Below are 115,343 nucleotides of genomic sequence, written 5' to 3' on the forward strand. Positions count from 1 at the left end.
TGGGTCGGCGTCTGCGGCGCCATGGCGTCTGAACGCCTTGCCGTGCCGTTGCTGCTGGGGCTGGGTGTGGATGAGCTGTCGGTGAGCGTGCCGTTGATTCCGGCGATCAAGTCGGCGGTGCGCGAGGTGGATCTGGCCGACTGTCGAATCATCGCCGAACAGGTTTCGAACCTGGAAAGCGCCGCCGACGTGCGCGCAGCCTTGCAGCAGTTTCATGGGGCGAAAGTCGATGCCTCGCCGGTTATGGAGAATTGAACATGTTCGACAAATTGCAGCAGGCATTCTGGAAAGCACTGACGCCGGATCTGGTCCCGGATGAGGTGAAAGCCATCGCTGAACCGGTTGCCGGCCTGAGCGCCGAGATCGTAGCGGCGCTGGGTGGTGTGGATAACCTCAAGTCGCAGCAACCGGTGGCGCTGACTCGGGTGCGCGTGGCGCTGCACGACGCGGCCCGTGTCGACCGTCAGGCACTGAGTGTGGCCGGTGTGACGGGCGTCATGCCGCTTGAGGGCGGCGTGCTGCACCTGATTACCGGGCTGCGCGTATAAGGCCGACAAGACGTGCGGCCGCAGGTCGCCCTTACTGTTTCTCAACTGCGGGTGTATCGTATTCGCCTTTTGCGGATCCCTCGGGGTCTGTCGCTGATACGTGAGGTAGTTGAGTTCATGTCCTTTACCCGTCGCCAAATCCTCGGTGGCCTGGCCGGTCTTGTTGTCGTTGGCGTGGGCGCGGGAGGCGCGTCGCGTTACTGGCTGGGCAAGATGGCCGACGCCGAGGCCGGCCACGACTATGAACTGATCGCCGCGCCGCTGGATGTCGAGCTGGTGCCGGGCCACAAGACCGAAGCCTGGGCGTTCGGCCCGTCGGCGCCGGGCACCGAATTACGCGTGCGCCAGGGTGAATGGCTGCGGGTGCGTTTCATCAATCACTTGCCGGTGGCGACTACCATTCACTGGCACGGTATCCGCCTGCCGCTGGAAATGGACGGCGTGCCTTACGTGTCGCAACTGCCGGTGCTGCCGGGCGAATATTTCGACTACAAATTCCGTGTGCCGGACGCTGGCAGCTACTGGTATCACCCGCATGTCAGCAGCAGCGAAGAACTCGGACGCGGGCTGGTCGGGCCGCTGATCATCGAGGAACGCGAGCCGACCGGTTTCAAGTACGAGAAAACCCTGAGCCTGAAGAACTGGCATGTCGACGAGCAAGGTCAGTTCGTCGAATTCAGCATCCCCCGCGAAGCGGCCCGTGGCGGTACCGCCGGGCGCTTGTCGACGATCAATGGTGTGCCGCTGCCGGTGATTGATCTGCCGGCCGGGCAGGTCACCCGGGTGCGTCTGCTTAACCTCGACAACACCCTGACCTATCGCATCAACATTCCCGGTGTCGAAGCGAAGATCTACGCGCTGGATGGCAATCCGGTCGAGCCACGACCATTGGGCAAGGAATACTGGCTCGGCCCCGGCATGCGCATTTGCCTGGCGATCAAGGCGCCGGCGGCCGGTGAAGAGTTGTCGCTGCGCAACGGCCCGGTGCGTCTGGGCACGCTGCGTTCAGTCGCCAACACCGACGCGCCGACGGACTGGCCGAAGGCCCTGCCGGCCAACCCGGTGGCCGAGCCGGACCTGGCCAATGCCGAGAAACTCAACTTCAATTTCGAATGGGTCGGCTCGGTCTCGGTGAACACCGAAAACGGCAAACCGCCGAGCCTGTGGCAGATCAACGGCAAGGCCTGGGACATCACCGACAAGACCTGTGCTGACCGACCGATTGCCAGCCTGAAACTGGGCCAGAGCTATATTTTCGAATTGAAGAACATGACCCAGTACCAGCACCCGATCCACCTGCACGGCATGAGCTTCAAGGTGATCGCGTCGAACCGGCACAAAGTCGTGCCGTACTTCACCGACACTTATCTGCTGGGCAAGAACGAGCGTGCGCAAGTGGCGCTGGTGGCGGATAACCCGGGGGTGTGGATGTTCCACTGCCATGTCATCGACCACATGGAAACCGGCCTGATGGCCGCGATCGAGGTGAAGTGATGCGCCAGATCCGCCCGGCGGCGATCATCGACCGCAGTCGCGACCGCGACTTCATGCGCGAAGCCTTGATCCTCGCCGCACAGGGCGCTGCCCTCGGTGAGGTGCCGGTGGGCGCGGTGCTGGTGCACGATGGCGTGATCATCGGTCGCGGCTTCAATTGCCCGATCAGCACCAGCGACCCGAGTGCCCATGCGGAAATGGTCGCGATCCGCGCCGCCGCGCAGGCCGTGGATAACTATCGCCTGCCGGGCAGCACGCTGTATGTGACGCTGGAGCCTTGCAGCATGTGCGCCGGGCTGATCGTGCATTCGCGGGTGGCGCGGGTGGTGTACGGCGCGCTGGAACCCAAGGCCGGGATTGTGCAGAGTCAGGGGCAGTTTTTTACCCAGGGATTTTTGAATCACCGGGTGTTGTATGAGGGCGGGGTGCTGGCTGAAGAATGTGGTGCGGTGCTGACCGAGTTTTTCCGCGCCAGACGCACTAAAAGCCCCTCACCCTAACCCTCTCCCAGAGGGAGAGGGGACCGACCGAGTTGAATGGACCAAGTCCGCCGACCTGAAATACCGAGTCGGACTCAAGTTTTGAAAAGCTCAACAATCAGCGCCCTCTCCCTGGGGAGAGGGCTGGGGTGAGGGGTAGGCCCACCGCGGTCATGGGAAAATACGCTTACTTCCTGGCGACGATAACTGCCCGCATCGGCGCCGGCAGCCCTTCAATGGTTTTGCTGTGATCCTCGGGATCCAGAAAATCACTCAGCGACTGATACTTCATCCACTCGGTCCCGCGTTGTTCTTCCACCGTCGTGGTACTGACATCCACACAACGAATATCGCTGAATCCGGCTCTGCGCAGCCACAATTCCAGCGCCGGAACCGACGGCAAAAACCACACGTTGCGCATCTGCGCGTAGCGATCTTCCGGCACCAGCACCTGATGCTTGTCGCCTTCGACCACGAGGGTTTCCAGCACCAGTTCGCCGCCCTTGACCAGGCAATCCTTCAGCGCCAGCAAATGCTCGATCGGCGAGCGACGGTGATAGAACACGCCCATGGAAAATACTGTGTCGAAGCCTTCCAGATTCGGCGGCAGGTCTTCGAATGGGAACGGCAGGTGCCAGGCATTCGGCTCGGACAAGTAACGCTGCACCGCCTGGAACTGGCAGAAGAACAGCCAGTTCGGGTCGACCCCGATCACGCTGTCGGCGCCGGCGCCGAGCATGCGCCACATGTAGTAGCCGTTGCCGCAGCCGACATCGAGGATGCGTTTGCCCTTCAGGTCGAGGTGCGGGGAGACCCGCGACCACTTCCAGTCCGAACGCCATTCGGTGTCCACATGCACACCGAACAGGTCGAACGGCCCTTTGCGCCACGGCGACAGACCCATCAGCGCGGTGCGCATCTGCGCGCGGGTGTCGTCGTCGCAATCGGTGTCGAGTTTCAGGCCGTTGAGCAGGTCGACTTCGCTTGGCTGGATCTTCGGCAAGGCGTCCAGCGCACTTTGCCAGCGCTCCAGATCGCCGTGGCCTTTGTCCATTTTCTTGTCGAGTTGCGCTTGCAGCGTGTTGGCCCATTCGGCCAGCGGTGTACCGGCCAGACGCCGGGCGAGGGGGGACAGATCAATCATGGCAAGGCAATCAACGAGGCAAAGTTAAGACACTGGAACCACGGCACGACTTTCGAGAACCCGGCGGCCAGCAGGCGTTCGCGATGTTCTTCGAGGCTGTCGGGCTTCATGACGTTTTCGATGGCGCTGCGCTTCTGGGCGATTTCCAGTTCGCTGTAGCCGTTGGCGCGTTTGAACGCCACGTGCAGATCGGTGAGCAGCGCATGCTCTTCGGCATCGTTGAAGCGCAGCTTCTCCGAGAGAATCAGCGCGCCGCCGGGCAACAGTGACTGACGGATGCGCGAGAGCAATTCAGTGCGCTGATCCGGGGCGATGAATTGCAGGGTGAAGTTCAGCGCGACTACGGAGGCGGGCTCAAATTGCAGCGCGAGGATATCGCCCTCAATTACCTCGACCGGCAGCAGTTCCTGAAACATCGAATCCTGACCATTGAGATACTCGCGGCAACGCTCGACCATCGCCGCCGAGTTATCCACAGCAATAACCCGGCAGCCGTCGGTGCGCACATGACGGCGCAGGGCTTGAGTCACTGCGCCGAGCGACGAGCCGAGGTCGTAGAGCACGCTGTTCGGCTGGGCGAATTGCGCCGCGAGCACGCCGAGGTTTTCGACGATGGTCGGGTAACCCGGCACCGAGCGCTTGATCATGTCCGGGAACACCCGCACCACGTCTTCATTGAAGGCGAAGTCAGGCACCTGGGCCAAAGGCTGGGCGAATAGGCGATCGGGTTCTTTGCTCACGGCGGCGTCCGGCGGTGTCGGTGGAAAAGGCCGGCATTTTAGCCAAAGTGGCGCGGGGATGCTTGGGTTGTCTGATAAAGCACCGAACCGGGTGTAATTCTCGCCGTCTGGGATATGGCTTTCGCGAGCAGGCTCGCTCCCACAGGGGGCGCGGTGATCTATCGGAGCGAGCCTGCTCGCGAAGAAGCTGCAGTCAGTTCACCGAAATGGCGCAGTCGAAGGTCTCAACAGGCAGCACTTCCGGTGCCCACGGTTGTTGCGAGGTCAGGCGCAAACGCCCGGTGCCTGCTGCGAAGGCCTGGAAGCGCCAGGTCGAAACCCCCGCTGCGCCAACCACGCCGGCATCTTCCGGATTGCTGTAAACCTCGGGGCTGAGGGCGCGCAACACGCCGCCAGCTGAATCCTGAATCGCCCAGCGGTAGCCGGTGGTCGGGTTGCTTGGCAGGCTGATGATCAGGTTTTGCCCGATGTTGAGTCGCACGGGACATTCGCTTTGTTTTTCCACAGTCACGTTGTGTTTCGGTTGCGTGGCGCAGGCCGCCAGCAAGGAAAGGGCGAGGGGGAAAACAGGCGAATGGGGGACATGAGGTCAGCAGCTCCGGCGGTTACGACGAACGGCGAGCATAACTGAAGATGGGACAAAGTGTGACGGTCAGGGAGTTCCGTGTTGGCAGCACTGAAGCCATCGCTGGCAAGCCAGCTCCCACAGGTTTCTCGGTTGACCACAAGATTTGTGGGCACATTGAACATTGTGGGAGCTGGCTTGCCAGCGATAGCGGTACATCAGGCACTACATGATTGTCAGAAGAGCACCTTCGCCACGTCCGCAAACCGCTTGGCAAAGTGCACGGTTATCCCTTCCTTCAGATAATCCGGCAACTCGTCGAAATTACCCCGGTTCGGCTCCGGCAGAATCAATTCGAAAATCTTCTGCCGGCGCGCTGCGATCACCTTTTCGCGCACGCCGCCGATCGGCAATACATGCCCGGTCAGGGTCAGTTCGCCAGTCATCGCCACGCCTTTTTTCGGCGGCTGATTACGTGCAAGCGAGAGCAGGGCGCTGGCCATGGTCACGCCAGCGCTCGGGCCGTCCTTCGGCGTTGCGCCTTCCGGTACATGCAGGTGGACGAAGGCTTCGTCGAAGAACTTCGCATCACCACCAAATTGCTTGAGGTGCGAGCTGACGTAGCTGTAGGCGATCTCCGCCGATTCCTTCATCACATCGCCCAATTGCCCGGTGAGCTTGAAGCCCCGGTTGAGCGTATGAATCCGCGTGGCCTCGATCGGCAAGGTCGCGCCGCCCATGCTGGTCCAGGCCAGACCGGTAATCACGCCGGTGCCGGACAGCACTTGCTCATTGCGGAACACCGGATGGCCCAGCGAGGCTTCGAGGTCTTTCGGCCCGAGTTTGATCACCGCTTTCGGATCGTCGATCAGCTTCATCACCGCTTTGCGCACCAGTTTGCCCATCTGCTTTTCCAGCTGTCGCACGCCGGCTTCGCGGGCATAGCCATCGATCAGTGCTTTGAGCGCGCTGTCGCTGATGCTCAGGCTGCCTTTCGATACGCCGGCCTTTTCCAGCAGTTTCGGCCACAGGTGACGCTTGGCGATGGCGACTTTTTCTTCGGTGATGTAGCCGGACAGGCGAATCACTTCCATCCGGTCCAGCAGTGGGCCGGGAATTGAATCCAGGGTATTGGCGGTGCAGACGAACAGGACTTTCGACAAGTCCATGCGCAGGTCGAGGTAATGATCGAGAAATTCGACGTTCTGCTCAGGGTCGAGAGTTTCCAGTAGCGCCGAGGCCGGGTCACCCTGGTAGCTCTGGCCCATCTTGTCGATCTCGTCGAGCATGATCACCGGGTTCATCACTTCGACGTCTTTCAACGCCTGCACCAGTTTGCCCGGTTGGGCGCCGATGTAGGTGCGGCGGTGGCCCTTGATTTCGGCCTCGTCGCGCATGCCGCCGACGCTGAAGCGGTAGAACGGCCGCCCGAGGGATTCGGCGATGGATTTGCCGACGCTGGTTTTACCCACGCCCGGTGGGCCGACCAGCAACACGATCGAGCCGCTGATCTCGCCTTTGTAAGCTCCAACGGCGAGGAATTCGAGGATGCGATCCTTGATGTCGTCCAGACCCGCATGGTGCTTGTCGAGGATTTTGCGTGCGTGCTTGAGGTCGAGTTTGTCCTCGCCGTACACGCCCCACGGCACTGATGTTGCCCAGTCCAGATAATTGCGTGTGACCGCGTACTCCGGCGAGCCGGTTTCGAGGATCGACAGTTTGTGGGTTTCTTCCTCGAGGCGCTTCTGCACTAGCGCCGGCAGGGTTTTGCCTTCGAGGCGCTGCTGGAACTGTTCGAGGTCGGCGCTGCGGTCGTCCTTGGTCAGGCCAAGTTCCTGCTGGATGACCTTGAGTTGCTCCTTGAGGAAGAACTCACGCTGATGCTCGCCGATCTTGCGGTTGACTTCGGCGGAAATCTCTTTCTGCAGGCGCGCGACTTCGACTTCCTTGCGCAGCATCGGCAGGACTTTTTCCATGCGCTTGAGCATCGGCACGCAGTCGAGCACTTCTTGCAGCTCGGGGCCGGTGGCGGAGGTCAGCGCGGCGGCGAAGTCGGTCAGCGGCGACGGGTCGTTGGGGCTGAAGCGGTTGAGGTAGTTCTTCAGCTCTTCGCTGTACAGCGGGTTGAGCGGCAACAATTCCTTGATCGCATTGATCAGCGCCATGCCATAGGCCTTGACCTCGTCGGTCGGCTCGGTGGGCTGGTGCGGGTATTCGACTTCGACCAGGTACGGCGGGCGATGGTGCTTGAGCCAGGTCTTGATGCGCACGCGGCTCAGGCCCTGGGCGACGAATTGCAGTTTGCCGTTTTCGCGGCTGGCGTGGTGCACCTTGACCAGCGTGCCGTATTCGGGGAGGGCGCCGGTGTCGAAGTGGCGCGGGTCTTCCTGGGGCGTGTCCATGAAGAACAGGGCCAGGGAGTGGTGTTCGGATTTGCTGACCAGTTCGAGGGTTTCGGCCCACGGTTCTTCGTTGACGATGACCGGCAGGACCTGGGCCGGGAAGAACGGACGGTTGTGGATCGGAATGATGTAGACCTTGTCCGGCAGGTTTTGCCCGGGCAGCGCCAGGCCGGTGCCGGAGGAGGTGTGTTCGATGTGGTCGTTTTCGTAATCGTCGTGGTTGTCCGGGCGATCTTGCTGGTCGGTCATGGGGCACCTGCGCAATGGGGTATGGGGTGTTAGATGGGGCAGGGGTGGGGTGGTTTCAATGGGGCGGGTGTGTTTCTGCTTGTGTGTTCAGGTTTGCAAAGTTTTTCACCTTGTTAACCTTGGCGGCCGTTGGGCCGGTGGCAAGATCCTTCAGGTCGGCACGGATGCCTAGTGGAATCTAACAATGTCTGTGCATAACTAGCGAAAAACGCGAGTGTTGGTTAGCTTTAACTATTAAATGGAGTTTTGATGGGTTCCGTTCGGCTTATTTCGAACTGGCCTTGAGTCCCTGTAATTTCTGACAGTAGACAACTGACTCAATCGGCCGAAGATTGCGGTTCAATCTCGAACGACAGAGAGGTGTTCGAGAATTTATCAACGTCAAGGAATCGAACCATGAGTCATACCGATACGAAATACAGGGATTTCATCATTCGCGAATATTCTTCCGACACGCCGGGTTTGCGTTTCCAGGTGATCTACAGCGAAACGGAAAAGAGTTTGTTGCTGGAAACCCGCAAGCATGCCGAGCAACTGATCATCGATCGGTTGCAACGGATGGCAAATGGAGGAAAAGCCTTTTGATTCTGTCGGGTCACGCTGACGACAAGCGTTCGAAGGTTGCGATCTTTTGATTTTTTCTTGAAAGCACCGAATTGCCCAAGGCGAAGTGGACAGACTTCATTGATGCCATACACCTTGGTGCGAATGGAGCATGTTGGGCACGCCTCCATGCAAAAAGGCGCCACCCCTCACAGGGTGGCGCCTTCTTTTACCGCCGCTACCGCTTATTCCGGCAGTTTGTACGCAATGATGTAGTCACCCATCTTGGTGCCCAGCGAGCCGTGACCGCCAACAACGAGCAGCACGTATTGCTTGCCGTCCTTGCCGGTGTAGGTCATCGGAGTCGCTTGGCCGCCTGCTGGCAGGCGCGATTTCCACAGTTCTTTACCGGTATTCACGTCATAGGCGCGCAGGTACTGGTCGAGGGTGCCGCTGAGGAAGCCGACGCCGCCGGCAGTGACCATCGAACCGCCCATGCTCGGTACGCCGAGGGTGAAGCCGATCGGGATTGGCGAGCTGTCGCGGCTGGTGCCGTTCTTGCGTTTCCACACGACTTTGCCGGTGGTCAGGTCGATACCGGCGACGTAGCCCCAGGCCGGGGCCTGGCACGGTACGCCGAGTGGCGACATGAACGGGTGCATGATCACCGCGTATGGCGCGCCAGTGTTTGGCTGCACGCCCGAGGTTTCGCTCTCGCGCTTGCTGCCGGCTTCGACTTGCTCGCGTGGCACCATTTTCGAGACGAAGGCCATGTAGTTCGGGCTGGTGAACAGCAGTTGGCGAACCGGGTCGACCGAGACGCCGCCCCAGTTGAACACGCCGACGTTACCCGGATAGATCAGGCTGCCCTGTTCCGATGGCGGGGTGTACTGACCTTCGTAACGCAGTTCCTTGAACTGGATGCGGCACAGCATCTGGTCGAACGGGCTGGCGCCCCACATGGCTTTTTCGGTCAGTTCCGGGGCCAGCAGGTTGAGGTCCGAACGGGCCTGGGTCGGTGCGGTGTGGTCGCCTTTCACGGCGCCTTGCGGAACCGGGATTTCCTTGATCGGAATGATCGGCGTGCCGTCACGACGGTCGAGGACGTACAGGCTGCCCTGTTTGGTCGGAGCGATCAGCGCAGGTTTCACGCCGTCAGCGGTTTTCATGTCGAGCAGGGTTGGCTGGCTGCCCACGTCCATGTCCCACAGGTCGTGGTGGGTGAACTGGTAGTTCCAGCGCACTTTACCGGTAGCCAGGTCCAACGCGACGAGGCCGGCGCTGAATTTCTCGGCGCCCGGGGTGCGATTGCCGCCCCATTGGTCAGGAGTCTGGTTGCCCAGTGGCAGGTAGACCATGCCGAGTTTTTCATCGACGCTGGCCAGCGACCACATGTTCGCCGAGTTGCGGCTGTAGGTTTCGCCCGGGGCCAATGGCTCGGTGGCGTCCGGCTTGTCGCTGTCCCAGTTCCACACCAGGTGCCCATCGCGCACGTCGAAGGCGCGGATCACGCCCGATGGCTCGTTGGTCGACTCGTTGTCGGTGACGTGACCGCCCATGATCACCAGATCACGGGTAATCGCTGCTGGCGAGGTGGAGTAGTAGCCGCCGGCGGTGAACGGGCCGATGCCTTGGGTCAGGTCGACCACGCCGTTGGTGCCGAAGCCTTCGCAGATCTTGCCGGTGTCGGCGTTCAGTGCGATCAGGCGGGCATCAGCAGTTGGCAGGTACAGGCGACGCGGGCAGGCCTGAGCAACGGCCTGGCCGGCTTCGGAGATAACAGCGGAACCGGCGTTTTCAGACTTGGCATAGGCGGCTTCGTCGTAGTACGACACGCCACGGCAGGTCATGTGGGCGAAGCCCTTGAAGCCGACCGGGCTCTTGATCTGTGGATCGAAGCGCCAGATTTCCTTGCCGGTGTCCGGGTCCAGTGCCAGCACTTTGCTGTGCGCGGTGCAGGCGTAGACCATGCCGTTGGCTTTGAGCGGGGTGTTTTCGTTGGTCAGCTCGACCGGGTCATCCGCAGTTGGCAGGTCGCCGGTCTGGATGCGCCAGGCTTCTTGCAGCTTGCCGACATTTTCCGGGGTGATCTGCTTGAGCGGCGAGTAGCGGTCACCGAACTCGGTGCGACCGTACGCTTGCCAGTCGCCATCCGGCATGGCCGGTGCGGTGCTGGTCATGTCCGCGCTGTCGCGGCCTAGTTCGCCGAAGGTTTCGCCCGGGTGGGTGAAGAGGCTGGCCAGAGCGGTAACGCCGGCCAGGATCACCGCCACGGTCAGGCCGCCAGTGCCGATTTTCGCCGGGCCGTTGAGCAGCAGCGGACGACGGAACCACGGCAGCAGCATCACGAAACCGAGGACAAACCACAGCGCCAGACGCGGCACCAGTTGCCACCAGTCCAGACCGACTTCCCACAATGCCCATACCGTGCTGGCAAACAGCACGATGGCGTACAGGCCCAGTGCCGCGCGGCGGCGCATCAGCAGCAGAATGCCGCTCAGCGCGATGCCGATACCGGCCAGCAGATAGTAAAGCGAGCCGCCGAGCATGCTCAGCTTGACTCCCCGGCCAGCATGGCCAGGCCCATCAGTAGAAGCAGGATGCCGAGCAGGCCCGGTAGCAGACGGCCCCGACTCGAAGCACTTTCGGTGCTCATAGTGTGATTCTCCGTGACGTTTATGTAGTCCCGCGCTGTAGTCACTTTAGATGACGATCTGGCGCAGGCATGGTTCAGATAAAAACTTGTTCGGCTATCGAATTTCATGGATCCCTGTGGGAGCTGGCTTGCCAGCGATGGCGATTGCACATCCAACACTGAAAGCGCCAGACAGATTGCTATCGCTGGCAAGCCAGCTCCCACAGGGCCTTGTGGCGTTTTTTAGAACGACGACTGGATCTTGATCCCGCCGATCAGGGCGTCGTCGACGTCGTTCACGCCACCGGGATGGCGGATGTATTGCAGGTTGGGGCGCACGGTCAGCCAGTTGGTCACGTGCACGCCGTAATACAGCTCGGCGCTGTATTCGGTGTCCTGCGGTGGCAGGAACGCCGGATTGTCGTAGTCGTAGACGGCGTTGGCGCGGTTGCTCGCCTCGGCGTTCTTGCGATAGGCCGGGTTGACGTGCACACGAGCGAGGGCGAAACCGATGTCATCTTTGGCGCGGGCGTCGAACGGGCCTTTGTAGGTCAGGCCGGCCTGCACGTAGTTGTCGATGGCGTTGGTTTTCTTGTCATGCATCGTCGCGTTGGCGAACAGGCTCAAGCCGCGCGAGTGGTCGCTGGCGATGCTGGTGACCTGCTGCTGAATGCCCAGCCATACGCCGTGCTTGCTCGAGGCACTGCGATAGGCTTCGCCGCTCAGCGCTGCCGGTTGGTCATTGCGGTCTTTATAGACGTCAGAGGCCTTGGCATTGCTGTAGTAATAACCGGCGCGGTATTCGCCCGGCAGACCGTTGAGCTTCGGCGTCCACACCAGTTCGACCGGCAGGATCGCGCCTTGCGTGCCGCTGCCGCTGAGTTTGAAGCCGTTGCCGCGATCGAGGTTCGACGGGTTCTGCTCGTAGGCGCCGACCTGCGCATACAGCTCGGGCGTCAGGTGATATTTGACCCGCAGCGCCCATTGGCTGACCGGCCAGTTGTACCAGATGCCGCCGACCCAGTTGCCGACCTGCGAGCCGCAGAAGGCCAGGTTCTGGAAGTCGCAAGGGAAGTTGTTGAAGTCTTCGCCTTCGCCGAAACGGCCGACCTTGATATCGAGCTTCTGATCGAAGAATTTCTGCTGATACCACATCTGCGTCAGGCGCGTGGTCTGGCCACGACCCCAGACTTCCTGGGCGGAAGTGAATCCGCCAACGCGCGGGTCGTTGATGCGGTCGTTGCTGATGTTGTTGCCACTGCGCTTGGTGATGGTCAGCTGAAATTCAGCGTCGTTCCAACCGAGGATCTTCTGCAGATCCAGATGGGTACCGAGGCCGAACTGGTCGCTGTAGCGGGCAGTGCGGTCGTGGTCATAGCCGCCGTGCAGATTGCTGCCCATTTCGCCGGTGTAATCGAGTTTGAAGTCGTAGCCTTTTTCCGCAAGTTCCGTGCGCGTGCCGTTCCAGTCACCGAGCATATACGGTGATTCACTGTCGAAGGCCGGCGCCGCGTGGGCGCAAGTGGCAAGGCCGAGGGCGGTGCAGCCGCCAAGGGTGCGCAGGGCAGAGATAGCGCTGTCTCGGGAGAAGGAAAAGTCAGGCATGAAGAAGTCTTTTTTGATGTTTTCAGGTGCAGGCCGAACGCTTCAGATTGTCGCAGGCAGTGAAGCGTTTCAGCGGAAGGGCGGCAGGATAATGATCTGTAACAAATTGAGAAAGCGCTTTTGCAGACATGCAGCGTTTCGGATTTGGTAACAGTGCGGCAAACGGGCGCATTGTGAGTCGGGCCACAGCCTGCGATCTTCCCGGGTTGGCCTACATTTGCAGGAAGGCCTTCCACCTGCTCTGCCCCTCGGCTAAGGTGCGCGGCTTCTGCATATCACTTCGCCCAAAGGCCCGGCATGAACGAACAATCCCCCGATCCGCTGCACGGCGTGACCCTTGAACAGATCCTCAATGCACTCGTGACTCACTACGAGTGGTCGGGGCTGGCCGAGCGTATCGACATCCGTTGCTTCAAAAGCGATCCGAGCATCAAGTCGAGCCTGACCTTCCTGCGTAAAACTCCGTGGGCGCGGGAGAAGGTCGAACGCCTGTACGTGAAACTGATGCGCACCAAGCGACCGCTCTGAGATGGACAGCGCGAGGCGCCGACGCCTGATCACCGGCCTGGCCGTGTTGGGCTGGGCCGGATTGACGATTCAACTGTACCTGATCTTCTTCGCACGATTGAGCATCGGCGCCAGCCTGCTGGGCGGGCTGGTGAGTTTTTTCAGCTACTTCACCATATTGACCAACACCTTGGTGGCGACGGTGTTGACCTGCGCGGTCACCGAGCGCGAATCCGCCGCACGGCGCTGGTTCCTGCAGCCGTGGGTCAGCAGTGGAATCGCGGTGAGTATCGCCGTCGTCGGTCTGGCCTACAGCATTCTGTTACGGCATTTGTGGCACCCCGAAGGCTGGCAGTTTGTTGCCGATGAGTTGCTCCACGACGTCATGCCATTGCTGTTTCTCGGCTATTGGTGGCGCTGCGTCCCCAAAGGCACGTTGCGCCTGTGGCATCTGCCGCTGTGGCTGATCTATCCGCTGGTGTACTTCATCTATGCCTTGCTGCGCGGGCATCTGCTCGGCGCCTATGCGTACCCGTTCATTGATGTGGCGGTGTTGGGTTATCCACAGGTGCTGGCGAATGCCGGGGGGATATTGGTGGGGTTTGTGTTGGTGGGGGTGCTGATTATCGGCCTCGACCGCAAATTGTCCGCACGAAGTTGAGATCCAGTGTGGGAGCGAGCCTGCTCGCGAATGCGGTGCGTCAGCCAGCAAATCTTTCGACTGTGCCGATGCCTTCGCGAGCAGGCTCGCTCCCACAAGGGTGATATGGGTCAGGAAGAGATCACTCTTCCTCAGAGCCCTCGGCGCGCCAGTAGCCGACCGCCTTGATGAACTGTTCATCGAGCCCATGCTCATCGATCAGTACCCGGCGGATCTGCCGTGAGACCTTGGTTTCGGTCGCCACCCATGCGTACAGATTGCCCTTGGGCACCTGCAATTGCTTGACGGTAGCCAGCAGGTTGTCCTTGCCCCCTTCGCGCAGCACCCAGATCACATTGAACGGCGCTGCGCTTTCCAGCACTTGCTGCTCAGCGCCGTTTTCCACTTCGATCACCACCAGCGCCTTGCGATTCGCCGCGAGGTGTTCGAGGCGGCGGGCGATGGCGGGGAGGGCGGTTTCGTCGCCGATCAGCAGATAGCTGTCAAAGATGTCCGGCACGATCATCGACCCGCGTGGCCCGCCGATGTGCAGGAACTGCCCCGGTTGTGCCTGCTCGGCCCAGGTCGAGGCAGGGCCGTCGCCGTGCAGGACGAAATCGATGTCCAGCTCCATTTTTTCCAGGTCGTAACGACGCGGCGTGTAGTCGCGCATCTCGGGCATCGGCCCGTTGTCCTTGCCGGCGCCCAGTTGCATCGTCTCCAGCGCCGCCGCTTGTTCGGCGTTCTGCGGGAACAGCAGTTTGACGTGATCGTCCGTGCCCAGGCTGATGAACCCGGCCAGTTCCGGCCCGCCGAGGGTGATGCGGCGCATGCGTGGGGTCAGGTCGGTGACGCGCAGCACTTCAAGCTTGCGCCGTTTGATTTCGTGCATCACGCGGTGAATGGTTTGAGTATCGACTGCAGTCATTCGGCTTTCTCCGTGGCAGGTTGAACGGCAGGGCCGTCGACGATGGCTTTGGCGGTGTCGTTGAGCAGGTCGCGCACGCGCAGGATTTCCTCGGCGCTCCAGCGCCCGTGGTGCAGCTGCAAGGCATGGCGCAGGTTGTGCACCGCTTCGTGGATTTCCGGCGGACGATCATGGCCGCGCAGCGAGCGCTTGCTGACGTCAATGCGCATGCGTACGCCGTCGAGCGCCACCGCTTGTTCACTTAAAGACAAACGACCGGCGTCGGTGACGCTGTAACGCTTTTTGCCGGCCTCGGCATAACCGGCAATCAAATCGCTCTCTTCCAGAAAGGTCAGGGTCGGGTAGATCACCCCGGGGCTCGGGCTGTAAGCGCCATCGAACATGCCTTCGATCTGGCGGATCAGGTCGTAGCCGTGGCAGGGCTGCTCGGCGATCAGCGCCAGCAACAGCAATTTCAAGTCGCCGGGGGCAAAAACTCGCGGGCCGCGACCGCCGCGTTCGCGACCGGGGCGTTTTTCGAAGCCGTCGCGGCCATCGCCGTGCTCGCGATGGGGGGAATGATGGTCTCTCATTTCGCTTCTCTCTCGTCGTATTTAGATACAACTTAAGATATATCTTAATGGTTGCGCAAGACGTTTTTGGCCTTGTCCTGAGCTTGACGGACGAGTGGTCAAAGCGAAAAAGAGCCGGAAAAAGTTTTTTGATCAATAAAACACAGCGGTGACCTTGAAGTTAAAGTTATCGCTCTAGTTGTACTTGAGTATATGTTCTAATTCCTTGCAAGTTACCGCGTTAAAGCGGCTAAGTTGCTGTATGGTTTTTTGCCTGTAACTGTGTGTAGGGCGCAACTTACAGCGAATGTTGCAAGTATCTGTTTTTTGTTCTTTTTTCTGGCGGGGTGTGAGGTTGTTTAACTACGAGTTTGTCGGAAGTTGCCTGCTTACATTCCAGAGGCAACAGCCGATGATGCCCGCCATTGAAAGTTCAAGTTGCTCTGGCGGTCGATGAGCAAATGGTTTGTGAACTTTCAATGACACCCCCTATATAAAGCAAACAGGTACTGAACGATGTTCAAGAAAATCGCAATCGCTGCTCCACTGGCTCTTCTGGCAATGTCCTCCACTGCCTTCGCTGCGGGCGAAGCGTCGCACTCCATCAGCCTGATCGCTCATGTGCCAACCAACGGTTTCTATGTGGTGCCGACCGATCCGGATCTGGTCAACAAGGACCAGGACATGAGCTATCAGCCGACCACCGGCAAGATGGCCGACGTCAACGGTTTCTTCGACGTGCGCAATAACAACGGTTCGGTTCACGCCAGCCTGGAAAGCCTGCCGAAACTGGTTGCCGGCAATACCTCGATCGACCTGCAGGTCATGCTCAACAACAAGGAACTGACCCTGACCCCGCAAATGGTCGTCGGTGAATCCGAGTCGGATGTGAACTACCGCGCCCCGCTGAAAATCTCCGCCAAAGGCAGCAACTTCCAGCCGGGTGACTACACCGGTTCCGTGGCGATGATCTTCGACGCCGTGCCACCGGTTGGCGGCAACTGATCGACTGATCAGGTCCAAAACGCTCGCTTTTCAGCAGTGGCGTCAACCGACGGGGCAGGCAGTGATGTTTGCCCCGACGGACTTTCATTGTCAGTCAATCAGAGTACGAGTTCATGTTCCCGATGACACCCATCGCGGCTGCGCTTGCGCTGTTGTTTTGTGCCAGCGCAGCCGTCGCATCCAACACCGCCGGTACGACGCCACGCAGTTTGCTGGCCCAGGCCAAAGGCTTGCCAGCGGATTTCGAGGAGCATTTCTTTGATGTGCCTCTGGCGGTGCGTGTCGAAGTCGACCAACAGCCGTTGGGTGAGGCCATGGTGGTGTTGTCCCGCGATGATCGCATCACCCTTCTCGAATTCACCGACACCAGCGAAAACCGCTTCGGCCCCGCTGAACGGGAAAAATGGGCAAGCTACCTCAAACCCGGCGTGCCATTAGGTGCGTGCAGCGGTTCCTGCCCCGACCAGTTTCTGGCGGTGCACTACAACCTGGAAAGTTCGCTGGTATCGATCGTCACCGAAAACGCCGAACGCGACCTTCAAGCCAAGCGTTATTACGAGCAACCGAGCGGTGGTAGCAGCGGCCTGATGGTGCGCAACCAGCTCAACCTCAACGGCGGCCAGGATCAGGACCTCGGCGGACGCTTCGGCCTGGAAGCCAGTTCAAGCCTGGGCAACTGGAGCCAGACGCTGAATCTGCAATTGGCCCGGCTTGGTGGCCCCGACGACAAGCTCTACCACGCCGTGCACGAGCTGCACACCCAGCGCGAACTGCAAGGCAGCTTCTTGCGCCTGGGCTATTTCACCCCCAATTCCGAAGGACTGACGCGCCAGCCGCGCACGTTTGGCACCAGCCCCGATACGGCGGTCGGCCTCATGTACGGCAGCTCCGACAGCCTCGCGATCAACAGCCCGATGCCCAGCGTTTACCCGATCTACGTGACAGCCAACCGGCAGGGTTCGGTGGAGATCTGGCGCGACGGTCTGTTGATCAATACCCAATCGGTGCCGGCCGGTTTGCAGACCCTCGACACCCGGCCGCTGCCCGGCGGTATTTATGAAGTGGAAGTGCGTCTGATCGAAGACGGCCAGATCACCTCCACCACCCAGGAGTTGGTGTACAAGCCCAGCAACTGGCGCAACCTTGACGAACGCTGGCGCTACAACGTGTTTGCCGGTGAAGAAAGCAAACTGCTGAGCAACTGGGACACGCAATCGAGCGGCAGTCCCACCGCCGGTGCGGCGGTCAATTACCTGCTGCACCCACGGGTGATTGTCGGCGCGTCGGCGCGGCAGATCCGCGAAAAACTGCAATACGGTACTTCCATCGACTGGACCCTGGCCAACCACGTCAGCCTGTATGCCAATGTCTACAAGACCGAGGATTACGGCACCGGTCTGGACCTGCAAAGCCTTTACAACTATGGCGCGGGCAGTCTGGTGATCAGCCACAACCGCAGCTGGCTCGACACCACCAACACCTACGACACGCTGCCGGACGGCACGCGCTTTCGCCCACGTAACGTGTTTGTCGGCCAGACCAGCAATTCGTCGCTGGCGCTCAACCATCGGCTGAGCAGCAAGAGTTCGGTCAATGCCCGGGTCTCGCACAGCGAAGGCAATGTCGAAGGCGTGGGCGTGGATCTGGGCTGGACCCAGCGCGCCGTATTGCTGGGCAGTGATGCCAGTTGGCGCCTGTCGGTCTTTGATCGCCCGGGCAGTTTCAGCAGTGGCGATGCGCGCAATCGCGGCGTCGATCTGAGCATCAACCTGGCGTTGGGCGCTCCCGGTCAGCAGCTCACCGGCAGCATCGGTTCACGCACGGCCCGCGACGGCAAACGCGACAACAATGCTTCGCTCGGCTGGCGCAAGGATTTCAAGGATCACGTGCTGCAAAGCGTCTCGGTGACGGCGCTTACCGACACTTACGGCCTGGGCATGTCGAGCCTGACCAATTTCCGCACCGACGCGGTAAACGGCGACGCCTTCGTCCAGCGCTCTTCCTACAACGGCAACTTCACTGGCGGGCTCAACCTCGACAGCACACTGGTGGTCGGCGGCGAAAAGATGCTGCTGACCAGCCAGAGCGACGTGCGCGGTGCGGGAATGATCGTCGACGTCGAGTCGGATATCGACGACATCGTCCTGCGGGCCGATGACTACAGCGGCGGCGGTGCCGCGCTGAAGCCGGGGCGCAATTTCATTCCGATCACCGCTTATCAGAACAGCTCGGTGAGCTTCGACTTCGAAGGCAACACCGTACCGGCCGCCACCATCGAACCGGCTCGAACCCGCTATCACCTGAACAAGGGCGGCATCGAGTATCGCAAGGTTCGCGTGATGAAAACCCTCACCGTGCTCGGTCGCCTGGTCGATGCAAGCGGGCGGCCGCTCAAGGGCCACCACGTGATCAACCACGCCAGCCGTGGCGTGACCGAAGTCGACGGTTTCTTCTCGATGGAAATGAACGCCGGTTCACCCACCCTGGAAGTGCGCCAGGGCAACCAGTTGTTGTGTCAGTTCCGCTTGAACGAGGCCGACCACCGCAGCGAAAACGACGTGTTGATGATCGGCGATCTGCGTTGCACCCCAGACACCCTCGCCGACGTCACTACCACCGAAATGAAGGCAGGCTGAGCATATGAAAATCTTCCAGGCAGGCTGCGCGCTGACGCTGGCGTTGGCCATGTCCACCGCCCATGGGTTCAATCAGGAAATCCGTGCGACGTTTCAGCCTGACCCGACGCAGCCAGGCAAGAATCTGTTCGTGAACAAAACCCCCAACACCGGCTACTGCGCAAGCTACCCGGCGCAATGCGCCGACCACAACATTTTCAGCATCGAGATGCCTGTACGGTTCGACTCCACACGCTTCATCTCACGCGGTGAACCGATGCTGGTGAAAGCCCCGGCCGACTGGCGACAATTGACAGTTACCAATATGCAAACGCAGGAAACCGAAACCGTCGAAGTGCGCATCATCGGTATCGGCTCCACGTACATTCTGGGCGATACCGCGACCAACATCACCGGCGTGTCAGACGACGCTCAAGCGCATGACAAATTATGGGACTCCAGCGGTTGGGTTTATGTGCCGGAACCCTGCCGTTACAGCGGTGTGGCGTCCTATGGTCCTGACAGTTATCGCTTCTTCTGGAAGACCCCGGTACAAGCTGGCTGCTCCAAAAACGCCGCTTACCGTCTCCCGTCAATAGCTTTCGACAAGATGGATTTTGCTTATGAATTAAGGACTCCCAATCCGTTGGGCATGTCTACCGGGCAATATACCGGCTCGGTTACTTACACCTTGGGAGGCGGCCGCGATTTTGTTCTGGGCGGCCTCTTGCTGCAGCCCGACGACCCCACGCTGACCCTGGATTTCGTCCTCGACGTGCAACACACCCTCAAGGTCGACCTGCCCCCCGGCGGCACTCGGGTCACGCTTGAGCCCGTAGGTGGCTGGGAGCCATGGATCAACAGCGGACGCAAACCCACGCGGATATTTGCCGACCAGGTCTTCTACATTTCGGCCTCTTCGCGTTTCAAGGTCATGTTGTTGTGCAATTCCCAAGGCGGAAATGTCTGCAACCTGGGTAGCCCGAAGGGCGATAGCTCTCGGGTTCAAGTCAGGATGAGTCTGCCGCCGGGCATCATTGGCCCCGGCGGCGGTCAGGTCAACCGGATTCCCCTGGATTTCAATCGCTGGTCAGCGCCTTTTCAGCCTGGAATGTATGTGGAGCGCAAGCCTGGCTATCTGCATTTCGACATGGACTCGAGAGAAATCGATTTCCTGCTCAGGCCGGGCAAGAACGACCGTTTGCGCGGCAACGTCACCATTATCTGGGATTCGGAAGTATGAGCGTCCCGGTCCGCTTTCACTCAACGTTCATGGAGTTCAACACGATGAACCGTGGTCTTTTGCTGGGCCTGCTCAGCGTTTTTTGCCTGACGGCGCAGGCCGGGCCGCAGATCAATGTCGGCACCGTTTACGACTATCTGGAAGCCGACAAGAGCACCTATCTCAAACGGGTTTTCAACAGCGGCGACGCCACCGCATTCGTCAAGATCAATGTGCTCGAAATCGTTTACGACGACGCCGGCACGCCCAAGGAAATTGCTGTCGAGAACGCCGCCGATGGCGCCTCGCGCAACGGCCTGATGGCCAGCCCGGCGCGGCTGATCGTCCCGGCGCAAGGCATGCAGGGCACACGCTTGCTGTACATGGGCGAACGGGATCGAGAACGCTATTTCCGCGTGCGCTTCGTGCCCGTGGTGCCGGAAAAGGAAGACGATTTTGTCGTCACCGGTGAAGAGCGGGAGGATTACAAAAAGTCGTTGTCGGCCGGCGTCAACGTCATGACCGGGTTTGGCACGATCTTCTTTGTCCGCCCAAGAGACGCGCGTTACGCCACGGCGATCAACGAAACCGAAGGTCGCTACGAACTGCGCAACAACGGCAATACCGTGGTGATCGTCGATGAGTTCAAGAGCTGTTCGCTGAGCAAGGAAAGCGATTGCGGGGCGACCACCAAACACCATGTGCTGGCGGGCAAATCCTTTGCCTTCAACAAGGAAAAGGGCCGTGAGTACCGCTTCTTTCTGATCGAAGGCAGCGACAAGAAAACCATGAAAGTCGCCAGCCGCTAGGCCGGTTTTCCATTCACGCATCAGGTAGCCAACATGATCAAGCAATGCACCGCCGCCCTGCTGGCGGTCGCCGCCGCGTTGACCGCGGCAGTGACGTGGGCCGCCCGGGAGGAGCACACCTTCGAAGTGTCGCTGACCATTCCCAGCCGACCCTTCTACATCATTCCGGCACAACCGGACTGGATTCACCGTCCGCAGGTGCTGGCCTGGCACCATGCCACGGACAGCCTGGGCAATCTGGAAAAATCTTTCGACATGCGGCATGACAGCAGCGCCATCGAGGCGCGTCTGGCCACCGAGCCATTCATTGACACCGGCACAACGGGTGAAGTGATTGAGCTGCGGGTGACGTTCAATGACGTCGTGCTGAGTTCGCACATCATTCCGCAACAAGTGCTTTCGGAAGAAGAGGCGGCTGTCGGTAAACGTGTGCTGCTGAAAATCGAACCCATCAAACCGCCGGGTGGCTACCGCCCCGGTCATTACAGCGGCAACGTCGTGCTGTTGTTCAGCGCCAGCGCGCCAAACGGCAATGACGCTGATGCCTGAATGTCTTACGCGGTGGGTATCGCAAGCACGACCAGGGTCCGTCGGCAGATTCGGCCAGCCTGAAACGCTCGCCGAATGCCGTGTGATGGTTTCAGAGTCCGGCCCTGTCTAGGGCTTCGCGACTCAAGGCGCGGGATAGCTCGTTGCGCTCGTAGCTGATTTTGTCGGCCAGCTTCCTGTACTCCCGGTCGCTGCTGAACACCTGGCTGTCGAGCTGACGGAATTTTTCTTCGAACAGGCGCAGATTTTCCTGATAACGGTCAGGATAGGTATTGCGCAGGTAATCCTCCCAGAAAGGATCGGTATAGAGATCGATCATGCCGTTGACCAGGCCATCCCCTTGTTCGCGCTGGATGATTCTCTGGTAGGCAGCGTTGAGCTTTTCCTCGGTGACCCCGGCCCGAGGCTGCACAGGCATGCCCTCCGCTTGCCAGGGCAAATCCAGACGCTCGCCCAGGCCCGCTTCGAACGCCCGATGAATCTGAATTTCGTCCGGCGCCGGCAGGCGCGGATCGATCAGGTGTTGCTGTTGCTGGCGACTGACCTCCATGGCGGCCTCATCGCTGACCCGATCAAGGCGCGCTGCGCTGCGCGCCAGTCGCACGAGTCTGTCTTCCAGCTGCGGGGCCGATGCCGTTTCGTTCCAGGCCTTGGACACCAGGACTTTGAGCCCCAGTGAATTGAACAGCTGCTGGCCCAGATCAGCGCAATCCTGTGCAGACACGTTCTGCTCGAAGAGCTTTTTGCGCAGATGTTCGTCGAGCGCCGCCGCGTCGACCATGTCCCAGACCCGTGCGGTCAAATTCCGCCGCCCCGCGTCAGTCCCGTAATCGGCGGATTCGCGTTGCTTGCGGATCACGCTGAAAAAGCCGGCGGAATCAGGCTCGGCCATCAGGTCATGCCAGGACTGCTCGCGGTATCGGCTGAAGGCTGCCGAAGGGTGGGACGGATCCGCATTGGCGGGCATCAACTTCCAGTAATCAAGCTCATCGGCGGCGGCGGATGAATAACCGGGCACGACGCTCAACCCTACCGACTGGCGATACTCGCCAAGACGCCGCAACTGGTCACCGTCGAATTTGGCAACACTGATCCGTGCGCGAGCCAGCAGGCGCGCCTGATCGCTACCGGGTTCGACCCGGGGCAGGGTGTCCAGCGGATTGTCTCGCATGTCCAGGTAGAACCCCTTCGGGCGCTGCCGTATCTGTCCATCGACTTCAAGCCATCCTGCCGGCCAATCGCGAATGCGCGTATTGACCAGGTTCAGTTCGACCAGTTGCTCCATGCGCCCGATATCCGGCGGCACACGCAGGTTGTTGCCATTGAGATTCAGGCTGTGCAAGCGGGTGAGATTGCTCAGGCGCGTGCTTGAGTCATAGGTCAGTTCAATGCTGTTGTGCGACAGATCCAGCGTCTGCAACTGATGCATTTTCCCGAGGGCAGCCGGCACCTCCTTGAAACCGCAGCGTTGGGCGCTCAATTGCCGCAGATTCGGGAAACTCGCCAGCAGGCTGTCCGGTGTGGTTGAAAGCGCAATGTTGGTGATGTTCAGTCCGGTAATCCGCTCGAAGTATTGCTGCATCCCGGGACGCCGTCGCAAGTCGCGCCACCATGACTCAAGGTTCGGTAGCGGCAGTTCGGCTGAAAGGTCCAGCGTATAGCCGTGTTCCGGATGGGGATTGCGTGCGCCGGGCCTTTCGTTCTCGCGTTTGAAGCACTTCCTCAATTGCTGCTCGATGTACAAGCCGCCCTCGCGGACGAAATCCGTTGGCAGCGCGATCAGTTCCCCGTTGTCTTCAATGACGGGGGTGTAACTGCTGCGCCAGCTGTCGAGGGCGTTGTCGAGCACTTCGCGTTCGCGCTCAAGGTCGCCGATGGCGCGTTCGCTGTTGCTCTTTTTCCAGCGCCGCCAGGAAACCCGCGACCTCTCTGTCGTTGAGTTTCGGGTACAACTGTCTGAGCCGCTGTTCCGGGGTTTTTGCCGCCCAGGGCCAGCCGCGTAGAAGAATCTCCGTCTCGCGGGGGGCGACCGTTCGGATCGGCGGTTGCGCCAAAGCAATACGGCGTTCGGCTGGCGGCGCGCACTGCTCCATGATCCACAGTTTCAAGGCGCGGCCCTGACCGCGCTGATAACCGGTACTCGCCAGCGTTTCGAGCGGTACGGCGCGCAGGATGGCTTCGTGGAAATCGCTACTGTCATGCAGCAACTGACCCTTGGCGTCGCGCACTTCATAACGGCCTTCGCCACGCCTCAGCAGTTGCCTTACGGTGCTGGCGTCTTGCGGCCCGACACTGCAGCGCAACGGACCGTGCGGGCTGCCGTCGAACACCTCGATGCGCAGGTCGGCAAAGGTGTCGGTGTGGATTTTCAGCGTATTGAGCGCCAGGCGTTCGGTCTGTTCGGTCATCAGATCGTCCCGGTAAAAACCGTCGTACGCGCGACTGGCCGACGCCTCGAAATCCAGCTCTCGGGCCTGATTCTTCAGGCGTAGCGGCAAGTGCTGTTCATCGCTGATGCGTTGCCGTTCGGCGACGCGAGCCTGGCTCAGAACCGTCTCGGCCAAGGGCAACGGCAGGTCCGGGAACGACTGTCTGATCACCGCTATCTCGGCGTCGCCGCTGCGCTGCCCGGCCTGGTACAGATGGCGGGCGACGGCGCTGCGCTGCTCATTGAGCGCGTCGGCCAGTTGACTGCGCAGGACCTCGACCCGTTGCTCGGCAGTGACCATCGGGCCGAGCAGATGATTGAACTCATCGTCGCGCAGGAACCCGGCGACCCGCTCGGGCAAATGTCCGGCGTTGAGATCAGCCTGGCTGATGCGCAACGTGTCGGCTTCGGACGCCAGCGCGTTGCCGTATTTATGCGAGTAGCCGGTCAGGTCCTGACGCGCGAAAACCTCCAGCGCGCGTCGCGGCGGCCAGCCCGGCAGGCTGGTCAGCATCGGCTCCAGCCATACCGCATCGGTATCGATCGGCTTGCCGTTACGCAGGTTCTGCGCAGCCTCGATGACATCCTCGTATGCACTGACGCGCCTGACCGTGTCGGCCAGCAGCGGCGGTGGCGGGCTGTTGTCGCTGTGCATGCGACGCAGTTCATCGTGGCTGGTGCCGCTGCTGCGCCGGATGTCCTCCAGTTGCACAGGCGTAAAGCGCTCGACGCTGTGGCCCAGGCGAGGCATCAGCCGGGCGTCGGGCCAGTCGCCTGGCGATTCTGCTTCATGCAGCCAGGCGCCGTGACCGTTGTGTTCGATCCTTGGCTGGTAGGCATTTTCTCGATTCGGATGTTTGATCCGGTGGGTTTTGCTGGTGGCATCGGCGGAGGCTTTTTCCACCACATAGAGCTTGCCTTCCAGCGGCAGGACGCTGGCGCTGGCATGTTGATGCAGGCCGTGACGATTGGGCTTCGATTGCGCTGCCAGGCTCAGCTCGTCGCGTGCATAAGGGCTTAGGTCGCGATGCCACAGGCTTGGTTTGCCGTCGGGCAATTTGACCTGTTGCATGGCATCGACCTGCGGTGAGAGTTTTATCCGCAACGTTTCGCCAATCTGCGCGCCGGCGCCGAACGCCGCCAGTTGAATGACATCGGTCACCACACTGATGACATGTCCGGCAGCTTCCTCCCAGACGCCTTCGGCCAGATCGACGATGCCTTCAATTACATCGCTGGTCAGTTGATAGGCGGTATAGGCCATCATCACCTCGCCCAGACCAGGCACAAAGGGCGTGGCAATCAGCAGGGCGACGTTGAAGATGTCCGAGACGATCCGCTTGAAGTTGTCCCACCATGCCCAGCGTGCATTGCTGTCGGCATCGGCGGTCGAGACAGCGATTTGCCGCGCATCGTTGATGATCTTGTTGAGTTTCTGCTGATAGACGTGCCGCCAGTAATCGCCCTGCAACGGCAAGCGGGTGAATTGCAGCCTGGGCTTTTCCACCGGGTCCTTGCGCCACACCGGGCGCTGGTCGGTGCTCTGCTCGCGTTCGTGATGGCGGACGACGAACAACCGCTGTTCGAGTTCGGCAAAAAAATGCCCACGTTGCTGCTGATCGACAAACTGGCTGAAGAATTGCCGGTACGTATGCCCGGTCGAGGCGCTCAGGCGGTCCTCGCGCAACTGGCGGGTCAGTTCTTCACGAAACGCCGCCAGCGACTCGTACTCCTTGAGTGGATGATCCGGATCGTGCGGCACGTAGACGATCAGGCGTCGAACGCCACGACTGTCGGGGTGGCCATGCATCAGCAACAGAATGCCGGTCAGGCGGGTACCGAGCATGGACAGGTCATTGCAGCGAATCGAACGGTTGTTGAGACGCAAGCGCGGGTTTTCCTCTGTGCTGAAGCTGAGCACCATCCTGAAGGTGTCGTACTGGATCTCTGCCTTGAGCAAGGCGATGTGCGCCGCGACGGCGAGGGCGTCTTTGAGGCTGGTGCCGATCTTGTATTGCAGAAGGCTCTCGGCCAGCGCTTCGCCGGGCAGCAAGTAGCCCTGCAAGTGCCTGGCATATTGCCCGCCCAGGTCGAGGTCGCGACACAGTGTCTGGAACTGGCTGATGGGCATTTGGTTTTTGAGCGGCAAGACGTCGAAGTGGCCGCGCGCATCAGGCTGGCTGATGTAGTCCGAGCCTGCACCGACCGTCTCGTTGGCGGCAAAGTTGTGCAGAGCGGCATCGAGCAGTGAGACCGTACGGGTCGTCGAACCGTCGACCACGTCGATTGCATACCAGGGACTGCTGGCGGGGATATACAGGCGCAGCCAGGTCTTCCTGACGTCCGGCTCGATGCCATGGCATTGCTTGATCCTTGCTTTGAGCAGCGGCTCGGCGAAGGCGTACAGGTCGGTCCTGGCCAGCAGATGATCGACCTTGTTCTGCGAGTCCCAGGCCTTGAGATTGGCGGCGGCGAGTCGGCTCGCATACGTACCGGGTGCGCTGTACCAGGGTTCGCGCTTCGGTGGCGTGGCGGCGAGTGCCAGGCTGCGGCTGAGCGTTGCAGTTTTGAACGGCGCGCTGACAGCCGATTCGATGAACGCGTAATGCCGGCCTTTGTCGGCGGCAGCGGCAGGCTGAGGGGAGTCAGACATGGCCAATCATCCTTGATTGTTTGAGGAATGATCAGCGTACCGGCGGCAGGGCAAAACAAAAGTTCAAAGATCGGGAGCCAAACGTGTGATCGCCTCAGCGATGCGACAAGAATTCGAATCGGAACAATGCACGAATACCACCATTTGCGCCGATGGCCTTCGGCGCGACGTGCAGGCCATGTTCGGTCAGTGCAGCGCCGATGCCACCACGGGCGCCTGTGGCGGTTGGCACTGTGAGTCGCTGCCCGGTTGCAGATACGGCGTGAGAATCGGCGCCATGCCTTTGAGTACCTGCGTGGGCAGAGCCGAGGTGAACTTGAAGTTCTCCGCCGAGCGCCCCGGGACGAACGCGGTGAGGGTGCCGAAATGGTGGTCGCCGATGTAGAACACAAAGGTCGCCGTGCGGTTGATCGACTTCGAACTGATGATCCGCCCGCCAGACCCGATCGCCGCAATGCGGTTGTCGCCGGTGCCGGTCTTGCCGCCCATGGCCAGCGGTGTGCCGTCGGGCAGTTTGAAACTGCCGGACAGCCTTTTGGCGGTACCGGCGTCGACCACTTGCGACAGCGCCTCGCGCATGGCTCGGGCCACTTCCACTGGCATCACCCGTTTGCCCACGTGCGGGTCGTTGATCAGCCTGGTTTCATACGGCGTATCGGCAGCAAAGTGCAGGCTGTCGATGCGCAGCGTCGGCATGCGCACGCCGTCATTGAGGATGGTGCCGATCAGCTCGGCGAGCGCGGCGGGACGGTCGCCGGAACTGCCGATGGCCGTGGCCAGTGACGGCACCAGGTGATCGAACGGGTAGCCGACTTTCTGCCAGCGCTGATGAATGTCGAGGAACGCTTCGATCTCGAGCATGGTGCGAATACGACTGTCTCGCGCACCCTTGTGCCGGCTCTTGAACAGCCAGCTGTAAACTTCCTGGCGCTCGAAATGGCTGGCCTTGACGATCTCGCTGAAGGTCGCTTCCGGGTGATGCAGCAGGTAACCCATCATCCACAGATCCAGCGGATGCACCTTGGCGATGAAGCCTTGGTCAGGCAAATCGTAACTGCCGGGGCCATAGGAATCGTAGAGGCGGATCAGACGGTCGTCGGTGAGTTTTTCGTTGAGCTTGGTGCCCTTGAGGTGCGAGCGCACGAAACGGTTGAAGTCTTCCTGACTGGCCTCCGGCAGCAGATAGCGATGCACCGCCGCCATGCGGATCGGCGTCGGGCGGATGCTGTCGAGGAAGGTTTCCAGGCGCGCCTGGGTGTCCTTGTTCTTGTACTTCTTCCAGAACTTGAGCAGGAACGAGGTGCCTTCGCGGTCGGCGAAACTGGCCAGGTATTCCTGACGGCGCGGATCGCGATCATCCTTGAGCAATTCGCCGTTGGGGCCTGAGTAGGTGGTGTAGCGGACGATGTCGCGCATCAGCCGGATGAACGGCAGGTTGATCGACTCGCGCAGCGAATCGCGCAGGGTCGGCAGGCGACCGTTGTCCTCTTTGCGGAAGTTGTTGAATCTGTGCAGCCCACCGCCGGTAAAAAACGCCTCGCCGGGGCTGGCCGAGTATTTGCGATCCAGCGCGGCGCCGAGCAGCTTCGACAGGTCGTGATCCTTGTTCTGGATCAGGTAGTCGATGACCCAGCGGCTGAGGCGGTCCTGATCGGGCACTTCGACTTTTTTCAATTCTGCCACGCCCATCGCGCCGTATTTGTCGTGCAGCTCGGCGACGATTTGCAGGTACGTGGTCAGCACACGCATTTTCGCCGTCGAGCCGAGTTCAAGCTTGCTGCCTTCGTTGATGTCGAACGGCTGATCGGTGCTGTCGGTCTGCACGCGCACCCGCGAGCCGTCCGGGGTCAGTTCGAACAGTGTGAAGCTGTAACGCACTTGCGTGGTGCTGGTCGGCGTCAGCAAGCGTTCGCCGAGCAGACCGATTTCCGCGGCATAGGCCGGGTCGGCGAGTTTTTTCAGATAAGCCGTGGCCTGCGTTTGCAGATCGCCCTGCAGAGTGCTGGTGGCCGACAGGTCGAGGCGATCAAGGTCGTACAGCGGGCGATTGAGCATGCTCGCCAAGCGGCTGCGGGCGACGCTGATGCCTTTGTTGGTTTCAATCGGCTGCATCGTTGGCTGGGTCTGCCAGTCGCGATACGACACGGTGCTCGCCAGCGCAGCGTCAGCGAGGGCGCTGTCGATCACGCCGTTCTGCTTGAGCAGGCGCAGGTGGCTGTCGGTGAGGCTGGCCAATTCGTCGCGACCCTTGGTCAGGTAATGCGAAGGGCGGCGCTGGGCGATCATCAGCGAGAGCATTTCACGCAAGGCCAGGCCTTTGGCGGCCATGGTCTGCGGGTCGGTCTTCGGGCTGTTCAGTTGCTCGTTGGCCTTGTTGAAATCGCTGCCGTACCAGACCCGCAAACCTTCGGCCATGCCGTGCACTTCACCGTGGCCGGGCACCGCCGAGAGCGGCACGCTGTTGAGGTAGTCGCGCACGATGTTCTGCCGCGAACCGAGGGTCTGCGGGCCATCCTGATAGGCGCGCACGCTGGCGGAAATCATCTGGCGGATCTTCTCCGCGCCCGACACGGTGAGGCCGTCGGGCGAGTGGCGATACTTCTCCAGTTGCGTTGCCAGGGTGCTGCCGCCGGCCGATTGCCCGGGCAGGTGCAGCAACTTCGCCACTTGCGACCACGCGGCCATGCCGAAACGCGGCCAGTCCACCGCCGGGTTGGCCAGCGGCTGTTTCGGGTCGAGGAGAAAGCGGTTTTCGATGAACAGCAGGCTGCTGACCACCACCGGCGGAATCGCCGCGAAGTCGGCATACAGTTGCTGCGGATAGTTGTATCGATACAGCGGCGCGCCTCGGCAGTCGGTGATCGACAACCCCGCCTGGATCTTTTCCGAATACGGCACGAACAGGCCTTTGTCGGTGTAACCGAGCAGGGCGGGGAGAAGCGCGTCTGCTCGGTGATCACGTAATTGCGCTTGAGCAGGCGCGGGAGGAATTCGTCCAGAGAGCTGTAACCCAGGCGCAGATCGAAAGGGCCGTTGCCCGGATAACGAATCGCTTCGCTGGGACCGGGTTCCAGTTTGTAGGTCAGCGAAGCGGCGTACTGGCTCAGCTCCCGCGCCTGAAAGCGCGAAGTGCGCATTTCCTTGGACGCGGCGAGTCCCACCACCACCGCAATGATCAAAAACAGCAACCAGAAAGCCTTCCACCCGTGCCGCTGACGACGGGGTTTTTCAGGGACAGGCGCTTCATTCACACGTTCAGTCTGAACCACGGTTTTACTCGAATCGGTTTGCCACAAAGCGCCCATAGTCGACTGATCCATTCACGCAGATTGATCGGACTTGTCTGAAGCTTAGACGGTGGTTGGAGCCGGTGAAGAAAATGTGAAGAGCGGAGGCGGTGCTTTGTCTGAATAAAACTGGAACAAACACTGTGGCGAGGGGATTCATCCCCGTTGGGCTGCAAAGCAGCCCCAAAACCTGCCAGCACGGTTTTTACAGGCACACGGCATGTGAGCAAGTTGCGACTGCTACGCAGCCGAGCGGGGATAAATCCCCTCGCCACAAGGATGCTGCTCACATCCCCACGATGTGTCTGTGCGAGCGATGGACTCCCTGTGGCTAGCAGATTTATCAGTCTTGCAGGGACTCCCTGTGGCGAGGGGATTTATCCCCGCTGGGCCGCGAAGCAACCCCAAAACCTGCCAGCACGGTTTCTACAGGCACACCGCATGTGAGCCAGTTGCGCCTGCTACGCAGCCGAGCGGGGATAAATCCCCTCGCCACAAAAAGGCTGTTCACATGCCGGGATGTTGTCAGTGTGAGGGATTCAGGCGGCTAGCCGATTCATCAGTCATGCAGGGACTCCCTGTGGCGAGGGGATTCATCCCCGTTGAGCTGCAAAGCAGCCCCAAAACCTGCCAGCACGGTTTCTACAGGCACACCGCATGTGAGCCAGTTGCGCCTGCTGCGCAGCCGAGCGGGGATAAATCCCCTCGCCACAAAAATGCTGCTCCCATCCCCATGATGTGTCTGTGCGAGCGATGGACTCCCTGTGGCTAGCCGATTTATCAGTCATGCAGGGACTCCCTGTGGCGAGGGGATTCATCCCCGTTGGGCTGCAAAGCAGCCCCAAAACCTGCCAGCACGGTTTCTACAGGCACAGCGCATGTGAGCAAGTTGCGCCTGCTACGCAGCCGAGCGGGGATAAATCCCCTCGCCACAAAAAGGCTGTTCACATCCCCATGATGTGTCTGTGCGAGCGATGGACTCCCTGTGGCTAGCAGATTCATCAGTCATGCGGGGACTCCCTGTGGCGAGGGGATTCATCCCCGCTGGGCTGCAAAGCAGCCCCAAAACCTGCCACCACAGTTTCTACAGGCCCACCGCATGTGAGCAAATTGCGCCTGCTACGCAGCCGAGCGGGGATAAATCCCCTCGCCACAAGGATGCTGTTCACATCCTCATGATGTGTCTGTGCGAGCGATGGACTCCCTGTGGCTAGCCGATTTATCAGTCATGCGGGGACTCCCTGTGGCGAGGGGATTTATCCCCGTTGGGCTGCGAAGCAGCCCCAAAACCTGCCGCCACGGTTTCTACAGGCACACCGAGTCTGAGGAAGTTGCGACTGCTGCGCAGCCGAGCGGGGATGAATCCCCTCGCCACAAGGATGCTGTTCACATCCTCATGATGTGTCTGTGTGGGCATGGATTCAGTTGGCTAGCAGATTCATCAGTCATGCGGGGACTCCCTGTGGCGAGGGGATTCATCCCCGCTGGGCTGCAAAGCAGCCCCAAAACCTGCCACCACGGTTTCTACAGGCACACCGCATGTGAGCAAGTTGCGCCTGCTACGCAGCCGAGCGGGGATAAATCCCCTCGCCACAAGGATGCTGTTCACATCCTCATGATGTGTCTGTGCGAGCAGTGGATTCCTTGGCCACAGCGATGCTGTCACATCCCGGGAGGTTGTCTGTGTGAGGAATGAATCCACTTACTCCAGAGAGCTGTTGCGCTCAGAGCCAGCAGGTATCCCAAAGCGGGTAATCACCGAGGCTATCGACCAGCCCGGCTCGCAAGGGATTATTGATGATATAGCGGGCGATGGGCTCCAGGTCCTCGCCGTCACGGATCGCTCGGTCATGGTAGCCGGTTTGCCACAGCGGTCCGTGACGTCCGGTTTTTCTGTTAACCGCATGCGTACAGCGAGCCTTTACACCGCCAATGACTTCACCAAGTGAGCCGCGTTGCAATTGCATCAGCCAATGAAAGTGGTCAGGCATGACAACCAGGCGATGGATTGCGCGACTCCTTGCTCATGAGCCCGGCGCAGTTCTGCAACCAGTAATCGGCCTGTCTGCCAATCTGCAAATACAGGCTGGCGTTCGTGGATGACAGAGGTGATGAAGTAGGCACGACCGTTTTCCGAGAAACGACCTTGGCGCAGGCGGTGGGAATTGGGGCGGACTGGCATGTGAGCTTCCTTGCATGTGCTCCTGGCTTTTTCAAAGGTTAGTGGTTGGCCGCCCCGGTCGGCGCTGCAACTGTTGAGCGAAATTTCTGAATCCGCCGGGCGATTTATCCGTGATCAAGCGCGAGGGGAGACATCGCGCAGTGAATCAAATGCACCGGGGCTGGAACATGACGCTGCACCATGTCTGTGCAATACTTCGCGGCTTTTTCAGTGGCGACTTTTCCTACGTAATGCAGGTAATGCCTCTCCGCAGAACCCACTATTGCCGAGAGTTGTCGCTGAATGTTGTGACTTTTAGAGTGAAAAATCCTGCCCTGAGCTTTTTATACTGCACGCCCCGCTGATCTTCAGGCCAGCCCTGCAAGACACGTCTGCCCACGAAGCCGACGCGGTTTCCTGCCCAGCCAAGGCCTATCGGCCGACGCTTCGAAACCCGGTGGTCATATCCAATAACAAGACGAGGTTGTACCCCTATGCCAGTTGGCAATCCTCTGCCGCACGGCGACACCGCTTCGGGCGGTCCGCTCAAACGTGAACTCGGCGAACGGCATATCCGCCTGATGGCGCTCGGTGCCTGTATCGGCGTCGGTCTGTTTCTCGGTTCGGCCAAAGCCATCCAGATGGCCGGTCCGGCGATCATGCTCTCTTACATCCTTGGCGGTCTGGCGATCCTGGTGATCATGCGCGCCCTCGGTGAAATGGCCGTGCATAACCCGGTGGCCGGTTCGTTCAGCCGCTACGCGCAGGATTATCTCGGTCCGCTGGCCGGCTTTCTCACCGGCTGGAACTACTGGTTTCTGTGGCTGGTGACCTGCGTCGCGGAAATCACCGCCGTGGCCGTGTACATGGGCATCTGGTTCCCCGATGTGCCGCGCTGGATCTGGGCCTTGGCAGCGCTGATCAGCATGGGCTCGATCAACCTGATCGCAGTCAAAGCCTTCGGCGAATTCGAATTCTGGTTCGCCCTGATCAAGATCGTCACCATCATCGCCATGGTCATCGGCGGCGTCGGCATCATCGCCTTCGGTTTCGGTAACGATGGCGTGGCGCTGGGCATTTCCAATCTATGGGCGCACGGCGGTTTCATGCCCAACGGCGTGACCGGTGTGCTGATGTCACTGCAAATGGTCATGTTCGCCTATCTCGGCGTCGAGATGATCGGCCTGACTGCCGGTGAGGCGAAGAACCCACAGAAGACCATTCCTGACGCAATCGGCTCGGTGTTCTGGCGGATCCTGCTGTTCTACGTCGGCGCGCTGTTCGTCATCCTGTCGATCTACCCGTGGAATGAAATCGGCACCCAGGGCAGCCCGTTCGTGATGACCTTCGAGCGTCTGGGCATCAAGACCGCCGCCGGCATCATCAATTTCGTGGTGATTACTGCGGCGCTGTCGTCGTGCAACGGCGGCATCTTCAGCACCGGGCGCATGCTCTACAGCCTGGCGCAGAATGGTCAGGCCCCGGCGGGCTTCGCCAAGACCTCGAACAACGGTGTGCCACGCCGGGCACTGCTGCTGTCGATCGCGGTGTTGCTGCTGGGCGTAATGCTCAACTATCTGGTACCGGAAAAAGTCTTCGTCTGGGTCACCTCGATCGCCACCTTCGGTGCGATCTGGACCTGGGTGATGATCCTCCTCGCCCAGCTGAAATTCCGCAAAGGCCTGAGCGCCAGCGAACGTGCCGGCCTCAAGTACAAGATGTGGCTGTACCCGGTCAGCTCGTACTTCGCGCTGGCGTTCCTGGTACTGGTGGTCGGCCTGATGGCGTACTTCCCGGATACCCGCGTGGCGCTGTATGTCGGGCCGGCGTTTCTTGTGCTGCTGACGGTGTTGTTTTACGTGTTCAAGTTGCAGCCGAATCAGGTTTCGCAAGACGCGGTGCGTTCGATTTCGTAAGTTCCAGCCGCTGAAAAAAACAAAGCCCCGGTCGCAAGATCGGGGCTTTTTTGGTTCGCGCGAGCTGATCGCCAGTCTTACGCCGCTACCACTTCCTGCGGCTCAAAACTGTCCGCCCGCGCCATCTGCCACATCCGCGAATAGAACTCGCCATTCACTTCACCGGTGAGCAATTCCCCCGGTTTCAAAAACACGTGCAACTGCGAGAACAGTTTGATCTCGGTCGCCGACATGCGTCGTACCAGATGCTTGGCCGACAGTTGCGACGGATGCTCAAGCCCGGCCGCCGCGAGCATTTCCGCCAGTGCTTTGAGCGTGCTGCGATGGAAGTTGTAGACGCGCTGGGCTTTGTCCGGTACCACCAGAGCGCGTTGGCGCAAGGCGTCCTGGGTGGCAACGCCGGTCGGGCATTTGTTGGTGTGGCACGACTGCGACTGGATGCAGCCGATGGCGAACATGAAGCCGCGCGCGGAGTTGGCCCAGTCAGCGCCGATGGCCAGCACGCTGGCGATGTCGAAGGCGCTGACGATCTTGCCGCTGGCGCCGAGTTTGATCTTGTCGCGCAGGTTCAGGCCGACCAGCGTGTTGTGCACGAACAGCAGACCTTCGCGCATCGGCACGCCGATGTGGTCGGTGAACTCGACAGGGGCGGCGCCAGTGCCGCCTTCCTTGCCATCGACGACGATGAAATCGGGAAGGATGCCGGTTTCCAGCATGGCCTTGGCAATGCCCATGAACTCCCACGGATGGCCGAGGCAGAATTTGAAGCCCACCGGTTTGCCACCGGACAATTCGCGCAGTTGCTGGATGAACTGCATCATCTCGATCGGCGTTGAAAACGCACTGTGGCGCGACGGCGAGACGCAGTCCTCGCCCATCAGGATGCCGCGTGTTTCCGCAATCTCCCTGGTGACCTTGTGCTTGGGCAAGATCCCGCCATGGCCGGGTTTGGCGCCCTGGCTCATCTTGATTTCGATCATGCGCACTTGCGGATTCTGCGCCTGCACGGCGAAGCGCTCAGGGTCGAAACGGCCGTCGCTGGTGCGGCAGCCGAAGTAGCCGCTGCCCAGCTCCCAGGTCAGATCACCACCGTGTTCGCGGTGATACGGGCTGATGCTGCCTTCGCCTGTGTCGTGGGCGAAGTTGCCGAGTTTCGCCCCCTGATTCAGCGCCCTGATCGCGTTCGCGCTGAGCGAGCCGAAGCTCATCGCCGAAATATTGAAGATCGACGCCGAGTACGGCTGCGTGCACTGCGGACCCCCGACAATGACGCGGAAACCGTTCGGGTCACTCAACGGCGCGGGGCGCATCGAGTGGCCGATGAATTCGAAGCCGGACTGGTAAACGTCGATCAGCGTGCCGAACGGTTTGTCGGCAGTTTCGTTTTTCGCTCGCGAGTACACCAGCGAACGCTGCGCGCGGGAGAAGGGCAGGGCATCGCTGTCGGACTCGAGCAGATACTGGCGAATCTCCGGGCGGATGCCTTCGACCAAATAACGGATGTTGCCCAGAATCGGATAATTGCGGCGCACTGCATGGCGCGTCTGCAACAGGTCGAACACGCCGAGCAGGCTCAGCACAGCGGTGGCGGCGGTGATCGGCCACAGCCAGTCATGTTCGAGAAAGGGCAGGCTGGCGAGGGTGAACATCACACAGACGGCAAAGAAGGCGTAGCGGCTCAGCAGCGACAGGCTCATACGGTTTCCTTGGTTCGGATTGTTTGTGGCTGGCAGGCATATTGCGCCAACGACGGAACCGTGAACAGGCAGACGTCCCTCTCCTCGCCTACATCGGAGCCGTCTCGCTTACGATGCCAGTTGACTTGGCTGTTGACCGCGAGAAGCAGCCATGCAGCAATACCGGTGGGCAAACTTGTGGCATTGACGAACGCCTTCGCGAGCAAGCTCGCACAAGGAATTGCAGTGAAAGGTGGAAGCTAACTGGCACGCGAAATCGACGATTACCTTTTTGTTTATGCCGCGACCGATTCCTGAGGCATTTGCCGTTTCTGGTCATGTTTGTGCTTGGCCCTGGCCATATCGTTGATGCAGTAATTGATGTGATAGAAGGTGAACAGGACTGAATACAAGCGGTTCATTCGTGGTTCGAAGTTGTGTTTGGTCAGCGTGTAGGCGCGCAAGGCTCTGCGAACTCGAAAGCACCAAGCAATGGCGATGAGCTGGGCAATGACCGTCATCGCATACCCCGTGGCTATGAACCGCGGATCAGATACGGTGAAAAAGATCCCTCCGATACCACAGAGCGCCAGATAAACGACCAGACCGGTCTGGCTCAGTGTCTTGATTTGAGTGACCTCCTCAACCACGGTTGTTGTTTTGTGCAGCCATACAACCGAGTAGAGACCCATGGTGACTACGGTCAGGAGAATGAAATGGAGCGTCTTGAGATTGTTCTTTTCCTTGAGCGTCGAAATGTCAGACATGCAGCGTTTTCCCTCTTAGGCGATGTAGCGAATGGCTGCCGGGCAGCGATGAATAACGCTACCAAATTCGCGAGTGGGAAATTTCCGAGCTTTTGGGCGGACTTGTCGTCAGAGTCAGGCTGATCACGGATGCTCCTTGTAGGGATCTTCTGATGACGCAGGCGCGTCGGGCGTGGGATCCTGCGATCTTTTCGCACAAGGCATTTTTCGACTCATGACGCCGACATCCGCCGTTTCGCCCTGCATCATCCATATCGCCGCCGCGCTGTTGCTCAACGCCCAAGGCCAGACCCTGCTGGTGCGCAAGCGCGGCACCACGGCTTTCATGCAACCGGGCGGCAAGATCGAAGCCCACGAGTTGCCAGTGCACGCATTGGCCCGAGAGCTGGAAGAAGAACTCGGGCTGGAAATCGACCCGGCGCAGGCGATCTTTCTCAACAGTTTTTCCGCCCCCGCCGCCAACGAGCCGGGCTTCATCGTGCACGCGGAGATCTTCCAATTGACCATCGATACTGACGTGTGTCCGGCGGCGGAAATCGAGGAAGTCATCTGGGTCGATCCGGCCACTGATCCGGCGCTCGAGCTGGCGCCATTGACACGCGAACACATCCTGCCGTTTTATCGCCGTTCACTGACTGCACTCGCCTGATCATTCCCGCAAAGGACGTTGCCATGATCCCGTTGCAAGACCTGCTGATCTTCGCCGCCGCCGCTATGCTGATGGTGCTGACACCGGGGCCGAACATGATCTACCTGATCTCGCGTTCGATCTGTCAGGGACGCCGCGCGGGGGTGACGTCGCTGCTCGGCGTGGTCGGCGGGTTCTTCGTGCATATGTTCGCTGCGGCGGCGGGTTTGACGGCAGTGTTTCTTGCCGTGCCGATGGCTTATGAAGTGTTGAAATGGGCCGGTGCGCTGTACCTGCTGTGGCTGGCCTGGCAAGCAGTGAAACCCGGCGCGCGTTCGCCCTTCCAAGCGCAGCAATTGCCGCCGGACTCGTCGCGTAAGCTGATCACCATGGGCTTTCTCACCAGCGCGCTGAACCCGAAGATCGCCGTGTTCTATCTGTCGGTGTTTCCGCAATTCATCAGCCCTGAGCACGGCTCGGTGTTCACCCAAAGCATCGTCCTCGGGCTCACGCAGATCAGCGTCAGCTTCAGCGTCAATCTGTTGATCGCGCTGTTCGCCGCAGGCATCGCTTCGTGGTTCGTACGCAACCCGACGTGGTTGGCGATGCAGCGCTATTTCATGGGCATGGTCCTCGGTGGCCTTGCCGTACGGCTGATGCTCGAACAACGGCGGACTGCCTGACATGTGGATCGAACGGCTGGACGCCAGCCACGCCTTGGCTTACCGCGAACTGATGCTGCAAGCCTACGACCGTCATCCGCAGGCGTTCACCTCCAGCGTGCGCGAACGCGCGGTGATGCCATTGAGTTGGTGGGAAGGGCGCCTGACCAGCAAGCTCGATGTGGTGCTGGGGGCATTCGATGCCGGGACGTTGGCCGGGATTGTCGGCCTGGCCTTTGAACCGCGCGAGAAGGCACGACACAAGGCCACGCTGTTCGGCATGTATGTCTCGGCGGATTTTCGTCGCAAGGGGCTGGGCTTTGATCTGGTGCAGGCGGCACTGGTCGAAGCGCAAAAGCATCCGGCGCTGAAGCTGCTGCAGCTCACTGTCACCGCCGGCAATGACGCGGCTTTTCAGTTGTACCAGCGTTGCGGCTTCATTCAGTTCGGCCTCGAGCCACTCGCCGTGCGGGTGGGCGAAGACTACTTCGACAAGATCCACATGTGGCGCCAGCTCTGACCCACCACGACAATCCTTGTGGGAGCGAGCCTGCTCGCGAAGGCGTCCGTCCAGCCGACATCATCGCTGAATCATCCACCGCTTTCGCGAGCAGGCTCGCTCCCACAGGGAGATCTCTTGTTCTGGAGAATCAGCGTACGGCGCTGACACCATCGAGGGTCGAGAACGAGGTGTCCTTGGCGGTCAGCAGGAAATCGCGCATGTACGGCGCGTCGAGCATGTCCGTGCGAATCGCCGCGTACAGCGTCGCGAACAAGCCTTTCTCACCCAACCGTTTGCCCTTCACATAGCCGCGCGAGCTGTATTCATGCAGCGCCCAGTGCGGCATCCCGCAGACGCCACGGCCGCTGGCGACCAGTTGCATCATCATCACCGTCAGTTCTGAAGTGCGCACCTGCGCAGGTTCGATGTCGGCCGGTTCGAGGAAGCGGGTGAAGATGTCCAGGCGATCACGCTCGACCGGGTAGGTGATCAGCGTTTCCGTCAACAAATCTTCGGGAACGATGTACGGCTTGCTCGCCAGCGCATGCTGATTGGCCACCGCGAGCATGGCTTCGTAAGTGAACAGCGGCACGTAAGTGATGCCGGCAATTTCCAGCGGATCGGAGGTCACCACCAGATCCAGATCGCCGCGCGCCAGTGCCGGCAGTGGGGCGAAAGCGAAACCCGAAGCCAGGTCCAGCTCGACCTCCGGCCAGGCATCGCGGAACTGGTCGATGGTCGGCATCAGCCACTGAAAGCAGCTGTGACATTCGATAGCCATGTGCAGACGCCCGGCGGTGCCACCGGCCAGCCTACCGATGTCCCGTTCAGCGGCGCGCAACAGCGGCAGGGTGGCGTCGGCCAGTTGCAGCAGGCGCAAACCGGCGCTGGTGAAGCGCACCGGTTTGGTCTTGCGCACGAACAACTGCATGCCCATGCGCTCTTCCAGCTCTTTGAATTGATGCGATAGAGCGGATTGCGTCAGATGCAGGCGATCAGCGGCATCCACCAGGCTGTCGGCTTCGCGCAGGGCGTGCAGGGTTTTCAGATGTCGGATTTCAAGCACCGGCGGGGCTCCATGAAGAAAACTTGTGAAGAATGCGAGGAAGGTGAGTTTGTCTCATGACGTTGGCTTTGTCGATCTGTCGGCCAGGATCCGGCGGGCTAATCGACAGACGACCGCTCGGCACTCTTCATCAAACTGTCATGCAACTGTGGCAGCGCGCTCGTACGAACTTCATCAGACTCGCGCTCTACTGGGGTGCTGCGTTTTGGTGTTTTTCATGTTCAAGAGAGTTTTTTCAGTCGCGGCCGCGTTGGCCGCGCTTTTGTTCGGGGCCGGCTCGTTTGCAGCCGGGCGCTGTGATGTCAACGTGCCGACCGAGCACGCCGAGCTGGCGCAGGTCAGTCTTGCCTATCAAAGTATCGGCCGTGCATCAGACCCGGCGCTGTTGCTGGTCATGGGCCTGGGTGGGCAGTTGATCCACTGGCCGGACGAAGTCGTGGTCGCGCTGTGTCAGCAAGGGTTTCGGGTGATTCGTTATGACAACCGCGACGTCGGCCTGTCGACCTGGCGGCAAGCGCCGATCGAGGCCAATCTGACCTTCGAGGTGCTGCGCTACAAACTCGGTTTGCCGGTTTCGGCGCCGTACAGCCTTACCGACATGGCCGACGATGCGCTGGGTTTGATGACGGCGCTGAAGGTTGAGCAATTCCACGTGCTCGGCGCGAGCATGGGCGGGATGATCGCCCAGCACATGGCGGCGATGGCGCCGCAGCGGGTGGAAAGCCTGACGCTGATCATGACCACTTCCGGCGCTGAAGGCCTGCCGGCACCAAGTGCGGCGCTGGTGCAGTTGCTCTCGCGCCGAGGTGCGCCGAACCGCGAAGTAGCGCTGGAGCAACAGGCCGATCTGCTTGCGGCACTCGGTAGCCCGGCGGTGACGGATGATCGCCAAGCGCTGTTGCAACAGGCGGCGGCGTCCTACGACCGCGCGTTCAACCCCGAAGGCGTCAAGCGCCAGATCATGGCGATCCTTGCCGAACCGAGCCGGGTGGCATTGCTCAATCAGCTGCGCGTGCCGACCCTGGTGGTGCACGGCACGGCAGATCCGCTGCTGCCGGTGATGCACGGCGTACATCTGGCGGCGCACATTCAGGGCAGTCAGTTGAAACTGATTCCGGGACTGGCGCATCGCTTTCAGGAGGCGTTCAAGGAGCCGTTGCTGGCGGCGGTGCTGCCGTATTTGCAGGCGCATCGAGAGGACACTTCGCATTGGGCTCGGGTCGATCAGGCGGCGCCGAACAATCTGCTGTAAGAGTGCGCCAGCATCCTGTCGCCAAAAAAATATCAATGTGCCACTATTGTTTGCCGCGTTGTTGCCGATAAGGCGCAGGAACGTTTTCAGACATAGGGACTTGATCCATGATTTTTCGCGCTACACGGCAATGGGCCGCGCTGGCTCTGCTCGCCGTACTGACTCTCACCGGCTGCGCCCATGTGCAACCGCCCGTGGCCCTGGACAAACAGTTCTGGGATGCCAAAGAGCCGACCGTCGGTGTGGCCATTACCGTCGTACCGTCGCCGGTGCTGGCGCTGACCGGCAATCAGGGCATCCTCGATTACGCCATCAATGCCGGCGTCAACAGCAAGCTCAGCGCCAACGTCGAGACCTGGCAGGTGCGCGATCTGGAAACCCTGCCCGACGCCATCGTCGCCAAGCTCCAAGCCAAGGGCTACAAGGCCAAGCGCATTGATGAAAAGGTCGATCTGAAGACCTTCAAGGAAGTCGATTTCCGCGAGGGCTACATGACCAAGGACCTGTCGCCGATGAAAGCTGCCCACGGCATCGACCGTCTGTTGCTGGTGTCGATTTATGCCACCGGTGCCACCCGCAGCTACTACAGCATCGTGCCCACCAGCGTGCCGATGGCCCAGGTCGGCGGCCAGGGCATGGTGATCGATCTGTCGGACAACAGACTCTTGTGGTACCAGCCATTCGCCGCTGTACAAGCCGCGCAAGGTGAGTGGGACGAGCCGTCCTACACCAACCTGTCCAACGCGTTTTATCAAGCGATGGATAACAGCCGTCAGCAAATGATCGCCCCGTTCGCACAATGAAACGACTGGCGCTGACCCTCGCGGCGATCTCGCTGCTGGCGTTGCCTGGCTGTGCGCAGAAACCGGCACCCGAGGCCGGTTTCAAGGATCAGGCCGCCATGAGCTATGTGCAGGCACACGGGCTGAAGGTCGACGTGCAACTGCCGGCGGAGTTTGTCGGCGCCAGCACGGTGATCGACAGCAAGGCGGCGGTGAACGCGGCCAATTCCAGTTACACGCTGATGTCGAGCTCCGGCGCGGGCGCCGGGCTGGCGGGGATTCTGGTGGCCAGTCTGATCAACACGCAAATGGGTTCCGGTACGTTACAGCGCGATGCCGAAAAAGCCGCGCTGAACGAATCGCGGCCGCTGGCCGACCTGCTCGCCGGCGTGCCGTTGCAGGAGCGCTTGCAACAGCGTTTTCAGGCGGCGTCGCAAGTCTCCGGATTCAAGCAGGGGGCAGGTGCGGTCACGGCACGGTTGCTGATCGAACCGAAGCTGATGCTGACGCCCGATCGCGGCAGTTTCGTGCTGGTCAATCAGGTGCAATTACAGGATATCGCCGGCTCGCCGCTGTACCGCATGCGCATCGAAGTGGCCAGTCAGCCGATCCGTCGTTGCGGCAAGCAATGCATCGATGACGGCGCCCTTGACCTGGCCAAGGTCACCGCCGTGCTGGATGAATGTATTGACGAATCCATGCGCGTGTTGAGCGCCGATCTGATGCAACCGACGCCACCGCCGGCCGCGCAGGAAACCCTGCGTTACGTGCTCGACGGCCAGCGCGTGGTCGAGCGCGGTTATCAACTGGCGCAGAACGGCAACTACTGGCGCTACCGCAATCTCTACGGTGCGGTGAAGTCAGTGCCAGTGCCGTTCGAGGATGCTCTGTCGTCCGCGCAACTGGCCAGAGTCTACGGTCGCTAGAGGCTGATGCACGTGGGTTCAGGCATGCAGCCGGACCCACACGCTCACCAATACCGTCGCCGCCATCAGCCACGCCACCGCCGCCACGGCCAGCGATGCTTCCAGGCGCATGCGGTCGACCATCACATACAACGTCGCCAGATAGATAAAGTAGGGAATGATCGACCACATCCCAAACACGATCGTGGTTTTCAGATCGTCGACCGAGCGGCCCTTGCCGACGATGTAGTGCGCAATCAGGGCAAAGGTCGGGAACAGCGGCACCAGCCCGGCGATGTAGTAGTTTCTGGTCTTCGACAGCGCAGCGAGGATCAGCACGACTGCGGCGCCGATAGCGGCTTTGAGAATCAGATCCATCAGTGGCTCAGCCCGTACTTTTTGACTTTGTCGAACAGCGTGGTCTTGGCCATGCCCAGTTCCTGGCTGGCCTGGGTCAGGTTGCCGCCGCTGCGTTGCAAGGCGTCGACCAGCAGATTGCGCTCGAACGCTTCCACCGCTTCGGCAAACGCCAGACCCTGGCCGGCGCTGGCCCCGGATTTCTTGAAAGCCGGCAGGCCGAGGGCGAAGCGTTCGGCGACGTTGCGCAGTTCGCGCACGTTGCCCGGCCAGTCGTGGCTCATCAGGTTCGACAGGGTCTGGTTGTCCAGCTCCGGCAGCGCGCGGTCGAAGCGCAGCGCCGACTGCTGGGTGAAATGCTCGAACAGTTGCAGGATGTCTTCGCGGCGTTCGCGCAGCGGTGGCAATTCCAGGGTCACGACGTTGAGGCGGTAGTACAAGTCGCTGCGAAATTCCCCAGCCTTGCTCGACTCATCAAGGTCGGATTTGGTCGCGGCAATCACCCGGCAATCCACGGCCACGCTCTGGTTCGAGCCGAGGCGTTCAAGGGTGCGTTCCTGCAGTACGCGCAGCAACTTGATCTGCAACGGCAGCGGCATGCTTTCCACTTCATCGAGGAACAGCGTGCCGCCGTCGGCGTGCTCGATCTTGCCGATGCGCCGTTTGCCGGCGCCGGTGAAGGCATTGGCTTCGTGGCCGAAGATTTCGCTTTCAAAAAGGTTTTCCGGCAGGCCGCCGCAGTTCAGCGCGACGAACTGTTTGCTGTGGCGCCGACTGAAATCGTGCAGGCAACGAGCGACCAGTTCCTTGCCGGTGCCGGTCTCGCCTTCGATCAAGACGTTGGCCGAGGTGTCGGCGACGTTGGCGATCAGCTCGCGCAGGTTCTGCATCGCCGGTGAGCGGCCGATAATCCGCCCTTCCAGTGAATCGCGTTCGGCCAGTTGCCGACGTAGCGATGACACTTCACGGGCGAGGCTGCGTTGCTCCAGCGCCCGCCGCGCGACATCGACCAGGCGTTCCGGCGAGAACGGTTTTTCCATGAAATCGTAGGCGCCTTTCTGCATCGCGCCGACAGCCATGGAAATGTCGCCGTGGCCGGTTATCAGCACCACCGGCAGGCTGCGATCACGCTGCTTGAGGCGGGTGAGCAATTCCAGGCCATCGATGCCCGGCAGGCGGATGTCGCTGATGACGATGCCGGCAAAGTCGTCGCCGACCTGCGCCAGCGCCTCTTCGGCACTGCCGACGCCGATGCACGGAATGTCTTCGAGGGTCAGCGCCTGTTGGCAGCCGAGCAGCACATGGGGGTCGTCTTCGACAATCAGCACACTGAGTTCAGGGTTCATATTGGCTCGGCAGAAAGAGGGCTTACCAACGGTAAACTGAGGACGAAAGTGGTGCCACCGCCGGCCGGGTGTTCGACACCCAGGTGCCCGCCGGTGGCGGCGGCGAGGCTGGCGGACAGGGTCAGGCCCAGTCCCAGGCCTTGCTCGCCGGGTTTGGTGGTGAAGAACGGTTCGAACAGATGCTTGCGCGCTTCGGCGTCGATGCCGTGGCCGTTGTCACGCACCCGCAAGCGATACTTGCCGTTGAATTCTTCACCCTCCAGCCACAGCTGCGGCTGCGGTTGCGCGTGCATGGCGTCGAGGGCGTTGCCGATCAGGTTGACGAGGATCTGTTCGAGGCGGGTCTGATCGATCAGCAACTGCACATCGGCAAACTGCCGGTGAATCTGCAGCGCGGTGTTTTCCACGCGCGCGCCGAGCACTTGCAAGGCGGCGTCGACGGCTTTGCCGAGACTGGCCTGACCCTTGTTGTCGCCGCGCCGGGCGAACGAACGCAGGCTGGCGGTGATCCGGCCCATGCGGTCGATCAGGTCGTTGATGGTCTTGAGGTTGGTGCTGGCGACGTCGAGCTGGCCGCGCTCGAGAAAGCGCACGGTGTTGCCCGACAGCGTGCGCATCGCCGCCAGCGGCTGGTTCAATTCATGGGCGATGCTGGTCGACATCTGGCCGATGGCCGCGAGTTTGCCGGCCTGAACTAGTTCATCCTGAGCGCGGCGCAACGTCTCCTCGGCCTGGCGGCGTTCGCGGATCTGACTCTTCAGGCGTTCGTTGCTGGCGCGCAGATCGGCGGTGCGTTCGGTAATCCGACGTTCGAGTTGGCTGTTGGCTTCCTGCAATGCTTCGCGGGCGGCGAGGCGGGTGGCGAGGACTTTGCGCCGCTCGTTCCAGGCAATCAGCAGGAAGGCGAACAGGGCAAACGCCACCGCCACCAGAATGCCTTGGTTGATGGCTTCGCGGCGCAGGTCCTGCAATGGCGTGAGCAGGGTGAAATTCCACGGCGTGTCGCTCAGCAGTCGGGTTTGCGCCAGATAACTGATGTCGTCTTCGTCGGGCTGCAATTCGCTGTTGGCCGGGAAAGTCAGTTTCTCCACGCCTTCGGCCAGTGTCTCGCGGGCCAGCGGTTGCAGTTCGTTGAGTGGAAACCAGTAATACTGCAGGCTGCGGGCGAGTTTTTCCTTGACCTCATCGCTGAGCGGGATCACCGATTTCAGCCGCCTGGCCGGATCGCTGGAGAGAATGATGATGCCGTTCTCATCGCTGACGAACGCTTCCAGTCGCGCCCGCTGCCAGCGTTCTTCCATGGCTTCCAGACGCACCTTGACCACCGCGACACCGATGATCTTGCCGTGCTCTTCGAGGCCGTGGGCGAGGTAGTAACCGGGTTCGCCATTGGTGCTGCCGATGCCGTAGAAGCGCCCGGGCTGGCCGCGCACGGCGTCTTTGAAATAGGCGCGGAAGGACAAGTCTTCACCCAGATAACTGTCGACATCGCGCCAGTTGCTGGTGGCCATGACCCGGCCGGTGGTGTCCATGACGTAGATGGCCCGGCTGCGGCTGCGGCGGTTCAGGCCTTCGAGGTAATCGTTGACCGTCTGCCGGTGCTCCGGGGTCGGATCGGCCAGCAACTGCGGCACACTGGTTTCGAGTTCCAGCAGGCTGGGCAGGTAGGTGTATTTGCTGATCTCGCTTTCGACCGCGCGGGCGTGCAGTTCCAGCTGACGCTGGCCGTTTTCGCCGAGGCTGCGGATGCCGAAGTGTTCACTGGTCCAGAAGCCGATAAAACCCAGTCCGACCATCAGGGCGATGATCAGCGGCGGCAGGAACAGATGACGGATCAGACGGGGCTTCACGGCAAGTGATGGCTCTGCAGCGCGATAAAGAGTGGGGTCGCATTTCATCACAGATGCCTTGGGTCAACCACAACACTTGTTTGTGCCTGTGGCGAGGGGATTTATCCCCGTTGGGCCGCGAAGCGGCCCCAAAACCATCACTGCGGTTTAACTGAAAGACCGCATGCACAGGGTTTACGACTGCTGCGCAGCCGGACGGGGATAAATCCCCTCGCCACAGGGGATCTCATTGTCAGGCTGCCCGCACCCCACAGACAGGGTGCGGGTGTGTTGCTTTTAGTGCTGCAGGATTTTCTCGAGGAAGTGCTGCGCGCGTTCGGAGCGGGCGCTGATGTCGCCGAAGAATTCCTCTTTCGGGCAGTCTTCGATGATCTTGCCCTGATCCATGAAGATCACCCGGTCGGCCACTTTACGGGCGAAGCCCATTTCGTGGGTCACGCACATCATGGTCATGCCTTCGTGAGCCAGTTGCACCATCACGTCGAGCACTTCGTTGACCATTTCCGGATCGAGCGCCGAGGTCGGTTCGTCGAACAGCATGACGATCGGGTCCATCGCCAGCGCACGGGCAATCGCCACACGCTGTTGCTGCCCGCCGGACAGTTGCCCCGGGTGCTTGTGGGCGTGCGCCGACAGGCCGACGCGCTCAAGCAACTGCAGACCCTTTTTGGTCGCCTCTTCCTTGCTGCGGCCGAGCACCTTGATCTGCGCGATGGTCAGGTTTTCGGTGATGGTCAGGTGCGGGAACAGCTCGAAATGCTGGAACACCATGCCCACACGGGAACGCAGTTTCGGCAGGTTGGTTTTCGGGTCGGCGATCGACGTGCCGTCAACCACGACATCACCTTTCTGGAACGGCTCCAGGGCGTTGACGCATTTGATCAGCGTCGACTTGCCGGAACCCGACGGGCCGCAGACCACGATCACTTCGCCTTTCTTGACCTCGGTGCTGCAATCAGTCAGCACCTGGAAGTCCCCATACCACTTGTTGATGTTTTTGATAGAGATCATACGGCGAACCTTTTTGCAGACGCTTGACCAACCGCGAGGCGGCGAAGCTGATGATGAAGTACACGAGACCGGCGAAAATCAGGAACTCATTGGAGCGGCCGATGATGTCGCCGCTGGCACGCGAGGCGTTGAGGAAATCCACCAGGCCCACGGTGTAGACCAGCGAGGTGTCCTGGAACAGGATGATGCTCTGCTGCAGCAGCAGCGGGGTCATCTTGCGGAACGCCTGCGGCAGGATGATCAGGCGCATCATCTGCCCGTAGTTCATGCCCAGTGCCTGAGCAGCACCCATCTGGCCCTTGGAAATCGACTGCACACCGGCCCGGACGATTTCGCAGAAGTACGCCGCTTCGAACATCATGAACGCCACGACGCACGAGGTGAACGCGCCGATCGGCGTGTCTTCGCCGGTGATCCAGCGCAGCACGAACGGCACCGCCAGGTAGAACCAGGTGATCACCAGCAGCAGCGGGATCGAGCGGAAATAGTTGACGTAGGCGCCGGCTATGCTCGACAGCAGCTTGTTGTGCGACAGACGGCACAGCGCGAGGATCGTGCCGAGAATCATCCCGCCGATCACGCCCATGGCCATCAGCTTGAGGGTCATCACCATGCCGTTCCACAAACCGGGAATGGCCGGGACGATGCCACTGAAATCGAATTCCATTATTTACCCCCCACGGAGATCAGGCCGGGCACCGCGACTTTCTTCTCGACCAGGCGCATCAGCAGCATCAGGCTCATGTTGAGGGTGAAATAGATCAGGGTCGCCAGGGTGAACGCTTCGAACAGGTTGGCCGAGAACTCGGCGGTCTGTTTGGTCTGCGCCAGCAATTCCATCAAACCGATCAGGGACGCCACGGAGGAGTTCTTGAACACGTTGAGGAATTCCGAGGTGAGCGGCGGAATGATGATCCGGTAGGCCTGGGGCAGCAGCACGTTCCAGTAGATCTGCGGCAGTTTGAAACCCATCGCGCGGGCGGCGGATTCCTGACCCCGAGGCAGTGCCTGGATACCGGTGCGCACTTGCTCGCAGACACGGGCGGCGGTGAACAGACCGAGGCAGACGACAACGCTCAGGTAGGCCGAGGTGGTCGGATTGAGGTCCTGCTTGTACCACTCCTGCAGATCCGGCGGCAGCAGATCGGGCACCAGGAAGTACCAGATGAACAGCTGCACCAGCAGCGGCACGTTACGGAACAGCTCGACGTAGCAGGTCGCGATGCCCGATACGATGCGATTCGGCACGGTGCGCATGATGCCCAGCAGCGAGCCGAGCAGCAGGGCGATGATCCACGCCACGACGGCGATGGCGATGGTCCAGCCCAGACCGGAGATGAACCAGTCGAGATAGGTCTCGCTGCCCACGCCGGTGGACTTGAAGAACACGCCCCAGTCCCAGTTGTAATTCATTAGGGTCTCCCCTCGATTCGATCGATGTACAAGTGCCCGCCTGGGGAACTCCGTTCCCTCCCCAGTCTTTTTCAAAGACCGGGCACACGCGATCGGCTCGACAGCCACCGGTTCGAGTGTTTCCAGAAAAATGCCAGCAGGGAGTGACCATCCCCTGAAAAGGCAGGCGCCTCCTCAGGGGATAAGGTTAGTCAGAAAATCAGGACTTCTTGTCGTCAGCCGCTTTGTCGGTCGGATTGGCGATCAGGGTCTTGAGCTCGTCGCTCATCGGGAAGTTCAGGTTCAGGCCTTTTGGCGGAATCGGCTGCATGAACCACTTCTCGTAGATCTTGTTGATTTCGCCCGAAGCGTAAGTGGCCTTGATCGCGTCATCCACAGCCTTTTTGAACGGCTCGTCGCCTTTGCGCATCATGCAGCCGTAGATTTCGTACGACTGTGGCGTGCCGGTCACTTCCCAATCGGCGGCTTTCTTGGCCTTGGCGGCTTCGCCGGCCAGCAGTGCGTCATCCATCATGAAGGCGACGGCACGGCCCGATTCCAGCATCTGGAAGGACTCGCCGTGGTCTTTGGCGGAGATGACGTTCATGCCCATCTGCTTGTCGGCGTTCATCGCCTTGAGGATGCGCTCGGAGGTGGTGCCGGCGGTGGTTACGACGTTCTTGCCTTTCAGATCGTCGAAATCCTTGTACTTGGAGTCTTTCTTGGACAGCAGACGGGTACCGATTTCGAAGATGCCGACGGAGAAGTCGACCTGCTGCTGACGCTCGACGTTGTTGGTGGTCGAACCGCACTCGACGTCCACGGTGCCGTTCTGCACCAGCGGGATACGGGTCTGCGAGGTGACGAGGTTGTATTTGACTTGCAGGTCCGGCAGGTCGAGGTCTTTCTTGATCGCTTCGACGATCTTCAGCTGGATATCGTGCGAGTAGCCGACCGGCTTGCCGGACGCATCAGCGATGTAGGAGAACGGAATGGAGGCGTCACGGTGGCCCAGGGTGATGACACCGGACTCTTTGATCTTCTTCAGGGTGCCGGTGAGTTCGGCGGCGAAAACTGGCGTGCTGATCAGAGCGGCAGCAATGGCTGCGCCCAGGATATGGGGAACGATGCGCATCAAATTTTCCTCGACATTGTTTTTTTTATGGAGCCAGTTTGTCGGCCCTTTTTGTGCTTCGAATGCCTGACGGCTCCTGAAGTGCTGGCACAGCAGGCATTCGTCGAGAGAGTGTAGAGCATGACTCGTGCCAGAGCAGTCGAACTCAGTTAAGCGGTTGTTTTATAACGTTATTAAAGTTTTATGGCGGTAATTTTATGAAGGCATGATCCGGTTAACCGAATCGACTGTGGAGTCGCGTTCGGAAAACCGAATATCTTGTGGCCTGGTCTCAGACTTGCCGGCTCAGTGGCGTTTCATGCAAATACACCCACTTCACCCCTTCAGGCTGCCCGCTCAGGATCGCCACTGCGACCCGCGAGTGTTGAGCGCCGTCCAAGCGTTGGGTTTCGACGTAGCTCACACCCAGCATGTCGTCCTCCTGCCACACCGTGTGCAAATCACTGATCTCGATATCGAGTCCCGCCTTGGCGCCTACGGCTCCTTTGAACAGTTGTTCTACTTCGACGCGGGTCAATGCGCCCCCGGAAATACCGACCATGCTGAAATCCTCAGCAAATGCCTGCATCAACGGCTCGATGCTCGCGGCGCCAGCGCCGTCGGCATCAGTGAATACCCGAAGGATCAGCTCGTGGACGTGGTGGATACTGTGTTCGGCTTGTTCGATCAGATCGTATGTCATGGGCGTTCCTTTGCGCAGGGCAGTTGATTCATCTGCAGCAACGGCAGCAGCCCGACCAGCGCGGCAATCGCGAAGGTCGCTTGATAGGCCGGCGTGGTGCCGAGCGGCGGGAGCAGCACGTTGAAGATCATCAGAAACAGTGCGGCGCCGAGGCTGAAAGACATCTGCCGATTGATGTTCCAGATGACACTGGCCTTGTGCGTATCGCCGCCGGTGAAGTCCATCAGTGAGGTAGTTTGCGCGGTATTGGCACCGATGCCACCGCCAATGCCCATCAGGCTGTAGGCGATCATGATGAGCCAAAGATCAGTTGGCGCATTGACCAGCACCAGGGTGGCGATGCCGGCGCTGTGCAACAGCATGCCGAGGGTGAACAGGCGTCTGGCGCCGGTCCGGTTGTAGACGCGACCGCAAAGGATCATTGCGATGAACGCACCGATGGCATAGAGGATCATGAACATTCCGGTCAGCCGGGCGCTGAAGTGCAGGGTGTTCTGCAAAAAGAAAATACTCATCAGGTTGACACCGGTGAACACCCCCGGAATTGCGTAATAGATGAAGATCGAGGTGCTGAGTTTTCTGCTCCTGAGCAGGCTCAAGTCGATGATCGCGTTACTGCAGCGGCGGTAATGCAGCAGATACAGCGCGATGAATGTCAGGCCCGCGATGACAAAACCCAGCGCTGCCAGCGGTGGGTAATCGCCGCCGTACAGCGACATACCCATCAGCAAACTGGCGAGCACCGCGCTGACCAGCAACAGGCCTTTGATGTCCGGACGCTGAAGCTCGGCGGGTTTGCCTTCCCTGACCCACCACCACGACAGCCCGGCGGCAAGCAGCGAAAACGGGAGGGTGCTGTAGAACACCCAGCGCCAGGAGCTGATGTCGACAATGAGGCCGCCGACGGTGGGTGACATCGCCGGGGCAATCAGGGCGACGGCCATGATCAGCGTGGATATTTTCGCGCGTTGCTCGCCATGAAAAAGATTGAACGTCAGTGCCTGTCCGACCGGGATCAACAAGCCGCCGCCGATGCCCTGAACGAAGCGCCAGATCACCAGTTCATGGAAGCTGTCGGCCTGGCCGCACAGCCACACCGAGCCACTGAATACCAGCATTGAAGCGGTGAGGATTTCACGACTGCCAAAACGCGCGGCCAGCCAGGTGCTCAGCGCAATGATCAACGTCAGTCCGAGGATGTACGCGTTGGCGACCCACGCCACCGAAGCGCTGCTGACCTGCAAGGTAGCTGACAGACTGGGCAGCGCCACCGCCGACATGAAGATGTTGATGCAATCGATAAAGAAGCCGAGCAGGAAAATCGACGCGACTTTATAGCGGTAACTCATGGTGTTTCCCCTTTGTCGTCGAGCATAGGGGCGATAGACTCCGATCGTCGATGCAATGGAGCTGAACACAATGTTTGAAGGGATTGAACCGTGACTCAGGGCGCTCTGCACACGCACTTGAACCGGGTGCAGACGTTTCTGGCGATTGCCGAACTGGGTTCTTTTACCAAGGCTGCCAGCCATCTGAATCTCAGCCGGGCCATGGTCAGTCTGCACATCAAGGCCCTGGAGGCAGCGTTGTCGACCAGCCTGTTGCTGCGCAACAGTCGTGCCGTGACCCTGACCGAGGCTGGGCAAAGCTTTTACAACGAATTCAAAACCATCGTTGCCGATATCGACACAGCGTTTGACAGGGTATTGCACCGCACAAACCGCGTTTCGGGAACGCTGCGGATCAGTTCCACCAGTGAATACGGCGAGCGATTCATCCTGCCGCTGATTCCGCTGTTCGCCGAGCGTTATCCCGACATCCGCCTGTGCTACGACTTCAACTCCTCGCTCAATGATCTGCTTGCCGACCGGCTCGATCTGGTGGTTCGCCTGGGCAACCTGGCGGACTCGGCTTTCAAGAGCCGGAAACTGGCCGACTATGAAATTGTGCTGGTGGCTACTGAAGGGTTTCTGCTCCGCTACCCGGTAAAAACACCGCAGGATCTCAATGCCGTGCCGTGGATTGCCAACAGCAATCTGTTGGCGCCGACGCAGTGGGTTTTACGCGATGGTGTGGGGGAAGCAGTCGAAATCAATGGTAGCCGTCATTTCCAATCGAATTCATCGACTGCGATTCGTTCGATGATCTTGTCGTCGCTGGGCGTGTCGGTGCTGCCGGCGTGGATGGTTGAAGACGATAGGGCCCGTGGGCATCTGGTACGTGTGCTGCCGGAATACTCGCTGCCCTCACAGCCGATCAGCCTGGTGTTTGCGGACACGCCGCACCTGCCGCCCAAGTCGCGGGTGTTTATCGATTTTCTTTTGGCACATTTAGGGTCGTGAGGGAGTGGAGCCGGGCCTTGCGGGCATAGCAAAAAGCCCCTGAATCTTGCGATTCAGGGGCTTTCGTTCAAACGATAGGGCGAAGATCAAGCCGCCTCGATCTTCCGGCTCTGCTCAACCTTGCCCAGATACGTCGACAGCGTCTGCTGTTCCTCCGGTGTGGTGAACAAGCCTAGCTTGGTGCGGCGCCACAGGATGTCGTGCGCCGTAGTGGCCCACTCTTCGCTGCACAGGTAATCGACTTCGCGGGTGTAGAGCCCGCCGCCGATGTGCTCGCCCATATCGGCCAGCGTTTGCACGCCTTCAAGCATGCGCCAGGTGCGGCTGCCGTAGGTGACGGCCCAGCGCCGGGCGATTTCGGTCGGGACGAAATCGAACTTGTCGCGAATCCGCGCGCTCAGGGCCTCTGGCGTGGTCATGTCTTCGCCGCCGGGCAGGGTGGCGGTCGCGGTCCAGCTCGGGCGCATCTGGGTGAAGAACGGCATCAACTGCGCCATCGCCGACTCGGCGAGCTTGCGGTAAGTGGTCAGCTTGCCGCCGAACACCGACAGCAGCGGCGCTTCCTCGGCGTTGCCCGACAGCGCCAGGGTGTAATCGCGAGTGACCGCAGACGGGTTGTCGGATTCGTCGTTGCACAGCGGCCGAACGCCCGAGTAGCTGTGCAGGATGTCTTCGCGGCTGAGCTGCTTCTTGAAGTGGGCGTTGACCACTTTCAGCACGTAATCGGTTTCGCCTTCGGTGATCGCTACTTTCGCCGGGTCGCCGGTGTATTCGCGGTCGGTAGTGCCGATCAGAGTGAAGTGGTTCAGGTACGGAATAGTGAAAACGATGCGCTGATCTTCGTTTTGCAGAATATGCGCATGTTCGCCTTCGTACAGTTTCGGCACGATGATGTGGCTGCCCTGGATCAGACGGATGCCATACGGCGATTCCATCTTCAGGTCGTCACGGATGAACTTGGCCACCCATGGGCCGGCGGCGTTGACCAGTGCTTTGGCGGTGATCGAAAACAAACTGCCGTCGGCGCGCTCCAGATGCAGATGCCACAAACCTTTGGTGCGGCGGGCACTGACACAGCGGGTCTGGGTATGCACATGCGCGCCTTTTTCACGGGCGGCCATGGCGTTCAGGACCACAAGGCGGGCGTCATCGACCCAGCAATCGGAGTATTCGAAGCCTTTCTTGATTTCGCTTTTCAGCGCGCTGTCGGCGCCGAACTTCAGGCTTTTCGAACCTGGCAGCTTTTCGCGTTTGCCAAGGTTGTCGTAGAGGAACAGGCCGGCACGAATCATCCACGCCGGACGCAGGTGCGGGCGGTGTGGCAGGACGAAACGCATCGGTTTGACGATATGCGGCGCCTTGGCCAGCAACACTTCACGCTCGGCGAGCGCTTCACGCACCAGACGGAATTCGTAATGTTCCAGATAGCGCAGGCCACCGTGGATCAGCTTGCTGCTGGCCGACGAGGTGTGGCTGGCCAGGTCGTCTTTTTCGCAAAGGAACACCGAAAGACCGCGACCGGCGGCATCCGCTGCGATCCCGACGCCGTTGATCCCGCCGCCAATCACGGCAACGTCATAGATCTCGGAGAGAGGGGGCGTACGCAAGGTAGAGGTGGACATCGGCTGGCCTCGGTTCTTTTGATTTTGTCTTGGAAATCGAACATAAATGTTCATTTGCGAAAATGGTAGCCCATAAACACGCGCGCAGCCAGTCGCGTTCGATTGAAAAACTCATCGAAGGGCGATTAAAAGAAAATTTTCGAACATGAACGCGCGCAGTGGCGCAGAAGATGTGTTGTTCGATCGATTGTTTTCGCGAGCAGGCTCGCTCCCACATTTTGGAATACATTCCAAGAGTGGGAGCGAGCCTGCTCGCGAAAGCGTCGGTTCGGTCAGCGAGGGAGAGGAATCAGACGACTTCCAGACGAATCTTGTGCTGACTCAGCAACTGCGCCAGCGCCGGTACCGGCTGCTGATCGGTGACCAGGCAATCGATCAGGCTGATCGGCCCCAGTCGAATCATCGCATTACGCCCGAACTTGCTCGAATCCGCTGCCAGAATCACCTGTCGCGCGTTGGCGATGATCGCCTGGCTGACCCGGACCTCCTGATAATCGAAGTCGAGCAGGCTGCCGTCCTCATCGATCCCGCTGATCCCGACCAAGGCGAAATCGACCTTGAACTGATTGATGAAGTCCACACTCGCCTGACCGACCACACCGCCGTCGCGGCGCACGTTGCCGCCGGTCAGCAGCACATCGAAATCATCCTTGGCGCTGAGCATCGAGGCGACGTGCAGGTTGTTGGTGATGATTTTCAGGTGACTGTGATTGAGCAGGGCGCGGGCGATCGATTCGGTGGTGGTACCGATATTGATGAACAGCGAGGCGTGATCGGGGATTTGTGCGGCGATGGCTTCGCCGATGCGTTGCTTTTCGTCGCGCATCTGATCGGCGCGCATCGCATACGCGGTGTTTTCGACACTGGAATCGTACGCGGCGCCACCGTGGTAGCGACGCAGCAGATTGGCTTCCGCGAGCTGATTGATGTCGCGGCGGATGGTTTGCGGGGTGACAACGAACAGCGTGGCCATTTCCTCGATGCTCACATAGCCGCGTTCGCGGACCAGCTCGAGGATTTGCTGCTGACGGGGAGGCAGATTCATGGGGCTTCCTTTGGGCTGCCAAGCAAAATTTGCCCATGATGCCGCAGGAATCTGCTCCCTACCAGTTAGATACCCTTCTGGAACTGCACGTTGGCTTATTCGGCGTCCTCACGCGCCCAGTCACGGGTGCGGCTGACGGCTTTCTTCCAGCCTTTGTAGAGTTTCTCTTTCTCGACTTCGTCCAGGCTCGGTTCGAACTCGCGCTCGATCACTGCTTTGCCGCGCAGTTCTTCCAGGCTGCCCCAGAAACCGCAGGCCAGGCCGGCCAGATAGGCAGCGCCGAGTGCGGTGGTTTCGCGCATTTGCGGGCGCTCCACCTGAGTGCCGAGGATGTCGGCCTGGAACTGCATGAGGAAGTTGTTCGCCACCGCGCCGCCGTCCACACGCAGGGCCTTGAGGCGTTCGCCGGAGTCCTGTTGCATGGCGTCGAGTACGTCGCGGGTCTGGTAGGCGATCGATTCCAGCGCGGCGCGGATGATGTGATCGACGCGTACGCCGCGCGTCAGGCCGAACAGCGCGCCACGGGCATACGGGTCCCAGTACGGTGCGCCGAGACCGGTAAACGCCGGCACCAGATACACGCCGTTGCTGTCCTTGACCTTGTTGGCAAAGTATTCGGTGTCGTGGGCGTCGTTGACGATTTTCAGTTCATCGCGCAGCCATTGCACGGTCGAACCGCCGTTGAACACGGCGCCTTCCAGAGCATAAGCCACTTCGCCGCGTGGGCCGCAGGCGATGGTGGTGAGCATGCCGTGCTGGGATTTCACTGCTTTGTCGCCGGTGTTCATCAGCAGGAAGCAACCGGTGCCGTAGGTGTTTTTCGCCTGGCCCGGCTCGACGCACATCTGCCCGAACAGTGCCGCTTGCTGGTCGCCGGCGATGCCGCCGATGGCGATGCCGCTCTTGGTGCGACCGTAGATTTCCGAGGACGCTTTGACTTCCGGGAGCATCTCGCGCGGGATGTCGAGGATCTCCAGCATCTTCGAGTCCCACTCCAGCGAATGGATATTGAAGAGCATGGTGCGCGAGGCGTTGGTGTAGTCGGTGACGTGCACCTTGCCGCCGGTGAATTTCCAGATCAGCCAGCTATCGACGGTGCCGAACAGCAGCTCGCCGTTGCGCGCACGCTCGCGGCTGCCTTCGACGTTGTCGAGGATCCACTTCAGTTTGGTGCCGGAGAAGTACGGGTCGGTGACCAGGCCGGTGGTGTCGCGGATGTAGTCTTCGTGGCCATCGCGCTTGAGCTGCTGGCAGATCTCGGTGCTGCGGCGGCACTGCCAGACGATCGCGTTATACACGGGGCGGCCGGTGGTCTTGTCCCAGACCACGGTGGTTTCACGCTGGTTGGTGATACCGATCGCGGCAACCTGGTCATGGTGCAGGCCGGCTTGCGCCAGCGCTTCAACCATCACCGCGCTCTGGGTGGCGAAGATTTCCATCGGGTCGTGCTCGACCCAACCGGCCTGCGGGTAATGCTGAACGAATTCGCGCTGCGCGGTGCAGACTACGTTCGCGTCGCGGTCGAAGATGATCGCGCGCGAACTGGTCGTACCCTGATCAAGGGCAATGATGTAGTTCTTGTTCTGAATGTCGGTCATGTCGATTGCCTTGGACGAAAAAAACGAGAGTGGGCCGTGGCGCCGGCTCGGATGGGCAGGAGCCGGCGCCGACTGTTTCAAGAAGTTCTTGGTTTGCCGTCAATGGCCGGTTCTGCATCCTTTGTAGCAGGTGTGGCGCCGGTCAGGTGACGGGCGATGAGCCCGCGATACCCGGCAGCGCCGAGGCAGGCACCGACAATCGGTGCAAAAATCGGAATCAGGAAATACGGAATATCACGACCACCGGTGAAGGAAATTTCACCCCAACCGGTAAAGAAAGTCATCAGTTTCGGACCGAAGTCACGCGCAGGGTTCATCGCGAAACCGGTCAACGGACCCATCGCACTGCCGATCACGGCAATCAGCAGACCGATCAGCAGTGGCGCCATGGGGCCGCGTGGCAGGCCGTTGTTGTCATCGGTCAGGGCCATGATCACGCCCATCAGGATCGCGGTGATGATCATCTCGACCAGAAAGGCCTGGGCCGTCGACAGCACCGGGTTCGGGTAGGTGGAGAACACCGACGCCAATTCAAGGCTGGCGGCCGAGCCACGAATCATCTGGTGGGTTTGTTCGTAATCGAAGAACAGATTGCTGTAGAGCGTGTAGACCAGCAATGCGCCGCAGAAGGCGCCGGCAATCTGCGAAAGGATGTAGAACGGCAGTTTGCGCTTTTCGAAGTCAGCGAAGATTGCCAGAGCAATGCTCACTGCCGGGTTCAGGTGCGCGCCGGAAACCCCGGCGGTGAGGTAGATCGCCATGCTCACGCCGACGCCCCAGATGATGCTGATCTCCCACAGGCCAAAGCTGGCACCTGCGACTTTGAGCGCGGCGACACAACCGGTGCCGAAGAAGATCAGAAGGGCGGTGCCCAGGAATTCGGCCATGCATTGGCCGGAAAGCGATGGTTGCGGTAAAGCAGCTGTCATTGAAAACCTCGGTTCTTTTTCTTGTGTGGCGCCTTGCCAACGGAGCAGGGCGCGATCTTCACCGGGTCGGAATCCCCATTCGGTTCCCGGGTTACTGCTGGGTACTGCGCGAAGCATGATTCTTACATTATTCAGATTCGAAAAAATATAGACAAGAAACAAACCTGTCAAAGGTCGAAAGTGAACTGTCGGTCACAATAAAACTATTCGCCATGTGAATGATCAGCGCGGCGATCAGCTTGAATGCGGCGCGAAGCCACGGGATTCGCGGCTTGGAATAGAGCCTTTTGCCCAACGATGACCTAGAATCTGCCGCAGGTTTTTCAAAGATTGCCGAACCCGGAGCTGCCATGACCCCAGCGTTGGACTTGTTGAAAAAGTTCGTGCCGAACATCGCGTGCACAGTTACGAACATGATCCGAAGGCCGCGTCCTATGGGCTGGAGGCGGCGGAGAAGCTCGGGCTCGAACCGGCGCAAGTGTTCAAAACCCTGCTGGCCGCCAGTGAAAAAGGCGAACTGCTGGTGGCCGTAGTGCCGGTCGTCGGAACGCTCGACCTCAAGGGCCTGGCCCATGCCGCGGGAGTGAAGAAAGCCGAAATGGCTGATCCCGCTGCAGCGCAACGCTCCACCGGCTACCTGTTGGGCGGCATCAGCCCGCTCGGGCAGAAGAAACGCCTGCGCACCTTCATCGACAATTCCGCTCAGGGGTTCGCGACTATCTATGTGAGTGCCGGGCGGCGAGGACTGGAAGTGGAATTGGCACCGGCGGTGCTAGCCGAGCACACCCAGGCGCAGTTCGCCGATATAGGCCGCGCGTAATGTTCGCGCCGGCTGTATGAAGAAACAATTGCGCTTCTGTCACTGGCACTGATCCGGGCCGCCGTTGCATGCTCGGTCGACCAATTAAGGGAGAAAATCCATGCAGCTTGCGTTTCATCAGGTCGACGCGTTCAGTGATCGGCCGTTCAGTGGCAACCCGGCGATGGTCTATCGGCTCGACAGTTGGCTAGCCGATGACTTGATGCAGAAGATCGCCGCCGAACACAACCTGGCGGAGACTGCGTTTCTGGTGCGCGAAGGTCAGGCCTGGCATATCCGCTGGTTCACTCCGACTACTGAAGTGCCGCTGTGCGGGCATGCGACCCTGGCCAGCGCGTTTGTACTGTTCGAAATCTATAAGGAAAGCGCCGAGCGCATCGACTTCATCTGCAAGTCCGGGCCGCTGAGTGTCAGCCGCGAAGGCGACCGGCTGTGGCTGGATTTCCCGACCATCGTGCCTTCGGAAATCGGCGTGACGCTGGATGTCGAGCGGGCGCTGGGTGTCGAGGCTGTTGATGTGCTCGGCTCCAACGAACTGTTCGTGGTGCTGGAATCGGAGCAGGCCGTGCTCGACTGCAAACCGGACATGGCGGCGCTGGCGAAACTGCCATGGCTGGGTGCAATCGTCACCGCGCGTGGCAATCAGCACGACTTCGTCTCGCGCTATTTCGCCCCGGCGATCGGTATCAATGAAGACCCGGTGACTGGTTCGACGCATTGCAGCCTGATTCCGTACTGGTCCAAGCGTCTGGGCAAAGCGAATCTGACCGCGTGCCAGCGCTCGGCGCGGGGCGGCGAGTTGTTTTGTCGGCTGGACGGTGAGCGGGTGAAGATTGGCGGCAATGCGACGCTGGTGGCCAGCGGTACCCTGTTTTTAGGCTGAGGCAATACCAACTGTGGAGCGAGCCTGCTCGCGAAAGCGCTCTTTCAGTCAACATCTTCGGCGACTGAAACACCGCATTCGCGAGCAGGCTCGCTCCCACAATTTTTATCCAGTGCGGATCAAAGGCTGGTGCTGAACCGACGGACGCCGTTTTCCACCGCCGGAATCTGCGCCGCCGTGCTGCCGGATGCCTGGAACAGCACCAGGTGATCCGCCGCTACGCGAATCCCGACCTGCGCGCCAACCAGATGATCGGCGTGGCTGGGGAAGATCGATTCCAGCTGCGCGCCGGTCGGCAGTTGCAGGCGATACAAGGTCGCCGCGCCGAGGAATGTCTTGCCGACAATCTGCGCCTTCAACGCGCTGTCCGGTGCATAAACAATGTCATCCGGACGCAACAGCACATCCACCGCACCGCCAATCGGCCAGGTGTAAGCACGGTTGCCGCGCAGTTCACCCAGCTCGGTCTGCACCGATTCCGGGGTGACGAGCTGACCGCGAATGAAATAGCCCTGACCGATGAAACTGGCGACATACGGCGTCGCCGGTTCGTGATAGAGGTTGTAGGGCGTATCCCACTGTTCCAGCCGACCCTCCTTGAACACGCCAACGTGATCGCTGACGGCGAAGGCTTCTTCCTGATCGTGGGTGACCAGAATCGCACTGGTGCCACGGGCCTTGAGGATGTCGCGCACCTCATGGCTGAGCTTGCGGCGCAGTTCGCCATCGAGATTGGAGAACGGCTCGTCGAGCAGCAGCAACTGCGGCTCCGGCGCCAGGGCGCGGGCGAGGGCGACCCGCTGTTGTTGGCCGCCGGACAGCTCGTGGGGGAAGCGCTTGCCGAGGTTTTTCAGGTTGACCAGTTCCAGCAGCTCTTCGACCACGCGCGCCTTGTTCGGGTGCTTGCGAATGCCGAAAGCGATATTGTCGGCCACGCTCAGGTGCGGGAACAGCGCGTAGTCCTGAAACACCATGCCGATCCGGCGTTTCTCCGGCGCCAGGGTGAACCCGGCACTGGACAGGGTTTCGCCACCGAGGGTGATTTCGCCTTCATGCACCGGTTCGAAACCGGCGATTGCGCGCAGGGTGGTGGTCTTGCCGCAGCCGGACGAGCCGAGCAGGCAGCCGATGTCGCCGGCGTTGAGGTGCAGATTGAGGTTCTGCACCACGCGTTGATCTTGGTAGCCGCAAGCGAGGTTGCGCAGGTTCAGCAGTAATTCATGGCTCATGCGTGGTGATATGCCGGTTCGACGAGGAACTCGAGCAGGGCCTTCTGTGCGTGGAGACGGTTTTCTGCCTGATCCCAGGCGACGGAGCGCGGGTCATCGAGCAGGTCGAGACTGATTTCTTCGCCACGGTGCGCCGGCAGGCAGTGCATGAACAGCACGTCCTCGGCAGCGAGGTCGAGCAAGGCACGGTTGACCTGAAACGGCGCGAACAGCTTGAGGCGCTTGGCAGTTTCCTCTTCCTGACCCATCGAAGTCCAGACGTCGGTGCTGACCAGATGCGCGCCACGCACGGCGTCTTGCGGATCGCGGACGATGGTCACGCGATCACCAGCCTGGGCGACGAATTCCGGGTTCGGCTCGTAGCCTTCCGGGCAGGCAACGCGCAACTGGAAGTCGAACTGGATCGCCGCTTCTATATAGCTGTTGCACATGTTGTTGCCGTCACCGATCCAGGCCACGGTCTTGCCCTGGATCGAGCCACGGTGTTCGAGGAAGGTCTGCATGTCGGCGAGCAACTGGCACGGGTGCAGATCATCGGACAGGCCGTTGATCACCGGCACGCGCGAGTTGGCGGCGAATTCGGTGAGGGTGCTGTGGGCGAAGGTGCGGATCATCACCGCATCGAGCATGCTCGACATGACGATGGCGCAATCGCTGATCGGCTCGCCACGGCCCAGTTGGGTGTCGCGCGGGGACAGGAAGATTGCCTGGCCGCCGAGCTGGATCATGCCGGCCTCGAAGGAGATCCGGGTACGGGTCGAGGATTTTTCGAAGATCATCCCCAGCACGCGGTTTTTCAGAGGCTCGAACAGTACGCCGCGGTTACGCAGGTCCTTGAGCTCAACGCCTCGACGGATCACGCTGACCAGCTCTTCGGGCGTGCAATCCATCAGGGAGAGAAAGTGCCTTGCGCTCATCATTGACTACCTTTTTGCTACAGACCGCAGATGCTCAAAGCCTTGTTTAACGGAACAACGGGCGAGACCTGCGGCGTAAGCCGCACGGGGCGACGAAATAGGGGAAGGCGCGATATTGACACTAAATGTCGCGTTTTTCCAATAGGGTACTTTTGTCTGCGGGATTCGGAGCGCGGACCGAGCATTTCGATCACGCATATTGAAGCCGGATTCAGTACAGCGGTGAGCCTCTTTGTACACTGGCGCCGCCGCGCTTGGCAATGCGCCGCGACGGCAACGCAGCGGTCCTGGTCGGTTTGCGAACGCTGCGCCACCGATTCGCTTGGTCGGATGTTCAGACTGAAACATTTGCTAAAGCAAAGTGCTGGGTTATAAATAAGTTTCGAGCGACGCAGGAAGCCTCCGCATGGAATCGAAAGAACAACTGTTAATGGAGCTGCTGGGCCACACGGCTCGCTCTCTGACCCATCTCACCGCGTCAGTCACCTCGATGTCTTTCGAGTTGCTGCGCAGTGACGACGAAGTGGTCAAATCCGCCGGCCGACACATGATCGATCGCATGGCCACCATCAGCGCCGGGCTCGATGAGCACTGGCGGTTGATCGGCGAGCTCACCGGCGTCCACGTCGCCCACGAGCAGATCGAAACCATCCAGGAAATCCAGCTGGCCGCACCGCCGCAGTTGCCTTCGAACTGATCGCGACGGTTTATCGGCTGCCCTGATAACCGTCGATTCACGAGACGAACGTCGCTGGCGCCTGCTCCGCGCACGGGCCATAGTTTTGTTCCCGCGGGCGTGATTGCCTGCCCCCGAACAAGACAGAGACTGGCCATGACCAAGACTCTTCACCACCGTGCGTGCCACCTGTGCGAAGCCATTTGCGGGCTGACCATCGAAACTACGGAAACCGATGGCGATGTCGCGATCACCTCGATCAAGGGCGATGCCCTCGACACCTTCAGCCGCGGCCATATCTGCCCGAAAGCCGTGGCCCTGCAAGATATTCAGAACGATCCCGACCGGCTGCGTCAGCCAATGCGCCGCGTCGGCAGCGAATGGCTGCCGATCGAATGGGACGAGGCGTTTGCGCTGGTGGCCGAGAAACTCGCGGCGATTCAGGAACGTCACGGCCAGAACGCCGTTGCGGTGTATCAGGGCAATCCGAGCGTGCACAACTACGGCCTGATGACCCACAGCAATTACTTCCTGGGGTTGCTGAAAACCCGCAATCGTTATTCGGCCACTTCAGTCGATCAACTGCCGCATCACCTCAGCAGCTATCTGATGTACGGCCACGGTCTGCTGTTGCCGATCCCGGACATCGACCACACCGATTTCATGCTGATTCTCGGCGGCAATCCGCTGGCGTCCAACGGCAGCATCATGACCGTGCCGGATGTCGAGAAACGCCTGAAGGCTATTCAGGCACGTGGCGGCAAAGTGGTGGTAGTCGATCCGCGCCGCAGCGAAACCGCAGCGATGGCCGATCAACATGTATTCGTTCGCCCGGGCGGCGATGCGGCGCTGTTGTTCGGCATGCTCAATACGCTGTTCAGCGAAGGCCTGCCCCGCGACAGCCATTTGCCGGTCGATGGCCTGGATGAGGTGCGAAACGCCGTGGCTGAATTCAGCGCCGAAGCGATGAGCCCGCTTTGCGCAGTGCCTGCCGAACAGATCCGCCAACTGGCGCGCGACTTCGCTGCCGCGCCAAGCGCCGTCTGCTATGGACGCATGGGCGTTTCGACCCAGGCCTTCGGTACCTTGTGTCATTGGGCGGTGCAGTTGATCAACCTGGTCACCGGCAACCTCGACCGCGTTGGTGGTGCACTGTGCACCGAACCCGCTGTGGATCTGGTGGCGTCGACCTCGGGCGGGCATTTCAACAAATGGCAGAGCCGGGTTTCCGGTCGTCCTGAATACGGCGGCGAGTTGCCGGTCTCGGCGCTGGCCGAAGAAATGCTCACCGACGGGGAGGGACAGATCCGCGCGCTGATCACCGTCGCCGGCAACCCGGTGTTGTCGACACCCAACGGCCGGCAACTGGAGCAGGCGCTGGATGGCCTCGACTTCATGCTCAGCATCGACCTGTACATCAACGAAACCACGCGCTATGCCGATCTGATCCTGCCGTCGACCTCGGCGCTGGAAAACGATCACTACGACACCACTTTCAACCTGTTTGCGGTGCGTAACGTGACCCGCTTCAATCGCGCCATCCTCGCCAAGCCCGAGGGTGCGCTGCACGACTGGGAGATCTTCGTCGGCTTGGCCAAGGCCTTCGCCGAGAAAACCGGCAAGGAGCTGAAACCAACGATGCCGCCGGCGAAGATGATCGAAATGGGCCTGCGCATGGGCCGCTACGGCGATGCGTCCGAGCACAAGTTGTCGTTGGCGACGCTGTTCGATCATCCGCATGGCGTGGATCTGGGTGCGCTGAAATCGAATCTGGCATCACGTCTGAAAACGCCGAATCAGCGTATCCAGGCCGCACCGCCGGAAATTCTCGCTGACCTCGCCCGCTTTGCCGCGTTGCAGGCGCCGGCTGCCGATGAGTTGTTGATGATCGGCCGCCGCCATGTGCGCAGCAACAATTCGTGGATGCACAACTTCCATCGACTGGTGAAGGGCAAGCCGCGGCATCAGTTGCTGATGCACCCGGATGATCTGGCCAGCCGTGGCCTGGCCGACGGGCAACGGGTTCGGGTGAGTTCGCGGGTCGGGCAGATCGAGGTGGAAGTGCTCGCCAGTCTCGACATGATGAAAGGCGTGGTCAGCCTGCCCCACGGTTGGGGCCACGCGCGCCCGGGCGTGCAGATGGCGATTGCCAGCGGCCAGCCGGGGTCGAGCGCCAACGACCTGACCGACGAGTGCCAGCTTGACGAACTGTCGGGCAACGCGGCGTTGAACGGTGTGCCGGTGACAGTGGCGGCGGCTTGAGCGGGTCTGTCGGGGAGACCGAGCATGGCGCTCGGGATTCCGTTACAATGCGCCACCGTGCCGACCTCTGAGTCGGAAAGTTCAGCCGAGGTGCTCCATGGATATCATCGAAACGATTAAAGAGCAGATTGCCAACAACACCATTCTGCTTTACATGAAAGGCTCGCCGAATGCCCCGCAGTGCGGCTTTTCCGCAAAAGCTGCGCAAGCCGTGATGGCCTGTGGTGAAAAGTTCGCGTACGTGGACATCCTGCAGAACCCGGAAATCCGCGCCAACCTGCCAAAGTACGCCAACTGGCCGACTTTCCCGCAACTGTGGGTCGGCGGTGAGCTGGTCGGCGGCAGCGACATCATGACCGAGATGGCTGCAGACGGTTCGCTGCAAAGCACCATCAAGGCGGCTGTCGAAGCGGCAGCGGCGAACAAGTCCGAAGCCTGATTCTACGTTCATAGAGTTTCGCTCGACGACGCGTCTCCCGTAGGAGCTGTCGAGTGAAACGAGGCTGCGAGCTTTTGATCTTCGGCCAGCAAAAAGCCCCGCACCTCGAAAGAGGGCGGGGCTTTTTGTTGGTTATACGAGTTGACTGAGTATCAAGGCTGAAATCGATAAAGATCGCAGCCTCGTTTCACTCGACAGCTCCTACTCTTCGCCCATCTGCGACTGCAGATAGTTTTCCAGGCCGATCTTGTCGATCAGGCCGAGCTGGGTTTCCAGCCAGTCGATGTGTTCTTCTTCCGACTCAAGAATGTCTTCGAGCAGTTCACGGCTGCCGAAGTCGCCAACGGTTTCGCAATGGGCGATGGCGGCTTTCAGGTCGGCGTGGCCGGTCTTTTCAATGCGCAGGTCGCATTCGAGCATTTCGCGGGTGTGTTCGCCGATGTGCAGCTTGCCCAGGTCCTGAACGTTCGGCAGGCCTTCAAGGAACAGGATGCGCTTGATCAGCTTGTCCGCGTGTTTCATCTCGTCGATGGATTCGTGATATTCGTGCTTGCCGAGCTTGTTCAGACCCCAATCTTCATACATGCGCGCATGCAGGAAGTACTGATTGATCGCGACCAGCTCATTGGCAAGGATCTTGTTGAGATGCTGGATGACTGTAATGTCGCCTTTCATGATCGGAGTCCTGCCCTGTATTAACTGTATATAAGGCGGAGTTTGAGCTTGGTGTTTATAAGTGTCAAACCTAAGTTATTGAATAATAAATGAAAATTAATCGGAATAAGAATGTTTGTGTTCCGCGTCTGGACGCTAAGCAATTGATTTTCAGGCATAAAAAAACCGGACGCGAAGTCCGGTTCTTTGAAATGGGGGCATTTACGCAGCAGTAAATTCTACAGGGTAGGGGATCGCGGCCTGGGCGGTTTGCAGCTTGGTCAGGGTTTCGCGGACCACTTCCTTGGCAAGGCAGGCGCATTTGCCGCACTGGCTGGCGACGCCGGTGGCCTGGCGAACTTCTTTGTAGCTGCAGCAACCTTCATAGATCGCTTCGCGGATCTGTCCGTCGGTGACGCCAGTGCAGAGGCAAACATACATAAGTAAGAACCGTCGCTGGTTGTGACTCAATTGCGATGGATCTTAATGTTAACGAGAATGATTGTCAAAGTGCTTTCGGAACGCTTCCCAGCCAATTTGCCTGCGACTGACGAACGGTATTTGCCAGGCGCTCCCTTGACCCAATGAATACGCCGTGGATAACCGAACAGGGAAAATCCGTTACGGACAGGCCAAACACGCAGTGTATGATGGTCGTCCCTTGCGAAGAGGGTTCGTGTCACAGGGCTGTCGCCTGAGGGTGACAGGCTGGCCCGGACCCTGAACTTCAAGTTTCTACACCAGGAGATATCAATGAGCGTACTCGTAGGCAAACAAGCCCCAGACTTCACCGTCCCGGCCGTACTCGGCAATGGCGAGATCGTTGACAGCTTCACCCTGTCCTCGGCCATCAAAGGCAAATACGGCCTGGTGTTCTTCTACCCGCTGGACTTCACCTTCGTCTGCCCGTCCGAGCTGATCGCTCTGGACAACCGCATGGCTGACTTCAAGGCGCGCAACGTTGAAGTGATCGCTGTGTCGATCGACTCGCACTTCACCCACAACGCCTGGCGCAACACTCCAGTGAACAATGGCGGCATCGGCCAGGTGAAATACACCATGGCTGCCGACATGAAGCACGACATCGCCAAGGCTTACGACGTTGAATCCGAAGGCGGCGTGGCTTTCCGCGGCGCGTTCCTGATCGACGACAAAGGCGTGGTTCGCTCGCAGATCATCAACGACCTGCCGCTGGGCCGTAACATGGAAGAGCTGATCCGTCTGGTCGACGCGCTGCAATTCCACGAAGAGCACGGCGAAGTCTGCCCGGCCAACTGGAAGAAAGGCGACAAAGGCATGAACGCTTCGCCAGAAGGCGTTGCAGCTTACCTGACCGAGAACGCTGCGGCCCTGTAAGGCGCAACGTCGAGGTACAAAAAAACCGGCCCATGTGGCCGGTTTTTTTATGCGCGGGATTTGTTCGCCGAGGATCAGTCGTCGAAGTCTTCCCAGCCGCCCATCTGTTTCCAGCGATTGACGATGCCGCAGAACAGCTCAGCGGTCTTTTCGGTGTCGTAGCGTGCCGAGTGCGCTTCACGACCGTCGAAATCGATGCCGGCGGCCTGACAGGCTTTCGCCAGCACTGTCTGACCGTACGCCAGACCCGCCAGGGTCGCGGTGTCGAAACTGGAGAACGGGTGGAACGGGTTGCGCTTCATGTCCAGGCGCGCAACTGCTGCGTTGAGAAAGCCCAGATCGAAGCTGCTGTTGTGCCCGACCAGAATCGCCCGCTTGCAGCCGTTGGCTTTCAGGGCCTTGCGGATGCCACGGAAAATATCGGTCAGCGCGGTTTCTTCACTGACGGCCATGCGCAGCGGGTGATCGAGCTTGATTCCGGTGAACTCCAGCGCTGCCGCTTCAACGTTGGCGCCTTCGAATGGCTCGACGCGGAAGAAGTAGGTGTGATCCGGGTAGACGAAACCCTTTTCATCCATGGCGATGGTGGTCGCGGCAATCTCCAGCAGGGCATCGGTGGCTGCGTTGAAGCCACCGGTTTCTACGTCGACGACAACCGGCAGGTAGCCGCGAAAACGCGCTGCCATCGGATGACGGGAACCGCCGCCACCACTTTGACCGTCCAGCTCATCGTCGAAATGCTCTTCACTCACGCGTGTTCCTCCAGCAGGCGCCAGCGCAGTTTTTCACCGGCGCGCAGCGGGATAACGGTCAGCTCGCCAAATGGCAGGCTGGTTGGGGCGGTCCATTCTTCGCGAACCAGGGTGATGCGATCGGTGTTTGCCGGCAGGCCGTAGAAACGCGGGCCGTTGAGGCTGGCGAAGGCTTCGAGCTTGTCCAGCGCATTACGCTGTTCAAACGCTTCGGCATACATCTCGATGGCGGCGTAGGCGGTGTAGCAACCGGCGCAACCGCAGGCGGCTTCCTTGGCGTGCTGGGCGTGGGGCGCCGAGTCGGTGCCGAGGAAGAACTTGGCGCTGCCACTGGTGGCCGCGTCGAGCAAGGCTTCCTGATGGGTGTTGCGCTTGAGGATCGGCAAGCAGTAGAAGTGCGGCCGAATCCCGCCCACCAGCATGTGGTTACGGTTGTACAACAGGTGGTGCGCGGTGATGGTCGCGCCGACGTTGGCCGAAGCCTCGTTGACGAATTGCACGGCGTCACCGGTGGTGATGTGCTCGAACACCACTTTCAGCGTCGGGAAGCGCTCGACCACGCGGCGCATGTGCTCATCGATGAAGATTTTTTCGCGGTCGAACACATCGACGTCGCCACGGGTGACCTCACCGTGGATCAACAGCGGCATGCCGACTTCGGCCATGGCTTCCAGCGCCGGGAAGATCTTGTCGATGCTGGTCACGCCGGAATCGGAATTGGTGGTCGCGCCGGCCGGATAGAGCTTGGCGGCGTAGACGAAACCGCTGGCCTTGGCCTGACGAATTTCTTCCGGTTGGGTGCGGTCGGTGAGGTACAGCACCATCAACGGCTCGAACTGACTGCCGGCCGGGCGGGCAGCGAGAATGCGCTGACGATAGCCGTCGGCTTCAGCGGCGTTGCGCACCGGCGGTACCAGGTTCGGCATGATGATCGCGCGCCCGAAGGTGCGGGCCACATCGGCAACGGTATTGGTCAACACGGCACCATCGCGAAGATGAATGTGCCAGTCGTCGGGACGCAGCAGGGTCAGGCGGTCGGACATGAGGGGATTCCAGGCGGGTCAAACTGAGGCGAATGCTACCGGAAAAGACTCTTGCAGGCACCCGCTATCAAGTTTTGCCACAAGCGTCCGATATCCCGAAGGTATGCCGTAAACATTGTGTGAATCGGTGTTTGTGTTTCACAAGCCAATGGAGCCTCCCGTGCGCCAGCGTTATTTAGCCCTGCTCAGTGTGTTTGCCAGCCTTCCCGCGATGGCGCTGACTTACCAGACCCGTCTGGAGAACATTGAGTGGACGGTCGCCGGCGATCAGTTCGAATGCCGCCTGACGCAACCGATCACTGATTTCGGCTCGGGCGAGTTCGTGCGCAAGGCCGGTGAGCAGGCGATCTTTCGCCTGAATGCCTACAACGCCATGCTTGGTGGCGGCTCGGCGACGTTGCTCGCTGCCGCTGCACCGTGGCAGCCGGGGCGCGGCGATATCAATCTGGGCTCGGTACGGCTGGGCAGTGGCAATGTGTTGTTCAACAGCTCGCAATCCCAGGCCGGTGGGCTGATCAGCGGTCTGCTGGACGGCCGTAGCCCGGTAGTTCGCCGTGCGTCTGGCGATGGCCGGGTGTCGGAAGTGCGTTTGTTGCCGGTGAAATTCAGCAAGGCGTTCAACGACTATCAAGGCTGCGTGGCGAAATTGCTGCCGCAGAATTTCGACCAGATCAAGCAGTCGCAGATAGGCTTTCCCGGCGAAGGCGTTGAGCTGGACCCGGCTGCCAAGGCCAAGCTGCAAGTGATGCTCGAATACATGAAGGCCGACCCGACGGTGAACCACATTGACCTCGACGGCCATTCCGACAACAGCGGCAATCGCCTGACCAACCGCGAATTGTCGCGCCGCCGCGCGCTGGCGGTGGTGGATTTCTTCAAGGCCAACGGCATTCAGGAATCGCAGATCACCGTGCGTTTCCACGGCGAGCAGTATCCGATCGTGCCGAACACCAGCAAGGCCAATCGTGCGAAGAATCGCCGGGTCAACGTGAAACTGTCGCGTGTGGCACCGACCACAGCCCCTGCGCCAGCGCCGCAAGCGAGTACGCCAGCCACCGCCGCAGCGACTTCCTGACTCGCCGGTCATCGTCGCGCTCTCGACAGATTCTGTCGCTTTGTCGTCTTAAGCTGTCGCGCCTCTGTAAATTATCGCGTTTGAGCGGTAGACTCCCCGGCTTTCCGTAGAACCCCGTGGAGTGATGGCATGGCGGACGTAAACAAGGTCGTTCTGGCGTATTCCGGCGGCCTGGACACTTCGGTGATCCTCAAGTGGCTGCAGGATACTTATAACTGTGAAGTGGTGACTTTCACCGCCGATCTCGGTCAAGGCGAAGAGGTCGAGCCGGCCCGCGCCAAGGCTCAGGCCATGGGCGTCAAAGAAATCTACATCGACGATCTGCGCGAAGAGTTCGTGCGTGATTTCGTGTTCCCGATGTTCCGCGCCAACACCGTTTACGAAGGCGAGTACCTGCTGGGTACTTCCATCGCCCGTCCGCTGATCGCCAAGCGCCTGATCGAAATCGCCAACGAAACCGGCGCCGACGCCATTTCCCATGGCGCCACCGGCAAGGGCAACGACCAGGTGCGCTTCGAACTGGGCGCTTACGCGCTCAAGCCAGGCGTGAAAGTCATCGCCCCTTGGCGCGAGTGGGACCTGCTGTCGCGCGAGAAGCTGATGGACTACGCCGAGAAGCACGCGATCCCGATCGAACGCCACGGCAAGAAAAATCTCCGTACTCGATGGACGCCAACCTGCTGCACATCTCCTATGAAGGCGGCGTGCTGGAAGACACCTGGACCGAGCACGAAGAAGACATGTGGCGCTGGACCGTCTCCCCGGAGAAGGCTCCCGACACCCCGCAATACCTGGAACTGACTTACCGCAACGGCGACATCGTCGCGCTGGACGGCGTCGAAATGACCCCGGCCACCGTACTGGCGACGCTGAACAAGATCGGCGGCGAGCACGGCATCGGTCGTCTCGACATCGTCGAAAACCGTTATGTCGGCATGAAGTCCCGTGGCTGCTACGAGACCCCGGGTGGCACCATCATGCTGCGCGCTCACCGCGCCATCGAATCGATCACTCTGGACCGCGAAGTCGCTCACCTCAAAGACGAGCTGATGCCCAAGTACGCCAGCCTGATCTACACCGGCTACTGGTGGAGCCCTGAGCGTCTGATGCTGCAACAGATGATCGACGCTTCGCAGGTCAACGTGAACGGCGTAGTGCGCCTGAAGCTGTACAAGGGCAACGTCATCGTCACCGGCCGCAAGTCCGACGATTCGCTGTTCGACGCCAACATCGCCACCTTCGAAGAAGATGGCGGTGCTTACAATCAGGCGGATGCGGCGGGCTTCATCAAGCTCAACGCGCTGCGCATGCGCATTGCTGCCAACAAGGGCCGCAAGTTGTTCTGAGTGGCTCAGACCGATGCGCAATAAAAAAGGCGGCCTGTTGAGGGCCGCCTTTTTTCATCTTTTTTTCTGGTTCATCAGGCTCCCTCGTGTATCTGCGCGCAGTCTTGACCCGGTTCAGCTGGTTCGTCCCAGTAGTGTCACTGTCTGCGAACACAGGTTATATACGATGCACAGTGTGGCTCCTGAGCCTTTCTTGGCCTGCCTGCTCTGTTGCAATGCGGAGTGGGCAAGCGCGTCCGACGCATGATTACAAAGAAATACGAGAACCCGCGCGTGCTTTTTATCGACGCCTTTTAGCGTTTCGAAGATGGCATCGAATTCCTTCGCTGCATCAATGCCTCTTGCATCAATGATGTTCAGTTCACTTACCGAGGGTGACAGCTTGATATTCTGCACAACCGGATGGGTTCGGTTGCGTGGACCGAGCGGTGGGTCCGGCGCGTTGTGAACTCTGCAGGGAATCGGCACTCGGCCTGGTCCGGTTTTACCCGACACGATGCAACTGGTCAGCTCAAAAGCGCAACGCTCGCCTGCTTCGCGAAAGGATTCGTTCCTCTGGTTATTTTGAGTGGTTTTCAAAAAGCTTTTGTCTTTGCCGAAGTCTGAAGGCGAGTAAAGCGAGCGATGATTGAAGTTGAGAGTGATGAAGAACAGGAATAACAAGTAAAAGGGGAAACTGATCAGAAACCAGACGTAAATTTCCCGGTCCTTGTTATCAAGAAATGGTAACGATACCGCCGCCGAGGTTTCCGAAAGAATTGCAAATATGGCGATGACTGTCATGGGGTTGGTGATTTTGTTTTTTATCTTTAGCATGGTTTTGCTTCTATATGGTTTGTCTAGTTTAAGTTGGATTGTTTCAGCTATAGCAAATCCGCTTGTGCAAGTGCGCGGCAATTAGTCAAAGTTTTATAGAATGAATGATGTTGTGTCGAACAGCTGGTTGTGTCGGTTCGTTGCGTCATATGTCCTGACACAGGTGAAACATCGCGTATGAAGTTTCTTTATTGCACCCGTTAAGTTTTCCATCCTCCCAGCATGGCGCAGGACTCAGCTGCGCAGAGATCAAACTCCGCCGGCGTATGAAAGATCGGAAGGCGCTTGCAATGGGGCATGAGCACTGAATTTGTGGGAATTATCCTCAATACCTGTAGGGAATGTCTCTCGATGCAAATGCGTGTAAAAGTTGCCATGCCGTGAAGCAAGTGACTGGGATATCGTGCGTGTTCTAAAAATTCGAACAGCGAAAACTGGACTTGCCCATGAATAAAGTGCTGATCGTGGATGACCACCCCGTCATTCGACTTGCGGTGCGTATGCTGATGGAACGGCATGGCTACGAAGTCATTGCAGAAACGGATAATGGCGTTGATGCACTACAAATTGCTCGTGAACAAATGCCCGATCTTGTCATTCTGGATATTGGAATACCCAAACTCGACGGACTGGAAGTTATTGCGCGCCTGACCTCCACTGCCATGCCGGTGAAAGTGCTGGTGCTGACTTCCCAGGCTCCCGGACATTTTTCAATGCGTTGCATGCAATCGGGCGCAGCGGGTTACGTGTGCAAGCAGCAGGATTTGACCGAGTTGCTCAGTGCGATCAAGGCAGTTCTGTCCGGCTACAGTTATTTTCCCAATCAGGCGCTGCACACTGTGCGCACCAGTCTGGGCAATGCGAGTGAAGCGGACATGGTTGATCGTCTGTCCGGGCGGGAAATGATGGTGTTGCAGCAGTTGGCGCGCGGCAAGACCAACAAGGAAATCGCCGATGGCATGTTCTTGAGCAACAAGACTGTAAGCACTTACAAGACTCGCCTGTTGCTGAAACTCAATGCGCGTTCTCTGGTTGATCTGATCGAGTTGGCGCAGCGCAACGGCCTGGTTTGAACGATTCGACAGCTGAGAACGTCATGGGCCGATCAAGCTCGGTTGTCGCAAAAAATGAAAAGCCTCCGTCTAGGGAGGCCTTCAGATATCACAGATCATAATCGTAGTCGGCCAATTGCCTTTGCAGTCGGCGCTCCTCAAGCAGGTTGTCGATTGTGCGACGCTTGCTAAGGTTGGTCTTGGCCACTTCAACCACCGGTTCGACCTCATCGGCGTCGGTGGCAATAAGATCCTCTTCTACATCCAGTTGCTCTGTGTCGGTACTCATGAAGTCAACTCCCGGCTAAGACTGCCTTTGGCGCTCCTTATATCGACATTACTGCGGCGGGTAAAAAAGATTTTTTCAATCGATGGATGCGAAAAGCCGATGACCGCTCAATCGTCAGAAGTTTTATGTTTGTATTCGCATAGATCTTCGATGCGGCAGCTGCCGCAGCGCGGTTTACGCGCCAGGCAAACATAACGACCGTGCAAAATCAGCCAGTGATGGGAGTCGAGCAGGAATTCTTTCGGTACAAACTTCATCAACTTCATTTCAACTTCCACCACATTTTTCCCCGGCGCGATGCCGGTGCGATTGCTGACGCGGAAAATGTGCGTGTCGACCGCCATGGTCAATTGACGGAAAGCGGTGTTGAGCACCACGTTGGCGGTCTTGCGCCCGACGCCCGGCAAGGCTTCCAGTTCTTCCCGGGTTTGCGGGACTTCACCGCCATGACGCTCAACCAGCAGACGGCAGGTTTCGATGACGTTTTTCGCCTTGCTGTTGTAGAGGCCGATGGTCTTGATGTACTCGGACAGGCCCTCGACACCCAGCGCATGAATCGCGGCGGGTGTATTGGCGACGGGAAAGAGTTTGGCAGTCGCCTTGTTGACGCCGACATCGGTGGACTGCGCCGAAAGAATCACCGCAATCAGCAGCTCGAACGGCGAAGAGTAGGCCAGTTCGGTTTTCGGCTCGGGATTGTCTTCGTGCAGTCGGCGAAATATCTCAAGACGTTTTGCAGCATTCATGGGCGATGCGTTTCCTTGATGACAGAATTGCGGCGTGTCCACGCCTGACGGGCGGCGAGAAGCAGGCCCAGTAAAACCAAAGCGCCGGGAACCAGCGTAATCAGACGCAGCCCTTCGGGGAACAAAACCAGACCTGGCCAATGCTCCGAAAGGCCTCGGCCAAGGCTGCCATAACCGATGATCTCGCGCAGCCCGCCGACTAACAGCATGAGCGCGCCGAACATGGCACAGCGTTTGAAGCTGACAGCGACGGGCTCGCGGAAGGCACCGTGGTATTCAAGCACGACGCAGTGCAAGGCGATCAGCCCTATGTAGAGCTCAGACGTCTGCTGCCATGGCAAAAACCAGCGTTGCGCCACAATATCCGCGCAACTGGTCAACGTCGCGGCGATTATCAGGCTGGCGAGCAAGGCACGGGTGCCCGTGAGGCGCTCGCGCAGCGGCGACATGCAGACGGCAAATACACCGAGTACCGCGCTGAGCATCAAGGTTATCCCCAGTGCAGCGCTGAATGTTGGTGTGGCGCCCAGTAGGGGCACCAGCATCAATAAATTCACCGTGCGCTTCATGGCCCAGTCCCCAACAGCAGCGCCCGATGCTCATCGAAATAACGCAGTGCGTCATGAATTGCGTCAATGGCGGCACGGGAGGTAATGGTCGCGCCAGCGATCTGATCGAACTGCCCCTGATCCTTTTTCAGCGCCCAACCGGCGTCTGTCGGCTCAGTACGGGATTTGCCGATGAAGGCCTGAAGCCAGGCATTCGGCCATGCACCGATGGCACCACCCAATCCTGGCGTTTCGCGCTGCTCAAGGGTTTTCACGCCTAGAACTCTGCCGTTTGCATCGATGGCTATCAGCAGTTCCAGAGTACCTGCGTAACCTTCGCTGCGACTGCGCAACAGCACCGCAACTGTCTGTCCGGAGCGGGTCGCTCGATAGCCGCCTGACAGCGTGCTATGGCGCAAAGCAGGCTCGGCGAGCGTCAGCGGTAGCTCCAGCGGCTGATTGTCGTAGAGCGCGGCAGGCATGACATCAAGCAATTTGCGGCTGTCGAGCAAGCGCTGCTCGCTGGCAATCTGCGGTGCACTGCTGCGCTGCAACACGTATGTCGCACTCATGCCAACGAGTGCCAGCAGCACCACCGTCGCGACACTCGCTGAGCGGTTCACGCGTTCACCTTCGACTGGCGGCTGAGGGCGAAGCGTTCGAGTGCCGGCACCAGAAGATTCATCAGCAATACCGCAAACGCGACGCCGTCCGGGTAACCACCCCACGTGCGAATCAGATAAGTCAGCAGGCCGGCGCCAACACCGAACAGCAGGCGGGCAAGGGCGCTTTTCGCGCCGGACACCGGCTCGGTCACAATAAAAAATGCACCGAGCATGGTCGCGCCGCTGAGCAGGTGAAACAGCGGCGAACCATGGGAATCCGACCCCGAGCCGTTCCAGCACAACAGGCTGATGACGAACAGACTGGCGAGCATGCCCACCGGTGCGTGCCAGGAAAAGATCCGCCGCTGCAACAGCCACAGGCCGCCGAGCAGAAACGCCAGATTCACCCATTCCACACCGCGCCCGCCGAAGCGGCCGAAGGCCGGGTTGCTGGCGAACAGCTCCTGCATGGTCAGGCTTTTATTGATGCGCAAACTGTCCAGTGCCGTGGCTTGCACCCAAGCGTCCGGCGCCTGCGCTGGACTGAAAACCTGTTGCAGCGCCGCAAGAGAATCCAGGCCATGAGCGGGCCAATGGGTCATCGCTTGCGGGAACAGCACCATGCTCAGGACAAAGCCAAGCATCGCCGGGTTGAACGGGTTTTTGCCGACGCCGCCATACAGATGTTTGCCGAACAACAGACCTGAAGCGGTCGCAATGACAGTCAGCCACCAAGGGCAATAAGCCGGCAGCGCGGCGGCCAGCAACATCGCACTGACCAGCGCGCTGCCATCACGCATTGCCGCTTGCACCGCTTGCCGACGCAGACAGGCGACGCCCGCTTCGACGAGCAAAGCACTGACAACCGCTAGGGAAAGGTTGATCAACACGCCCCAGCCATACAGCCAGAATAAAGCGAGCAGACCCGGCACAGCGGCCAGCAGCACGGTGTTCATCGCCTGTTGCAGGCGATCGTCCACTGGCTCAAGGGGCGGCATGGTCTTGCACCCGGCGCTCGGCGTCACTCACGGCTTGCTCCAGTGCTGCGATCTGCTCCGGCGCAGCCTCCGCTGCCTGAGCTTTTTTCAACTCGGCGCGGCGCATGGCCAACTGGATCTTGGCTCGCTTCAGTTCGGCGTCGTTGGTCGGTGCGGGAACGGCGGGAATTGCCGGTTGGCTGCTTTCCAGATTCGCCAGCGCCTGCTCGGCGGCTTCGAATTGTTGCTGCAGGACGATCAATTGCGACTGCTGCTCGAACGTCGGCGGGTGACCGAAGGCTTTCAGCGATTTGTGCAGTTGCGCTCGACTCATCGCCACATCGACCTTGGCCTTCTTCAGCGCCGCATCAGCGTTCGCGGCTTTTTGCGCGCGCACCCGCTCCAGCGCAGCCTGCACCGGGTCGGCGGTCGATACTTGCGGTTGTGCCGCACGCGCGGCTCGCGCTTCACGTTCAGCCTGCTTTTGCTGTTCTTCATGCAGCAAGCGCTGGTTGCGTCGCTCGAAACGCTGGCGCGCATGGTCACGCTTTTCAGCGCGGGCGCGCTGTTCTTCGAGATCGAATACGAGACCGCCAACCACTGGGATCGTGTTCGCAGGCAAAGGATGCATTTCGATGCAGTCGACAGGGCACGGCGCAACGCACAGATCACAACCGGTGCACTCGTCGATCAGCACCGTGTGCATGAGTTTTGCCGCGCCGACGATGGCGTCGACCGGGCAGGCCTGAATGCATTTGGTGCAGCCGATGCATTCGGCCTCGCGGATAAAGGCGATTTGCGGCGGTGCCGGGCCACGGCTGATGTCCAGTTCCAGGACCGGTATTTTCAACAGCTCGGCCAGGGCGGCGATAGTCTCCTCGCCGCCCGGCGGGCACTTGTTGATCGGCTCACCGTCAACAATGCCTTGCGCATAGGGTTTGCATCCGGGATGGCCGCATTTGCCGCATTGGGTCTGCGGCAGCAGGGCATCGATGCGTTGAATCAGACTCATGTTTTGATCAATCCACTGAATCCGAGAAAAATCACTGCGACCAGTCCGGCGCTGATCAGATCGATCGGCAGGCCGCGAAAGGGCAGGGGAATATCGTTGTCGACCGTGCGCTCGCGCAGGTCGCAGAACACACTCAATACCAGCCAGAAACCCAGCCCTGCACCCAGACTCAAAGCTGTCGCGTGCAGCAGGCCATGATCGTTTTGCGCATTGATCAAGGCCAGCCCGAGTACCCCGGCATTGCCCAGCAGCAGCGGCCACAATCCAGCGAACGGCCAATCGGGCACGCCGCGCGCCAGCAGTTTCAGCAGCGGCGCGATCAACAACACACTCAATGGCAGAAACACGAACAGGCGCAGCGCTTCAAGCTGCAACGGCACCAATATCCACTGCCAGATCGCCTGACCGATAACGCCGACCACCACCATCAGGCACAACGTCGCCAACCCCAGCGCATGGACCTGGCGTCGGCTGCCCGCCAGCAGCGGAGCGACGCCCAGCGGCCAGTGCAACACGAAGTTGTTGAGCAGCGCAGCACTGATCAGCGTTAACACGAGTTCGGTCATGGTTCTGCCAGCGAAACGGGCGGGTGTCTCTTAAGGGTAGGCACTATCGGGCCAGATATGAAAAATCCCACCGGCATGCAGAGCACGTCGGTGGGATCGTTTTACGGCAACCTCTTACTTGATGCGCTGACCCGGCTTGGCGCCGCTGTCCGGGCTCAGCAGGTAAATCTCTTCACCACCAGGGCCCGCCGCCATCACCATGCCTTCGGAAATACCGAACTTCATTTTCCGTGGCTTGAGGTTGGCGATCATCATGGTCAGGCGACCGTCGAGCTTGGACGGGTCCGGGTAGGCGCTCTTGATCCCGGAGAACACGTTGCGTTGCTCGTCACCGATGTCGAGGGTCAGGCGCAGCAGCTTGTCGGCGCCTTCGACGTGTTCGGCCTTGACGATCAAAGCGACGCGCAAATCGATGGCGGCAAAGGCGTCGAAATCGATTTCCGGCGACAGCGGATCCTTGGCCAGTTCGCCGTTGCCCGCAGGCTTGGCTTCGCCAGTGTCGGTCTGGCTGGCGGTCAGGTCTTCTTTCGATGCGTCGGTCATGGCTTGCACTTTTACCGGGTCGATGCGGGTCATCAACGGCTTGAATTCGTTGAGCTGGTGATTAGCCAGCAGGGTGGTGTGGTCATTCCAGGTCAGCGGCGCGACGTTGAGGAACGCCTCGGCATCTGCGGCCAGCAGCGGCAGTACCGGTTTGAGGAAGATCACCAACTGGCGGAACAGGTTGATGCCGGTGGCGCAGATTGCCTGGACTTCATCCTGCTTGCCTTCCTGCTTGTTCAGCGACCACGGCGCCTTGTCGGCGATCCAGGCGTTGGCGCGGTCAGCCAGGGCCATGGTTTCACGCATGGCGCGGGCGAAGTCGCGGGCCTCGTAGGCGTCGGCAATGCTCGGCGCGGCGGCGAGGAAAGCCTCGGTCAGCTCCGGCGCGGCATTGTTGTCGACCAGCAGGCCGCCGTTGCCCTTGTGGATAAACCCGGCGCAACGGCTGGCGATGTTGACCACTTTGCCGACCAGGTCGGAGTTGACCTTCTGCACGAAGTCTTCGAGGTTCAGGTCGAGGTCGTCGACGCCACGGCCAAGCTTGGCCGCGTAGTAGTAGCGCAGGTATTCCGGCGACAGATGATCCAGATAAGTGCGGGCCTTGATGAAGGTGCCGCGCGACTTGGACATTTTCTGGCCGTTGACGGTCAGGTAGCCGTGCACGTTGATGCCGGTCGGCTTGCGGTAGCCGGCGCCTTCGAGCATGGCTGGCCAGAACAGCGCGTGGAAATTGACGATGTCCTTGCCGATGAAGTGATACAGCTCGGCAGTCGAGTCCTTGCCCCAGAACGCGTCGAAGTCCAGCTCCGGCGTGCGGTTGCAGAGGTTCTTGAAGCTGGCCATGTAACCGATCGGCGCATCCAGCCACACATAGAAATACTTGCCCGGCTCGCCCGGGATCTCGAAGCCGAAGTACGGCGCATCGCGGGAAATGTCCCACTGCTGCAGGCCGGCATCCAGCCATTCGGCGATCTTGTTGGCCACGGCGTCCTGCAGGGTGCCGCTGCGGGTCCAGGCCTGAAGCATTTCCTGGAAATCCGGCAGCTTGAAGAAGAAGTGCTGGGAATCCTTGAGCACCGGGGTGGCGCCGGAGATGGCCGACTTCGGATCCTTCAGATCGGTCGGCGCGTAGGTCGCACCGCATTTTTCGCAGTTGTCACCGTACTGGTCTTCAGTGCCGCATTTCGGGCAGGTGCCCTTGATGAAGCGGTCGGCCAGGAACATTTTCTTTTCCGGGTCGAAATACTGCGTGATCGAGCGCTGAGCGATATGCCCGGCGTCACGCAGCTTGAGGTAGATCTGGCTCGACAGCTCACGGTTTTCTTCGGCGTGAGTGGAGTGGAAATTGTCGAAATCGACAAGGAAGTCGGCAAAGTCGGCGCTGTGTTCAGCCTGCACGTTGGCGATCAGTTGTTCCGGGGTGATGCCTTCCTTTTCCGCGCGCAGCATGATCGCCGAACCGTGGGCGTCGTCGGCGCAGACATAAATGCATTGGTTGCCGCGATGCTTCTGGAAGCGCACCCACATATCGGTCTGGATGTATTCCAGCATGTGGCCAAGGTGAATCGAACCATTGGCGTAGGGCAGGGCGCTGGTGACGAGGATCTTGCGTGGCTCGGACATGGGGCTTCGCTACTTGATGAAACGGAGGTCGGCCACTATAAAGCGCCGGCGCATATTTTTCACCCCTGCGCCACTGGGTACTTTGAGTGTTCTTGTGGCGAGGGGATTTATCCCCGCTGGGTGGCGAAGCCGCCCCAAAACCGCAAACTTCGATGTATCAGATAGTCCGAGTGCAATGGCTTTACGACTGCTGCGCAGCCGAACGGGGATAAATCCCCTCGCCACGGTGGCTTTTCAGCGCAAGTAATCTGTTCGCCTCAAATCGGTGTCCAGCGTACGATAGCCGCCATTCTTTCCAGTCTTGTTATCGGAGTTGCCCATGAGCGCCGTCACTCGCGCAGCGGTGGAAGCCGTCCTCAGCCAATACACCGACCCTTACCTCAACCAGGACCCGGTCAGCGCCGGTTGCGTGAAAAACATCGAGATCATCGGTGACCGCGTCAATGTGCAGCTGGAAATCGGCTACGCCGCCGGACTGTTCAAGAGCGGTTGGGCGCAATTGCTGCAACTGGCCATCGAAAACCTCGACGGCGTGGTCATCGCCCGTGTCGAGGTCACCAGCGTGATCGCCGCGCACAAGGCCCAGGCTCAGATTCCGGGGCTGGCCAACGTCAAGAACGTCGTCGCCGTCGCTTCCGGCAAGGGCGGCGTGGGCAAATCCACCACCGCTGCCAATCTCGCGCTGGCGCTGGCCCGGGAAGGTGCCAATGTCGGCATCCTCGACGCCGATATCTACGGCCCGAGCCAGGGCATCATGTTCGGCATTCCCGAGCGCACCCGTCCTGAGGTCAAGGATCAGAAGTGGTTTGTGCCGCTCAAGGCTCACGGCGTGGAAGTCATGTCGATGGCGTTCCTGACCGACGACAACACGCCGATGGTCTGGCGCGGGCCGATGGTTTCCGGGGCGCTGCTGCAACTGGTTACGCAAACCGCGTGGGGCGATCTGGATTATCTGGTCATCGACATGCCGCCAGGCACAGGCGACATTCAGCTGACCCTGGCGCAGAAAGTCCCGGTGGCGGGTGCGGTGATCGTCACCACGCCGCAGGATCTGGCACTGCTCGACGCACGCAAAGGCGTGGAAATGTTCCGCAAGGTCAACATTCCGGTGCTCGGCGTGGTGGAAAACATGGCGGTGCACATCTGCTCGAACTGCGGGCATGCCGAGCATCTGTTCGGTGAAGGGGTGGCGAGAAACTGGCCACCCAGTACGGCGTCGAATTGCTGGCCTCGCTGCCGCTGTCGATGCTGATCCGCGAACAGGCCGATGGCGGCAAGCCAACCGTAATCGCCGAGCCGGACAGCCAAATCGCCATGGTCTATCAGGAACTGGCCCGCCACGTCGGCGCGCGGATCGTGTTGCAGGAAGCGGCGACACCGGCGATGCCGAACATCACCATCAGCGACGATTGATCCATCGGCAGCGCTGAAAAACCTGTGGGAGCGAGCCTGCTCGCGAAAGCGGTGTGTCATCCAACTCATCAGTTGCCTGATACGACGCCTTCGCGAGCAGGCTCGCTCCCACATTGGCTTGTGTAATGGGACTTAGATACGCAACCCGCCATCCATCTCCAGAATCCGCCCGGTGTAGTAGTCGTTCTCGAAGATATACGCCGCCGAATGGGCGATCTCTTCGGGCTTGCCCATGCGCTTGAGCGGAATCCCCAACGTCATCTTCTCCAGCGCTTCCGGTTTCATGCCCAAAGTCATTTCGGTTTCGATGAAGCCCGGTGCGATGCCCGCCACGCGAATGCCGTAACGCGCCAGCTCCTTCGCCCAGGTCACGGTCGCCGCTGCGACGCCGGCCTTGGCTGCGGAATAGTTGGTCTGGCCGACATTGCCTGCGCGGGAGATCGACGAAATGTTGATGATCGCGCCGCTGTTTTTCAGCTCGACCATCTTCGCCGCGACTTCACGGGTGCAGAGGAACACGCCGGTGAGGTTGACGTCGATCACCGCCTGCCACTGGGCCAGGCTCATCTTGGTCATCTCACCGTCCTTGACCTTCAACAGCAGACCATCGCGCAGAATCCCGGCGTTGTTGATCAGGCCGTGGATGGCGCCGAAGTCTGCGGCCACTTGCGCGACCATGTGCTCGACCTGTTCTTCATTGGCGACGTTGCACAGGTAGCTGCGCGCTTCGACACCTTTGGCTTTGCAGGCGGCCACGGCGTCGTCGAGTTTTTCCTGATTCAGATCGACCAGGGCCAGCTTCGCGCCCTTGCCGGCGAAATACTCGGCCATGGAACGGCCCAAACCCTGGCAACCGCCGGTGATAATGATTACTTTGTCGTTGAGTTGCATTCGCATGTCCCGCTGGCAGGTCTGAGTTGTTTTTGTTGTCGGCAACGCTCGATCGGCACCGGTCAGGCCTGGTAGCACACGAACATTTGCCCGATGCGCGCCGGTTACTTTTCGCTGCGCGCCTGTCCGTTTTCTAGACGGAACCCATTTAAGGAGTCACAAATTGAGCGCTGAAGTGGCGAAGAATGCCCGAGAATTGCTTCTCAAGGAATACCGAGGAGTGCTGTCGACCCACTCCAAATCGATGCCGGGTTTTCCCTTTGGCTCGGTTGTGCCGTATTGCCTGGACGAGCAGGGCCGGCCGCTGATCCTGATCAGCCGCATCGCCCAGCACACGCATAACCTGCAGAAAGATCCGAAGTGTTCGATGCTGGTGGGCGAGCGCGAGGCCGACGATGTGCAGGCGGTCGGGCGGCTGACTTATCTGGCCGAAGCGCAGAAGCTCGCAGAACCGGCAGCGATTGAGGCTGCCGCCGAACGCTACTACCGCTATTTCCCCGACTCGCAGAATTATCACCAGGCCCACGACTTCGACTTCTGGGTGCTCGATCCGGTGCGCCATCGCTACATCGGCGGGTTTGGCGCGATTCACTGGATTGACGATCTGACCCTGGCCAACCCGTTCGCCGGAAAAGCGAAAATCAGCATGGTCGAGCACATGAACAGCGACCATGCCAAAGCCATCGCCCATTACGTCGAGCTGGCCGGGCTGCCCAACAGCACGCCGGCGCAACTGGCCGGCATCGACAGCGAGGGCATGCACCTGCGCATCGGTCAGGCCGTCTACTGGTTGCCCTTCGCGGCGCCATGTAATACGCCGACACAAGTGCGCGAGGCCTTGGTTTCTCTGGCTCACGCCCAGTCCTGGCCGAAAAAAGCGCAAAGTTAAGCTTGAATTCACGCAAGGGCGACGTCATCTAGGGCTTACTGCAAGGCATTTCTTGCGTTGAGGAAACTTTGATGCGCCCTTTTCTGTTGCTCTTTCTGCTGTTTCCAGTGCTGGAGCTGTTCGTATTCGTCAAAGTGGCAGGCTCTATCGGGTTCTTCCCGGCCCTGCTGCTGATCATTCTCGGCTCGATGTTCGGTGTGTTCGTGCTGCGCGTCGCCGGTCTGGCCACCGCATTGCGTGCCCGGGAAAGCCTGAATCGCGGCGAGTTGCCCGCGCAGACCATGCTCGAAGGCCTGATGCTGGCACTCGCCGGTGGCCTGTTGATCATTCCCGGCTTCATCAGTGACGTGGTCGGTCTGGTGATGCTGTTGCCGGTCACCCGTCGTCTGCTGGCGAACAAGATGCGCCAGCGCGCCGAAGATCAGGCCATGCGTCAGCGCGCCTTCGCCGACGACCTGCAACCCCGTGGCGGCCCGGCCCCGCGCGAGCCGCTCGGTCGAGAGCCGAATGTGATCGAAGGCGAGTTCGAACACCGCGACAACAAGTGATATCAGCATCGACACGGCACCCTCGGGTGCCGTGCTCGTTTATGGCGCTTTTTTACGGTGTGGCGATGAAAATTTTTTCCGCCAGCCCTTGTAATCGGCTTGTACGCCCCTATGTATCGGTCACCGAAAGGTTTCCGGTATTCAAACCGGACAGACTTGCGCGGTTCGCTCGACGGACCGCAACCGGCGCAGGCCGGATTCGTTAAACCCGCCGGGACTACACCGGCCGATGAAAACCACAATTAGGAGAGATCGACAATGAAGCTTCGTCCTCTGCATGACCGCGTCGTCATCCGTCGCAGCGAAGAAGAAAAGAAAACCGCTGGCGGTATCGTCCTGCCAGGTTCGGCTGCTGAAAAAGCCAACCACGGTGTGATTCTCGCTGTAGGCCCGGGCAAAGCTCTGGAAAACGGTGAAGTGCGTGCACTGTCCGTGAAGGAAGGCGACAAGGTTGTGTTCGGTCCTTACTCCGGCAGCAACACTGTGAAAGTCGATGGCGAAGACCTGCTGGTAATGAGCGAGAACGAAATTCTCGCGGTTATCGAAGGCTGATACTCCCGTTCATTTTCCCGTTACTACAAAGTATTTAAGGAATATCGATCATGGCTGCTAAAGAAGTTAAGTTCGGCGATGCCGCCCGCACCAAGATGCTCAAAGGCGTCAATGTTCTGGCTGACGCGGTAAAAGCGACCCTGGGCCCGAAAGGCCGTAACGTGGTTATCGAGAAGAGCTTCGGCGCTCCGACCATCACCAAGGACGGCGTTTCCGTCGCCAAAGAAATCGAACTGGATGACCGCTTCGAAAACATGGGCGCGCAGCTGGTCAAAGACGTTGCCTCCCGTGCCAACGATGACGCTGGTGACGGTACTACCACCGCTACCGTTCTGGCTCAGTCGATCGTCAACGAAGGCCTGAAAGCCGTCGCTGCCGGCATGAACCCGATGGACCTGAAGCGCGGCATCGACAAGGCGACCATCGCCATTGTCAAAGAGCTCAAAGCCCTGTCCAAGCCATGCGCTGACTTCAAAGCCATCGCTCAGGTCGGCACCATCTCGGCCAACTCCGACAACTCCATCGGCGACATCATTGCCGAAGCCATGGAAAAAGTCGGTAAAGAAGGCGTGATCACCGTTGAAGAAGGCTCAGGCCTGGAAAACGAACTGTCGGTTGTAGAAGGCATGCAGTTCGACCGTGGCTACCTGTCGCCATACTTCGTCAACAAGCCGGACACCATGGTTGCCGAGCTCGACGGCCCCCTGATCCTGCTGGTCGACAAGAAGATCTCGAACATCCGCGAAATGCTGCCAGTGCTGGAAGCCGTTGCCAAAGCCGGCCGTCCACTGCTGATCGTGGCCGAAGACGTTGAAGGCGAAGCCCTGGCGACTCTGGTTGTGAACAACATGCGTGGTATCGTCAAAGTCGCTGCCGTCAAGGCACCGGGCTTCGGCGACCGTCGCAAGGCCATGCTGCAGGACATCGCTGTTCTGACCGGCGGTACCGTTATCTCCGAAGAGATCGGTCTGAGCCTGGAAAGCACCACCCTGGAGCACCTGGGTAACGCCAAGCGCGTAACCCTGTCCAAGGAAAACACCATCATCGTTGACGGTGCTGGCGTGCAGGCAGACATCGAAGGCCGTATCGCCCAGATCCGCGCCCAGGTTGCCGAAACTTCCTCGGACTACGACCGTGAAAAACTGCAAGAGCGTCTGGCCAAGCTGTCCGGCGGCGTTGCAGTGATCAAGGTTGGCGCTGGTTCCGAAGTTGAAATGAAAGAGAAGAAAGCCCGCGTTGAAGACGCCCTGCACGCAACCCGCGCAGCCGTTGAAGAAGGCGTGGTACCTGGCGGTGGCGTGGCGCTGATCCGTGCTCTGGAAGCACTGACCGAGCTGACCGGCGACAACGCTGACCAGAACGTTGGTATTGCTGTGCTGCGTCGCGCTGTTGAAGCGCCGCTGCGTCAGATCGCTGCCAACTCCGGTGACGAGCCAAGCGTAGTCGTCAACGAAGTGAAGAACGGCAAAGGTAACTTCGGTTACAACGCTGCTTCCGGCGAATACGGCGACATGATCGAAATGGGCATCCTGGACCCAACCAAGGTAACCCGTTCGGCTCTGCAAGCTGCAGCCTCGATCGGCGGTCTGATCCTGACCACCGAAGCAGCGGTTGCCGACGCACCGAAGAAAGAAGGTGCAGCTGGCGGCGGTATGCCAGACATGGGCGGCATGGGTGGCATGGGCGGCATGATGTAAGCCAGCCCTGGCCCTGTAACGCAAAACCCCGCTGGCGAAAGTCAGCGGGGTTTTTTATTACCCCAATTTCGAAGCTCACTGGTATCCCCCCTGTGGGAGCGAGCCTGCTCGCGAAAGCGGTCTGTCATCCGACATGCAAGCCAGTTGAGCCGACAATTCGCGAGCAGGCTCGCTCCCACAGGTGCTTTATTTCAGGCATTGATCGGCTGTGTGTTCATCGCCGTCGAAGTCTTGCCAGCCGGGCGATACAGCACCCAGTAATAAGCCCCCAGGCAAATCAGCCAGCAAAAAATCGCCGTCCACACGTTGTGCGAAAAGAAGTGCGCGCCTTGCATCATGCGACTGATCGAGAACACCGAACCCAGCGCAAAGGCGAACACAAACGCCTGCCGCGCCAGTCGTGGACGGCGGTCGCGCAGCACGAAGAACAGTGCAAACAGGGTGAACCCGGTCGCCGCGTGGCCGCCGGGCCAGCAACGTCCCGGCTTGTCCGTGGCGGGGCGATGTTCCATGAGTTTGCTGTAGGTCTCGTGGCCACCGAATTGCTCCAGGCTCCATGGGCACTGCACAGCGGTGACGGCTTTGACCGGAGTGACAAACGAAGTCGCCAGCCCCAGCGACAGCACCAGGCAGCCCAGTTCGCGCTTGAACGGTTTCAGCCTCGAAATAAAAAACGCCCCGATGAAACCCAGAATGGCAAACACCGAGAAGCCGATCACCAGCTGTTTTGCCCGGTCATGCAGGATGTCTTCAAGCACATAGCTGTGCCGCCCGATGAAATCCCCCGCGACCGGGTCGTAGAACATCTGCGCCAGAACCATGTCCAGATCGGTCAGTTCGAGCAACAGCAGAATGATCGCCACCGCTGCGGGAATGCCCAGACACAACCACCAGTTCAGCGGTCTTGAAGCGGGAAGGGCAGAGGTCGACACCATGGCAGGTTCCTTGGTCGATGAACGGAGGAGAGAGCGTAATCGCGCGGAGTCTGCGCGCGCTGGCGTCGGCGATTTGTTAACCGAAAGTGAAAAAACGTCGCAGCGCGCGCAGTGCAGGTTTATCGAAAAACGCCCCTAGCCCTCAGGCGCTCTTGGCCTTAAGCTGCGCGGGCCAAGACGGCCGTTACCCCGTTCGGAGGAGATGTCCATGCGAATTCTGCTGGTCGAAGACAACCGCGACATCCTGGCCAATCTGGCCGACTACCTGGGCCTCAAGGGCTATACCGTCGATTGCGCCCAGGATGGTCTGTCCGGTCTGCATCTGGCGGCGACCGAGCATTACGATCTGATCGTGCTCGACATCATGCTGCCCGGCATCGACGGCTACACCTTGTGCAAACGCCTGCGCGAAGACGCCCGGCGTGACACGCCGGTGATCATGCTCACCGCCCGCGATCAACTCGACGATCGGCTGCAAGGCTTCAAGTCCGGCGCCGACGATTACCTGATCAAACCGTTCGCCCTGTCCGAGCTGGCCGCCCGCGTCGAAGCGGTGATGCGCCGTGCTCAGGGCGGCGGTCGCCGGGCGTTGCAGGTCGGTGACCTGAGCTACGACCTCGACACCCTGGAAGTGACCCGCGAAGGCAAGCTGCTCAAGCTCAACCCGGTTGGCCTCAAGCTGCTCGCGGTGTTGATGCAGAAGAGCCCGCACGTGCTGCGTCGGGAGATTCTCGAGGAAGCGCTGTGGGGCGATGACTGCCCGGACAGCGACAGCCTGCGCAGCCATGTTCACCAATTGCGCCAGGTGATCGACAAGCCATTCGCCAAGCCACTGCTGCACACCGTGCACGGTGTCGGTTATCGCTTGGCCGAGGGCCGAGATGGAGTTTAAGCAGAGTCTTTCCCAGCGGATCATCATCGCCTTTGCGCTGATGAGCGCACTGGTCGCCGGCGCTTTCGCCATGGGCATCGTTGCGACGGTGCACCTGGTGGAAGAGAAACTGATTTCCGCAGGGCTGGGCGGCGACCTGCAACGTTTGCTGCTGATGGACAATGTCTCCGACTGGAGCCATCGGCCCGAGCCGGATCAGTTGTTCTATTTCAGTGGCGGGCCTGGGGATTTCGACCTGCCCAAGGATCTGCGTCACCTCGATGCCGGTTTCCATGAGGTCTTTCGCGAGCAGCTGTCCTATCACGCCATGGTCGAAGTGGTGGATGGTCGGCGTTATGTCTTGCTGCAGGACCAAAGCGATTTCGAAGAGCGCGAGCGCGTGCTGTTTGCGGTGGTGCTGGTGGGCTTCGTGCTCAGCCTGGCCTTGGCGGTATTTCTCGGCTGGGTGCTCGCGCGCAAGGTGATGGCGCCGGTGGTGCGCCTGGCGCGGCAGGTCCGGCATCGCGACCAACTGCTCGGGCTGGCGCCGCCCTTGGCGCCGGACTACGCGGCGGATGAAGTCGGTGAACTGGCGGTGGCGTTCGATGCCACCCTGGGGCGCTTGCGTCAGGCACTGACCCGCGAACGTCTGTTCACCAGCGACGTCAGCCATGAATTGCGCACGCCGCTGATGGTCCTGGCCAGTTCCTGCGAACTGCTGCTGGAAAACCCCGGAATCGATCAGCGCGGTCGCGCCCAGGTCGAGCGCATTGCCCGGGCCAGCGAGGAGATGCGCGAACTGGTACAGACCTTCCTGATGCTGGCGCGCACGCAGAACGAAGAGGCCGCAGCGGCGCCCCAGCAGAACCTCACACAAGTGGCCGAGAGCCTGCTGTGCCTGTGGCGTGAGCCGATCGAGCGCAAGGGGCTGACACTGATATTCGAGCCGGGCACCCCAGCGGATACTCGCTACAACGCGACCTTGCTGAACGCGGTGATGGGTAACCTTTTGCGTAACGCACTGCATTACACCGAACAGGGTTTCATTCGCCTGACGCTCACCGCCAACGGTTTCGTCGTTGAGGATTCGGGCGTGGGCATTCCCGAGGAAAAACGCGAGGCGATGTTCGAGCCCTTTGTGCGCGGCAGCGAGAAGCGTGGCGAAGGCCTGGGCCTGGGTTTGTCGCTGGTGCAGCGTATCTGCGAAAACCAGGGCTGGACGGTCAGCTTGAGCACGATGGACCCCAATGGCTGCCGATTCGAGGTAGATCTTGGCGTGAATGCCAGCAAATAGTGGCTCGAGGCTACTCCCGTACACCTGTCTGAATCCTGTATAACGTTGTAATAATTTACGGATTTACCTGACAGATTTTTCACAATTGGATGACCTGACGCTGACACGCCGCTGTTTAAGGTGGCGTCATCAGAACAGGAGTCCAGATGATGGCCGGCCCGATCAAGCTCGATTTTTCCGAAAAGTACGACGACCAACACGCACAACGATATCTGCGCAAGCACCAGCAAAGCCTCGGTCGCCGCCTGTCGCACTTGCGCGATGAGCAAGTCGGTCGCAAGGCCTTGGCGCTGGCGGGAGATCCCGGGCTGGTGCTGGATCTGCCCTGCGGTGCCGGGCGTTTCTGGCCAATGCTCGCGGAGAAGCCCAACCGGGTGATCATCGGCGCGGACAATTCCGAGTCGATGATCAAGACCGCGATGCAGGGACAACCGGCCGATGTGGTCAAGCGTGTACAACCGCTGCACACCTCGGCATTCGATATCGCTCTGCCGGATAATTCGGTCGACAGCATCTTTTGCATGCGTCTGTTGCACCACATCGGCGAGGCCGAGCACCGCCGGGTGATCCTGCGCGAGTTCGAGCGGGTAACCCGCGACAGCGTGATTGTTTCGTTGTGGGTCGACGGCAATTTCAAGGCCTGGAAGCGCAAGCGTGCCGAGCGGGATCGGCCAAGTCATGATTACCAGAATCGGTTTCTGATTCCGGCGGCGACGATCGAGAAAGAATTTGAACAGGCGGGTTTCCGCATTCAGGAACAACTGGACTTCATACCGCTCTATGCGATGTGGCGAGTTTACGTATTACGCAAGAGGTAGAGGATGGCAGTGCAAGCAGCGGTTGAAGCGGATGTCGCTCCCCAGGATGGTTTCGATTATTACTGGAACCAGCGCGGCGAATGGGTTGAAGAACCCAATGTGCGTCGTGGTGGCGAAAGCGGGGTGCAGCGCATCGTCGACCGTGACGGTCAACTCTTGTACGCAAAGCGCCAGACCGGGCACATCTATCGCAGTTGGTTGCACCCCTTCGGTCGCCCGACCGTATTGCGCGAACTCGACGCCCTGACTGGCGTTAGCAAACTCGGCGTGCGCGTACCGCAGATCGTCTTTTGCGGCGCTCAGCCTGATCCACAACACAAGTGGCGCGCACTGCTTGTCACCAAATCCCTCGACGGTTTTCAGGAACTGGAACACTGGCTGGCCGCTGCCGGTGGTCGCGATCAGTGTGGCGACGCGGTTTACGAAAAAGTCCTCAAGGACCTTGCCGAAAATCTGGCGCGCATGCACAAAGGTCGCTGGCAGCACAGCTGCATCTACATCAAGCACGTTTTCGTTCGCGTCACCGGCGAGGGCGAAGCAGCGCAGGTTGAAGTGGCGTTGATCGATCTGGAGAAGTGCCGCCAGCGTCTGACCCCCTATCGCGCCGCGCAGCATGACATGAAGCAACTGCGTCGCCATTCGTCGTTCCGCGATGCCGACTGGAAGAAACTCGTCTACTTTTATGAGACGGCGTTTGGCAGCGCTATCAAAGGTTTATAGCGATGAAACTCGAAATTGCACGAGGTTTGTTCCTGATCGGGGCCTTGGCAGTTGCTTCACTGGCGGTGGCTGCCTGGGAGCAGCCGCGCATGCAGGTCATAGGGGCGTCCGGGAACGACGCTCATTGTTCGGTTCCACGGGTGGCCAAGGCTTCCGTGGCGACCCAGCCTGATCATGATCTGCTGTTGTTCATGTTCGGACTGTCCCAAGGGATGAGGCCAGCCAGTTGAAACGATTCAAGCCCAAATAAAAGGCCTCGCAATTGCGAGGCCTTTTTTATTCCACAATTTTCAAGATACATACTGTCCTCTGTGGGAGCGAGCCTGCTCGCGAAGGTGTGTCAGTCGACATCAATTCAACTGAACTACCGCATTCGCGAGCAGGCTCGCTCCCACAGGGAAATGTGCTTATCTGGCATCCGGTTTCGCCAGGAAGGTATAGACACACGGCAGCACGAACAACGTAAACAAGGTGCCAATCGACATCCCTGTGGCAATCACCATGCCGATATCAAAACGGCTCACGGCTCCCGCCCCGGTGGCCAGAATCAGCGGCACCATGCCGAACACCATTGCAGCGGTAGTCATCAGCACCGGGCGCAAGCGAATCGCCGCTGCTTCCTCCACCGCGTCACGGGCGCTCAGGCCCTTGTCCTTACGCAACTGGTTGGCGAATTCGACGATCAGGATGCCGTGCTTGCTGATCAGGCCGATCAGCGTCACCAGCCCCACCTGGGTGTAGATGTTCATGCTCGACCAGCCGAGGAACAACGGGATCAGCGCGCCGCAGATCGACAGCGGTACGGTCACTAGAATCACCAACGGATCGCGGAAGCTTTCGAACTGTGCGGCCAGCACCAGAAAGATGATCGCCAGCGCCAAGGCAAACGTGACCCACAATGCGCTGCCTTCCTGCACGTACTGGCGCGAGGCACCGCCGTAATCGAAGGCAAACCCGGCCGGTGCTTCTTCGCGGGCAATCTGCAGCACGGTATCGATGGCTTCGCCCATGCTCACCAGCGGGAAACCGGAAATCTTCGCCGCGTTGAGCTGCTGGAACTGATTGAGCTGGCGCGGCCGTGCGCGGTCGCTGACCTTGATCAAGGTCGACAATGGCAGCAATTCGCCCTGGGTGTTTTTCACGTAGTAATTGTTCAGCCAGTCCGGGTTGTCGCGGTAGGCCCGTTCGACCTGGGCGATGACCTTGTAGCTGCGCCCGTCGATGGTGAAGCGGTTGATCTCCGCCTCGCCGAGTAAGGTCGCCAGCGTGCTGCCGAGGTCGAGCATCGACACGCCCATCTGCGCAGCCTTGTCGCGGTCGATATCGACCACTACTTCCGGCTTGTCGAACGCCAGATCGAGGTCGACGAAGGCGAACTTGCCCGACTCCATGGCGCGTTTCTCGATGCGCTCGGCGACTTGCAGCAGCAGCTCGTAGTCATTGGCGGTGTTGACCACGAATTCGAAGGGCAGGCCTTCACCGGTGCCGGGCAGGGAGGGCAGGTTGAAACCGAAGATCTGCAGGCCGGGAATGCTCTCCAGTTTGCTCTGCACCTCGGGGAGGATTTCCATCTGCGTGCGGCTGCGCTCATTCCATGGCTTGAGCAGGAAACCGCCGATACCGGCCTGCACGCCGCTGTAGCCGTTGATCTGGAACGAGGAGTAGTACTCGGGAAACTCCTTGAAGATGGTGATGAACTCGTCGGTGTAGGTGCTCAGGTAGTCGAGGTTAGTCGGCTGCGGCGCGCTGGCCATCATGAAAATGATGCCCTGGTCTTCGTCCGGGGCCAGTTCCGACTTGGTGAACTTGAGAAACACCGGAATCAGGCACAGCACGATCACCGCAAACACCAGCACCACCGGCCGGGTATTGAGCGTGCCGTGGAGCATGCTTTGATAACGGCGCTTGAGGCCTTCAAAGACGCGGTCGAGGCGATGGGCCAGGCCGCTGGGATTCTCTTCGTGGCGCAGCAGAAACGCGCACATCATCGGCGACAGTGTCAGGGCGACGACGCCGGAGATCACCACCGCGCCGGCCAGGGTCAGGGCGAACTCCTTGAACAGCGCTCCGGTCAGCCCGGTGAGGAAACCGATCGGCGCATACACCGCCGCCAGGGTGATGGTCATCGACACCACCGGCATGGCGATTTCCCGGGCGCCTTCCAGGGCTGCGTCGAACGGCGTCTTGCCTTCCTCGATGTGCCGGTGGATGTTTTCCACCACGACGATCGCGTCGTCCACCACCAGACCGATGGCCAGCACCATCGCCAGCAGCGTCAGCAGGTTCATCGAGTAACCCATCATCTGCATGAAGAACATCACGCCGATCATCGACAGCGGAATGGTCACCACCGGGATCACCACCGAACGCAACGCGCCGAGGAACAGGAACACCACGACGATGACGATCAGTACCGCTTCGAACAAGGTCTTCACCACCTCATCGATGGAGGCCTGAATGAACAGCGTGGCGTCGTAGGCGATTTCGCTTTTCAGGTTCGGCGGCAGCTGCGCTTCCAGCTCGGGCATCAGCTTGCGCACTTCCTTGATCACGTCCAGCGGGTTGGCGCCGGGAGTGGCCTTGATGCCGATATACACCGACGGCGTGCCGCCGAACGAGCTGATCGAATCGTAGTTTTCCGCGCCCATTTCCACCCGCGCGACATCACGCAGCAACACGCGGCTGTCGCCATCGACCTTGAGCGGAATCGCCGCGAAGGCTTCCGCGGATTTCAGTTCGGTGTTGGCGTTGATGCTGGTGACGGTGTACTCGCCTTTCACTTCGCCCGCCGCCGAGAGAAAGTTGTACTGGCGCACTGCAGCGGTCACGTCGGCGGCACTGAGACCGAAGCCGGCGAGTTTCACCGGGTCGAGCCACAGGCGCATGGCGAACACCTGATTGCCGAGAATCTCCGCTTCGGCCATGCCCGGCAGCGTCGCCAGTTTTGGCTGGATGACCCGCGACAGATAATCGGTAATCTGCGGGTTGCTCAGGTCTTTGCTGAAGAAACTGATGTACATCAGCGCCGAAGCGTCGGCGGATTCCTTGCTCAGCACCGGGTCTTCGGCGTCCTGCGGCAGCTTGTTCTTCACCTCGTTAGCCTTGGCCAGCAGTTCGGTGAACAAGCGGTCGGTGTTGGCACCGATGCGCGCGTAAATCGAAATCACCGAGAAGTTCTGCCGGCTGACCGAGGTCATGTAATCGATGCCTTCGGCGCTGGCCAGGCTCTGTTGCATCGGCTGGGTGATGTAGCCCTGAATGGTTTCGGCGTTGGCCCCGGGATAAGCGGTGGTCACCGTGATCAGGGCGTTTTCCATTTGCGGGTACTGGCGCAGCGGCAGCTTGCTCCAGGCCTGAAAGCCCAGCAGAACAATCAGCAGGCTGACCACGGTGGCGAGCACCGGGCGGCGGATGAACGGATCGGTAAAAGCCATGGGGATTCCTTGATCAGTCGGCGCGAGGCGGACTGTTCTGCTCGCCGAGGGTCTTGTCGTCGCTGATGGCGATAGGGGCACCGTTGTCCAGTTTGATCTGGCCAGCCGTCACCACTTGTTCGCCGCTCTGCACGCCCTTGTTGATCATCACCAGGCCATCGCGGCGTTCACCGGTCTCGACGAAACGACGTTCGGCGATCAGCAGCGGTTGGCCGTTGTCATCCTTGGCGACGCTGCCGTCCTCGGCCTTCTTCTGCCCGACCACGTAAACCGAGTTGCCGTACAGGGTGTAGGTGATCGCGCTTTCCGGCACGACGATGTGCTTCTGCGGATTCGGCAGCAGCACTTCAAGGCTGGCGAACATCCCCGGCAGCAGCTTGCCGTCGGGGTTGGCGAGGGTGGCGCGGACCAGAATATTACGCGTGGTGCTTTCGACGATCGGGTTGATCGCGCTGATCTTGCCGGCAAAGTTCTGTCCCGGATAAGCGGCGACGGTGAACTGCACGGGCTGGCCGATAGCGAGTTTCGGCACCGCTTGTTCGGGCACGTAGAAGTCGGCGTAAAGGCTGCTCAAGTCTTGCAGCGTGGCGATTTTGGTACCGCTGGCGAGGTAGTCGCCGACATCGACCTGACGGATGCCGATAGTGCCGCTGAACGGCGCGAGGATGCGCTTTTTCGCCAGCGATGCGTTGAGCTGATTGACCGTGGCCTTGTTCTTTTGCAGCACGGCGGAGAGGCGGTCGTACTCGCCTTTGGAGATCGCACGGCTGTCGACCAGTTGCGCGCCACGGCCGAAGTCCAGTTGCGCCAGGCCGAGGTCGGCGCGGGCAGTTTCCAGCAGGGCGGATTCGACGGCGCTGTCGAGTTGCAGCAACGGCTGTCCGGCCTTGACCTTCTGCCCGGATTCGAATTTGAGTTCAGTGACGGTGCCGGCGACTTCCAGACTCAAATCGACACCTTGCAGCGCCTTGAGCGTGCCGACGGTGGGCAGGCGCATCTGCCACGGCTGTTCGCCGGCAGTGGCCACGGCGACACTGATCGGCGGCTTGGGCTTGGAAAAGCCCTGGATCATCGTGTAGATCGAAAAGGCTTTGTATCCGCCCAGTACCAGGACGATCAGCAAAACAACACCCAACATGATCAGCATGCGGCGACGCAGCATATGTCCAGTTCCTTGGATAAATCATGAGACAGGCGGGCACATTACTCCGAGTCAGGTGGGGATTCCAACTGGCAGTTATTACGTGAAGGCCGGATATGAACCCTGTGGCGAGGGGATTTATCCCCGTTGGGCTGCGAAGCGGCCCCCTGAATCCTTCAGTCATACCGCAATTGCAGTTTTAAGGGCGGCTGCGCCACCCAACGGGGATAAATCCCCTCGCCACAGGATGGGGGGCCATCTCAAAAATGGGGGGTATCAGGCCATCAGATGAAGATGGTTGTCCCAGAGCCCCGCCGGCAATTCCAGCGGCTTGGCCAGCAGTTGTTCCTGGCGGCAATCGTAGTAACGGCAACGGCCCTGCCCCGAGGTCACGACAAAGCCATCCTTTACCGCACCGACACCGGCGCAATCAGGCAAAGGCGCATCGAGGCGCAGTTCGCCGCTGTCCAGATCCCAGATAAAGAAGCGATTGCCGCGCGGTGCCGTCAACGCGACCAGACGCAGATCGCTGTGCACCGCGACGCTGGCAGTGTAGTGCCCCATCGCCTGCAACTGCTGCTCGGCCACCGGGAACGCCACGAACGCTTGTCCCGGTCGCTTGATCGCCAACAGCTCCGAGCGCTCGTGGGACGGCCCCATGAATTGCTGACCGGCAACGATGGTGCCGTCACTGGCGATGCCCAGGTGGCGGACGCTGTTCATCTGCTGGGCGAGGGTTTCCTTGCTCAGCAACGTGCCGTCGCGCTGCATCAGCACCAGGCTCGGTTCCATGGCGTTAAGGTTCATGTCGACGCGGCTTTCCGCCTCGGTGCGAATCCCGCCGTTGGCCACCACCAGCGTCTCGCCGTCTGGCATCCACGACACCTGATGCGGGCCGAGACCGTGAGTGGAAATCTCGCCCGTGTGCACCAGCCGTTCGCCTTCGAACTTGTACACACCGAGCAGGCCACGGCCGGGATCGCTCGTGTCATTCTCGGTGGCGTACAGGTATTCGCCGTCCTTGTGCACCACGGCGTGGCCGTAGAAGTGCCGGTCCGGCTGCGAGGTCACGGTCTGCAGCAGCTTGCCGTCGCGCAGGTCGATCAGGTAACTCTCGGTTCCCGGACGCCGCGCGACGAACAGCGCCAGCGGCTGCGTCGGATGATTGATGATGTCGTGACAACGCTGGCCGACGTGGGTGGCGAACACCCGCGTACCGTCGAGCCGATAGCCGACGGCGTAATGCTTGCCGTCAGTATCGTCGCGCGCCGACAGCAACAGCGGGCTCTGATCCTTGCGTTTGAACAGCGTCCAGCCGCCCAGCGTCACTGCTCCCAGCAGTGCACTACCTAAAGTCAGAACCTGACGTCGCAGCATGGCACTCGCCCTCATCAGTCACCGTCGTTGGCGTTGAAGCCCAGTTGGATGCCCAGCGCCTTGGCCAGCTCGCCTTCATGCAGGCGATGGACGACGTTGAGGCTGTCGTAGATATCGTTGAGTTGCTGGCGCCCGGCGTCGTCCTCGAGCATTTCGCCGAGCGAACGCTGGGTGCTGTCGAACAGCTTCAGCGAGGCGGCGTAAGCAGCATCGATCTTGTCCGCCAAGGGTTTCTGCTCGGCCGGCAGCAGACCGCGCAGGCCTTTGTTGTCGACGCCTTCCCAGACGGTTTTGGCTGCGGCAAGGCTGGCTTCCAACGCCGACAGCGACGACTGGCTGCGCCACGCATCCGCCTGGAACGGCTGCGGCACGCCCTTGCTCTGCCGGCCCATCGGCGTGCCGAGTTTTTTCTTCAGGGTATCCAGTGCAGTCACTTGTACGCGCAGCAGATCGGCGATCGCTTCGTGGGAGTCGGCGTAGCGCTGGTTAGGGAACTTGCTCATCTGCGCGAGCATGCCGTCGGTGTTGTTCCAGCCCTGCAGGATTTCTTCGGCCAGTTGCTTCTGGCGTTCGCCGATGGCGATCAGCAGCGGGCAGTATTTGGCTTTTTGCGCGTCGTTGGCGACGTCAGGCTTGGCGTCGAAGAGGATGTATTCGTAAGCCGACAGGCCCTGCACCACGACGCTGGATTTGGCCAGTGCGGCGGCATCGATCTGCGGCTGGGCGACGACCAGTTGCTCGACCTGACGGCCGACGAGATTTTTCTTGTCCGGCCAGAACTGTACTTGCCACGAGCGATTGCCCTCGGCCAGCGGCCCGATCAACAGCGGTTGCAACTCGGCCCAGGCTTTCTGCGCGTGAAGGAAGTCGGCACGGGCGGTTTCCAGAGTCTCTTTGCCCTGGCAGTAGGCGAGGGCGCTGACCGCCAGTTGCTTGTCGGCTTCGACCCAGCGAGTGTAGGTCGGCAGGATCACCGATTTGGCGATCGCCGCCGAAGTGACCGCTTGCGGGTCCTGCGGCGAGCAGGCGCCGAGGGCGAGCGCGGCAAGGCTGGTGAACAGTAACTTGGGACGGAACATGTCGGGCTCCCGATGCTTTTACAGTATTTAAAGTGAGTTCAGAAAAGCCAGCAACGCAGCGCGCTGCTCGGCATTGAAAGACAAAACCTGTTGCTGCGCCGCCGTCGCCTCGCCGCCATGCCAGAGCACCGCTTCGAGCAGGTTGCGTGCGCGACCGTCATGCAAAAACTGGGTGTGACCGCTGACCGCTTGCGTCAGACCGATCCCCCACAACGGCGGCGTGCGCCAGTCTCGGCCGGAGGCCTTGAATTCCGTGCGGTTGTCCGCCAGGCCTTCGCCCATGTCATGCAGCAGCAAGTCGCTGTACGGACGAATCACCTGATTGGCCAATTCCGGTTCGGCGGCATCGGCGGCGGTGGTGTATTTAGGCGTGTGGCACGACTGGCAACCGGCCTGGAAAAACAGATTCTTGCCGGCCAGCACTTGTGGATCGTTGACGCCACGGCGCGCCGGCACTGCGAGATTGCGGCTGTAGAACAGCACCAGACGCAGAATGTTGTCGCTGACTTCCGGTTCGCCGTCGGGACCATTGCCGTTCGGCGCCTGTTTGCAGGCAGTCTGCGCCTCGGTGCAATCGTCGAACGGGCGCAGGCTGGTGGTCAGGCCCATGTCCCCCGAGAACGCATGAACATTCTGTTGATTGAGATTCGGTTGCCCGGCTTTCCAGCCGAACCGGCCGATGACGGTTTTCTGCAACTGGTCATCCCAGACCTGGTTGGGTCGGCCATTGATGCCGTTGCTCTCTTTCGCCTGGGCGGCGGCGTTGGCGAGGATCGCTTGCTCAGGGATGGCTTCGAGCAGGCCCAGACCAATCATCGGCGGCGCCACCCGCGCGGAAAAACGCGTGTCCGGGTGCATCGGCCCGTAACCGAGTTGAGTGATCTGCAAGGTCGGTTTGCGCAGCTCGACCTCAGTGCCGTCCTTGAAGCGTACGGGCACCGGCGTGTAGTCCACCCGCACCTTGCCTTCCGGGGCAACGCCGGGCACGGCCATGTCCTGGAACTGCCCGCCATATACCGGCTCCGGCACTACGCCGAGCTGTTGGATGACTTTGGCGTATTGCGGCGCGTCGGGAATCGACAGGCGCACCAGCATCGACACTGCATTGCTTGCATCAGGTGCCGGCGGATGACCGCGACCGTCCTTGATGTGGCAATTCTGGCAGGCGTTGGTATTGAACAACGGGCCGAGACCGTCGCGCGCCGTGGTGGTCGACGGCGCGATCACCCACGGGCTGCGAAAGAAACTGTTGCCGACACTGAAGTCCACGCGCCGCGAGGGCGGCAAGTTGGCCGATGGTAGGGAGAAGGCGTTCTGATCGCTCTTGCGCACGGTCGCCGCACCGCCCGAACGCGCTTCCCCCGGCTCGGCCTTGGTGAAACGCGGGGCGTCATCGCAGGCACTCAGGCCCAGGGCCAGCAACAGTGCGGACAAGCGAAGAGGCAGCGAGGGCATCAGACATCCTGCGGACGGGCAAAAATGAAGGCGCAAAGTCTAACAGGGCGAGGGAGTTTGAATAAGAGGAATTATCGTTTGCTTGATACAGCGCAAATCTGCAGAGCGATGCAAACCCCTGTAGGAGCTGCCGAAGGCTGCGATCTGTTGATTTTGATCTTCAAAAATCAAGATCAACTGATCGCAGCCTTCGGCAGCTCCTACAGGGGACTGTGAACATGGGGTATGAAAAAGGCGACCCGAAGGTCGCCTCTTTTTGACGCGGACGCTGCGATCAGAATTCGTGATCGGCGCTGTCCGGGTTCAGGTCGCTGATGCCCAGTTTGCCCGCAGCGGCTTCGATCGAGCCGGTCTGCTTGACCAGCGCGGCGATGGCGTCGCGAACGACCTGGTTGCCAGCGGTGTTGCCGGCAGCGATCAACTGGTCGTAGTGCTCACCCTTGTTGGCGTGATCGACCATGACCTGGATCTTCGCTTCGGTCGCGGCCAGATCGGCTTTCAGCGCGGTGTCGGCAGCCGGGTCGGCCTTGGCCACCAGCGACGACAGGCTGGCGCCGGTCATCTTGGTGCCGTCAACACGGGTGTACTCGCCCAGGTAAACATTACGAATGCCTTTGGCGTCGTAGAAGTGCGAGTAGTGGGTGTTGTCGCTGAAGCAATCCTGCTCGTCTTCAGGGGAGTTGGCTTCCAGGGAAACCTTCATGCGCTCGCCCGCCAGTTCACCCAGGGACAGGCTGCCCATGCCGAAGAGCATTTTGCGCAGGCCGGTTTCGCCTGGCTCGGCTTCCAGGGTGGCGCGGTAGTTGTCGGCCACGTTCGGCTTCCAGTTGGCGACCATTTCTTCCAGATCGCTGACCAGCAGTTGGGTCACGGCTTTCAGGTAGGCGCGACGACGCTCGTTGTGACCACCGGTGGCGCCGGCGCCTTCCAGGTAGTCCGAAGCCGGACGGTTGCCAGCGCCAGGGCCGGTGCCGTTCAGATCCTGGCCCCAGAGCAGGAATTCGATCGCGTGGTAGCCGGTGGCGACGTTGGCTTCGGAACCGCCCAGCTCGTTGAGGCTGGCGAGTTTTTCCGGGGTGATCTCTTTCACGTCGACTTTGTCTTCGCCGACCTGCACTTCGGTGTTGGCGATGATGTTGGCGCTGGCGCCCGGGTTACCCAGTGCGTGCTCGTAGGATTTGTCGACGTAGTCGATCAGGCCTTCGTCCAGCGGCCAGGCGTTAACCTGACCTTCCCAGTCGTCAATGATGGTGTTGCCGAAGCGGAACACTTCGCTCTGCAGGTACGGCACGCGCGCGGCGACCCAGGCAGCCTTGGCGGCTTTGAGGGTGTCGGCATTCGGCTTGGCGAGGAACGCGTCGACCGCAGTTTGCAGGGTTTTCGCAGTGGATTCGGCATCGCTGTAAACGGCGAAGACCATGTCGGCATAGTGCGCGACCACGGCCTTGGCGGCAGCATCGTCAACTTTACCGGCAGCAGGAGCCGGTGCAGCGGCAGGGGCTGGAGCAGCGCTGCTGGAAGCCGGAGTCATTTCGGAGGCTTTTTCTTTGTCCTTGCCTTCGCCGCAACCGGCGAGGGAAATAGCGATGGCCAGCAGACTGGCGGTAGCCAGAGGCATACGAATCATGGCGAACATCCTGCTTCGGTAGTTGAATGGACTGGCGCCGGGGGCGCGCAAAACTGCGACATAATGCAAATCTTTCGCATTATGTGTAAAGGCGTGCTTGGAAATATTTCTTATTTGCGCATGAAAATCAAAAGTCGCAGCCTCGTTTCACTCGTCAGCTCCTGCAGGACGAACGCATTTCAAATGTAGGAGCTGCTGAAGGCTGCGATCTTATAAAATAGCCGCGTTGCTGCGTTGCGCCTGCTTGAGGTAAATACCCAGCTCCCGCGCTGGCAGCGGTTTGCTGTAGTGGTAGCCCTGACCTTCGTGGCAACCCTCGGAAATGATGTAGGTTTCCTGCTCGGCGGTTTCCACGCCTTCGGCAATCACCTGCATGCCAAGGCTCTTGCCCAGCTGGATGATCGCCCGAACGATGGTCGCGTCATCGTCGTCATCGAGCAGGTCCTGAACGAAGCTCTTGTCGATCTTGATCTTGTCCAGCGGCAGGCTTTTCAGATAACTGAGGGACGAGTAGCCGGTGCCGAAGTCGTCGATCGCGATCAGCGCACCGGAGCGGCGCAGGCTGAGCAGATGCTGGGCGGCGGTGGTGATGTCTTCCATCAGGCCGGTTTCGGTGACTTCCAGTTCCAGACTGCGCGGCGGCAAGCGGTACATCTGCAACAGGTTGTTGACCACCCGTGGCAGCTCGGCGTGGTGCAGTTGCACGGTGGACAGATTGACCGCCATGCGCAAATCGACAAAACCCTGATCGTGCCACTCGCGCAATTGCTTGCAGGCCTGATCGAGCACCCACTCGCCGATGGCGATGATCGTGCCGTTCTGTTCGGCCAGCGGAATAAACAGGTCCGGCGGCACCAGCCCGTGTTCCGGATGTTGCCAGCGAATCAGCGCTTCGACGCCAACCACGCGGTGATCGCGATAACTGATCTGCGGCTGATAGACGAGGTAGAACTGGTCGCGGATCAGCGCATCGCGCAAATCTTTTTCCAGCTCGCGACGACGGCGCATCTCGCTGTCGACGCTGGCGATATAGAACTGATAGCGATTGCGCGAGCGGGTCTTGGCCAGGGTCATGGTCTGCTCGGCTTTCTGCAACAGCTTCTCGGTGCTGTCGCCGTCCTCCGGAAACAGGGTGATGCCGATGGTCGCGCGCAGGCGGATTTCCTGATCGTCGAGGGCGAAGGGCGCCTCGAGGTCATCGAGAATGCTCTGCGCCAGTTCTGCTGCTTCATAAGGCTGTTCAATGTCGGCCTGCACCAGCGCGAACTGATCGCCGCCCAGGCGAGCGAGGGCGCCGAGACGACCGCTGTGGGCACGTAGACGATCGGCCAGGGCCAGCAGCAATTGGTCGCCGGTCTGGTAGCTGAATTGCTCGTTGATGCCCTTGAAGTCATCCAGGCCGACGCACAACACCGCGACGCGGCGCTGCAATTTGCCGGCATCGACGAGAATCTTGTCCAGTTGCTGCTGCAATTGCTGGCGGTTCGGCAGACCGGTAAGGAAGTCGTACTGGGCCATGCGCAGCAGGCTGTTTTCCGCTTCGTGGCGCAGGTGGGTGTTGCGTTCGATGGACTCGAGCAACTGGTTGGCGGTGTTGATCCACAGGCCCAGCTCGTTTTTTTCGTGGCCCTTGATCTGCGGAATCTTGTGCTCGCTGGGACGATCCGGGTTGATCTCGGTGAGGTGCTCGATGATTCGTGACAGCGGTTTGGTCAGCAGCCAGTGATAGACCAGATACAGCACCAGCCCCAACGCCAGTGCGCGCAACACCCCGGAAATGAAAATGATCACCGAGCTGACGATGAAACCTTCGCCATAAGTGGCGGTGTCGAGGGTGATGCTCAGGTCGCCGTAGTATTCGCTGTAAGGGCCACGGCCGACCAATTGCGTGGTAAAGGTGCGTTCCTGGCCGAGAATCAGGTCGGTCAGCCAACGGCTATTGGAATGCTGCAGTTCGCGGGATTTTTGCGCCAGCATGGCTTCGTTGGGGTGGCCGATGGAGGCCTGACGCACGGCGTCGTCCTGGAACAGCCCTTCGATCACCTGCATGCCCATTTCCCGGTCCAGGCTGTACACGGCCTGGGTCGATGGATCGCGGAACATGTCGAGGATGCGCTCGGCGTCGCCGGCAACCGCCTGACGGGTCTTGTAGGCATCGAAGACAATCTGCGCGCAGCTCAAGACTACGCCTACGATCAATGCCGACAGGAGCACGACCCGGAGCAACTTCACCGACAAGCTGTTCTTGAGTTCCAGCTTCAAAGGGTTATTCCTTGTTCCGTGCGGGTAGCGTCAAGTTGCCATGAGTATTGGCAATCCCGGGTTGGCAGTCAAAGGGACAATCGGGCACGGGAAAAGTCGCCGTGATCCTGGCCGCAATGTCGTCATTTGAGTAATAGCTCTGAATTAACTGTGTCGGTTGCAATTGCCTTCAACTTGAGCACTGGGCCAAAGATTTTTTCCTGTCTGTGATGGTAGACCGCTGGGGGCTGGCGGCAAACGGCGCGAAGCTGCTTTTACCGTGCGAGAAACGCCATGCGCCGGGCATAAAAAACCCGGCAGAAGCCGGGTTTTTCATCTGGCGCGCACCTTAAGCGGTGAAGGTTTTGCCTTCGAACTGCTCGGCCACGAACTTCCAGTTGACCAGGTTCCAGAACGCTTCAACGTACTTCGGACGCAGGTTGCGGTAGTCGATGTAGTAAGCGTGTTCCCAGACGTCGCAGGTCAGCAGCGGGGTGTCGCCGCTGGTCAGCGGGTTGCCGGCGCCGATGGTGCTGGCCAGGGCCAGGGAACCGTCAGCCTTTTTCACCAGCCAGCCCCAGCCGGAACCGAAGGTGCCGATCGAGGTTTTGCTGAATTCTTCCTTGAACTTGTCGAACGAACCGAACGCTGCGTTGATGGCATCTGCCAGGGCGCCGGTTGGTTGACCACCGGCGTTTGGCGCCAGGCAGTTCCAGTAGAAGGTGTGGTTCCAGACCTGAGCGGCGTTGTTGAAGATGCCGCCCGAAGAAGTCTTGACGATTTCTTCCAGGGTCTTGCCTTCAAACTCGGTGCCTGGCACCAGGTTGTTCAGGTTCACGACGTAGGTGTTGTGGTGCTTGTCGTGGTGGAACTCCAGGGTTTCCTTGGAGATGTGCGGCTGCAGGGCATCGTGTGCGTAAGGCAGCGGCGGCAATTCGAAAGCCATGATGATTCTCCTAATCAGGTCTGTTGCGGTGAGCGCAAGGCCGATCACGGGCGGCCGGAAATGCACCGGCGAGTTTTTACTCTTTGCGGCGCAGGGTTCGGATCATAGCACCGGGGTCGCGCCTTAACCACGCAACAACTGTGTGGGATAGAGGTTCCAGAGCCTTTGGCAATTATTCATCCGGCGATGATCAACTGCGCGGCGACGGCGAACATCATCAACGCCACCACCAGATCGAGAATGCGCCACGTGCTCGGGCGTGCCAGCCATGGTGCCAGCCACGCCGCGCCGAGGGCCAGGGTGAAAAACCACAGCAACGATGCACTCGCCGCACCGACCACATAAGCGCCCGGCACCGATTGCTGCGCGCCCAGCGAGCCGATCAGCAATACCGTATCGAGATAAACGTGGGGGTTGAGCAAGGTCACCGCCAGCGCGCTGAGCATCACTGCACGCAGCGAACGCACGGTCTGGTTTTCGCCTTGCTCAAGGCTCTGCTTCGAACAGGCCCGGCGCAGTGCCTGGCTGCCGTACCAGATCAGAAACGTCGCGCCGCCCCAACGGGCGATCGCCAGCAGGGTCGGGTTCTGCGCCAGAATCGTCGCCAGGCCGAACACCCCGGCCGCGACCAGAATTGCGTCACACACTACGCACAATGCCGCCACCGGCAAATGGTGTTCACGGCGCAGGCTTTGCGCCAAGACAAAAGCGTTCTGCGTGCCGATCGCCATGATCAGGCCGAACGCCACCAACAGGCCGTTTACGTAGCTTTGCCACATGGGAGAGATCCTTGAAAGAGAGTGCTTGCTGGCTATTCTCCGGTGTGACGCTGTATAAGAAAAACCAATAGTGCTGATCGCCCATTAGGAAAACTGATGTTCGACTATAAATTGCTTTCCGCGCTCGCCGCAGTGGTCGAGCAGGCCGGATTCGATCGCGCCGCACAGGTGCTCGGCCTGTCGCAGTCGGCGATCTCCCAGCGCATCAAATTGCTTGAAGCGCGGGTCGGCCAGCCAGTGCTGGTGCGCGAAACACCGCCATCGCCGACCGAGATCGGCCGACGCTTGCTCAACCATGTGCAGCAGGTGCGTCTGCTGGAGCGCGACTTGCAATCAGTGGTGCCGGCGCTGGACGAAGAAGGCCTGCCCGATCGCCTGCGCATCGCCCTCAACGCCGACAGCCTCGCCACTTGGTGGGCCGAGGCCGTCGGCGATTTCTGCGCCGAGCAGCATTTGCTGCTCGACCTGATCGTCGAAGACCAGACCGTTGGCCTCAAGCGCATGCGTGCCGGTGAAGTGGCCGCATGCCTGTGTGCCAGCGAGCGGCCGGTGGCCGGCGCACGCAGCGTATTGCTCGGCGCCATGCGTTATCGCGCCTTGGCCAGTCCAGCCTTCCTCGCTCGGCATTTTCCCGATGGCGTGCGCGCCGAACAGCTGCCGCGCACCCCGGCGCTGGTGTTTGGTCCGGACGATTTCCTTCAGCATCGCTATCTGGCGCTGTTGGGTGTCGACGGCGCGTTCGAGCACCATTTATGCCCGTCCTCCGAAGGCTTCATCCGCCTGACCGAAGCCGGTCTGGGCTGGGGCCTGGTGCCGGAACTGCAAGTGCGCGAGCAATTGCAACGCGGGGTGCTGCGGGAATTGCTGCCAGATAAACCGATCGACGTGCCGCTGTACTGGCATCATTGGCGCAATGGCGGCCAGTTGCTCAATCTACTGACCGAGCAACTGCTGCGCTCGTCAAAGCAATGGCTAGTGGCTTGAACGCAGCATCAAGCGTCAAGCTGCAAGCGGCAAGAACACGCACCGTTTCAACTTGCAGCTGAAAGCTCGAAGCTTGCAGCTGCTTCCCTGGAGTTTTTGATGAAGATTTTGGTTACCGGCGCCAGCGGCTTTATTGGCGGGCGCTTTGCGCGTTTCGCCCTGGAGCAGGGCCTTGAAGTGCGGGTCAACGGTCGCCGGGCCGAGAGCGTCGAGCATCTGGTGCGCCGGGGCGCCGAGTTCGTGCCAGGCGATCTGACCGACGCCGATCTGGTGCGCGACCTGTGCCGTGACGTCGAAGCCGTGGTGCATTGCGCCGGTGCGGTTGGCGTGTGGGGGCGTTATCAGGACTTTCATCAGGGCAATGTCGAAGTCACCGAAAACGTTGTCGAAGCGTGCCTCAAGCAGCGGGTGCGGCGGCTGGTGCATCTGTCGTCGCCGTCGATCTATTTCGATGGCCGCGACCATCTCGGTCTGACCGAAGAGCAAGTGCCCAAACGCTTCAAGCATCCCTACGCCGCGACCAAATATCTGGCCGAGCAGAAAGTCTTCGGTGCCCAGGAATTCGGTCTGGAAACCATCGCCCTGCGCCCGCGTTTCGTCACCGGTGCCGGCGACATGAGCATCTTTCCGCGCCTGCTGAAGATGCAACGCAAGGGCCGGCTGGCGATCATCGGCGACGGCTTGAACAAGGTCGATTTCACCAGCGTGCAGAACCTCAACGAAGCCATGCTCAGCAGCCTGTTGGCGCAAGGTTCTGCGCTCGGCAAGGCTTACAACATCAGCAACGGTACGCCGGTGCCGCTGTGGGACGTGGTCAATTACGTGATGCGGCGGATGGACGTCGATCAGGTGCGCAAATATCGATCCTACGGTCTCGCGTACAGTGTCGCCGCGCTCAACGAAGGCGCGTGCATGCTCTGGCCGGGACGCCCGGAGCCGACACTGTCGCGCCTGGGCATGCAGGTCATGAAAAAATTTCACCCTCGACATCAGCCGCGCCCGGCATTATCTCGACTACGATCCGAAAGTCAGCCTCTGGGCTGCCCTCGATGAATTCTGTGCGTGGTGGAAAGCCCAGGACATCCGTTGAAACGATTCGGCCGGGCGGCAATGAACCGCCTTGCGGGTTGAGGGTCAATGCCTGCGGCTGCGGCGGTTATACTTCGCAGCATTTAGCCATCACCGCGTTTGCCAAAGGTTGCCTCAATGTCCATGCGAAACGATGCCCACGACGACGATTTCGATAACGTGCCAAGCCTGCGCGCTGACCCGTTCGACGACGATGACATCGCGCCCAGCCCCCGTACTTCCGTGCATTCGCGCAGCGCGCCAGTGGTCAAGGTCAAGGCCGCCAGCACCGGGCCGCTGTGGGCGCTGGTCGGTGCGTTGTTTTTCGCCTTCATCGGTCTGGCCTGGTGGAGCTTCCAGCAGATCTCGCTGATGGAACAGCAACTGGTCGCCACCCAGGAAAGCTTCGCCCGCATCAGCGAAGAAGCGGCGGGGCGCCTGCAGGATATTTCCGGCAAGGTCGTCGCCAGCCAGAGCAACGTCAACAGTGACAGCGAAGCGCTGAAGCTCCAGATCAAACAACTCGAAGGCAAGCTGCTCGACCAGAGCAAGCAACAGCAAGGCGTGGCCGGGCAGGCCAGTGAGCTGGACAAGCGGCTGGCGCAAATGACCGCGCAGACCACCGAACAGCAGAACGCCAATACGCAGTTGCAGGCTCAGGTCAAAGCCTTGAGCGCCGAGCTGGCGACCATCAAAAGCACCCCGGCCGATACCAGCAAGGTCGATGCGCAGTTGAAAGCTTTCGACGCCCAGTTCAAAAGCCTCGGTGCCGATATCGCCGCGCTGAAGAAACAGGGCAACCCGAGCGCGGCGATCGATCGTCTGGAGCAGGACATCGTGGTGCTGAAAAGTCAGCAGGACAATCGCCCGGCAGCGCCGCAGGGTGGCGGCAATACCGCCGAGTTCGATGCGTTCCGCGCGCAGATGACCCGCAACCTCAACACCTTGCAGGCGCAGATCCAGAACCTCCAGCAGCAGATCAATTCCCGCCCGTAGCGACTGATCTGTTGTCCGGAGGGCTTTGTCCCCACACCACAGGGGTCTGTAATCCCCTGCATCATTCTGAATACTCGTACATCAGCCCAAGCCGTCTACGCTCTTGAGACACCAAAAAGAACGAGGGATGCGCTATGGGGTTTTTGCATAAAGTGGCCTGGCTCGGCCTGATTCTGCTGGCCGGTTTCGGCCAGGCCAGCGCCGCCACCGCCGCCAAGGATGACAGTCAGGCGGCCATCGCCCTGCTGGAAAAAGCCTTGGCCTACTACCACGACAATGGCGACAAGGCCTTCGCCGCCTTCAGCCGCCAGGGTGAGTTCGTCGACAAGGATCGCTACGTGTTCGTCCTCGACACCAAAGGCGTCATGCTTGCCAGTGGCGGGCCGTCATCGGCGCTGATCGGCCGTGATGTCAGCGAAGTGCTCGGGCCGGATCTGCAGAAGGCGTTCAAGGATGCGCTGAAAGTGCCGGAAGGCAACGGCATCCAGCAGGCCGAATACCGCTGGCAGAATTGGGCCGACGGCAAGGTCGAGCGCAAGCATGTGTTTTATCAGCGCGTCGGGCAGCGCATTCTCGCGGTGGGTTACTACTTGCCACGGGCTTCGGCTGAGCAGGCCAAGGCCTTGCTGGACAAAGCCGCGACGGATCTGGGCAAGGACGAGAAGGGCACGCTGGTTGCGATCAACTCGCTCAAGGGCGGATACCTGCAGGATGACCTGTATGTCTTCGTGGTCGATCTGAACAACCAGCGGTATGTCGCCCACGGCACCAATCTGCGCTTGATCAACACTGATTTTGGCAAGGTCAAGGACCCGGAAGGCAAGCCAGTGGGCGAGCCGATTCTGGCGCTGATCGGCAAGCAGGATGAAGGCGAATACGAATACCGCTGGAAAAACCCGGTAACCGGCAAGATCGAGGACAAGCATGCGTACCTGAAAAAGGTCGGGCATTTCCTCGTCGCGGTGGGTTACTACAGCCCTTGAGCGAACACCGTTCCCTTGTGGGAGCGAGCCTGCTCGCGAAGCGGTGTGTCATTCAGCTATGTGTCGGCTGACACCGCGCATTCGCGAGCAGGCTCGCTCCCACAGTGGTATTTGTTGCGGCAATTATTTCGCGCCATGCTCCCGTCCGCGCAGCAGGTTGTTCGGCATGGCAATCGCCGCTGCCAGCCCCAGCAACGACACTGCCGTGCTGACCCAGAGCAAGTGGCGGAAGGTCACCAGCAGTTCCGCGCGCAAAGCGTTCTGCGCTTCGCCGGGTGCGGCGTTCAGGCCATCGAGCAGAACGTTGCCCGAATGCCCTTCGCTGATCAGCGAACTGTTCGCCAGGTGGGCGAAACTGGAGTCGTGCAGCAACGCCAGCAGCAGCGCCGACATCAACGCCACGCCCACCGCGCCGCCCAGTGAGCGGAACAGGTTGGTGGTGCTGGTGGCGACGCCGATGTCGCGTTGTTCCACCGAGTTTTGCGTGCCGACCAGCGAGGTCGGGAACTGCATGCCGCCGGCGATGCCGCTGAGCAGCATGAACAGACCGCTGAGCAAGGTTGCTTGGGGCGGACTGAAAGCCATGCCGAGAATCGAGATCGGCATGAGGATCGCCCCGGTGAGAATCTGCGGTTTGTAGCGTCCGGTAATCGAGGTGCGGCGGCCGGCGAAATAGGCACCGATCGGCAAGCCCATCGCCAATGGCAGCAAGTGCAGCGCTGCGCTGTCGGCGCCAGCGCCGGTGACGCTTTGGAAACGCAATGGCATCAGCACGATCAGCGAGATGGCCTGGAAACTGGTGAAGAAGATCGTGCACCAGCACAGCAGCGCGCTGCGATTGGTGAACAAGTGCATCGGTAGCAATGGCTCACGTGCACGGCGTTCATGCCAGACGAACAGCGCCAGCACCACCACGGCGCAGGCGAACAGGCCGAGCACTTCGCCGCTGCGCCATGAATGACCCTGGCCGACTTCGGTGATGCCGAGCAGCAACGCCGTGAGACCAATGATCATCAGCACCGTGCCGAGGTAATCGATCACCGGTTTGCGCTGCGGAATCGGCAAGCCGCGCAGGTTGCGCCGTGCCACCCACCACGCGCCAAGCCCCAGCGGCAGGTTGATCAGAAACACCCAGCGCCACGACAGGTATTCGGTCATGTAGCCGCCGAGCACCGGGCCGGCGACGCTGGCCACGGCGTACATGCTGCTGAAGTAACCCTGATAGCGCCCGCGTTCACGTGGCGGGACGATGTCGCCGATGATCGCCTGACTCACCGAGATCATGCCGCCGGCGCCGATGCCCTGAAGGATCCGCGCCAGCACCAGTTGCTCCATGCTCTGCGCCATGCCGCAGAACAGCGAGGCGAGGGTGAACAGGCCCATGCCGAACAACATCAGTTTGCGCCGCCCGTACAGGTCGCCGAGTTTGCCGTAGATCGGCACCGCCACGGTCATCGCCACCATGTAACCGGAAATCACCCAGGCCAGCAGGCTGACGTCCTTGAATTGCGCGGAGATCGCCGGCATCGATACGGCGACGATGGTCTGGTCCAGCGCACCGAGGAAGATCGCCATCATCAAGGCGACCAGCACGCTGCGAATGGCCGGTTTGGGCGTTTCAGGTTGATTGAGAGTGGTCACGGGCGAGCCTGCGGGCATTGATGGACCCGCGCGGCCATCGCGCGCGGGTGGATGCTCGCAGTGTAAGTCGGTAGGAAGCTATTCGATAGCCTCGTACGGAAGCCCGACGTAATTTTCTGCAATGGTTTTTTGCCCGGCTTGCGAGCTGACAAAATAGTCCAGTTCCGAAGCGCAGATGCGCTGGCTGAATTCATCGTGCTCGTCGAAGCGATGCAGCATCGACGTCATCCACCAGGAAAACCGTTCGGCTTTCCACACCCGGCGCAGGCAGATTTCCGAGTATTTTTCCAGAAGATCAGTGCGGCCTTCGCGATAGACCTTCAGCAGAATATTGAACAACGTGCTGACATCGCTGGCCGCCAGGTTCAAGCCCTTGGCGCCAGTCGGCGGTACGATATGTGCGGCGTCGCCGACGAGAAACATGCGCCCGTACTGCATTGGCTCGACGACAAAACTGCGCAGCGGCGCGATGCTTTTTTCGATCGAAGGGCCGGTCACCAGTTTTTCCGCGAGGGCATCCGGCAGGCGTTTTTTCAGCTCATCCCAGAAACGCTGATCGCTCCAGTCGTCGACGTTTTCATCCGCCGGGACTTGCAGGTAATAGCGGGTACGCGTGGCCGAACGCATACTGCACAAAGCGAAGCCACGCTCGTGGCGGGCATAGACCAATTCGTCGTGAACCGGCGGCGTGTCGGCGAGAATGCCCAGCCAGCCGAACGGGTAGACCCGCTCGAAGATCTTCAGGCAATCGGCCGGAATCGACTGCCGCGCGACGCCGTGGAAACCATCGCAACCGGCGATGTAATCGCAATCGACGCGCCAGCTTTCACCGTCCTTTTCGAAGGTGACGAAAGCTTCGTCGCTTTTCATGCCGTGGGGAACGACATTGCTCGCCTGGTAAATTGTCGGTGCCCCCGCGTCCCGACGAGCGGCCATCAGGTCGCGGGTGACCTCGGTCTGACCGTAGACCATTACTGTTTTACCGCCGGTCAGAGCGTGCAGATCGATGTGCACCTGACGCCCGTCCAGCGCCAGATCGAAGCCGCCATGAACCAGACCTTCGGCATCCATTCGCTGACCGACGCCGGCCTGACGCAGCAGCTCTACCATGCCTTGTTCAAGCACACCGGCACGGATGCGCCCAAGAATGTAATCAGGCGTCTGGCGTTCGAGGATCAGGGTTTCGATGCCAGCGTTGTGCAGCAACTGGCCGAGGAGCAGTCCGGAAGGACCGGCGCCGATAATGGCGACTTGGGTTTTCAGGGTTTTCATTGTTTTTATGACTCGCAAGCTTCACGCAGCAACAGCCGGTGAATGATTTTATGGATCGAGTGCTTGCATTTTTCCCTTGCGGGTCTGTCAATTGAAGGTGAAAACTGAGCCGATACCTGTACATTCTGCCAATCGGTGCGATTATCGCCCAAAAACCAGAGGCCTGGATTGAAGTATGAACAAGCCTGCCCTGCCTTCTATTCCGGTGTTCAAGCTCTACGGTGAAAGCCTGGACTGGCCGACCCCGGACTTGCTGCACTGTGAAACCATTTCCTCGCGCAGTCGCGAACATCAATGGGAAATCAAACCTCACCGCCATGCGGATCTGTGCCAGCTGCTGTTCGTTTTCAAAGGTCAGGCGGAGCTCGAAATCGAAGGCCAGCGCACGCAACTCGAGACGCCAGCGATTCAGGTGCTGCCACCGTTATCGGTGCACGGGTTTCGTTTTTCCGAGGATGTTGAAGGCTTCATCGTCACCTTGGCCACGCCGCTGATCAATCATTTGCAGGCGCAATTGGGCGATTCGGTACACGCGCTCGCTCGGGCGGAAAATTACCCGGCTGGGAAGGATGGCGATTATCTCAACAGCCTGTTTTCAGCGTTGCAGGCCGAGTACAACGGCCATCAACCGGCGCGGGAAATGCTCATGCATTCGCTGGTCAGCGTGATCATGGTCTGGGTCAGCCGCCAGGCGATCGTCCGCCACAAGGCCAGCCAACGGCCGCAACGCCAGCGCGAATACCTCAACGGTTTCATTCAGTTGGTGGAAGAGACTTACCGCCAGCACGTCAAGGTCGAAGACCTCGCCCATCGCCTGGGCATCTCCGTGTCGCATCTCAACGGCACCTGCCGTGAACTGGCCGGGCAACCGGCGTTGCAGATCATGCACGAGCGTCAGTTGCTGGAAGCCAAGCGCCTGCTGACCTACACCAGCATGACGATTTACGAGATGTCGGAGTTGCTTGGTTTTTCCGATCCAACCAACTTCACGCGCCTGTTCCGTCGCCGGGTGGGGATTTCGCCAAAGGCATTCCGCGACCGCTTGAAGGCCGAGCAACAATCCTGATGCGCTGATGAGCCCTGTGGGAGCGAGCCTGCTCGCGAATACGGTTTTTCATTCAGCAACTAGGCTGGCTGACACAGCGCATTCGCGAGCAGGCTCGCTCCCACAGCAGTTGCATTCCAGCGCAGGTCTATCAGCGCAATGCGTTCAGCGTGGCATTGTGCGGAATACACCGCTCATAGTTGCAGCTCGCATACTCACGCGGCAGCTGGCGCAACTGCTCGACCCGCCAGGCAGCGGTGCCGTACAGCGCCAGTGTGGCGGCGCAGGTGATGAAGATGGCGGCGTATCTTTTTGTTTTGATGTTCATGGTGTTCGACCTCTGAACGTCTACCTTGCGGTATTACTTTGAGCATAGGTCAGCGGCGCGTACTTGCCAGCGAGTGCGCTTGAGGATTTAGCCGGCCATTCAGCGAATTGATGCCTATGTGGGAGCGAGCCTGCTCGCGAAGGCGGTGGTCCAAGCGACATCAATGTTGAATGTACTGGCCTCTTCGCGAGCAGGCTCGCTCCCACAAGGGATCGGGTTTACAGGCCGGCATCCCAGGCCGGGGCCTCGGGAAAGCGCTGCACAAGAAAGTCGAGCATGCTGCGCAGTGCCGCCGGCATGTGTTTGCGTGAGGCGTACACCGCGTAGATATTCATCTGGCGCGGTTCTGCGTGTGGCAGCAAACGCAGCAGTTCGCCGCTGTGAATATGCACGCCAGCCTGGTAGGTCGGCAGCATCGCCACGCCCGCGCCGGCCAGGGTTGCGCGCAGGAGGGTGCTGGCCTCGTTGGCGCTGATATTGCCCTGCACCGGCACCGAAACCGGATCGCCATCCTCCTCGAAGTGCCACAGGCTCTTGCCGAAATAGGAATGAGTCAGGCAGTTGTGTCGGCTCAGTTCCTCCACCCGCAACGGCGCCGGATGCTCAAGCAGATACGCCGGTGCTGCGCAGACCACCGAGCGGCACACGGTCAGGCGCCGGGCGATCAGATTCGGATCAAGATCATTGCTGGTGCGAATCGCCAGATCGATACGCTCATCGACCAGATTCACCGTGCGGTCGAGCATCTGCAGATCGATGCTCACGCCGGGGTAAAGCTTGACGTATGCCGCCATCGCATCGGCGAGTTGCGCCTGGCCAAACGAGGTGCTGACGCTGATCCGCAGCAATCCGCGCGGCGCGTCATGGGGTTCGCTGACGGCGGCCTGCATGTCGTGCGACAGGTCGATCATCTGCCGGCAGCGCGGGAGGATTTCGCTGCCGGCGGCGGTCAGGCTCAATTTGCGCGTGGTGCGGTGCATCAGTCGCGCACCGACCCAGTCTTCCAGCTCCGCCAGATAGCGCGACACCACCGGCCGCGACAGGTCGAGGTGGTCGGCCGCCGCCGACTGGCTGCCCAGGTCCACGACCGTGACGAATACCCGCATTGCTTGAAGCCGATCCATGATTTGCCCGCTTTCAGAAACAAACTATGTCCAAGCATCGCATTTTTTGTACTGAGTCTGGCAACTAAGCTCTGTTGCATCGCCAGACTGGCATTCGCAATCCGGAGCAACACATGATCGGCTTCACCCCCTTCAAACGCGTTCTGCTCGCCGCAGCATTTTTCGGCTTTGCCGCCCATGCATCCGCCGCCGAGCTGAGCCTCGATGTCTACAACCCGGGCACCCAGGCGATTTTCCCGGTCAGCTCGGTGCTGGTCAGCGGTGAGAAAGAAGCGATTCTGGTCGACGCGCAATTCGGCAAATCCCAGGCTGAGCAGGTCGTGGAAAAGATCCGCGCCAGCGGCAAGCAATTGACCACCATCTACATCAGCCATGGCGACCCGGATTACTACTTTGGCCTCGACACCCTGACCAAGGCATTCCCGCAGGCGAAAGTGCTGGCTTCGCAGCCGACTGTCGATCACATCAAGCACACCGTCGACGGCAAACTGGCCTACTGGGGGCCGAAAATGGGCGCCGACGTGCCGGCGAAAACCATCGTCCCGGACGTGCTCAAGGGCGACAGTCTGACCCTCGAAGGCAAGCAATTGCAGGTGATCGGCCTCGACGGCAAGCAACCGGATCGCAGCTTCGTATGGATCCCGTCGCTCAAAGCAGTGGTCGGTGGCGTAGTGGTCGCCGAGAACATTCATGTGTGGATGGCCGACACCCAGACCGCGCAATCCCACGCCGATTGGCTGCACACCCTGCACACCATCGAAAGCCTGAAACCGCAAACCGTGGTGCCCGGTCATTACCTGGGTGACAGCAGCCGCTCGCTGGCCAGCGTGAAATTCACCGCCGATTACATCAAGGCCTTCGATGCCGAAACCGCCAAGGCCAAAGACTCCGCTGCACTGATCGCGGCGATGAAAAAACGCTACCCGCAGCTGGGCGAGGAAAGCTCGCTGGAGCTCAGCGCGAAAGTCGCCAAGGGCGAGATGCAGTGGTAAGCCGAACCTGAACACGCAGCATTTTCAAGCCAACTGGAGAATGTCATGAGCAAGATCGCAATCATTGGTGCCACCGGCCGTGCCGGTAGCCAATTGCTGGAAGAAGCCCTGCGTCGCGGCCACAGCGTCACCGCCATTGCCCGCGATACCTCGAAGATCGGCAGCCGTGCCGGTGTCGTCAGCAAGAACCTCGACGTACTGGATTCGGCGGCGCTGCAAGCGGCGGTGGCCGGTCACGACGCAGTGATCAGCGCAGCGCATTTCGCCACCGTCCCGGCCTCGGCGATTGTCGGACCGGTGAAGCAGGCGGGCGTGAAGCGCTTGCTGGTGGTCGGCGGCGCCGGTTCGCTGTTGCTGCCGGATGACACGCGGGTGATCGACAGTGCCGGTTTCCCGGCCGAATACAAAGCCGAGGCGAGCGCAGGTGCTGAGTTTCTTGATGCGTTGCGTCACGAGCAGGAACTGGACTGGACCTTTTTGTCGCCGTCGGCGGAGTTCGTCGAGGGTGAGCGCAGTGGCACATTCCGCGTCGGCAAGGATCATCTGTTGGTGAGTGCCGAAGGACGCAGCTGGATCACCTTTGCCGATTACGCGATTGCGCTGATTGACGAAGTGGAAACGCCGAAGCATTCGCGCCAGCGTTATACCGTCGGGTATTGAGTCAAGCCTTTTCCCCTCACCCCAGCCCTCTCCCGGGGGAGAGGGAGCCGACCGAGTTGTCTTGGGTCACGCATTGACCTGAACGACCAT

General features: G+C 60.2%; 96 protein-coding genes and 8 pseudogenes (1 of these 104 running past the window's edge). 46 read left to right on the top strand and 58 right to left on the bottom strand.

The window, feature by feature from the left end; genetic code table 11:
- From ptsP to tadA, 4 genes are all read left to right on the top strand, one after another.
- Positions 1-255, top strand: the 3' portion of a protein-coding gene (ptsP, locus tag ACZZ0K_RS02765; RefSeq protein ID WP_252884794.1) for a phosphoenolpyruvate--protein phosphotransferase. Its footprint begins 2,274 nt before the window's first position; the window shows 255 of its 2,529 coding nt (coding positions 2,275-2,529); the start codon falls outside the window, past its left edge; it ends in the stop codon at positions 253-255.
- Positions 256-257: 2 nt separating this feature from the next.
- Positions 258-548, top strand: coding sequence for a PTS transporter subunit EIIB (locus tag ACZZ0K_RS02770; protein ID WP_258707151.1), 291 nt, complete (start codon positions 258-260; stop codon positions 546-548).
- A gap of 117 nt (positions 549-665) precedes the next feature.
- Entirely contained in the window at positions 666-2,042 is a 1,377-nt protein-coding gene (locus tag ACZZ0K_RS02775) for a multicopper oxidase family protein (RefSeq protein WP_041479914.1), read from the top strand.
- Positions 2,042-2,542 (top strand): tRNA adenosine(34) deaminase TadA, encoded by a 501-nt coding sequence (gene tadA / locus ACZZ0K_RS02780; RefSeq protein ID WP_252882622.1) that lies wholly within the window; start codon positions 2,042-2,044, stop codon positions 2,540-2,542. The genes ACZZ0K_RS02775 and tadA overlap by 1 nt, the downstream gene beginning before the upstream one ends.
- 166 nt (positions 2,543-2,708) lie before the next feature.
- Here tadA and cmoB read toward each other — a convergent pair whose 3' ends face one another.
- The 4 genes and pseudogenes from cmoB to lon form a co-directional block, all read right to left on the bottom strand.
- Positions 2,709-3,665: a tRNA 5-methoxyuridine(34)/uridine 5-oxyacetic acid(34) synthase CmoB gene (gene cmoB, locus ACZZ0K_RS02785; protein WP_095181720.1), complete on the bottom strand. Its 957-nt coding sequence runs from the start codon at positions 3,663-3,665 to the stop codon at positions 2,709-2,711.
- Complete coding sequence (cmoA, locus tag ACZZ0K_RS02790) at positions 3,662-4,405, bottom strand: carboxy-S-adenosyl-L-methionine synthase CmoA (protein WP_252878841.1); 744 nt, start codon at positions 4,403-4,405, stop codon at positions 3,662-3,664. The genes cmoB and cmoA overlap by 4 nt, the downstream gene beginning before the upstream one ends.
- Before the next feature lie 193 nt (positions 4,406-4,598).
- Positions 4,599-4,990: pseudogene (locus ACZZ0K_RS02795) on the bottom strand (protease inhibitor I42 family protein).
- 216 nt (positions 4,991-5,206) lie between these two features.
- Entirely contained in the window at positions 5,207-7,621 is a 2,415-nt protein-coding gene (lon, locus tag ACZZ0K_RS02800; protein ID WP_463558958.1) for an endopeptidase La, read from the bottom strand.
- A 396-nt stretch (positions 7,622-8,017) separates the two neighbouring features.
- Here lon and ACZZ0K_RS02805 point away from each other — a divergent pair, with 396 nt between their 5' ends.
- A complete protein-coding gene (locus ACZZ0K_RS02805; RefSeq protein ID WP_150638598.1) occupies positions 8,018-8,206 on the top strand; it encodes a hypothetical protein in 189 nt (62 codons plus the stop codon).
- Positions 8,207-8,409: 203 nt separating this feature from the next.
- Here the strand turns inward: ACZZ0K_RS02805 and ACZZ0K_RS02810 are convergent.
- Positions 8,410-10,820: pseudogene (locus tag ACZZ0K_RS02810) on the bottom strand (glucose/quinate/shikimate family membrane-bound PQQ-dependent dehydrogenase).
- 222 nt (positions 10,821-11,042) lie between these two features.
- Positions 11,043-12,404 carry a carbohydrate porin gene (locus ACZZ0K_RS02815; protein ID WP_463558959.1) on the bottom strand — a complete coding sequence of 454 codons (1,362 nt, stop codon included), beginning with the start codon at positions 12,402-12,404 and terminating at the stop codon, positions 11,043-11,045.
- A 297-nt stretch (positions 12,405-12,701) separates the two neighbouring features.
- Between ACZZ0K_RS02815 and ACZZ0K_RS02820 the strand changes: the two genes are divergently transcribed.
- Together ACZZ0K_RS02820 and ACZZ0K_RS02825 are read left to right on the top strand one after the other, a co-directional pair.
- Entirely contained in the window at positions 12,702-12,932 is a 231-nt protein-coding gene (locus tag ACZZ0K_RS02820; RefSeq protein WP_016773359.1) for a VF530 family protein, read from the top strand.
- Between the two features lies 1 nt (position 12,933).
- A complete protein-coding gene (locus ACZZ0K_RS02825) occupies positions 12,934-13,572 on the top strand; it encodes a Pr6Pr family membrane protein (RefSeq protein ID WP_095181724.1) in 639 nt (212 codons plus the stop codon).
- 121 nt (positions 13,573-13,693) lie between these two features.
- On the opposite strand, the gene ACZZ0K_RS02830 is transcribed toward ACZZ0K_RS02825, so the two are convergent.
- A complete protein-coding gene (locus ACZZ0K_RS02830; RefSeq protein WP_056790103.1) occupies positions 13,694-14,479 on the bottom strand; it encodes a siderophore-interacting protein in 786 nt (261 codons plus the stop codon).
- Positions 14,476-15,051 carry a PadR family transcriptional regulator gene (locus tag ACZZ0K_RS02835; RefSeq protein WP_463558960.1) on the bottom strand — a complete coding sequence of 192 codons (576 nt, stop codon included), beginning with the start codon at positions 15,049-15,051 and terminating at the stop codon, positions 14,476-14,478. Before ACZZ0K_RS02835 ends, ACZZ0K_RS02830 begins: the two co-directional genes overlap by 4 nt.
- A gap of 495 nt (positions 15,052-15,546) precedes the next feature.
- On the opposite strand from ACZZ0K_RS02835, the gene ACZZ0K_RS02840 reads away from it, so the two are divergent.
- The 5 genes from ACZZ0K_RS02840 to ACZZ0K_RS02860 all read left to right on the top strand — a co-directional run bounded on the left by ACZZ0K_RS02840 (position 15,547) and on the right by ACZZ0K_RS02860 (position 21,230).
- Positions 15,547-16,035: a CS1 type fimbrial major subunit gene (locus ACZZ0K_RS02840; RefSeq protein ID WP_041479903.1), complete on the top strand. Its 489-nt coding sequence runs from the start codon at positions 15,547-15,549 to the stop codon at positions 16,033-16,035.
- A 113-nt stretch (positions 16,036-16,148) separates the two neighbouring features.
- Positions 16,149-18,671 (top strand): TcfC E-set like domain-containing protein, encoded by a 2,523-nt coding sequence (locus ACZZ0K_RS02845; RefSeq protein ID WP_258707150.1) that lies wholly within the window; start codon positions 16,149-16,151, stop codon positions 18,669-18,671.
- A gap of 4 nt (positions 18,672-18,675) precedes the next feature.
- Positions 18,676-19,893, top strand: a complete 1,218-nt coding sequence (locus ACZZ0K_RS02850; RefSeq protein ID WP_252884786.1) for a hypothetical protein — start codon at positions 18,676-18,678, stop codon at positions 19,891-19,893.
- Between the two features lie 44 nt (positions 19,894-19,937).
- On the top strand, positions 19,938-20,681 hold the full coding sequence (locus tag ACZZ0K_RS02855) for a molecular chaperone (protein WP_252878835.1): 744 nt from the start codon (positions 19,938-19,940) through the stop codon (positions 20,679-20,681).
- Positions 20,682-20,714: 33 nt separating this feature from the next.
- Positions 20,715-21,230 carry a CS1 type fimbrial major subunit gene (locus ACZZ0K_RS02860; protein WP_150741882.1) on the top strand — a complete coding sequence of 172 codons (516 nt, stop codon included), beginning with the start codon at positions 20,715-20,717 and terminating at the stop codon, positions 21,228-21,230.
- A gap of 91 nt (positions 21,231-21,321) precedes the next feature.
- Here ACZZ0K_RS02860 and ACZZ0K_RS02865 read toward each other — a convergent pair whose 3' ends face one another.
- From ACZZ0K_RS02865 to ACZZ0K_RS02880, 4 genes and pseudogenes are all read right to left on the bottom strand, one after another.
- Complete coding sequence (locus ACZZ0K_RS02865) at positions 21,322-23,079, bottom strand: NEL-type E3 ubiquitin ligase domain-containing protein (protein ID WP_463558961.1); 1,758 nt, start codon at positions 23,077-23,079, stop codon at positions 21,322-21,324.
- A 13-nt stretch (positions 23,080-23,092) separates the two neighbouring features.
- The gene (locus tag ACZZ0K_RS02870) at positions 23,093-26,311 is read right to left on the bottom strand and encodes a dermonecrotic toxin domain-containing protein (protein WP_463558962.1); all 3,219 of its coding nucleotides are present in this window, start codon (positions 26,309-26,311) and stop codon (positions 23,093-23,095) included.
- 186 nt (positions 26,312-26,497) lie between these two features.
- Positions 26,498-29,616 (bottom strand): annotated as a pseudogene (locus ACZZ0K_RS02875) (transglycosylase domain-containing protein).
- A gap of 1,706 nt (positions 29,617-31,322) precedes the next feature.
- Positions 31,323-31,780 (bottom strand): annotated as a pseudogene (locus ACZZ0K_RS02880) (REP-associated tyrosine transposase).
- Positions 31,781-32,253: 473 nt separating this feature from the next.
- Between ACZZ0K_RS02880 and ACZZ0K_RS02885 the strand changes: the two are divergent.
- On the top strand, positions 32,254-33,675 hold the full coding sequence (locus tag ACZZ0K_RS02885; RefSeq protein ID WP_076564019.1) for an amino acid permease: 1,422 nt from the start codon (positions 32,254-32,256) through the stop codon (positions 33,673-33,675).
- Between the two features lie 77 nt (positions 33,676-33,752).
- Here ACZZ0K_RS02885 and ACZZ0K_RS02890 read toward each other — a convergent pair whose 3' ends face one another.
- Entirely contained in the window at positions 33,753-35,372 is a 1,620-nt protein-coding gene (locus ACZZ0K_RS02890; RefSeq protein WP_258707148.1) for an FMN-binding glutamate synthase family protein, read from the bottom strand.
- 275 nt (positions 35,373-35,647) lie between these two features.
- A complete protein-coding gene (locus tag ACZZ0K_RS02895; RefSeq protein WP_252882611.1) occupies positions 35,648-36,118 on the bottom strand; it encodes a DUF4234 domain-containing protein in 471 nt (156 codons plus the stop codon).
- A 214-nt stretch (positions 36,119-36,332) separates the two neighbouring features.
- Between ACZZ0K_RS02895 and ACZZ0K_RS02900 the strand changes: the two genes are divergently transcribed.
- From ACZZ0K_RS02900 to ACZZ0K_RS02910, 3 genes are read left to right on the top strand one after another with little or no spacing between them, the layout of a single operon-like run.
- The gene (locus ACZZ0K_RS02900; RefSeq protein ID WP_258707147.1) at positions 36,333-36,767 is read left to right on the top strand and encodes an NUDIX hydrolase; all 435 of its coding nucleotides are present in this window, start codon (positions 36,333-36,335) and stop codon (positions 36,765-36,767) included.
- Between the two features lie 23 nt (positions 36,768-36,790).
- The gene (locus tag ACZZ0K_RS02905) at positions 36,791-37,429 is read left to right on the top strand and encodes a LysE family translocator (RefSeq protein ID WP_258707146.1); all 639 of its coding nucleotides are present in this window, start codon (positions 36,791-36,793) and stop codon (positions 37,427-37,429) included.
- A gap of 1 nt (position 37,430) precedes the next feature.
- Positions 37,431-37,928 (top strand): GNAT family N-acetyltransferase, encoded by a 498-nt coding sequence (locus ACZZ0K_RS02910; protein ID WP_150638626.1) that lies wholly within the window; start codon positions 37,431-37,433, stop codon positions 37,926-37,928.
- 130 nt (positions 37,929-38,058) lie between these two features.
- Here the strand turns inward: ACZZ0K_RS02910 and metR are convergent, their stop codons facing one another.
- On the bottom strand, positions 38,059-38,976 hold the full coding sequence (gene metR, locus ACZZ0K_RS02915; RefSeq protein ID WP_016773382.1) for a transcriptional regulator MetR: 918 nt from the start codon (positions 38,974-38,976) through the stop codon (positions 38,059-38,061).
- Positions 38,977-39,193: 217 nt separating this feature from the next.
- On the opposite strand from metR, the gene ACZZ0K_RS02920 reads away from it, so the two are divergent.
- The 3 genes from ACZZ0K_RS02920 to ACZZ0K_RS02930 all read left to right on the top strand — a co-directional run bounded on the left by ACZZ0K_RS02920 (position 39,194) and on the right by ACZZ0K_RS02930 (position 41,936).
- Positions 39,194-40,228: an alpha/beta fold hydrolase gene (locus tag ACZZ0K_RS02920; protein WP_258707145.1), complete on the top strand. Its 1,035-nt coding sequence runs from the start codon at positions 39,194-39,196 to the stop codon at positions 40,226-40,228.
- Between the two features lie 107 nt (positions 40,229-40,335).
- Positions 40,336-41,031, top strand: a complete 696-nt coding sequence (locus ACZZ0K_RS02925; RefSeq protein WP_252878828.1) for a hypothetical protein — start codon at positions 40,336-40,338, stop codon at positions 41,029-41,031.
- A complete protein-coding gene (locus ACZZ0K_RS02930; protein WP_258707144.1) occupies positions 41,028-41,936 on the top strand; it encodes a hypothetical protein in 909 nt (302 codons plus the stop codon). The genes ACZZ0K_RS02925 and ACZZ0K_RS02930 overlap by 4 nt, the downstream gene beginning before the upstream one ends.
- A gap of 18 nt (positions 41,937-41,954) precedes the next feature.
- On the opposite strand, the gene ACZZ0K_RS02935 is transcribed toward ACZZ0K_RS02930, so the two are convergent.
- The 9 genes from ACZZ0K_RS02935 to ACZZ0K_RS02975 form a co-directional block, all read right to left on the bottom strand.
- Positions 41,955-42,284, bottom strand: a complete 330-nt coding sequence (locus tag ACZZ0K_RS02935) for a GlpM family protein (protein ID WP_177327026.1) — start codon at positions 42,282-42,284, stop codon at positions 41,955-41,957.
- 8 nt (positions 42,285-42,292) lie between these two features.
- The gene (gene aauR, locus ACZZ0K_RS02940; RefSeq protein WP_258707143.1) at positions 42,293-43,618 is read right to left on the bottom strand and encodes a two-component response regulator AauR; all 1,326 of its coding nucleotides are present in this window, start codon (positions 43,616-43,618) and stop codon (positions 42,293-42,295) included.
- The gene (gene aauS, locus ACZZ0K_RS02945; protein ID WP_056790048.1) at positions 43,615-45,516 is read right to left on the bottom strand and encodes a two-component sensor histidine kinase AauS; all 1,902 of its coding nucleotides are present in this window, start codon (positions 45,514-45,516) and stop codon (positions 43,615-43,617) included. The genes aauR and aauS overlap by 4 nt, the downstream gene beginning before the upstream one ends.
- 228 nt (positions 45,517-45,744) lie before the next feature.
- Entirely contained in the window at positions 45,745-46,479 is a 735-nt protein-coding gene (locus ACZZ0K_RS02950; RefSeq protein ID WP_016773390.1) for an amino acid ABC transporter ATP-binding protein, read from the bottom strand.
- A complete protein-coding gene (locus tag ACZZ0K_RS02955) occupies positions 46,424-47,146 on the bottom strand; it encodes an amino acid ABC transporter permease (RefSeq protein WP_460059047.1) in 723 nt (240 codons plus the stop codon). The genes ACZZ0K_RS02950 and ACZZ0K_RS02955 overlap by 56 nt, the downstream gene beginning before the upstream one ends.
- Entirely contained in the window at positions 47,146-47,892 is a 747-nt protein-coding gene (locus tag ACZZ0K_RS02960) for an amino acid ABC transporter permease (protein WP_056790046.1), read from the bottom strand. Before ACZZ0K_RS02960 ends, ACZZ0K_RS02955 begins: the two co-directional genes overlap by 1 nt.
- Positions 47,893-48,091: 199 nt before the next feature.
- Positions 48,092-49,006, bottom strand: coding sequence for a glutamate/aspartate ABC transporter substrate-binding protein (locus ACZZ0K_RS02965; RefSeq protein ID WP_252884779.1), 915 nt, complete (start codon positions 49,004-49,006; stop codon positions 48,092-48,094).
- Positions 49,007-49,277: 271 nt separating this feature from the next.
- A complete protein-coding gene (locus ACZZ0K_RS02970) occupies positions 49,278-49,688 on the bottom strand; it encodes a DUF4440 domain-containing protein (protein WP_258707142.1) in 411 nt (136 codons plus the stop codon).
- Complete coding sequence (locus ACZZ0K_RS02975) at positions 49,685-51,037, bottom strand: MFS transporter (RefSeq protein ID WP_258707141.1); 1,353 nt, start codon at positions 51,035-51,037, stop codon at positions 49,685-49,687. Before ACZZ0K_RS02975 ends, ACZZ0K_RS02970 begins: the two co-directional genes overlap by 4 nt.
- 105 nt (positions 51,038-51,142) lie before the next feature.
- On the opposite strand from ACZZ0K_RS02975, the gene ACZZ0K_RS02980 reads away from it, so the two are divergent.
- Positions 51,143-52,030 (top strand): LysR family transcriptional regulator, encoded by an 888-nt coding sequence (locus tag ACZZ0K_RS02980; protein ID WP_258708213.1) that lies wholly within the window; start codon positions 51,143-51,145, stop codon positions 52,028-52,030.
- An 86-nt stretch (positions 52,031-52,116) separates the two neighbouring features.
- Here the strand turns inward: ACZZ0K_RS02980 and glpD are convergent, their stop codons facing one another.
- The 4 genes from glpD to ACZZ0K_RS03000 all read right to left on the bottom strand — a co-directional run bounded on the left by glpD (position 52,117) and on the right by ACZZ0K_RS03000 (position 57,224).
- Complete coding sequence (glpD, locus tag ACZZ0K_RS02985) at positions 52,117-53,652, bottom strand: glycerol-3-phosphate dehydrogenase (RefSeq protein ID WP_252882605.1); 1,536 nt, start codon at positions 53,650-53,652, stop codon at positions 52,117-52,119.
- A 289-nt stretch (positions 53,653-53,941) separates the two neighbouring features.
- Positions 53,942-54,697, bottom strand: a complete 756-nt coding sequence (locus tag ACZZ0K_RS02990) for a DeoR/GlpR family transcriptional regulator (RefSeq protein WP_007953179.1) — start codon at positions 54,695-54,697, stop codon at positions 53,942-53,944.
- A gap of 95 nt (positions 54,698-54,792) precedes the next feature.
- Positions 54,793-56,295, bottom strand: coding sequence for a glycerol kinase GlpK (gene glpK / locus ACZZ0K_RS02995; RefSeq protein WP_042607375.1), 1,503 nt, complete (start codon positions 56,293-56,295; stop codon positions 54,793-54,795).
- A 77-nt stretch (positions 56,296-56,372) separates the two neighbouring features.
- Entirely contained in the window at positions 56,373-57,224 is an 852-nt protein-coding gene (locus ACZZ0K_RS03000; RefSeq protein ID WP_041479875.1) for an MIP/aquaporin family protein, read from the bottom strand.
- A gap of 350 nt (positions 57,225-57,574) precedes the next feature.
- Between ACZZ0K_RS03000 and ybaK the strand changes: the two are divergent.
- Positions 57,575-58,044 (top strand): annotated as a pseudogene (gene ybaK, locus ACZZ0K_RS03005) (Cys-tRNA(Pro) deacylase).
- 100 nt (positions 58,045-58,144) lie between these two features.
- Positions 58,145-58,927: a PhzF family phenazine biosynthesis protein gene (locus ACZZ0K_RS03010; protein ID WP_258707140.1), complete on the top strand. Its 783-nt coding sequence runs from the start codon at positions 58,145-58,147 to the stop codon at positions 58,925-58,927.
- 119 nt (positions 58,928-59,046) lie between these two features.
- Here the strand turns inward: ACZZ0K_RS03010 and ACZZ0K_RS03015 are convergent, their stop codons facing one another.
- Complete coding sequence (locus ACZZ0K_RS03015; RefSeq protein WP_258707139.1) at positions 59,047-60,156, bottom strand: ABC transporter ATP-binding protein; 1,110 nt, start codon at positions 60,154-60,156, stop codon at positions 59,047-59,049.
- A complete protein-coding gene (gene argF, locus ACZZ0K_RS03020) occupies positions 60,153-61,073 on the bottom strand; it encodes an ornithine carbamoyltransferase (protein WP_024014160.1) in 921 nt (306 codons plus the stop codon). Before argF ends, ACZZ0K_RS03015 begins: the two co-directional genes overlap by 4 nt.
- Before the next feature lie 406 nt (positions 61,074-61,479).
- Between argF and ACZZ0K_RS03025 the strand changes: the two genes are divergently transcribed.
- From ACZZ0K_RS03025 to grxD, 3 genes are all read left to right on the top strand, one after another.
- Positions 61,480-61,770, top strand: a complete 291-nt coding sequence (locus tag ACZZ0K_RS03025; protein ID WP_041479870.1) for a hypothetical protein — start codon at positions 61,480-61,482, stop codon at positions 61,768-61,770.
- A gap of 135 nt (positions 61,771-61,905) precedes the next feature.
- On the top strand, positions 61,906-64,011 hold the full coding sequence (locus ACZZ0K_RS03030; RefSeq protein WP_258707138.1) for a molybdopterin oxidoreductase family protein: 2,106 nt from the start codon (positions 61,906-61,908) through the stop codon (positions 64,009-64,011).
- 97 nt (positions 64,012-64,108) lie between these two features.
- The gene (gene grxD / locus ACZZ0K_RS03035; RefSeq protein ID WP_016773402.1) at positions 64,109-64,450 is read left to right on the top strand and encodes a Grx4 family monothiol glutaredoxin; all 342 of its coding nucleotides are present in this window, start codon (positions 64,109-64,111) and stop codon (positions 64,448-64,450) included.
- 201 nt (positions 64,451-64,651) lie between these two features.
- On the opposite strand, the gene bfr is transcribed toward grxD, so the two are convergent.
- Complete coding sequence (gene bfr, locus ACZZ0K_RS03040) at positions 64,652-65,125, bottom strand: bacterioferritin (protein WP_016773403.1); 474 nt, start codon at positions 65,123-65,125, stop codon at positions 64,652-64,654.
- A gap of 201 nt (positions 65,126-65,326) precedes the next feature.
- Positions 65,327-65,545 (bottom strand): bacterioferritin-associated ferredoxin, encoded by a 219-nt coding sequence (locus ACZZ0K_RS03045; protein ID WP_003227725.1) that lies wholly within the window; start codon positions 65,543-65,545, stop codon positions 65,327-65,329.
- A gap of 312 nt (positions 65,546-65,857) precedes the next feature.
- Here ACZZ0K_RS03045 and ACZZ0K_RS03050 point away from each other — a divergent pair, with 312 nt between their 5' ends.
- Positions 65,858-66,460, top strand: a complete 603-nt coding sequence (locus ACZZ0K_RS03050) for a peroxiredoxin (protein WP_003227723.1) — start codon at positions 65,858-65,860, stop codon at positions 66,458-66,460.
- A gap of 74 nt (positions 66,461-66,534) precedes the next feature.
- Here the strand turns inward: ACZZ0K_RS03050 and rnt are convergent, their stop codons facing one another.
- On the bottom strand, positions 66,535-67,212 hold the full coding sequence (gene rnt, locus ACZZ0K_RS03055; RefSeq protein ID WP_041479868.1) for a ribonuclease T: 678 nt from the start codon (positions 67,210-67,212) through the stop codon (positions 66,535-66,537).
- The gene (pyrC, locus tag ACZZ0K_RS03060) at positions 67,209-68,255 is read right to left on the bottom strand and encodes a dihydroorotase (protein ID WP_016773405.1); all 1,047 of its coding nucleotides are present in this window, start codon (positions 68,253-68,255) and stop codon (positions 67,209-67,211) included. The genes rnt and pyrC overlap by 4 nt, the downstream gene beginning before the upstream one ends.
- A gap of 160 nt (positions 68,256-68,415) precedes the next feature.
- Here pyrC and ACZZ0K_RS03065 point away from each other — a divergent pair, with 160 nt between their 5' ends.
- Both ACZZ0K_RS03065 and ACZZ0K_RS03070 read left to right on the top strand, forming a co-directional pair.
- Positions 68,416-69,330 (top strand): flagellar protein MotY, encoded by a 915-nt coding sequence (locus tag ACZZ0K_RS03065; RefSeq protein ID WP_041479867.1) that lies wholly within the window; start codon positions 68,416-68,418, stop codon positions 69,328-69,330.
- 129 nt (positions 69,331-69,459) lie between these two features.
- Positions 69,460-70,676: pseudogene (locus tag ACZZ0K_RS03070) on the top strand (argininosuccinate synthase).
- A 114-nt stretch (positions 70,677-70,790) separates the two neighbouring features.
- Here ACZZ0K_RS03070 and ACZZ0K_RS03075 read toward each other — a convergent pair.
- Positions 70,791-71,492, bottom strand: a complete 702-nt coding sequence (locus tag ACZZ0K_RS03075) for a hypothetical protein (protein ID WP_258707137.1) — start codon at positions 71,490-71,492, stop codon at positions 70,791-70,793.
- A 446-nt stretch (positions 71,493-71,938) separates the two neighbouring features.
- Between ACZZ0K_RS03075 and ACZZ0K_RS03080 the strand changes: the two genes are divergently transcribed.
- Positions 71,939-72,565 carry a response regulator transcription factor gene (locus ACZZ0K_RS03080; RefSeq protein WP_129997567.1) on the top strand — a complete coding sequence of 209 codons (627 nt, stop codon included), beginning with the start codon at positions 71,939-71,941 and terminating at the stop codon, positions 72,563-72,565.
- 88 nt (positions 72,566-72,653) lie between these two features.
- Here the strand turns inward: ACZZ0K_RS03080 and ACZZ0K_RS03085 are convergent, their stop codons facing one another.
- The 8 genes from ACZZ0K_RS03085 to metG all read right to left on the bottom strand — a co-directional run bounded on the left by ACZZ0K_RS03085 (position 72,654) and on the right by metG (position 79,453).
- On the bottom strand, positions 72,654-72,833 hold the full coding sequence (locus ACZZ0K_RS03085) for a PA3496 family putative envelope integrity protein (protein ID WP_041479865.1): 180 nt from the start codon (positions 72,831-72,833) through the stop codon (positions 72,654-72,656).
- Between the two features lie 107 nt (positions 72,834-72,940).
- Positions 72,941-73,579: an endonuclease III gene (nth, locus tag ACZZ0K_RS03090; protein ID WP_016773410.1), complete on the bottom strand. Its 639-nt coding sequence runs from the start codon at positions 73,577-73,579 to the stop codon at positions 72,941-72,943.
- A complete protein-coding gene (locus tag ACZZ0K_RS03095; protein WP_252884776.1) occupies positions 73,576-74,148 on the bottom strand; it encodes an Rnf-Nqr domain containing protein in 573 nt (190 codons plus the stop codon). The genes nth and ACZZ0K_RS03095 overlap by 4 nt, the downstream gene beginning before the upstream one ends.
- Positions 74,145-74,750 carry an RnfABCDGE type electron transport complex subunit G gene (locus ACZZ0K_RS03100; protein WP_463558963.1) on the bottom strand — a complete coding sequence of 202 codons (606 nt, stop codon included), beginning with the start codon at positions 74,748-74,750 and terminating at the stop codon, positions 74,145-74,147. The genes ACZZ0K_RS03095 and ACZZ0K_RS03100 overlap by 4 nt, the downstream gene beginning before the upstream one ends.
- Positions 74,747-75,730 carry an RnfABCDGE type electron transport complex subunit D gene (locus tag ACZZ0K_RS03105; protein ID WP_463558964.1) on the bottom strand — a complete coding sequence of 328 codons (984 nt, stop codon included), beginning with the start codon at positions 75,728-75,730 and terminating at the stop codon, positions 74,747-74,749. The genes ACZZ0K_RS03100 and ACZZ0K_RS03105 overlap by 4 nt, the downstream gene beginning before the upstream one ends.
- A complete protein-coding gene (gene rsxB, locus ACZZ0K_RS03110) occupies positions 75,717-76,721 on the bottom strand; it encodes an electron transport complex subunit RsxB (protein ID WP_463558965.1) in 1,005 nt (334 codons plus the stop codon). Before rsxB ends, ACZZ0K_RS03105 begins: the two co-directional genes overlap by 14 nt.
- Positions 76,718-77,287 (bottom strand): Rnf-Nqr domain containing protein, encoded by a 570-nt coding sequence (locus ACZZ0K_RS03115; RefSeq protein ID WP_463558966.1) that lies wholly within the window; start codon positions 77,285-77,287, stop codon positions 76,718-76,720. Before ACZZ0K_RS03115 ends, rsxB begins: the two co-directional genes overlap by 4 nt.
- A 114-nt stretch (positions 77,288-77,401) precedes the next feature.
- Complete coding sequence (gene metG / locus ACZZ0K_RS03120) at positions 77,402-79,453, bottom strand: methionine--tRNA ligase (protein ID WP_095181794.1); 2,052 nt, start codon at positions 79,451-79,453, stop codon at positions 77,402-77,404.
- A 319-nt stretch (positions 79,454-79,772) separates the two neighbouring features.
- On the opposite strand from metG, the pseudogene apbC reads away from it, so the two are divergent.
- Positions 79,773-80,866: pseudogene (gene apbC / locus ACZZ0K_RS03125) on the top strand (iron-sulfur cluster carrier protein ApbC).
- A 132-nt stretch (positions 80,867-80,998) separates the two neighbouring features.
- Here the strand turns inward: apbC and ACZZ0K_RS03130 are convergent.
- Positions 80,999-81,757, bottom strand: a complete 759-nt coding sequence (locus ACZZ0K_RS03130; RefSeq protein WP_460059028.1) for an SDR family oxidoreductase — start codon at positions 81,755-81,757, stop codon at positions 80,999-81,001.
- A gap of 163 nt (positions 81,758-81,920) precedes the next feature.
- On the opposite strand from ACZZ0K_RS03130, the gene ACZZ0K_RS03135 reads away from it, so the two are divergent.
- The 4 genes from ACZZ0K_RS03135 (at position 81,921) to groL (ending at position 85,443) form a co-directional block, all read left to right on the top strand.
- Positions 81,921-82,646 carry a HugZ family pyridoxamine 5'-phosphate oxidase gene (locus ACZZ0K_RS03135; protein ID WP_463558967.1) on the top strand — a complete coding sequence of 242 codons (726 nt, stop codon included), beginning with the start codon at positions 81,921-81,923 and terminating at the stop codon, positions 82,644-82,646.
- Between the two features lie 71 nt (positions 82,647-82,717).
- Positions 82,718-83,194: an FxsA family protein gene (locus tag ACZZ0K_RS03140; RefSeq protein WP_016773418.1), complete on the top strand. Its 477-nt coding sequence runs from the start codon at positions 82,718-82,720 to the stop codon at positions 83,192-83,194.
- Positions 83,195-83,452: 258 nt separating this feature from the next.
- Positions 83,453-83,746: a co-chaperone GroES gene (locus tag ACZZ0K_RS03145; protein ID WP_007916610.1), complete on the top strand. Its 294-nt coding sequence runs from the start codon at positions 83,453-83,455 to the stop codon at positions 83,744-83,746.
- Positions 83,747-83,796: 50 nt separating this feature from the next.
- A complete protein-coding gene (gene groL / locus ACZZ0K_RS03150) occupies positions 83,797-85,443 on the top strand; it encodes a chaperonin GroEL (RefSeq protein WP_016773419.1) in 1,647 nt (548 codons plus the stop codon).
- Positions 85,444-85,634: 191 nt separating this feature from the next.
- Here groL and ACZZ0K_RS03155 read toward each other — a convergent pair whose 3' ends face one another.
- Positions 85,635-86,378, bottom strand: coding sequence for a phosphatase PAP2 family protein (locus tag ACZZ0K_RS03155; RefSeq protein ID WP_258707134.1), 744 nt, complete (start codon positions 86,376-86,378; stop codon positions 85,635-85,637).
- A 208-nt stretch (positions 86,379-86,586) separates the two neighbouring features.
- Between ACZZ0K_RS03155 and colR the strand changes: the two genes are divergently transcribed.
- From colR to ACZZ0K_RS03180, 5 genes are all read left to right on the top strand, one after another.
- A complete protein-coding gene (colR, locus tag ACZZ0K_RS03160) occupies positions 86,587-87,270 on the top strand; it encodes a two-component system response regulator ColR (protein ID WP_041479855.1) in 684 nt (227 codons plus the stop codon).
- Positions 87,260-88,543 carry a sensor histidine kinase gene (locus tag ACZZ0K_RS03165; protein ID WP_041479854.1) on the top strand — a complete coding sequence of 428 codons (1,284 nt, stop codon included), beginning with the start codon at positions 87,260-87,262 and terminating at the stop codon, positions 88,541-88,543. The genes colR and ACZZ0K_RS03165 overlap by 11 nt, the downstream gene beginning before the upstream one ends.
- A 149-nt stretch (positions 88,544-88,692) precedes the next feature.
- Positions 88,693-89,361: a class I SAM-dependent methyltransferase gene (locus ACZZ0K_RS03170; RefSeq protein ID WP_056790353.1), complete on the top strand. Its 669-nt coding sequence runs from the start codon at positions 88,693-88,695 to the stop codon at positions 89,359-89,361.
- 3 nt (positions 89,362-89,364) lie between these two features.
- Positions 89,365-90,081, top strand: coding sequence for a lipopolysaccharide kinase InaA family protein (locus tag ACZZ0K_RS03175; protein WP_258707133.1), 717 nt, complete (start codon positions 89,365-89,367; stop codon positions 90,079-90,081).
- Between the two features lie 2 nt (positions 90,082-90,083).
- Entirely contained in the window at positions 90,084-90,311 is a 228-nt protein-coding gene (locus ACZZ0K_RS03180) for a hypothetical protein (protein WP_041479852.1), read from the top strand.
- A 177-nt stretch (positions 90,312-90,488) separates the two neighbouring features.
- On the opposite strand, the gene ACZZ0K_RS03185 is transcribed toward ACZZ0K_RS03180, so the two are convergent.
- From ACZZ0K_RS03185 to ACZZ0K_RS03225, 9 genes are all read right to left on the bottom strand, one after another.
- Positions 90,489-93,515, bottom strand: a complete 3,027-nt coding sequence (locus ACZZ0K_RS03185; protein WP_258707132.1) for a multidrug efflux RND transporter permease subunit — start codon at positions 93,513-93,515, stop codon at positions 90,489-90,491.
- 13 nt (positions 93,516-93,528) lie between these two features.
- Positions 93,529-94,677 carry an efflux RND transporter periplasmic adaptor subunit gene (locus tag ACZZ0K_RS03190; protein WP_056789983.1) on the bottom strand — a complete coding sequence of 383 codons (1,149 nt, stop codon included), beginning with the start codon at positions 94,675-94,677 and terminating at the stop codon, positions 93,529-93,531.
- A gap of 255 nt (positions 94,678-94,932) precedes the next feature.
- The gene (locus tag ACZZ0K_RS03195; RefSeq protein ID WP_056789981.1) at positions 94,933-96,033 is read right to left on the bottom strand and encodes a DUF1513 domain-containing protein; all 1,101 of its coding nucleotides are present in this window, start codon (positions 96,031-96,033) and stop codon (positions 94,933-94,935) included.
- 14 nt (positions 96,034-96,047) lie between these two features.
- Positions 96,048-97,112, bottom strand: a complete 1,065-nt coding sequence (locus ACZZ0K_RS03200; protein WP_041479848.1) for an imelysin family protein — start codon at positions 97,110-97,112, stop codon at positions 96,048-96,050.
- A 27-nt stretch (positions 97,113-97,139) separates the two neighbouring features.
- The gene (locus ACZZ0K_RS03205; RefSeq protein ID WP_463558968.1) at positions 97,140-98,567 is read right to left on the bottom strand and encodes a di-heme oxidoreductase family protein; all 1,428 of its coding nucleotides are present in this window, start codon (positions 98,565-98,567) and stop codon (positions 97,140-97,142) included.
- Positions 98,568-98,841: 274 nt separating this feature from the next.
- Entirely contained in the window at positions 98,842-100,194 is a 1,353-nt protein-coding gene (locus ACZZ0K_RS03210) for an imelysin family protein (protein ID WP_076563990.1), read from the bottom strand.
- A 210-nt stretch (positions 100,195-100,404) separates the two neighbouring features.
- Positions 100,405-102,456: a putative bifunctional diguanylate cyclase/phosphodiesterase gene (locus ACZZ0K_RS03215; RefSeq protein ID WP_016773430.1), complete on the bottom strand. Its 2,052-nt coding sequence runs from the start codon at positions 102,454-102,456 to the stop codon at positions 100,405-100,407.
- Between the two features lie 328 nt (positions 102,457-102,784).
- Complete coding sequence (locus ACZZ0K_RS03220; protein ID WP_016773431.1) at positions 102,785-103,381, bottom strand: superoxide dismutase; 597 nt, start codon at positions 103,379-103,381, stop codon at positions 102,785-102,787.
- A 176-nt stretch (positions 103,382-103,557) separates the two neighbouring features.
- On the bottom strand, positions 103,558-104,160 hold the full coding sequence (locus tag ACZZ0K_RS03225; protein ID WP_016773432.1) for a LysE/ArgO family amino acid transporter: 603 nt from the start codon (positions 104,158-104,160) through the stop codon (positions 103,558-103,560).
- Positions 104,161-104,256: 96 nt separating this feature from the next.
- On the opposite strand from ACZZ0K_RS03225, the gene ACZZ0K_RS03230 reads away from it, so the two are divergent.
- The 4 genes and pseudogenes from ACZZ0K_RS03230 (at position 104,257) to ACZZ0K_RS03245 (ending at position 108,191) form a co-directional block, all read left to right on the top strand.
- On the top strand, positions 104,257-105,144 hold the full coding sequence (locus tag ACZZ0K_RS03230) for a LysR family transcriptional regulator ArgP (RefSeq protein WP_056789967.1): 888 nt from the start codon (positions 104,257-104,259) through the stop codon (positions 105,142-105,144).
- Between the two features lie 99 nt (positions 105,145-105,243).
- Positions 105,244-106,234: pseudogene (locus ACZZ0K_RS03235) on the top strand (NAD-dependent epimerase/dehydratase family protein).
- Positions 106,235-106,350: 116 nt separating this feature from the next.
- Positions 106,351-107,208 (top strand): ATPase, encoded by an 858-nt coding sequence (locus ACZZ0K_RS03240; protein WP_130910931.1) that lies wholly within the window; start codon positions 106,351-106,353, stop codon positions 107,206-107,208.
- A gap of 134 nt (positions 107,209-107,342) precedes the next feature.
- Positions 107,343-108,191, top strand: coding sequence for a cache domain-containing protein (locus ACZZ0K_RS03245; protein ID WP_095181439.1), 849 nt, complete (start codon positions 107,343-107,345; stop codon positions 108,189-108,191).
- 123 nt (positions 108,192-108,314) lie between these two features.
- Here ACZZ0K_RS03245 and ACZZ0K_RS03250 read toward each other — a convergent pair whose 3' ends face one another.
- Together ACZZ0K_RS03250 and pobA are read right to left on the bottom strand one after the other, a co-directional pair.
- A complete protein-coding gene (locus ACZZ0K_RS03250) occupies positions 108,315-109,832 on the bottom strand; it encodes an MDR family MFS transporter (protein ID WP_252876818.1) in 1,518 nt (505 codons plus the stop codon).
- 78 nt (positions 109,833-109,910) lie between these two features.
- Positions 109,911-111,104 carry a 4-hydroxybenzoate 3-monooxygenase gene (gene pobA / locus ACZZ0K_RS03255; protein WP_258707129.1) on the bottom strand — a complete coding sequence of 398 codons (1,194 nt, stop codon included), beginning with the start codon at positions 111,102-111,104 and terminating at the stop codon, positions 109,911-109,913.
- A gap of 175 nt (positions 111,105-111,279) precedes the next feature.
- Here pobA and ACZZ0K_RS03260 point away from each other — a divergent pair, with 175 nt between their 5' ends.
- On the top strand, positions 111,280-112,170 hold the full coding sequence (locus tag ACZZ0K_RS03260; RefSeq protein WP_024014136.1) for a helix-turn-helix domain-containing protein: 891 nt from the start codon (positions 111,280-111,282) through the stop codon (positions 112,168-112,170).
- Between the two features lie 130 nt (positions 112,171-112,300).
- On the opposite strand, the gene ACZZ0K_RS03265 is transcribed toward ACZZ0K_RS03260, so the two are convergent.
- Complete coding sequence (locus ACZZ0K_RS03265; RefSeq protein ID WP_016773438.1) at positions 112,301-112,477, bottom strand: hypothetical protein; 177 nt, start codon at positions 112,475-112,477, stop codon at positions 112,301-112,303.
- 218 nt (positions 112,478-112,695) lie between these two features.
- Positions 112,696-113,601 carry a LysR family transcriptional regulator gene (locus ACZZ0K_RS03270; protein WP_258707128.1) on the bottom strand — a complete coding sequence of 302 codons (906 nt, stop codon included), beginning with the start codon at positions 113,599-113,601 and terminating at the stop codon, positions 112,696-112,698.
- A 113-nt stretch (positions 113,602-113,714) separates the two neighbouring features.
- On the opposite strand from ACZZ0K_RS03270, the gene ACZZ0K_RS03275 reads away from it, so the two are divergent.
- Together ACZZ0K_RS03275 and ACZZ0K_RS03280 are read left to right on the top strand one after the other, a co-directional pair.
- Complete coding sequence (locus ACZZ0K_RS03275) at positions 113,715-114,593, top strand: MBL fold metallo-hydrolase (RefSeq protein WP_056789950.1); 879 nt, start codon at positions 113,715-113,717, stop codon at positions 114,591-114,593.
- A gap of 45 nt (positions 114,594-114,638) precedes the next feature.
- A complete protein-coding gene (locus ACZZ0K_RS03280; RefSeq protein WP_236168295.1) occupies positions 114,639-115,253 on the top strand; it encodes an NAD(P)-dependent oxidoreductase in 615 nt (204 codons plus the stop codon).
- The last annotated feature ends 90 nt before the right edge of the window (positions 115,254-115,343 follow it).

The sequence above is a fragment of the Pseudomonas sp. AC255 genome (genome assembly GCF_979258175.1).

Bases quoted from the DNA above. Each gene is read 5' to 3' on its own strand.
- ACZZ0K_RS02770 (WP_258707151.1), top strand. From the start codon at position 258: ATGTTCGACAAATTGCAGCAGGCATTCTGGAAAGCACTGACGCCGGAT.
- ACZZ0K_RS02775 (WP_041479914.1), top strand. From the start codon at position 666: ATGTCCTTTACCCGTCGCCAAATCCTCGGTGGCCTGGCCGGTCTTGTT.
- tadA (WP_252882622.1), top strand. From the start codon at position 2,042: ATGCGCCAGATCCGCCCGGCGGCGATCATCGACCGCAGTCGCGACCGC.
- cmoB (WP_095181720.1), bottom strand. From the start codon at position 3,665: ATGATTGATCTGTCCCCCCTCGCCCGGCGTCTGGCCGGTACACCGCTG.
- lon (WP_463558958.1), bottom strand. From the start codon at position 7,621: ATGACCGACCAGCAAGATCGCCCGGACAACCACGACGATTACGAAAAC.
- ACZZ0K_RS02805 (WP_150638598.1), top strand. From the start codon at position 8,018: ATGAGTCATACCGATACGAAATACAGGGATTTCATCATTCGCGAATAT.
- ACZZ0K_RS02815 (WP_463558959.1), bottom strand. From the start codon at position 12,404: ATGCCTGACTTTTCCTTCTCCCGAGACAGCGCTATCTCTGCCCTGCGC.
- ACZZ0K_RS02820 (WP_016773359.1), top strand. From the start codon at position 12,702: ATGAACGAACAATCCCCCGATCCGCTGCACGGCGTGACCCTTGAACAG.
- ACZZ0K_RS02825 (WP_095181724.1), top strand. From the start codon at position 12,934: ATGGACAGCGCGAGGCGCCGACGCCTGATCACCGGCCTGGCCGTGTTG.
- ACZZ0K_RS02830 (WP_056790103.1), bottom strand. From the start codon at position 14,479: ATGACTGCAGTCGATACTCAAACCATTCACCGCGTGATGCACGAAATC.
- ACZZ0K_RS02835 (WP_463558960.1), bottom strand. From the start codon at position 15,051: ATGAGAGACCATCATTCCCCCCATCGCGAGCACGGCGATGGCCGCGAC.
- ACZZ0K_RS02840 (WP_041479903.1), top strand. From the start codon at position 15,547: ATGTTCAAGAAAATCGCAATCGCTGCTCCACTGGCTCTTCTGGCAATG.
- ACZZ0K_RS02845 (WP_258707150.1), top strand. From the start codon at position 16,149: ATGTTCCCGATGACACCCATCGCGGCTGCGCTTGCGCTGTTGTTTTGT.
- ACZZ0K_RS02850 (WP_252884786.1), top strand. From the start codon at position 18,676: ATGAAAATCTTCCAGGCAGGCTGCGCGCTGACGCTGGCGTTGGCCATG.
- ACZZ0K_RS02855 (WP_252878835.1), top strand. From the start codon at position 19,938: ATGAACCGTGGTCTTTTGCTGGGCCTGCTCAGCGTTTTTTGCCTGACG.
- ACZZ0K_RS02860 (WP_150741882.1), top strand. From the start codon at position 20,715: ATGATCAAGCAATGCACCGCCGCCCTGCTGGCGGTCGCCGCCGCGTTG.
- ACZZ0K_RS02870 (WP_463558962.1), bottom strand. From the start codon at position 26,311: ATGTCTGACTCCCCTCAGCCTGCCGCTGCCGCCGACAAAGGCCGGCAT.
- ACZZ0K_RS02885 (WP_076564019.1), top strand. From the start codon at position 32,254: ATGCCAGTTGGCAATCCTCTGCCGCACGGCGACACCGCTTCGGGCGGT.
- ACZZ0K_RS02890 (WP_258707148.1), bottom strand. From the start codon at position 35,372: ATGAGCCTGTCGCTGCTGAGCCGCTACGCCTTCTTTGCCGTCTGTGTG.
- ACZZ0K_RS02895 (WP_252882611.1), bottom strand. From the start codon at position 36,118: ATGTCTGACATTTCGACGCTCAAGGAAAAGAACAATCTCAAGACGCTC.
- ACZZ0K_RS02900 (WP_258707147.1), top strand. From the start codon at position 36,333: ATGACGCCGACATCCGCCGTTTCGCCCTGCATCATCCATATCGCCGCC.
- ACZZ0K_RS02905 (WP_258707146.1), top strand. From the start codon at position 36,791: ATGATCCCGTTGCAAGACCTGCTGATCTTCGCCGCCGCCGCTATGCTG.
- ACZZ0K_RS02910 (WP_150638626.1), top strand. From the start codon at position 37,431: ATGTGGATCGAACGGCTGGACGCCAGCCACGCCTTGGCTTACCGCGAA.
- ACZZ0K_RS02920 (WP_258707145.1), top strand. From the start codon at position 39,194: ATGTTCAAGAGAGTTTTTTCAGTCGCGGCCGCGTTGGCCGCGCTTTTG.
- ACZZ0K_RS02925 (WP_252878828.1), top strand. From the start codon at position 40,336: ATGATTTTTCGCGCTACACGGCAATGGGCCGCGCTGGCTCTGCTCGCC.
- ACZZ0K_RS02930 (WP_258707144.1), top strand. From the start codon at position 41,028: ATGAAACGACTGGCGCTGACCCTCGCGGCGATCTCGCTGCTGGCGTTG.
- aauR (WP_258707143.1), bottom strand. From the start codon at position 43,618: ATGAACCCTGAACTCAGTGTGCTGATTGTCGAAGACGACCCCCATGTG.
- aauS (WP_056790048.1), bottom strand. From the start codon at position 45,516: ATGAAATGCGACCCCACTCTTTATCGCGCTGCAGAGCCATCACTTGCC.
- ACZZ0K_RS02950 (WP_016773390.1), bottom strand. From the start codon at position 46,479: ATGATCTCTATCAAAAACATCAACAAGTGGTATGGGGACTTCCAGGTG.
- ACZZ0K_RS02955 (WP_460059047.1), bottom strand. From the start codon at position 47,146: ATGGAATTCGATTTCAGTGGCATCGTCCCGGCCATTCCCGGTTTGTGG.
- ACZZ0K_RS02960 (WP_056790046.1), bottom strand. From the start codon at position 47,892: ATGAATTACAACTGGGACTGGGGCGTGTTCTTCAAGTCCACCGGCGTG.
- ACZZ0K_RS02965 (WP_252884779.1), bottom strand. From the start codon at position 49,006: ATGCGCATCGTTCCCCATATCCTGGGCGCAGCCATTGCTGCCGCTCTG.
- ACZZ0K_RS02970 (WP_258707142.1), bottom strand. From the start codon at position 49,688: ATGACATACGATCTGATCGAACAAGCCGAACACAGTATCCACCACGTC.
- ACZZ0K_RS02975 (WP_258707141.1), bottom strand. From the start codon at position 51,037: ATGAGTTACCGCTATAAAGTCGCGTCGATTTTCCTGCTCGGCTTCTTT.
- glpD (WP_252882605.1), bottom strand. From the start codon at position 53,652: ATGTCCACCTCTACCTTGCGTACGCCCCCTCTCTCCGAGATCTATGAC.
- ACZZ0K_RS02990 (WP_007953179.1), bottom strand. From the start codon at position 54,697: ATGAATCTGCCTCCCCGTCAGCAGCAAATCCTCGAGCTGGTCCGCGAA.
- glpK (WP_042607375.1), bottom strand. From the start codon at position 56,295: ATGACCGACATTCAGAACAAGAACTACATCATTGCCCTTGATCAGGGT.
- ACZZ0K_RS03000 (WP_041479875.1), bottom strand. From the start codon at position 57,224: ATGACAGCTGCTTTACCGCAACCATCGCTTTCCGGCCAATGCATGGCC.
- ACZZ0K_RS03010 (WP_258707140.1), top strand. From the start codon at position 58,145: ATGCAGCTTGCGTTTCATCAGGTCGACGCGTTCAGTGATCGGCCGTTC.
- ACZZ0K_RS03015 (WP_258707139.1), bottom strand. From the start codon at position 60,156: ATGAGCCATGAATTACTGCTGAACCTGCGCAACCTCGCTTGCGGCTAC.
- argF (WP_024014160.1), bottom strand. From the start codon at position 61,073: ATGAGCGCAAGGCACTTTCTCTCCCTGATGGATTGCACGCCCGAAGAG.
- ACZZ0K_RS03025 (WP_041479870.1), top strand. From the start codon at position 61,480: ATGGAATCGAAAGAACAACTGTTAATGGAGCTGCTGGGCCACACGGCT.
- ACZZ0K_RS03030 (WP_258707138.1), top strand. From the start codon at position 61,906: ATGACCAAGACTCTTCACCACCGTGCGTGCCACCTGTGCGAAGCCATT.
- grxD (WP_016773402.1), top strand. From the start codon at position 64,109: ATGGATATCATCGAAACGATTAAAGAGCAGATTGCCAACAACACCATT.
- bfr (WP_016773403.1), bottom strand. From the start codon at position 65,125: ATGAAAGGCGACATTACAGTCATCCAGCATCTCAACAAGATCCTTGCC.
- ACZZ0K_RS03045 (WP_003227725.1), bottom strand. From the start codon at position 65,545: ATGTATGTTTGCCTCTGCACTGGCGTCACCGACGGACAGATCCGCGAA.
- ACZZ0K_RS03050 (WP_003227723.1), top strand. From the start codon at position 65,858: ATGAGCGTACTCGTAGGCAAACAAGCCCCAGACTTCACCGTCCCGGCC.
- pyrC (WP_016773405.1), bottom strand. From the start codon at position 68,255: ATGTCCGACCGCCTGACCCTGCTGCGTCCCGACGACTGGCACATTCAT.
- ACZZ0K_RS03075 (WP_258707137.1), bottom strand. From the start codon at position 71,492: ATGCTAAAGATAAAAAACAAAATCACCAACCCCATGACAGTCATCGCC.
- ACZZ0K_RS03080 (WP_129997567.1), top strand. From the start codon at position 71,939: ATGAATAAAGTGCTGATCGTGGATGACCACCCCGTCATTCGACTTGCG.
- ACZZ0K_RS03085 (WP_041479865.1), bottom strand. From the start codon at position 72,833: ATGAGTACCGACACAGAGCAACTGGATGTAGAAGAGGATCTTATTGCC.
- nth (WP_016773410.1), bottom strand. From the start codon at position 73,579: ATGAATGCTGCAAAACGTCTTGAGATATTTCGCCGACTGCACGAAGAC.
- ACZZ0K_RS03095 (WP_252884776.1), bottom strand. From the start codon at position 74,148: ATGAAGCGCACGGTGAATTTATTGATGCTGGTGCCCCTACTGGGCGCC.
- ACZZ0K_RS03105 (WP_463558964.1), bottom strand. From the start codon at position 75,730: ATGCCGCCCCTTGAGCCAGTGGACGATCGCCTGCAACAGGCGATGAAC.
- rsxB (WP_463558965.1), bottom strand. From the start codon at position 76,721: ATGAGTCTGATTCAACGCATCGATGCCCTGCTGCCGCAGACCCAATGC.
- ACZZ0K_RS03115 (WP_463558966.1), bottom strand. From the start codon at position 77,287: ATGACCGAACTCGTGTTAACGCTGATCAGTGCTGCGCTGCTCAACAAC.
- metG (WP_095181794.1), bottom strand. From the start codon at position 79,453: ATGTCCGAGCCACGCAAGATCCTCGTCACCAGCGCCCTGCCCTACGCC.
- ACZZ0K_RS03130 (WP_460059028.1), bottom strand. From the start codon at position 81,757: ATGCAACTCAACGACAAAGTAATCATTATCACCGGCGGTTGCCAGGGT.
- ACZZ0K_RS03140 (WP_016773418.1), top strand. From the start codon at position 82,718: ATGCGCCCTTTTCTGTTGCTCTTTCTGCTGTTTCCAGTGCTGGAGCTG.
- ACZZ0K_RS03145 (WP_007916610.1), top strand. From the start codon at position 83,453: ATGAAGCTTCGTCCTCTGCATGACCGCGTCGTCATCCGTCGCAGCGAA.
- groL (WP_016773419.1), top strand. From the start codon at position 83,797: ATGGCTGCTAAAGAAGTTAAGTTCGGCGATGCCGCCCGCACCAAGATG.
- ACZZ0K_RS03155 (WP_258707134.1), bottom strand. From the start codon at position 86,378: ATGGTGTCGACCTCTGCCCTTCCCGCTTCAAGACCGCTGAACTGGTGG.
- colR (WP_041479855.1), top strand. From the start codon at position 86,587: ATGCGAATTCTGCTGGTCGAAGACAACCGCGACATCCTGGCCAATCTG.
- ACZZ0K_RS03165 (WP_041479854.1), top strand. From the start codon at position 87,260: ATGGAGTTTAAGCAGAGTCTTTCCCAGCGGATCATCATCGCCTTTGCG.
- ACZZ0K_RS03170 (WP_056790353.1), top strand. From the start codon at position 88,693: ATGGCCGGCCCGATCAAGCTCGATTTTTCCGAAAAGTACGACGACCAA.
- ACZZ0K_RS03175 (WP_258707133.1), top strand. From the start codon at position 89,365: ATGGCAGTGCAAGCAGCGGTTGAAGCGGATGTCGCTCCCCAGGATGGT.
- ACZZ0K_RS03180 (WP_041479852.1), top strand. From the start codon at position 90,084: ATGAAACTCGAAATTGCACGAGGTTTGTTCCTGATCGGGGCCTTGGCA.
- ACZZ0K_RS03185 (WP_258707132.1), bottom strand. From the start codon at position 93,515: ATGGCTTTTACCGATCCGTTCATCCGCCGCCCGGTGCTCGCCACCGTG.
- ACZZ0K_RS03190 (WP_056789983.1), bottom strand. From the start codon at position 94,677: ATGCTGCGTCGCCGCATGCTGATCATGTTGGGTGTTGTTTTGCTGATC.
- ACZZ0K_RS03195 (WP_056789981.1), bottom strand. From the start codon at position 96,033: ATGCTGCGACGTCAGGTTCTGACTTTAGGTAGTGCACTGCTGGGAGCA.
- ACZZ0K_RS03200 (WP_041479848.1), bottom strand. From the start codon at position 97,112: ATGTTCCGTCCCAAGTTACTGTTCACCAGCCTTGCCGCGCTCGCCCTC.
- ACZZ0K_RS03205 (WP_463558968.1), bottom strand. From the start codon at position 98,567: ATGCCCTCGCTGCCTCTTCGCTTGTCCGCACTGTTGCTGGCCCTGGGC.
- ACZZ0K_RS03210 (WP_076563990.1), bottom strand. From the start codon at position 100,194: ATGATTCGTATGCCTCTGGCTACCGCCAGTCTGCTGGCCATCGCTATT.
- ACZZ0K_RS03220 (WP_016773431.1), bottom strand. From the start codon at position 103,381: ATGGCTTTCGAATTGCCGCCGCTGCCTTACGCACACGATGCCCTGCAG.
- ACZZ0K_RS03225 (WP_016773432.1), bottom strand. From the start codon at position 104,160: ATGTGGCAAAGCTACGTAAACGGCCTGTTGGTGGCGTTCGGCCTGATC.
- ACZZ0K_RS03230 (WP_056789967.1), top strand. From the start codon at position 104,257: ATGTTCGACTATAAATTGCTTTCCGCGCTCGCCGCAGTGGTCGAGCAG.
- ACZZ0K_RS03240 (WP_130910931.1), top strand. From the start codon at position 106,351: ATGTCCATGCGAAACGATGCCCACGACGACGATTTCGATAACGTGCCA.
- ACZZ0K_RS03245 (WP_095181439.1), top strand. From the start codon at position 107,343: ATGGGGTTTTTGCATAAAGTGGCCTGGCTCGGCCTGATTCTGCTGGCC.
- pobA (WP_258707129.1), bottom strand. From the start codon at position 111,104: ATGAAAACCCTGAAAACCCAAGTCGCCATTATCGGCGCCGGTCCTTCC.
- ACZZ0K_RS03260 (WP_024014136.1), top strand. From the start codon at position 111,280: ATGAACAAGCCTGCCCTGCCTTCTATTCCGGTGTTCAAGCTCTACGGT.
- ACZZ0K_RS03265 (WP_016773438.1), bottom strand. From the start codon at position 112,477: ATGAACATCAAAACAAAAAGATACGCCGCCATCTTCATCACCTGCGCC.
- ACZZ0K_RS03270 (WP_258707128.1), bottom strand. From the start codon at position 113,601: ATGGATCGGCTTCAAGCAATGCGGGTATTCGTCACGGTCGTGGACCTG.
- ACZZ0K_RS03275 (WP_056789950.1), top strand. From the start codon at position 113,715: ATGATCGGCTTCACCCCCTTCAAACGCGTTCTGCTCGCCGCAGCATTT.
- ACZZ0K_RS03280 (WP_236168295.1), top strand. From the start codon at position 114,639: ATGAGCAAGATCGCAATCATTGGTGCCACCGGCCGTGCCGGTAGCCAA.